The 115,343-nt window shown below is 56.3% G+C and carries 93 protein-coding genes, 4 pseudogenes and 1 other annotated feature (1 of these 98 running past the window's edge); of the genes and pseudogenes, 61 read left to right on the top strand and 36 right to left on the bottom strand.

Annotated elements, in window-relative coordinates:
- A partial coding sequence (gene trpD, locus A936_RS20780; RefSeq protein WP_008461300.1) for a bifunctional anthranilate synthase glutamate amidotransferase component TrpG/anthranilate phosphoribosyltransferase TrpD occupies nt 1-1,420 on the bottom strand: 1,420 nt, incomplete at its 3' end.
- The gene (locus tag A936_RS20785; RefSeq protein WP_008461302.1) at nt 1,420-2,982 is read right to left on the bottom strand and encodes an anthranilate synthase component 1; all 1,563 of its coding nucleotides are present in this window, start codon (nt 2,980-2,982) and stop codon (nt 1,420-1,422) included. The genes trpD and A936_RS20785, both read right to left, overlap by 1 nt.
- 21 nt (nt 2,983-3,003) lie before the next feature.
- Nucleotides 3,004-3,101: a sequence feature (Trp leader region), on the bottom strand.
- 142 nt (nt 3,102-3,243) lie between these two features.
- Between A936_RS20785 and rnm the strand changes: the two genes are divergently transcribed.
- The 4 genes from rnm to rluB all read left to right on the top strand — a co-directional run bounded on the left by rnm (nt 3,244) and on the right by rluB (nt 6,667).
- Entirely contained in the window at nt 3,244-4,140 is an 897-nt protein-coding gene (gene rnm, locus A936_RS20790; protein WP_192810984.1) for an RNase RNM, read from the top strand.
- Entirely contained in the window at nt 4,137-4,757 is a 621-nt protein-coding gene (locus A936_RS20795) for an L-threonylcarbamoyladenylate synthase (protein ID WP_008461305.1), read from the top strand. Before rnm ends, A936_RS20795 begins: the two co-directional genes overlap by 4 nt.
- Before the next feature lie 10 nt (nt 4,758-4,767).
- Nucleotides 4,768-5,589 (top strand): MerR family transcriptional regulator, encoded by an 822-nt coding sequence (locus A936_RS20800; RefSeq protein ID WP_008461307.1) that lies wholly within the window; start codon nt 4,768-4,770, stop codon nt 5,587-5,589.
- A gap of 190 nt (nt 5,590-5,779) precedes the next feature.
- Nucleotides 5,780-6,667, top strand: a complete 888-nt coding sequence (gene rluB, locus A936_RS20805) for a 23S rRNA pseudouridine(2605) synthase RluB (RefSeq protein ID WP_008461308.1) — start codon at nt 5,780-5,782, stop codon at nt 6,665-6,667.
- Nucleotides 6,668-6,698: 31 nt separating this feature from the next.
- Here the strand turns inward: rluB and cobO are convergent, their stop codons facing one another.
- Both cobO and A936_RS20815 read right to left on the bottom strand, forming a co-directional pair.
- Entirely contained in the window at nt 6,699-7,289 is a 591-nt protein-coding gene (gene cobO, locus A936_RS20810) for a cob(I)yrinic acid a,c-diamide adenosyltransferase (protein ID WP_008461310.1), read from the bottom strand.
- Nucleotides 7,286-8,047 (bottom strand): YciK family oxidoreductase, encoded by a 762-nt coding sequence (locus tag A936_RS20815; protein ID WP_008461312.1) that lies wholly within the window; start codon nt 8,045-8,047, stop codon nt 7,286-7,288. The genes cobO and A936_RS20815 overlap by 4 nt, the downstream gene beginning before the upstream one ends.
- Before the next feature lie 256 nt (nt 8,048-8,303).
- On the opposite strand from A936_RS20815, the gene sohB reads away from it, so the two are divergent.
- Complete coding sequence (sohB, locus tag A936_RS20820; protein ID WP_008461314.1) at nt 8,304-9,353, top strand: protease SohB; 1,050 nt, start codon at nt 8,304-8,306, stop codon at nt 9,351-9,353.
- Nucleotides 9,354-9,389: 36 nt separating this feature from the next.
- Here sohB and A936_RS20825 read toward each other — a convergent pair whose 3' ends face one another.
- Nucleotides 9,390-9,641 (bottom strand): YciN family protein, encoded by a 252-nt coding sequence (locus A936_RS20825; RefSeq protein WP_008461316.1) that lies wholly within the window; start codon nt 9,639-9,641, stop codon nt 9,390-9,392.
- 400 nt (nt 9,642-10,041) lie between these two features.
- Here A936_RS20825 and topA point away from each other — a divergent pair, with 400 nt between their 5' ends.
- The 6 genes from topA (at nt 10,042) to acnA (ending at nt 17,619) form a co-directional block, all read left to right on the top strand.
- Nucleotides 10,042-12,639 carry a type I DNA topoisomerase gene (gene topA, locus A936_RS20830; protein WP_008461318.1) on the top strand — a complete coding sequence of 866 codons (2,598 nt, stop codon included), beginning with the start codon at nt 10,042-10,044 and terminating at the stop codon, nt 12,637-12,639.
- Nucleotides 12,640-12,837: 198 nt separating this feature from the next.
- Nucleotides 12,838-13,812, top strand: coding sequence for an HTH-type transcriptional regulator CysB (cysB, locus tag A936_RS20835; protein WP_008461319.1), 975 nt, complete (start codon nt 12,838-12,840; stop codon nt 13,810-13,812).
- Nucleotides 13,813-14,156: 344 nt separating this feature from the next.
- Complete coding sequence (locus A936_RS24125) at nt 14,157-14,285, top strand: YmiA family putative membrane protein (RefSeq protein ID WP_008461320.1); 129 nt, start codon at nt 14,157-14,159, stop codon at nt 14,283-14,285.
- A 2-nt stretch (nt 14,286-14,287) separates the two neighbouring features.
- Nucleotides 14,288-14,458, top strand: a complete 171-nt coding sequence (locus A936_RS23845) for a YciX family protein (RefSeq protein ID WP_157141453.1) — start codon at nt 14,288-14,290, stop codon at nt 14,456-14,458.
- 158 nt (nt 14,459-14,616) lie between these two features.
- Complete coding sequence (gene ymiC, locus A936_RS23930; RefSeq protein WP_273969969.1) at nt 14,617-14,715, top strand: small membrane protein YmiC; 99 nt, start codon at nt 14,617-14,619, stop codon at nt 14,713-14,715.
- A 228-nt stretch (nt 14,716-14,943) separates the two neighbouring features.
- Nucleotides 14,944-17,619, top strand: coding sequence for an aconitate hydratase AcnA (gene acnA, locus A936_RS20840; RefSeq protein WP_008461321.1), 2,676 nt, complete (start codon nt 14,944-14,946; stop codon nt 17,617-17,619).
- A gap of 48 nt (nt 17,620-17,667) precedes the next feature.
- Here the strand turns inward: acnA and ribA are convergent, their stop codons facing one another.
- Nucleotides 17,668-18,258 carry a GTP cyclohydrolase II gene (gene ribA, locus A936_RS20845; RefSeq protein ID WP_008461322.1) on the bottom strand — a complete coding sequence of 197 codons (591 nt, stop codon included), beginning with the start codon at nt 18,256-18,258 and terminating at the stop codon, nt 17,668-17,670.
- 206 nt (nt 18,259-18,464) lie between these two features.
- On the opposite strand from ribA, the gene pgpB reads away from it, so the two are divergent.
- The 5 genes from pgpB (at nt 18,465) to yciH (ending at nt 22,108) form a co-directional block, all read left to right on the top strand.
- Nucleotides 18,465-19,229, top strand: a complete 765-nt coding sequence (gene pgpB / locus A936_RS20850; protein WP_008461323.1) for a phosphatidylglycerophosphatase B — start codon at nt 18,465-18,467, stop codon at nt 19,227-19,229.
- Nucleotides 19,230-19,369: 140 nt separating this feature from the next.
- A complete protein-coding gene (locus A936_RS20855) occupies nt 19,370-19,675 on the top strand; it encodes a LapA family protein (protein WP_008461324.1) in 306 nt (101 codons plus the stop codon).
- Nucleotides 19,676-19,681: 6 nt separating this feature from the next.
- Entirely contained in the window at nt 19,682-20,851 is a 1,170-nt protein-coding gene (gene lapB / locus A936_RS20860; RefSeq protein WP_008461326.1) for a lipopolysaccharide assembly protein LapB, read from the top strand.
- A gap of 193 nt (nt 20,852-21,044) precedes the next feature.
- Nucleotides 21,045-21,782, top strand: a complete 738-nt coding sequence (pyrF, locus tag A936_RS20865; RefSeq protein ID WP_008461327.1) for an orotidine-5'-phosphate decarboxylase — start codon at nt 21,045-21,047, stop codon at nt 21,780-21,782.
- Entirely contained in the window at nt 21,782-22,108 is a 327-nt protein-coding gene (gene yciH / locus A936_RS20870; protein ID WP_008461329.1) for a stress response translation initiation inhibitor YciH, read from the top strand. Before pyrF ends, yciH begins: the two co-directional genes overlap by 1 nt.
- A gap of 130 nt (nt 22,109-22,238) precedes the next feature.
- Here the strand turns inward: yciH and osmB are convergent, their stop codons facing one another.
- The 4 genes from osmB to A936_RS20890 all read right to left on the bottom strand — a co-directional run bounded on the left by osmB (nt 22,239) and on the right by A936_RS20890 (nt 26,854).
- Entirely contained in the window at nt 22,239-22,457 is a 219-nt protein-coding gene (osmB, locus tag A936_RS20875) for an osmotically-inducible lipoprotein OsmB (RefSeq protein ID WP_008461331.1), read from the bottom strand.
- Nucleotides 22,458-22,716: 259 nt separating this feature from the next.
- A complete protein-coding gene (yciT, locus tag A936_RS20880; protein WP_008461332.1) occupies nt 22,717-23,475 on the bottom strand; it encodes a DNA-binding transcriptional regulator YciT in 759 nt (252 codons plus the stop codon).
- Nucleotides 23,476-23,516: 41 nt separating this feature from the next.
- A complete protein-coding gene (locus tag A936_RS20885; protein WP_008461334.1) occupies nt 23,517-25,949 on the bottom strand; it encodes a formate C-acetyltransferase/glycerol dehydratase family glycyl radical enzyme in 2,433 nt (810 codons plus the stop codon).
- 5 nt (nt 25,950-25,954) lie between these two features.
- On the bottom strand, nt 25,955-26,854 hold the full coding sequence (locus A936_RS20890; RefSeq protein ID WP_008461336.1) for a glycyl-radical enzyme activating protein: 900 nt from the start codon (nt 26,852-26,854) through the stop codon (nt 25,955-25,957).
- Nucleotides 26,855-26,990: 136 nt separating this feature from the next.
- On the opposite strand from A936_RS20890, the gene fsa reads away from it, so the two are divergent.
- Nucleotides 26,991-27,653 carry a fructose-6-phosphate aldolase gene (gene fsa / locus A936_RS20895; RefSeq protein WP_008461337.1) on the top strand — a complete coding sequence of 221 codons (663 nt, stop codon included), beginning with the start codon at nt 26,991-26,993 and terminating at the stop codon, nt 27,651-27,653.
- Nucleotides 27,654-27,697: 44 nt separating this feature from the next.
- Here fsa and yciZ read toward each other — a convergent pair whose 3' ends face one another.
- On the bottom strand, nt 27,698-27,880 hold the full coding sequence (gene yciZ, locus A936_RS20900) for a protein YciZ/DeoL (protein WP_008461338.1): 183 nt from the start codon (nt 27,878-27,880) through the stop codon (nt 27,698-27,700).
- 222 nt (nt 27,881-28,102) lie between these two features.
- Here yciZ and A936_RS20905 point away from each other — a divergent pair, with 222 nt between their 5' ends.
- A complete protein-coding gene (locus A936_RS20905; protein WP_008461339.1) occupies nt 28,103-28,972 on the top strand; it encodes a crotonase/enoyl-CoA hydratase family protein in 870 nt (289 codons plus the stop codon).
- On the opposite strand, the gene pdeR is transcribed toward A936_RS20905, so the two are convergent.
- From pdeR to pspF, 10 genes are all read right to left on the bottom strand, one after another.
- A complete protein-coding gene (pdeR, locus tag A936_RS20910) occupies nt 28,969-30,960 on the bottom strand; it encodes a cyclic di-GMP phosphodiesterase (protein WP_008461340.1) in 1,992 nt (663 codons plus the stop codon). The genes A936_RS20905 and pdeR overlap by 4 nt on opposite strands.
- A gap of 195 nt (nt 30,961-31,155) precedes the next feature.
- Nucleotides 31,156-33,090, bottom strand: coding sequence for an exoribonuclease II (locus A936_RS20915; protein ID WP_008461341.1), 1,935 nt, complete (start codon nt 33,088-33,090; stop codon nt 31,156-31,158).
- 85 nt (nt 33,091-33,175) lie between these two features.
- On the bottom strand, nt 33,176-34,351 hold the full coding sequence (locus A936_RS20920) for a CMD domain-containing protein (protein WP_008461342.1): 1,176 nt from the start codon (nt 34,349-34,351) through the stop codon (nt 33,176-33,178).
- A 211-nt stretch (nt 34,352-34,562) separates the two neighbouring features.
- Nucleotides 34,563-35,354: an enoyl-ACP reductase FabI gene (fabI, locus tag A936_RS20925; RefSeq protein WP_008461343.1), complete on the bottom strand. Its 792-nt coding sequence runs from the start codon at nt 35,352-35,354 to the stop codon at nt 34,563-34,565.
- 276 nt (nt 35,355-35,630) lie between these two features.
- Nucleotides 35,631-36,437, bottom strand: a complete 807-nt coding sequence (gene sapF / locus A936_RS20930) for a putrescine export ABC transporter ATP-binding protein SapF (RefSeq protein ID WP_008461344.1) — start codon at nt 36,435-36,437, stop codon at nt 35,631-35,633.
- Nucleotides 36,437-37,429 (bottom strand): putrescine export ABC transporter ATP-binding protein SapD, encoded by a 993-nt coding sequence (gene sapD / locus A936_RS20935; RefSeq protein ID WP_008461346.1) that lies wholly within the window; start codon nt 37,427-37,429, stop codon nt 36,437-36,439. The genes sapF and sapD overlap by 1 nt, the downstream gene beginning before the upstream one ends.
- Nucleotides 37,429-38,319 carry a putrescine export ABC transporter permease SapC gene (gene sapC, locus A936_RS20940; protein WP_008461347.1) on the bottom strand — a complete coding sequence of 297 codons (891 nt, stop codon included), beginning with the start codon at nt 38,317-38,319 and terminating at the stop codon, nt 37,429-37,431. The genes sapD and sapC overlap by 1 nt, the downstream gene beginning before the upstream one ends.
- On the bottom strand, nt 38,306-39,271 hold the full coding sequence (gene sapB / locus A936_RS20945; RefSeq protein ID WP_008461349.1) for a putrescine export ABC transporter permease SapB: 966 nt from the start codon (nt 39,269-39,271) through the stop codon (nt 38,306-38,308). The genes sapC and sapB overlap by 14 nt, the downstream gene beginning before the upstream one ends.
- Nucleotides 39,271-40,908, bottom strand: a complete 1,638-nt coding sequence (gene sapA, locus A936_RS20950) for an ABC transporter substrate-binding protein SapA (protein WP_008461350.1) — start codon at nt 40,906-40,908, stop codon at nt 39,271-39,273. The genes sapB and sapA overlap by 1 nt, the downstream gene beginning before the upstream one ends.
- 112 nt (nt 40,909-41,020) lie before the next feature.
- Nucleotides 41,021-42,019 (bottom strand): phage shock protein operon transcriptional activator, encoded by a 999-nt coding sequence (gene pspF, locus A936_RS20955; RefSeq protein ID WP_008461352.1) that lies wholly within the window; start codon nt 42,017-42,019, stop codon nt 41,021-41,023.
- Between the two features lie 172 nt (nt 42,020-42,191).
- Between pspF and pspA the strand changes: the two genes are divergently transcribed.
- The 7 genes from pspA to tyrR all read left to right on the top strand — a co-directional run bounded on the left by pspA (nt 42,192) and on the right by tyrR (nt 48,226).
- Nucleotides 42,192-42,860, top strand: coding sequence for a phage shock protein PspA (pspA, locus tag A936_RS20960; RefSeq protein ID WP_008461354.1), 669 nt, complete (start codon nt 42,192-42,194; stop codon nt 42,858-42,860).
- Between the two features lie 61 nt (nt 42,861-42,921).
- Nucleotides 42,922-43,146: an envelope stress response membrane protein PspB gene (gene pspB / locus A936_RS20965; RefSeq protein WP_008461355.1), complete on the top strand. Its 225-nt coding sequence runs from the start codon at nt 42,922-42,924 to the stop codon at nt 43,144-43,146.
- The gene (gene pspC, locus A936_RS20970; protein ID WP_008461356.1) at nt 43,146-43,505 is read left to right on the top strand and encodes an envelope stress response membrane protein PspC; all 360 of its coding nucleotides are present in this window, start codon (nt 43,146-43,148) and stop codon (nt 43,503-43,505) included. Before pspB ends, pspC begins: the two co-directional genes overlap by 1 nt.
- Nucleotides 43,506-43,632: 127 nt before the next feature.
- Entirely contained in the window at nt 43,633-43,863 is a 231-nt protein-coding gene (gene pspD, locus A936_RS20975; RefSeq protein WP_008461357.1) for a phage shock protein PspD, read from the top strand.
- Nucleotides 43,864-43,975: 112 nt separating this feature from the next.
- Nucleotides 43,976-45,373: a YcjX family GTP-binding protein gene (locus tag A936_RS20980; protein WP_008461358.1), complete on the top strand. Its 1,398-nt coding sequence runs from the start codon at nt 43,976-43,978 to the stop codon at nt 45,371-45,373.
- On the top strand, nt 45,370-46,437 hold the full coding sequence (locus A936_RS20985; protein ID WP_008461359.1) for a YcjF family protein: 1,068 nt from the start codon (nt 45,370-45,372) through the stop codon (nt 46,435-46,437). The genes A936_RS20980 and A936_RS20985 overlap by 4 nt, the downstream gene beginning before the upstream one ends.
- A 226-nt stretch (nt 46,438-46,663) precedes the next feature.
- Entirely contained in the window at nt 46,664-48,226 is a 1,563-nt protein-coding gene (gene tyrR, locus A936_RS20990; protein ID WP_008461360.1) for a transcriptional regulator TyrR, read from the top strand.
- A gap of 51 nt (nt 48,227-48,277) precedes the next feature.
- On the opposite strand, the gene tpx is transcribed toward tyrR, so the two are convergent.
- Nucleotides 48,278-48,784, bottom strand: coding sequence for a thiol peroxidase (gene tpx / locus A936_RS20995; RefSeq protein ID WP_008461361.1), 507 nt, complete (start codon nt 48,782-48,784; stop codon nt 48,278-48,280).
- A 138-nt stretch (nt 48,785-48,922) separates the two neighbouring features.
- On the opposite strand from tpx, the gene ycjG reads away from it, so the two are divergent.
- Nucleotides 48,923-49,888 (top strand): L-Ala-D/L-Glu epimerase, encoded by a 966-nt coding sequence (gene ycjG, locus A936_RS21000; protein ID WP_008461363.1) that lies wholly within the window; start codon nt 48,923-48,925, stop codon nt 49,886-49,888.
- A gap of 3 nt (nt 49,889-49,891) precedes the next feature.
- On the opposite strand, the gene mpaA is transcribed toward ycjG, so the two are convergent.
- Entirely contained in the window at nt 49,892-50,599 is a 708-nt protein-coding gene (gene mpaA / locus A936_RS21005; protein WP_008461364.1) for a murein tripeptide amidase MpaA, read from the bottom strand.
- A gap of 168 nt (nt 50,600-50,767) precedes the next feature.
- Between mpaA and A936_RS21010 the strand changes: the two genes are divergently transcribed.
- From A936_RS21010 to ynaL, 4 genes are all read left to right on the top strand, one after another.
- Nucleotides 50,768-52,387, top strand: a complete 1,620-nt coding sequence (locus tag A936_RS21010; RefSeq protein ID WP_008461365.1) for a peptide ABC transporter substrate-binding protein — start codon at nt 50,768-50,770, stop codon at nt 52,385-52,387.
- Nucleotides 52,388-52,459: 72 nt separating this feature from the next.
- Nucleotides 52,460-52,726, top strand: a complete 267-nt coding sequence (locus A936_RS21015; protein WP_008461366.1) for a DksA/TraR family C4-type zinc finger protein — start codon at nt 52,460-52,462, stop codon at nt 52,724-52,726.
- A 159-nt stretch (nt 52,727-52,885) separates the two neighbouring features.
- Nucleotides 52,886-53,869 carry a zinc transporter ZntB gene (zntB, locus tag A936_RS21020; RefSeq protein WP_008461367.1) on the top strand — a complete coding sequence of 328 codons (984 nt, stop codon included), beginning with the start codon at nt 52,886-52,888 and terminating at the stop codon, nt 53,867-53,869.
- Nucleotides 53,870-54,136: 267 nt separating this feature from the next.
- A complete protein-coding gene (ynaL, locus tag A936_RS24130; RefSeq protein ID WP_269320697.1) occupies nt 54,137-54,295 on the top strand; it encodes a proline-rich small protein YnaL in 159 nt (52 codons plus the stop codon).
- Nucleotides 54,296-54,329: 34 nt separating this feature from the next.
- Here the strand turns inward: ynaL and ttcA are convergent, their stop codons facing one another.
- Nucleotides 54,330-55,265 carry a tRNA 2-thiocytidine(32) synthetase TtcA gene (gene ttcA, locus A936_RS21025; protein ID WP_008461368.1) on the bottom strand — a complete coding sequence of 312 codons (936 nt, stop codon included), beginning with the start codon at nt 55,263-55,265 and terminating at the stop codon, nt 54,330-54,332.
- 48 nt (nt 55,266-55,313) lie between these two features.
- Nucleotides 55,314-55,580, bottom strand: a pseudogene (locus A936_RS22485) (tyrosine-type recombinase/integrase); the annotation flags it as partial.
- Nucleotides 55,581-55,858: 278 nt separating this feature from the next.
- Between A936_RS22485 and A936_RS21035 the strand changes: the two are divergent.
- Nucleotides 55,859-56,695, top strand: a complete 837-nt coding sequence (locus A936_RS21035) for an alpha/beta fold hydrolase (protein WP_008461370.1) — start codon at nt 55,859-55,861, stop codon at nt 56,693-56,695.
- Nucleotides 56,696-56,751: 56 nt separating this feature from the next.
- Here A936_RS21035 and A936_RS21040 read toward each other — a convergent pair whose 3' ends face one another.
- Entirely contained in the window at nt 56,752-57,144 is a 393-nt protein-coding gene (locus A936_RS21040; RefSeq protein WP_008461371.1) for an ACT domain-containing protein, read from the bottom strand.
- A gap of 131 nt (nt 57,145-57,275) precedes the next feature.
- A complete protein-coding gene (locus A936_RS21045; RefSeq protein WP_008461372.1) occupies nt 57,276-59,312 on the bottom strand; it encodes a prolyl oligopeptidase family serine peptidase in 2,037 nt (678 codons plus the stop codon).
- Nucleotides 59,313-59,523: 211 nt separating this feature from the next.
- On the opposite strand from A936_RS21045, the gene umuD reads away from it, so the two are divergent.
- Nucleotides 59,524-59,943, top strand: coding sequence for a translesion error-prone DNA polymerase V autoproteolytic subunit (gene umuD / locus A936_RS21050; protein ID WP_008461373.1), 420 nt, complete (start codon nt 59,524-59,526; stop codon nt 59,941-59,943).
- 2 nt (nt 59,944-59,945) lie between these two features.
- Nucleotides 59,946-61,217: a translesion error-prone DNA polymerase V subunit UmuC gene (umuC, locus tag A936_RS21055; RefSeq protein ID WP_008461374.1), complete on the top strand. Its 1,272-nt coding sequence runs from the start codon at nt 59,946-59,948 to the stop codon at nt 61,215-61,217.
- An 11-nt stretch (nt 61,218-61,228) separates the two neighbouring features.
- On the opposite strand, the gene A936_RS21060 is transcribed toward umuC, so the two are convergent.
- On the bottom strand, nt 61,229-61,759 hold the full coding sequence (locus A936_RS21060; protein WP_008461375.1) for an RES family NAD+ phosphorylase: 531 nt from the start codon (nt 61,757-61,759) through the stop codon (nt 61,229-61,231).
- Nucleotides 61,760-61,926: 167 nt separating this feature from the next.
- Between A936_RS21060 and A936_RS23350 the strand changes: the two genes are divergently transcribed.
- Nucleotides 61,927-62,070: a hypothetical protein gene (locus tag A936_RS23350; RefSeq protein WP_156107034.1), complete on the top strand. Its 144-nt coding sequence runs from the start codon at nt 61,927-61,929 to the stop codon at nt 62,068-62,070.
- A 39-nt stretch (nt 62,071-62,109) separates the two neighbouring features.
- Here A936_RS23350 and A936_RS21065 read toward each other — a convergent pair whose 3' ends face one another.
- Nucleotides 62,110-62,529, bottom strand: coding sequence for a DUF2000 family protein (locus A936_RS21065; RefSeq protein WP_008461378.1), 420 nt, complete (start codon nt 62,527-62,529; stop codon nt 62,110-62,112).
- A 184-nt stretch (nt 62,530-62,713) separates the two neighbouring features.
- Here A936_RS21065 and A936_RS21070 point away from each other — a divergent pair, with 184 nt between their 5' ends.
- Together A936_RS21070 and dbpA are read left to right on the top strand one after the other, a co-directional pair.
- Complete coding sequence (locus tag A936_RS21070; RefSeq protein ID WP_008461379.1) at nt 62,714-63,217, top strand: DUF1543 domain-containing protein; 504 nt, start codon at nt 62,714-62,716, stop codon at nt 63,215-63,217.
- Between the two features lie 152 nt (nt 63,218-63,369).
- Complete coding sequence (gene dbpA, locus A936_RS21075) at nt 63,370-64,743, top strand: ATP-dependent RNA helicase DbpA (RefSeq protein WP_008461381.1); 1,374 nt, start codon at nt 63,370-63,372, stop codon at nt 64,741-64,743.
- Nucleotides 64,744-64,923: 180 nt separating this feature from the next.
- On the opposite strand, the gene nifJ is transcribed toward dbpA, so the two are convergent.
- Nucleotides 64,924-68,451: a pyruvate:ferredoxin (flavodoxin) oxidoreductase gene (gene nifJ, locus A936_RS21080; protein WP_008461382.1), complete on the bottom strand. Its 3,528-nt coding sequence runs from the start codon at nt 68,449-68,451 to the stop codon at nt 64,924-64,926.
- Between the two features lie 335 nt (nt 68,452-68,786).
- Here nifJ and A936_RS21085 point away from each other — a divergent pair, with 335 nt between their 5' ends.
- A complete protein-coding gene (locus tag A936_RS21085) occupies nt 68,787-69,053 on the top strand; it encodes a putative hemolysin (RefSeq protein ID WP_008461385.1) in 267 nt (88 codons plus the stop codon).
- On the opposite strand, the gene hslJ is transcribed toward A936_RS21085, so the two are convergent.
- Together hslJ and A936_RS21095 are read right to left on the bottom strand one after the other, a co-directional pair.
- The gene (gene hslJ, locus A936_RS21090) at nt 69,054-69,491 is read right to left on the bottom strand and encodes a heat shock protein HslJ (RefSeq protein WP_008461387.1); all 438 of its coding nucleotides are present in this window, start codon (nt 69,489-69,491) and stop codon (nt 69,054-69,056) included.
- Nucleotides 69,492-69,611: 120 nt separating this feature from the next.
- Nucleotides 69,612-70,601 (bottom strand): 2-hydroxyacid dehydrogenase, encoded by a 990-nt coding sequence (locus A936_RS21095; protein ID WP_008461388.1) that lies wholly within the window; start codon nt 70,599-70,601, stop codon nt 69,612-69,614.
- Between the two features lie 212 nt (nt 70,602-70,813).
- Between A936_RS21095 and A936_RS21100 the strand changes: the two genes are divergently transcribed.
- Genes A936_RS21100 through A936_RS21110 form a run of 3 tightly spaced genes read left to right on the top strand, consistent with a single transcriptional unit; the run spans nt 70,814 to nt 73,985 of the window.
- The gene (locus tag A936_RS21100) at nt 70,814-73,459 is read left to right on the top strand and encodes a YdbH family protein (protein WP_008461389.1); all 2,646 of its coding nucleotides are present in this window, start codon (nt 70,814-70,816) and stop codon (nt 73,457-73,459) included.
- A complete protein-coding gene (locus tag A936_RS21105; protein ID WP_008461390.1) occupies nt 73,456-73,647 on the top strand; it encodes a YnbE family lipoprotein in 192 nt (63 codons plus the stop codon). The genes A936_RS21100 and A936_RS21105 overlap by 4 nt, the downstream gene beginning before the upstream one ends.
- 14 nt (nt 73,648-73,661) lie before the next feature.
- Nucleotides 73,662-73,985 carry a YdbL family probable chaperone protein gene (locus A936_RS21110; protein ID WP_008461392.1) on the top strand — a complete coding sequence of 108 codons (324 nt, stop codon included), beginning with the start codon at nt 73,662-73,664 and terminating at the stop codon, nt 73,983-73,985.
- A 71-nt stretch (nt 73,986-74,056) separates the two neighbouring features.
- On the opposite strand, the gene feaR is transcribed toward A936_RS21110, so the two are convergent.
- Complete coding sequence (gene feaR, locus A936_RS21115) at nt 74,057-74,971, bottom strand: transcriptional regulator FeaR (RefSeq protein WP_008461394.1); 915 nt, start codon at nt 74,969-74,971, stop codon at nt 74,057-74,059.
- Between the two features lie 190 nt (nt 74,972-75,161).
- Here feaR and A936_RS21120 point away from each other — a divergent pair, with 190 nt between their 5' ends.
- The 8 genes and pseudogenes from A936_RS21120 to A936_RS21140 all read left to right on the top strand — a co-directional run bounded on the left by A936_RS21120 (nt 75,162) and on the right by A936_RS21140 (nt 98,714).
- Nucleotides 75,162-76,664, top strand: coding sequence for an aldehyde dehydrogenase family protein (locus A936_RS21120; protein WP_008461395.1), 1,503 nt, complete (start codon nt 75,162-75,164; stop codon nt 76,662-76,664).
- Between the two features lie 845 nt (nt 76,665-77,509).
- Nucleotides 77,510-78,853: a TolC family outer membrane protein gene (locus tag A936_RS21125; RefSeq protein ID WP_008461396.1), complete on the top strand. Its 1,344-nt coding sequence runs from the start codon at nt 77,510-77,512 to the stop codon at nt 78,851-78,853.
- Between the two features lie 136 nt (nt 78,854-78,989).
- Nucleotides 78,990-88,580, top strand: coding sequence for an Ig-like domain-containing protein (locus A936_RS23850; protein WP_237717601.1), 9,591 nt, complete (start codon nt 78,990-78,992; stop codon nt 88,578-88,580).
- A pseudogene (locus A936_RS24135) lies at nt 88,577-92,398 on the top strand (Ig-like domain-containing protein); the annotation flags it as partial. The gene A936_RS23850 and the pseudogene A936_RS24135, both read left to right, overlap by 4 nt.
- Before the next feature lie 153 nt (nt 92,399-92,551).
- Nucleotides 92,552-94,078, top strand: a pseudogene (locus A936_RS24140) (FG-GAP-like repeat-containing protein); the annotation flags it as partial.
- Between the two features lie 3 nt (nt 94,079-94,081).
- Nucleotides 94,082-95,221 (top strand): annotated as a pseudogene (locus A936_RS24145) (type I secretion C-terminal target domain-containing protein); the annotation flags it as partial.
- A 140-nt stretch (nt 95,222-95,361) separates the two neighbouring features.
- Nucleotides 95,362-97,542 (top strand): type I secretion system permease/ATPase, encoded by a 2,181-nt coding sequence (locus A936_RS21135; RefSeq protein WP_008461397.1) that lies wholly within the window; start codon nt 95,362-95,364, stop codon nt 97,540-97,542.
- Nucleotides 97,539-98,714, top strand: coding sequence for an HlyD family type I secretion periplasmic adaptor subunit (locus A936_RS21140; protein ID WP_008461398.1), 1,176 nt, complete (start codon nt 97,539-97,541; stop codon nt 98,712-98,714). Before A936_RS21135 ends, A936_RS21140 begins: the two co-directional genes overlap by 4 nt.
- A 34-nt stretch (nt 98,715-98,748) precedes the next feature.
- On the opposite strand, the gene A936_RS21145 is transcribed toward A936_RS21140, so the two are convergent.
- The gene (locus tag A936_RS21145; protein ID WP_008461399.1) at nt 98,749-99,600 is read right to left on the bottom strand and encodes a hypothetical protein; all 852 of its coding nucleotides are present in this window, start codon (nt 99,598-99,600) and stop codon (nt 98,749-98,751) included.
- A 564-nt stretch (nt 99,601-100,164) separates the two neighbouring features.
- Between A936_RS21145 and A936_RS23555 the strand changes: the two genes are divergently transcribed.
- Together A936_RS23555 and A936_RS21155 are read left to right on the top strand one after the other, a co-directional pair.
- Nucleotides 100,165-100,782, top strand: coding sequence for a hypothetical protein (locus tag A936_RS23555; RefSeq protein WP_157141454.1), 618 nt, complete (start codon nt 100,165-100,167; stop codon nt 100,780-100,782).
- Between the two features lie 257 nt (nt 100,783-101,039).
- Nucleotides 101,040-101,744: a class I SAM-dependent methyltransferase gene (locus tag A936_RS21155; protein WP_008461402.1), complete on the top strand. Its 705-nt coding sequence runs from the start codon at nt 101,040-101,042 to the stop codon at nt 101,742-101,744.
- A 432-nt stretch (nt 101,745-102,176) separates the two neighbouring features.
- Here the strand turns inward: A936_RS21155 and tynA are convergent, their stop codons facing one another.
- Both tynA and paaZ read right to left on the bottom strand, forming a co-directional pair.
- The gene (gene tynA, locus A936_RS21160; RefSeq protein ID WP_008461404.1) at nt 102,177-104,450 is read right to left on the bottom strand and encodes a primary-amine oxidase; all 2,274 of its coding nucleotides are present in this window, start codon (nt 104,448-104,450) and stop codon (nt 102,177-102,179) included.
- 325 nt (nt 104,451-104,775) lie between these two features.
- Nucleotides 104,776-106,821 carry a phenylacetic acid degradation bifunctional protein PaaZ gene (paaZ, locus tag A936_RS21165; RefSeq protein WP_008461405.1) on the bottom strand — a complete coding sequence of 682 codons (2,046 nt, stop codon included), beginning with the start codon at nt 106,819-106,821 and terminating at the stop codon, nt 104,776-104,778.
- Between the two features lie 284 nt (nt 106,822-107,105).
- Between paaZ and paaA the strand changes: the two genes are divergently transcribed.
- The 11 genes in view from paaA to paaK are tightly spaced (at most 23 nt apart) and all read left to right on the top strand, a layout consistent with a single transcriptional unit that may run on beyond the window.
- Complete coding sequence (gene paaA / locus A936_RS21170) at nt 107,106-108,035, top strand: 1,2-phenylacetyl-CoA epoxidase subunit PaaA (protein WP_008461406.1); 930 nt, start codon at nt 107,106-107,108, stop codon at nt 108,033-108,035.
- An 11-nt stretch (nt 108,036-108,046) separates the two neighbouring features.
- Complete coding sequence (gene paaB, locus A936_RS21175) at nt 108,047-108,334, top strand: 1,2-phenylacetyl-CoA epoxidase subunit PaaB (protein ID WP_008461407.1); 288 nt, start codon at nt 108,047-108,049, stop codon at nt 108,332-108,334.
- Between the two features lie 8 nt (nt 108,335-108,342).
- Nucleotides 108,343-109,098, top strand: coding sequence for a 1,2-phenylacetyl-CoA epoxidase subunit PaaC (gene paaC / locus A936_RS21180; protein ID WP_008461410.1), 756 nt, complete (start codon nt 108,343-108,345; stop codon nt 109,096-109,098).
- A gap of 10 nt (nt 109,099-109,108) precedes the next feature.
- Complete coding sequence (gene paaD, locus A936_RS21185; protein WP_008461411.1) at nt 109,109-109,603, top strand: 1,2-phenylacetyl-CoA epoxidase subunit PaaD; 495 nt, start codon at nt 109,109-109,111, stop codon at nt 109,601-109,603.
- Between the two features lie 7 nt (nt 109,604-109,610).
- Nucleotides 109,611-110,678 (top strand): 1,2-phenylacetyl-CoA epoxidase subunit PaaE, encoded by a 1,068-nt coding sequence (paaE, locus tag A936_RS21190; RefSeq protein WP_008461412.1) that lies wholly within the window; start codon nt 109,611-109,613, stop codon nt 110,676-110,678.
- Nucleotides 110,678-111,445 carry a 2,3-dehydroadipyl-CoA hydratase PaaF gene (gene paaF, locus A936_RS21195; protein WP_008461413.1) on the top strand — a complete coding sequence of 256 codons (768 nt, stop codon included), beginning with the start codon at nt 110,678-110,680 and terminating at the stop codon, nt 111,443-111,445. The genes paaE and paaF overlap by 1 nt, the downstream gene beginning before the upstream one ends.
- Nucleotides 111,445-112,233, top strand: a complete 789-nt coding sequence (gene paaG / locus A936_RS21200) for a 2-(1,2-epoxy-1,2-dihydrophenyl)acetyl-CoA isomerase PaaG (RefSeq protein ID WP_034810118.1) — start codon at nt 111,445-111,447, stop codon at nt 112,231-112,233. The genes paaF and paaG overlap by 1 nt, the downstream gene beginning before the upstream one ends.
- Nucleotides 112,234-112,235: 2 nt before the next feature.
- Nucleotides 112,236-113,660, top strand: coding sequence for a 3-hydroxyacyl-CoA dehydrogenase (locus tag A936_RS21205; RefSeq protein ID WP_008461415.1), 1,425 nt, complete (start codon nt 112,236-112,238; stop codon nt 113,658-113,660).
- Complete coding sequence (gene paaI, locus A936_RS21210; protein ID WP_008461417.1) at nt 113,650-114,075, top strand: hydroxyphenylacetyl-CoA thioesterase PaaI; 426 nt, start codon at nt 113,650-113,652, stop codon at nt 114,073-114,075. Before A936_RS21205 ends, paaI begins: the two co-directional genes overlap by 11 nt.
- A complete protein-coding gene (gene pcaF / locus A936_RS21215) occupies nt 114,072-115,280 on the top strand; it encodes a 3-oxoadipyl-CoA thiolase (protein ID WP_008461418.1) in 1,209 nt (402 codons plus the stop codon). Before paaI ends, pcaF begins: the two co-directional genes overlap by 4 nt.
- Nucleotides 115,281-115,303: 23 nt before the next feature.
- Nucleotides 115,304-115,343: the 5' portion of a phenylacetate--CoA ligase PaaK gene (gene paaK / locus A936_RS21220; protein WP_008461419.1), read on the top strand. Its footprint extends 1,277 nt past the window's final position; 40 of the gene's 1,317 nt are visible here — the first part of the coding sequence; its start codon is at nt 115,304-115,306; its stop codon lies beyond the right edge, outside the window.

Here is a 115,343-nt window from a genome sequence, read left to right on the forward strand (position 1 = left end):
GAGTCAGAGTGTCACGTTTTTCTTGCGGCGTGCCGCCCGCCAGTGCTTCCTGGTGATAGGCCGGAAGGTCGAAATCGGCGGCGGTCAGCTGGTAGCTTTTGATTTCACCCTGATTCAGTTCGGCGACCAGCGTCGGCGCATGGAGCGACACTTCATCCATGCCGCCGCTGTGAACCACAGCTGCGCGTTTATAGCCGAGGACGCGCAGGGTTTCAGCAATCGGCAGCACCAGTTCCGGGCTGTAGACGCCGATCAGCGCCAGCGGCGGATGCGCCGGGTTAATCAGCGGGCCTAAAACATTGAACAGGGTGCGCGTTTTCAACTGCTGGCGAACCGGCATCGCGTGGCGGAAACCGGTGTGGTACTTAGGCGCAAACAGGAAGCAAACGCCCAGCTCGTCCAGCGCTTTACGGGAAGCATCCGCGTTCATTTCCAGGTTGATGCCAAACGCTGCCAGCAGATCGGAGGAACCCGAACGGCTGGAAACGCTGCGGTTGCCGTGTTTGGCGACCTTTAGCCCGACCGCGGCGGCAACAAAGGCGCTGGCGGTGGAGATGTTAATGCTGTTGCTGCCGTCGCCGCCGGTGCCGACGATATCGGCAAACTCGTAGCTCGGGCTTGGGAACGGCGCGGCGTGCTCAAGCAGGGCAGATGCGGCGCCGGCGATTTCGTTCGGGTGTTCACCGCGCACCTTCATGCTGACCAGCGCGGCCGCCAGCTGTTCTGGCTTCAGCTCACCGCGAACGATGGCAGAAAACAGCTGGTGACTCTCTTCGCGGCTCAGGGTTTGCGCCTGATAAAGCTTGTCGAGGATCGGCTGCAGCGTATTGGCCTGCTTCAGCTTCTGCAGCGCCCAGTCGAGGGTCTGCTCCAGCAGGCGAGCGCCGTGGCTGGTGAGAATGGATTCCGGGTGGAACTGGAAGCCCACAACCCGGTCAGCCTCGTGGCGAACCGCCATCACCATGCCGTCGAAATGCGCGTTGATGGTCAGGCCGGCAGGGATGTTGCTGCCCACCAGGGAGTGATAGCGCGCCACCGGCAGCGGGTTAGGCAGCCCTGCAAACATCGCTTCGCCGTCATGGGAGATAGAGGAGGCTTTGCCGTGCAGGATTTCGCCCGCCTGGCCGACGTAGCCGCCGTAAGCCTCCACAATGGCCTGGTGGCCGAGGCAAATGCCAATAATCGGCAGTTTACCGCGCATTCGCGTCAGTAATTCCGGCATGCAGCCCGCTTCGCTTGGGGCACCTGGCCCAGGGGACAGCATCAGCACCGGGTTATCCATGGTGGCCAGGCGTTCGATCAGCGTTTGTGCCGGGACGTGGTTACGGTAAATCACCACGTTGTGGCCGTTCGCGCGCAGCTGGTCCGCCAGGTTATAGGTGAATGAGTCGATATTATCGAGCAGCAGAATGTCAGCCATTAGAAAATCTCCTGGGCGTGATGCGCGGTAGCAATGGCGCGCAAAACAGCGCGGGCTTTGTTGCGGGTTTCGTCGGCTTCGGACTGCGGGTCTGAATCAAGGACAACGCCAGCGCCGGCCTGCACGGTGGCAATGCCGTCTTCGACGTAGGCTGAGCGGATGACGATGCAGGTATCGAGGTCGCCGTGGGCGGTGAAATAACCCACCGCGCCGCCGTAGCTGCCGCGACGAACGCCTTCGGCCCCGGCAATCAGCTGCATCGCACGCACTTTCGGCGCGCCGCTCAGGGTGCCCATATTCATGCAGGCGCGGTAGGCGTGCAGCACGTCCAGGTCGTGACGCAGCTCGCCGACAACGCGGGAGACCAGGTGCATCACGAAGGAGTAGCGGTCGACTTTGGTTAAATCCGCCACGTAGCGGCTGCCCGGCGTACAAATGCGGGCAAGATCGTTCCGCGCCAGGTCAACCAGCATCAGGTGTTCTGAGAGTTCTTTATGGTCGGTACGCATTTCCAGCTCGATACGGCTGTCCAGGTCTCGATCCAGCGATCCGTCGGCGCGGCGGCCACGAGGGCGGGTGCCGGCAATCGGGTAGATCTCAATCTGGCGATTCGTCGCATCGTATTTGAGCGAGCTTTCCGGGGAAGCGCCGAACAGTGTGAAATCGTTGTCCTGCATAAAGAACATGTACGGGCTTGGGTTGCTCTTCTTCAGCGTCTGATAAGCCGCCAGCGGTGACGGGCAAGGCAGCGAGAAGCGGCGGGATGGCACAACCTGGAAAATTTCACCGATGCGAATGGCTTTTTGCATCTGGCGAACAACCGCCCCGAACTCTTCGTCTGTCTGATTGACATCGCAGCTCATGTGCTCAACTTTCTGCACCGGCAGGGCTGCAGGCTCTTCACTGATTTGCTGGCGCAGCTGTTCGGTGCGTTTATGCAGACGCTGTTTTTCGCTCACGGAAGGCGTAAAGAGGCTGGCCTGAATGCGGGTTTGTTTTTTCTGGTGATCGATGGTCAATAAGGTTTCGGCCAGGTAGAAGCAGTAGTCCGGGCAGCGGTTGTCCTGTTTAAGCTGCGGCAGGTCCTCAAAACCGGCCACCAGGTCGTAGGCGAACAGACCGCCGAAGAACATCGCATGGCGTTCATCCGCGGGCACGCTCACCAGTTCCTGCATAATGCGGAATGCGTCAAAGACCGACAGCGAGCACAGGCGCGCGTCTTCATCTAATAACGTGCTGACCGTTGGGAAGCGAAGGGTGCGGCCATCAGGGAAGTGCTCGTTTTCGACGCCAGCCGGCAGGGCGGCATCCAGCAGCGGCAGCAGGGAAGCGCCGTTAGCAGACAAGGCCTGTAAGGTGACGGTGTCACCTAAGGCCGTAATGCGCATGGCGCTATCGACCAGCAGCAGGCTTTTTAAGTCGTCTTTGCTGTCGATGTCTGCGGACTCCAGCAGCAGCGTCGCAGGGCGCGCACCGCACAGCTGGTGGAAAAGGGCCGTTGGGTTTTCACGGTAGGCAGCTTCGCTGCTCAGGAGTTCAAGTGCCGGTTTTTGTGTTTGCATTTTAGTTCTCAAATTTTGTTCAAAAAAAAGCCCGCATCGTTGGCGGGCCTGGTATCTGTGCTGTTAAACAGCGTACGCGATCGCACCGCCCGAGTTCAGGGAGTACGCCACCAACCGTGCAGGGAATTCATCGCTTTCATTTCAGATACCTCGTTATGTGAACTTGCGTACTAGTAAACTGGTTCGCGGCTTTATTGTCAATACCGATTTTTTAAAATAGCCGATTATCGTTATCATGGGCCGCTAAATTTCTCTCTATCCATTTCTGGAGCCATTTTGAGCGAGCCCACCCTGGCCACGATCCACGATTTACACAGCCACACTACCGCCTCGGACGGCCTGTTGTCTCCTGAAGCTTTGGTTAATCGCGCGGTAGATATGCGCGTCACGGTACTTGCCATTACCGATCATGACACCGTCGCTGGTCTGCCTGCCGCAAGGGCTGAAATCCAGCGCCTGAATTTACCGCTACAGTTAATTAGCGGCGTTGAAATCTCCACCGTCTGGGAAAATCACGAAATCCATATCGTTGGCCTGGGTATTGATGAACAGCACCCGGCGCTGAAGCTTTTTCTTGAGCAGCAAAGTGAACGCCGCAGCCAGCGCGCCGTAATGATTGCCGAACGTCTGGATAAAGCGCGTATTCCCGGTGCGCTGGAAGGGGCAATGCGTCACGCAGGCAGCGGGGCAATTACCCGCGGGCATTTCGCTCGTTTTCTGGTCGAGCAGGGCAAAGCCAGCAATATGGGCGATGTTTTCAAAAAGTATCTGGCTAAGGGGAAAACCGGATACGTTCCGCCACAGTGGTGTACAATAGAACAAGCTATTGATGTGATTCATCATTCTGGCGGGCAGGCGGTGCTGGCGCATCCAGGGCGCTACGGCCTGACCGCAAAATGGCTAAAACGACTGCTGGCGCACTTTGCCGAACACGGTGGCGATGCCATGGAAGTTGCGCAGTGCCAGCAGGCTCCCAACGAACGTACCCAGCTTGCCAGCTACGCTAAGCAGTTTAATCTGCTGGCGTCGCAGGGATCTGATTTTCATCTACCCTGCGCGTGGATTGAACTGGGCCGTAAGCTGTGGCTACCGGCGGGCGTTGAGCCCGTCTGGCAGCACTGGGAGCAGAGCCGCATCGCTAAAGAGAGGGTAGTATGAGTCAGTTTTTTTATATCCACCCGGATAACCCGCAGCCGCGCCTGATTAATCAGGCCGTCGATATTATTCGTAAAGGCGGGGTCATTGTTTACCCTACCGATTCCGGCTATGCGCTGGGCTGCAAGATTGAAGACAAGGGCGCCATGGAGCGCATTTGCCGCATTCGTCAGCTCCCTGACGGCCACAACTTTACCCTGATGTGTCGGGACCTGTCGGAGCTGTCGACATACGCCTTCGTCGACAACGTGGCATTCCGTCTGATTAAAAACAACACACCGGGGAATTACACCTTTATCCTGAAGGGCACCAAAGAGGTTCCCCGTCGCCTGCTGCAGGAAAAACGTAAAACTATCGGTTTGCGCGTGCCGTCAAACCCGATTGCGCTGGCGCTGCTTGAAGTGCTGAATGAGCCGATGCTGTCGACTTCGCTGATGCTACCGGGTAGCGAGTTTACCGAGTCCGATCCTGAAGAGATCAAAGATCGCCTCGAGAAAGTGGTGGATCTGGTTATCCACGGCGGCTATCTGGGGCAGCAGCCCACCACGGTTATCGATCTGACTGAAGACGCGCCGGTTGTTATGCGCGAGGGCGTCGGGGACGTTAAACCTTTCCTGTAAGGAAATCGCTATGGCCCGATTTAACATTGATGTTCTGGCTTCTCAATGCGGCGTGACGCCCGCCAATATTCGTAGCTGGCAGCGTTATGGGTTGATCAAGCCGCAGGTGGATGAGAACGGGCACCGTTTTTTTGATTTTACCCACTGTTCGCAGGTCGCCGCGATTGTCGGCTGGCTTGAGAAAGGGGTAGCTCTGTCGGATATGCTGGCGCTGCTGAAAGGCGAGAAAATGTCTCCGCCTTTCAGATGGCTCGACGTTCAGGAAGCCCTGCTGGCGCAGTGTGAGGCGATGCAGCCGGCGAAGTTGAGGGCGCTTATCTGGCGCTATGGCCGCGAAGTCCCGCCTGCTATTTTTATTGATGAGGTTATCCGCCCGCTGAGACTATGGCTTAACGCTGATGCACAGCAGGAACAGGCGATGAATAGCGCATTGCTTGATACGGCGCTGATTGAATATGCGACGTTCGTCCTGGCCAGTGGGCGCAAGCGGCCCGGCGGCAGTCTGTTTATTCTGGCACTTTCGCTAAAAGATCCCGTCGAGCTTTGGCTGGAAGGGATCCGTTTTGCCAGCGACGGTTTTTGCGTTGAGGTCCTGGATCGCGGTATTCCCTGCCCGGATCTTAGCCGTATTCATGCGGACCACATTATGATTTGGGCCGATAAGGCGCTGGATGCTAACCAACAGGCACAGTATCACCGCTGGCTGAAGAGCGGAATTCCTGTTTTTCTGGGAGGCAGTGAGGCCGCCAGAGGAAATAAAAATGTGGCTACTCCGCGCAATTGTGCTTCCGGCGAGCAAGCTGCACTGCTGGATACTCAGAGCCAGCGGTGAGCAAATCTGGAAACGGGTTTTCACTCCATTTACGTTAAAATTCGTGTAGTATGTGCGGCCACGATGCTGTCAGCGGTTTTCCTGCATTGCCGGGCAGCCATTCAAATTCGTATTTATACTTCATCAGGCCCATGCCTTTTGATTTCAAAGTATCTGAGACGCCTGTGAAGGCGACACCCGAGGAAGCTCAATGAGCGAAAAGTTACAAAAAGTGCTGGCTCGCGCTGGCCATGGTTCCCGTCGTGAGATTGAAACCATTATCTCTGCAGGCCGCGTAAGCGTTGACGGTAAAATTGCCACGCTGGGCGATCGCGTTGAAATTACCCAGTCGCTTAAAATCCGCATCGATGGTCATTTGATCTCCATCCGTGAATCAGCGGAACAGATCTGCCGCGTGCTGGCCTATTACAAGCCGGAAGGTGAGCTGTGTACCCGCAGCGACCCGGAAGGGCGCCCAACCGTTTTTGACCGTTTACCAAAGCTGCGCGGTGCACGTTGGATTGCCGTTGGGCGTCTGGACGTGAATACCTGTGGTTTACTGCTGTTCACCACCGACGGAGAACTGGCAAATCGCCTGATGCACCCAAGCCGTGAAGTGGAGCGTGAATACTCCGTACGCGTGTTTGGCCAGGTGGATGACGACAAAGTAAGACAACTGTCTCGTGGCGTGCAGCTTGAAGATGGCCCGGCGGCGTTCAAAACCATCAAGTTCACCGGCGGGGAAGGCATTAACCAGTGGTATAACGTGACCCTGACCGAAGGCCGTAACCGTGAGGTTCGTCGCCTGTGGGAAGCTGTCGGTGTTCAGGTGAGCCGCCTTATTCGCGTGCGTTACGGTGACATTAAGCTACCGAAAGGCCTTCCGCGCGGGGGCTATACCGAGCTTGACCTGGCGCAGACAAACTACCTGCGAACGCTGGTGGAACTGCCGGAAGAAACCAGCAGTAAAGTGGCGGTAGAAAAAGATCGCCGCCGCATGAAAGCGAACCAGATTCGTCGTGCCGTGAAGCGTCACACCCAAGTGACCGGCGGCAACCGGCGCGCCAGCAGCAGCCGTAATAACGGCAGCGGCAGCTAAATCTTAACCCCTCTTTTGAGGGGTTTTTTTATTAGTAATCAATACCCATCTGCGCCTTCACCCCGGCGTCAAACGCATGCTTAACCGGGCGGAGTTCGCTCACCGTGTCGGCCATCTCCAGAATATCGCGGTGGCACCCGCGGCCAGTCACAATCACTGTCTGATTCGCCGGGCGGTTAGTCAGCGCGCTTAAGACGTCTTCCAGCGGAAGATAATCATAGGCCACCATGTAGGTCAGCTCGTCGAGGATCACCATATCCAGCCTGGCGTCTGCCAGCATCCGTTTGCCGTGCTCCCACACCGCAAGGCAGGCGGCGGTATCCGTTTCCCGGTTTTGCGTTTCCCAGGTAAAGCCTGTCGCCATCACCTGAAACTCAACCCCGTGTGGCTCCAGCAGATTACGTTCGCCGTTCGGCCACTGGCCCTTGATAAATTGAATGACGCCGACTTTTTTGCCGTGGCCTACGGCGCGGGTAGCGGTGCCGAATGCGGCGGTTGTTTTACCTTTCCCGTTGCCGGTGAAGACTATCAGGATCCCGCGCTCCTGCTGGGCTTCTGCAATGCGCGCATCAACCTTTTCTTTCTGGCGCTGTTGGCGCTGCTGATAACGCTCTTCGCTCATTCTGAAATCCCCGGTTTACGGTTAGGCTGGGCATCAAAACTCATGCCGGTCTTACGGCGGCTGTCATCGCCCATCAGCCAGAGATAAAGCGGCATTAAATCCCGGGGCGTTTTCAGTTTAGCCGGATCTTCCGTGGGGAAGGCGCTGGCGCGCATTGCGGTGCGAGTACCGCCTGGGTTGATGCAGTTTACGCGCAGGTTGTGCTGCTTATACTCCTCCGCCAGCACCTGCATCATGCCTTCCGTCGCGAACTTCGAGGCGGTGTAAGCGCCCCAGCCAGCGCGGCCCTGGCGACCCACGCTTGAGGTGGTGAACACCAGAGAGCCAGATTCGGATTTAAGTAATAAAGGAAGCAAAGCCTGAGTCAGGAAAAAGGTCGCATTGACGTTCACCTGCATGACGGCCTGCCAGGTGTCGGGATCCTGCTTGTCCATCGACACGACATCGCCAAGAATACCGGCATTATGCAGGACGCCATCGAGGCGAGGAACCAGCGCGCTAAGCTTGTTAGCCAGCGCATGGCAATCTGCCGACGTGGCGGTAGCCAGGTCGAGCGTGAACCAGTGCGCGGGGAGCAAACCGTGAGACTGGATCTCACCGGCGACGGCGCGGAGCTTTTGCTCATTGCGCCCCAGCAAAATCACCGAAGCACCAAATCTGGCATAGGTGAGTGCGGCGACGCGGCCGATGCCATCGCTGGCACCGGTCACTAAAATAATGCGATTTTTCAGTAAATTATCTTGCGGCTGATAGTGCACGGTTTTACTCCTCGCGTGATGCAATATGCTCACGTCTTATTTCTCGTTAAGTTACCTGGCTTTATGCCTTAAAGACGGGCGTATTTCAATCAGTCAGCCGGAGACAATGCTAAGGATTAACATTTTGCAAAAATTTCCCCGAGCCAAATCTTTTAAGGATGCCCTCATGCTGCCTTTATAGTTACTTACAGACGAACGTGTGCCTGCTCGGGTACACTGCGGAGATTAACAATGCTTGGTGATAAAGGCGGTAAATGTGGATCTGATTGCTGACTATGGACTTTTTTTGGCTAAAGCGGTGACCATCGTGGTGGCAATTGGTGCCATTGCACTTATCCTGGTGAACGTTGCGCAACGTAAGAAACAGGGCCGGGGTGAACTAAGGCTGACGAATCTGAGCGAGCAGTATCAGGATGTACAGCAGGAGATGCAGGTCGCTATGCTCGACCCGCATCAGCAGAAGCTGTGGCTTAAAGAAGAAAAGAAAAAGCTTAAGCTCGAAGCGAAGCAGGCAAAGGCGCGGGCTAAACGTGGCGAAAAGGCCAGTTCAGGCAAGCCGACGCTTTACGTCCTCGACTTTAAAGGCAGCATGGATGCCCACGAGGTCAGCTCGCTCCGTGAAGAAATTACCGCCGTGCTATCAGTTGTTAAACCCAAGGATGAAGTTTTGCTGCGCCTGGAAAGCCCTGGCGGAGTGGTTCATGGCTACGGGCTAGCGGCATCACAGCTCCAGCGCTTGCGGGACAAAGCCGTGCCTTTAACCATTGCGGTGGATAAAGTGGCGGCCAGCGGCGGCTATATGATGGCGTGTGTGGCCCAGCGCATTGTGGCCGCGCCCTTCTCGATCATCGGCTCGATTGGCGTTGTCGCGCAAATCCCTAACTTCCATCGCCTGCTTAAGCGCAATGACATCGACGTGGAGCTGCACACCGCGGGGCAGTACAAGCGCACGCTGACCCTGCTGGGTGAGAACACTGAGCAGGGGCGTGAGAAGTTCAGGGAAGATCTCAACGAAACGCATCACCTGTTCAAACAGTTTGTCAGCAGCATGCGTCCGGGCCTTGATATTGAATCAGTGGCTACGGGCGAGCACTGGTACGGTACCCAGGCGAAAGAAAAAGGTCTGGTTGATGACGTGGCGACCAGCGACGATCTGCTGCTGGGGATGATGAAAGATTTTGACGCTATTAATGTACGTTATTTGCAGCGTAAAAAAATGATGGACCGCTTCACCGGTAGCGCGGCGAATAGCTTAGATCGCCTGCTGTTGCGCTGGTGGCAGCGTGGTGAAAAACCACTGCTGTAAAGCAAAAAAGCGAGGCGTTTAAGCCTCGCTTTTCGTTTAGCCCTGCAGCGTATACTTTTCTGACAGGACGTGGGCCAGGTGTTTAAACATATTAAACACCGCCGTACTCTTCGGCGTGGGCAAACCTTGTTCGTCCAGGAAGTATTCTCCACTAAAGACCAGCACGCCGTTTTTTTGCTCCACGCCGGTGGCTTCCATTCCGTGCAGGAAATCCTCATGTTCACGAATGATTTTGTTCGCCTCTGCGAGGAGGGATTCGCGGTCAATAGGCTGAGTTGTCTCTTGCATGATGTTCTCCTTAAAAAACTGGCGCTAGTTTACGTCCGCTTGAGGGAAAAGGGCAAATTTTCCCTGTAAACCCTGTGGCCTTAAAAAAGTTAACCGTGCTGGCGGGATCCGGTATTGCATGCTAATAAAGTTGCGTAACATATTTTATCAGGTAGAGTGTGACGCTTTCGCAAATCTGGCAACAGAATTGCTTGACATTCGACCAAACTTCCGTCGTGCTATGCCACTTGTTTGAGACTTTAGGCCTTCAATACCCGACGAGTGAGCCGTGGGTGTTGCAGGTTATTGAAAAAAAGAGTTGATCTCCTTCTACGCTGCCGCAATATAAAAAAGCGCGTCGCCAGTGGAAGGTGAAAATTTGCGACGTATTCCTGGAAGAATTAAATAGGTAAAGGTGAAAATGGGTAAAGCTCTCGTTATCGTTGAGTCCCCGGCAAAAGCCAAAACGATCAACAAATATCTCGGAAACGACTACGTGGTGAAGTCCAGCGTCGGTCATATCCGTGATTTGCCGACCAGTGGATCAACCACCAAAAAGAGCGCTGACTCTACCGCCGCCAAAGGGGCCAAAAAGGTCAAAAAGGATGAACGCGGAGCGCTCGTCAACCGTATGGGTGTCGATCCCTGGCATGACTGGGATGCTCATTACGAAGTGCTGCCTGGCAAGGAGAAAGTGGTCTCCGAGCTGAAATCACTGGCAGAAAAAGCAGACCACATCTATCTCGCAACCGACCTTGACCGCGAAGGGGAAGCCATTGCCTGGCACCTGCGGGAAGTTATCGGTGGCGACGACACCCGCTACAGCCGCGTGGTGTTTAATGAAATCACTAAGAATGCGATTCGTCAGGCGTTTGAAAAGCCGGGTGAACTGAATATTGACCGTGTGAATGCCCAGCAGGCGCGCCGTTTTATGGACCGCGTTGTGGGCTATATGGTGTCTCCGCTGCTGTGGAAAAAAATTGCGCGTGGCCTGTCTGCCGGGCGCGTTCAGTCCGTGGCCGTTCGCCTGGTGGTTGAGCGTGAACGCGAAATTAAAGCGTTCGTCCCGGAAGAGTATTGGGAAATCGATGCCAACCTGTCGACGCCGAAGGGCGATGCGCTGCCGGTACAGGTGAGTCACCATAAAGACAAACCGTTCCGTCCGGTTAACCGCGAGCAGACCATGGCGGCCGTTAGCCTGCTTGAAAAAGCGCGTTACACCGTTCTGGATCGTGAAGACAAGCCGACCAGCAGCAAACCGGGGGCGCCGTTCATCACTTCCACGCTGCAGCAGGCTGCCAGCACCCGCCTTGGCTTCGGCGTGAAGAAAACCATGATGATGGCGCAGCGTCTTTACGAGGCGGGCCACATTACCTATATGCGTACTGACTCTACTAACCTGAGCCAGGACGCGGTGAGCATGGTACGCGGCTACATCGAAGAAAACTTCGGTAAGAAATACCTGCCGGCGGATGCCAATCAATACGCCAGCAAGGATAACTCTCAGGAAGCGCACGAAGCGATTCGTCCTTCTGACGTGGCCGTGCAGGCGGAAGCGTTAAAAGACATGGAGGCGGATGCCCAGAAGCTTTATCAGCTGATTTGGCGCCAGTTCGTCGCCTGCCAGATGACGCCAGCGAAATACGACTCCACCACGCTGACGGTGGAAGCCGGTGAGTACCGTCTGAAGGCGCGTGGCCGCACGCTGCGCTTTGATGGCTGGACGAAAGTGATGCCTGCGCTGCGCAAGGGGGATGAAGATCGCACCTTACCGGCGGTGAATCCGGGCGAATCTTTGACGCTGGTTGAACTGCTTCCAGCCCAGCACTTTACCAAGCCGCCCGCGCGTTTCAGCGAAGCGTCGCTGGTGAAAGAGCTGGAAAAACGCGGGATTGGCCGCCCGTCCACCTATGCCTCTATCATTTCAACCATTCAGGATCGTGGCTACGTGCGCGTTGAGAACCGCCGTTTCTACGCCGAAAAAATGGGTGAAATTGTTACCGATCGCCTGGAAGAGAACTTCCGCGAGCTGATGAATTACGACTTCACGGCGCAAATGGAAAACAGTCTTGACCAGGTGGCCAATAACCAGGCCGAGTGGAAAGGCGTGCTGGACAACTTCTTCACTGATTTTAGCGGCCAGCTTGAGAAAGCGGAGCAGGATCCGGAAGAAGGCGGTATGCGTCCGAACCAGATGGTTCTGACCAGCATCGACTGCCCAACCTGCGGCCGTAAAATGGGGATCCGTACCGCGAGTACCGGCGTGTTCCTCGGCTGTTCTGGCTATGCGTTACCGCCGAAAGAGCGCTGCAAAACCACCATCAACCTGGTACCGGAGAACGAAGTTCTTAACGTGCTGGAAGGTGACGATGCGGAAACTAACGCCCTTCGTGCCAAGCGCCGCTGCCAGAAGTGCGGCACGGCGATGGACAGCTACCTTATCGATCCGAAGCGCAAGCTGCACGTGTGCGGTAATAACCCGACCTGTGATGGCTACGAAATCGAAGAGGGTGAATTCCGCATCAAGGGGTATGACGGCCCAATCGTTGAGTGTGAGAAATGTGGCTCCGAAATGCACCTGAAAATGGGGCGTTTTGGTAAGTACATGGCTTGTACTAATGACGAGTGTAAAAATACCCGTAAGATCCTGCGTAACGGCGAAGTAGCGCCACCGAAGGAAGATCCGGTGCCGCTGCCAGAGTTGCCGTGTGAGAAGTCTGACGCGTATTTCGTGCTGCGTGATGGCGCCGCTGGCGTCTTCCTGGCCGCGAACACGTTCCCGAAATCTCGTGAAACACGCGCCCCGCTGGTTGAAGAGCTGCATCGCTTCCGCGATCGCCTGCCGGAGAAGCTGCGCTATCTGGCCGACGCTCCTCAGGAAGATCCAGAGGGGAATAAAGCGTTCGTTCGCTTTAGTCGTAAAACGAAGCAGCAGTACGTGGCTTCTGATAAAGACGGTAAAGCGACCGGCTGGTCAGCCTTCTTCGTTGACGGCAAATGGGTCGTTGGTAAGAAATAATTCTGCCTGAACCTGTGAAAACCGGAGCCTGTCTCCGGTTTTTTTATGGTGCCTTATATAACTCGTTTATTATCTTTTTATCCCATCTATACAAAGTAGCTATAACTGATATAGTGAGTAAAGCAATGTCAATTTTCGTTTTTTCTGCGTCTTAACCCCGCCCATTGCGCCGGGGCCTTTGACCCTGGACGGTAAGCTATGAAATTACAGCAGCTGCGTTATATCGTTGAAGTCGTAAACCACAATCTTAATGTCTCTTCTACGGCGGAAGGGCTCTATACCTCTCAGCCGGGGATCAGTAAGCAAGTTCGTATGCTGGAAGACGAACTGGGAATACAAATATTTGCCCGAAGCGGAAAACACCTGACCCAGGTTACGCCAGCGGGACAGGAAATTATCCGTATCGCCCGTGAAGTGCTGTCGAAAGTCGACGCCATCAAATCCGTTGCCGGAGAACACACCTGGCCTGACAAAGGCTCGCTCTATGTGGCGACAACCCACACACAGGCCCGTTATGCGCTGCCTGGCGTGATTAAAGGCTTTATTGAGCGTTATCCTCGGGTTTCACTGCATATGCATCAGGGCTCGCCGACGCAGATTGCAGAGGCGGTTTCCAAAGGCAATGCCGATTTTGCTATCGCCACCGAAGCGCTTCATCTTTACGATGACCTGGTGATGCTGCCTTGCTACCACTGGAACCGCTCCATTGTGGTTACGCCCGATCACCCATTGGCTTCGAAAGAGTCGGTTAGCATCGAAGAGTTGGCGCAGTATCCGCTGGTCACCTACACCTTTGGTTTCACCGGCCGTTCCGAGTTGGACACTGCTTTTAACCGTGCAGGGTTAACGCCGCGAATCGTCTTTACCGCCACCGATGCCGATGTGATTAAAACCTATGTTCGCCTGGGACTCGGAGTAGGGGTCATTGCTAGCATGGCGGTAGATCCGATTTCAGACCCGGATTTAGTCCGTATCGAAGCCCAGGGCGTATTTAGCCACAGCACGACGAAAATAGGTTTCCGTCGCAGCACTTTCCTGCGCAGTTATATGTATGATTTTATTCAGCGTTTTGCGCCACATTTAACCCGTGACGTGGTGGATACCGCCGTGGCATTACGCTCGAACGAAGATATTGAAGCGATGTTTAAAGATATAAAATTACCCGCCAAATAATTCCCCAGGGTATCTTCGGCACATCCGAAGATACCCGAGTCATTATTAAACAAGAATTAAACGCATTTCTTCGTCTATTCCCATTCCCGTAAATAAGCCACATCCTGCTAATGGTTATTGTGTCGCAATTAAGAGACACAGCTAGTAAATAATTCGTGGTTGCGCAAACCTGGCGTTTCGATTATTTATTTCAGGTCAAAAGATTAAATCTTTTCTCCTGCTTATTGCGCAATTTTTCTGGCTTTTGAGCTAGAGTTTCTTTAGGATTAATCCCAACTGGCGATTAGTTATACCGATTGTTTAGAAACGTTACGATAAGTGGTGTCGATTGTATGAGGCTAGCAATGTCATCAGGCAGTGAGGAATCGCAGCAGGATCCATCCCTGAAACGTAAGGCATGGATGGCGGTGTTTTTGGTGTCAGCCTTGTTCTGGCTGGTTGTGGCGCTGGTTGCCTGGCATTTTTGGGGGTAGCTATGTCTACTCGGGATAGGGGTCCTGCACCTAAAGTTGTGGCCCGCAACAGCGGCAAACCACGAAAAGACGTTAAGAAAGAGGGAAGCACGCCACCTGAAGGCTGGACGCTGACGAAACAGCAGCAGGCCTTTATTGATTTGTTTTCTGAAGACGATAGCAAAAAACAATAAAATCGTTATTGAATTGTTTATTTTTTCTGCGGAATTAAACGTACTTTTTATTTGCCGCAGGGCAACCTGTTATTCACTAATAATTACACACAGCACTACATTCTGGTGATTGCTTAATTAAGCAGTCTTGTTGCATATAGCCACATTGAGTTAACTCTATGAATAATCACAATGCCGTGAAATATTGGTCATGGATCGGTGCTTTCACGCTGTCTGCCTTGTTTTGGGTAGAAGTGCTGCGTGTCTTCGCGAATTAATCTTCGTTGAGTGGCTGAGCGCCGCTGTCTTACTGCTTCGAATAATCCTCCCGATTCGCCTCTCGCCCCGACATTCCGTTGGGGCGTTTGTTTATTCACGGTTTATTCCCTTCGCCTCATTTATCAATTTGGGTTGTTATCAAATCGTTACGGCAGGTTTGTGTTATCTTTAATAGTGACCCTGCGAATAATCAGGGCACTCGCTATCCCTGTCATAAAGGAGGAGCTATGTCGTTAACCCTACGCGAAGCCAGTAAGGACACTCTACGGGCGCTAAATAAAACCTGGCATTACTACAGCTTGCCGCTGGCCGCAAAAGAGCTGGGGGATATCAGCCGGTTACCTAAGTCGCTAAAAGTTTTACTGGAGAACCTGCTGCGCTGGCAGGATGAAGACTCCGTCACCCGCGAAGATATTCATGCCCTGGCCGGCTGGCTGAAACAGGCCCATGCCGACCGCGAAATTGCCTATCGTCCTGCCAGGGTACTGATGCAGGACTTCACTGGCGTACCGGCGGTGGTCGATCTTGCCGCAATGCGTGAGGCCGTTAAGCGCCTCGGCGGTGATGTGGCGAAAGTTAACCCGCTTTCCCCGGTCGATTTGGTGATTGACCACTCGGTGACCGTCGACCATTTCGGCGACAACGATGCCTTCGAGGAAAACGTTCGTCTTGAAATGGAGCGCAACCACGAGCGCTATGTCTTTCTACGCTGGGGCCAGCAGGCCTTCAGCCGTTTCAGCGTTGTGCCACCCGGTACCGGCATTTGCCACCAGGTGAACCTTGAGTACCTGGGCAAAGCCGTCTGGAGTGAAGAACAGAACGGCGAACTTGTCGCTTACCCTGACACGCTGGTTGGCACCGACTCGCATACCACGATGATTAATGGCCTTGGCGTGCTGGGCTGGGGAGTGGGCGGTATCGAAGCTGAAGCGGCGATGCTGGGCCAGCCGGTATCTATGCTGATCCCCGATGTGGTCGGCTTTAAGCTTGAGGGCAAACTGCGGGAAGGGATCACCGCGACGGACCTTGTGCTGACCGTCACCCAGATGCTGCGTAAACACGGCGTAGTGGGCAAATTTGTTGAGTTTTACGGCGACGGGCTTGATTCGTTGCCGCTCGCCGACCGGGCAACGATCGCCAACATGTCTCCAGAATACGGTGCGACCTGCGGTTTCTTCCCGATCGACGGCGTAACGCTGGAATATATGCGCCTCAGCGGGCGTAGCGAAGAGCAGGTGGCTCTGGTTGAAGCTTACGCTAAGGCGCAGGGCATGTGGCGCAATACGGGGGATGAACCCGTGTTTACCAGCACGCTCTCTTTAAACATGCATGACGTTGAGGCAAGCCTGGCCGGGCCAAAACGCCCGCAGGATCGTGTCCCGCTCGGCGGAGTGCCAAAAGCGTTTGCCGCCAGCAACGAACTTGAAGTCAACGCTTCCCACAAAGATCGTCATCCGGTCAGCTACACGCTGGCGGGCGAAGAGCATCAATTGCCGGATGGCGCCGTGGTGATTGCCGCTATCACCTCCTGTACCAACACGTCAAACCCCAGCGTGCTGATGGCGGCAGGGTTGCTGGCTAAAAAAGCCGTCAGTCTGGGGCTGAAGCCGCAGCCCTGGGTGAAGGCCTCGCTTGCGCCGGGATCTAAGGTGGTCTCGGATTATCTGGCGAAAGCCAAATTGACCCCATACCTTGATGAGCTGGGCTTTAACCTGGTGGGTTACGGCTGTACTACCTGCATAGGCAACTCTGGTCCGCTGCCCGATCCTATCGAGCAGGCGATTAAAAAAGGCGATCTTACCGTGGGCGCGGTGCTTTCCGGCAACCGCAACTTCGAAGGCCGTATTCACCCGCTGGTGAAAACGAACTGGCTGGCCTCACCGCCGCTTGTCGTCGCCTACGCGCTGGCTGGAAACATGAACATCGACCTGACTAAAGAGCCATTAGGGCAGGATAAAAATGGCGCTGACGTCTACCTGAAAGACATCTGGCCGGGCAGCCAGGAAATTGCTGCGGCTGTCGCGCAGGTGACTACCGAGATGTTCCACAAAGAATATGCTGAAGTGTTTGAAGGTACCGAAGAGTGGCGCAGCATTGAGGTGGCGCGATCGGCCACCTACGGCTGGCAGGACGACTCAACCTATATCCGACTGTCGCCGTTCTTTGACGAGATGGGCGCCGAGCCAAAACCAGTGGAAGATATTCACGGGGCTAACGTGCTGGCGATGCTGGGGGATTCGGTCACTACCGACCATATTTCCCCGGCGGGGAGCATTAAACCTGACAGCCCGGCGGGGCGCTACCTGCAGGGGCATGGTGTAGAGCGCAGAGACTTTAACTCCTACGGTTCGCGTCGCGGTAACCATGAAGTCATGATGCGCGGGACCTTTGCCAACATTCGTATTCGCAACGAGATGGTGCCAGGCGTTGAAGGCGGCATGACGCGGTTACTGCCGGGTGAAGAAGTTCTGTCTATTTATGACGCTGCAATGCGTTACAAAGCGCGGGGCATTCCGCTGGCGGTGATAGCCGGGAAAGAGTATGGCTCCGGTTCAAGCCGCGACTGGGCGGCCAAAGGCCCTCGCTTGCTGGGCGTCCGGGTGGTCATTGCCGAATCGTTCGAACGTATTCACCGCTCGAACCTTATCGGCATGGGCATTTTACCGCTGGAGTTCCCTCAGGGCGTCACGCGAAAAACGCTGGGGCTGACGGGGGAGGAAAAGCTGGATATTAGCGGGTTAAACCAACTGAAACCTGGCGCCAGCGTGCCGGTTACGCTGACCTTTGCCGACGGGCGCCAACAGGTCATTGATTGCCGCTGCCGCATTGATACCGGCAATGAGCTGACCTATTTCCGTCACGACGGCATCCTGCATTATGTGATCAGGAATATGCTGAAGTAAGAAACGACAAAGCCCCTGAAAAGGGGCTTTTTTACGAGATGAGCGTCTTTACTCAGACAGCAGATGGCCCATTTTGGCGGCTTTAGTGTCGAGATAATGCGCATTTTTCGGGTTACGGCCGACGATGAGCGGGACGCGCTCAACAATGTTGATCCCGGCTTCAGTCAAAATTTCGACTTTTTTCGGGTTGTTGGTGAGTAAACGCACGGCATCCACGCCCAGCAGCTTGAACATGTCGGCGCACAGCGTAAAGTCACGTTCGTCGGCGGCAAAGCCGAGCTGGTGATTAGCCTCTACCGTGTCGTAGCCTTTATCCTGCAGCGCATAGGCTCGTATTTTATTCAGCAGCCCGATATTACGGCCTTCCTGGCGATGGTAAAGCAGCACGCCACGGCCTTGTTCAGCAATGTGGGTTAGCGCGGCTTCAAGCTGGAAGCCGCAGTCACAGCGCAGGCTGAACAGCGCATCACCGGTCAGACATTCGGAGTGGACGCGCGCGAGCACGGGCTCTTCACCGCTAATATCCCCGAAAACCAGGGCAACATGATCCTGCCCCGTTGCCACTTCTTCAAAACCCACCATCAGGAAATCGCCCCAGGGGGTTGGCAGTTTGGCTTCTGCCACACGTTTAAGCTGCATGTGATTCTCCAGGTACTTATTTTGACACCGTGGTGTCTGCCAGAAGTCTGGCCTGTACGTTAATGTCAGATATTTTGCCATAACGCGCGGTCGTTCGCTTCATTGACAGATTAAAAAGCCATTTTTGCCAATGACGGCATCGCGGTTTAACCTTCCTGGGCATTTTTCGGTTATTCTTTAAAGGCTTTCATTATCATGAGGTTTTCATGCAGGCAATAGCAAAACGCATCACCGCAGGCACAACGCTTCTGTTAATCATGCCGTTAATCGTCTGGTTCAGCGGCTGGGAATGGGCCCCTGGGGGCGATGAAAGCGTGTTAAAAATGCTTTATTGGGTCACTGAGACCGTGACGCAGCCCTGGGGAGTCATTACGCATGTTGTGCTTTGTGCCTGGTTTCTGTGGTGCCTGCGTTATCGCCTTAAGCCTGCGCTGATGTTATTTGCTATCCTCGCTGCCGCTATCCTTATAGGTCAGGGCATTAAGTCCGTTATCAAGAACAAAGTGCAGGAACCCCGGCCATTCGTCGTCTGGCTTGAAAAAACTCACCATATCACTACCGACCAGTTCTACACTTTAAAGCGTACTCAGCGTGCGGAACTGGTGAAAGCGCAGCTGGAAGGGCAGGATGAAATTCCCGGGTGGTTACGTAAACACTGGCAGTTCGAAACCGGCTTCGCTTTTCCTTCTGGTCACACGATGTTTGCTGCCAGTTGGGCGCTGTTGGGCGTAGGATTACTTTGGCCGCGCAGGCGGACGTTTACGCTGGTGGTATTGTTGTTATGGGCAACGGGCGTAATGGGAAGCCGACTGTGGCTGGGCATGCATTGGCCGCGTGACCTGGTAGTCGCCACGATTATCTCTGGTTTGTTAGTTATTCTGGCGACCTGGCTGGCGCAGCGCTGGTGTGGGCCGCTGACTCCGCCTGCAGAAGAAGACCAGGAAATAGCCGAACGGCATGAAAAAAGTTGAGAATAGTGTTTTAACCCCCATTTCTTATGCATTCGGGGAGGTTAATGGATTCCCCGGTTTCGCCTGAAATGGTAGTTTATACCTCCGGGACTCATTTTTGGCATAGCTAAGCCAGCTGTGACCACATAACGGGATGTCATGTGAAATATTTACTCATTTTCTTACTGGTACTTGCCATCTTTGTGGTGTCTATCACTTTAGGGGCGCAAAACGATCAGGTTGTGAACTTTAATTACCTGTTAGCGCAAGGCGAGTACCGGGTGTCTACTTTGCTGGCGACGCTGTTTGCGGCAGGGTTTATTCTTGGATGGCTGATTTGCGGTCTGTTCTGGCTGCGCGTCCGTGTGTCCCTGGCCCGTGCTGAGCGAAAAATTAAACGTCTTGAGCAACAGGTTACCCCTACTACTGATGTTTCGGCGCCCGTTGTGCCGGCCGTGAAGGAATAATCTTTTATGTTGGAACTGCTGTTTCTGCTGTTACCCATTGCAGCCGCTTATGGCTGGTATATGGGGCGCAGAAGTGCGCTGCAAGACAAACAGCAGGAGGCCAGTCGCCTTTCTCGCGACTATGTCGCCGGGGTGAACTTCCTGTTGGCTAACCAGCAGGACAAAGCGGTTGATCTGTTCCTCGACATGCTTAAAGAGGACACCGGCACCGTTGAAGCTCACCTCACGTTAGGGAATCTCTTCCGCCAGCGTGGCGAGGTTGATCGGGCTATCCGTATCCACCAGTCGCTGATGGAAAGCGCGTCGTTGAACTACGACCAGCGTCTGCTTGCCGTACAGCAACTCGGCAAAGACTACATGGCCGCCGGGCTTTATGACCGCGCCGAAGATATGTTCAGCCAGCTTATCGACGAAACCGACTTCCGCATCAGCGCGCTGCAGCAGCTGCTGCAAATTCACCAGGCAACAAGCGACTGGCAGAAAGCCATCGACGTGGCCGAACGGCTGGTTAAACTCGGCAAAGACAAACAGCGTGTGGAAATCGCGCACTTCTACTGTGAACTTGCGCTGCAAAACATTGGCAATGACGACACGGACAAGGCCATGTCCCTGCTTAAAAAAGGGGCGGCTGCAGATAAAAATTGCGCCCGGGTCTCCATCATGATGGGGCGTATTTTCATGGAAAAAGGCGAATATGCCAAAGCGGTAGACTCGTTAAAACGCGTAATTGAGCAAGATAGCGAACTGGTCAGCGAAACGCTGGAGATGCTGCAGGTGTGCTATCAACAGCTAGGCAAACCTGACGAGTGGGAAACTTTCCTCAAGCGTTGCGTGGAAGAAAACAGCGGGGCAGTGGCAGAGCTTATGCTGGCGAGCATTCTCGAGCAGCGCGAAGGCGCTGAAACGGCTCAGATGTATATCAACCGTCAACTGCAACGGCATCCAACAATGCGGGTATTCCATCGTCTGATGGATTACCACCTGCATGAGGCGGAGGAAGGGCGAGCGAAAGAAAGCTTGATGGTACTGAGGGATATGGTGGGCGAGCAAATTCGCACCAAGCCCCGCTATCGCTGTCAAAAATGCGGCTTTACTGCCTACACCATGTACTGGCATTGCCCATCCTGCCGCGCCTGGTCAACGGTGAAACCAATTCGCGGGCTGGATGGGCAATAGCCCGCGTTTTTTAAAAATCCATACTTTAGTTACAACATACTATTAAATACTTCACCGTCCCCAACTTCACCATCGTGCAACTTTCGCTTAGCAGGGGGCAATCGCGGCTGTAAATTTACCTGGCTGACGAGTAGAATGCTGCCGTTTAACTTTTTTGCGCCGCGCTGGTGCCCAACAGTCAGAAGGTTTTGCCATGAATTCAACTGCGTCATCCTCCTCCCGTGTTGCCACTGAATCGCCGATAGTCGTTGCTCTTGATTATGATAATCGCGATAGCGCCCTGGCCTTTGTCGACCGTATCGACCCGCGCGACTGCCGTCTGAAAGTTGGGAAGGAGATGTTTACCCTGTTTGGTCCACAGCTGGTGGGCGACCTGCAACAGCGCGGGTTTGATGTCTTCCTCGATCTGAAATTCCACGATATCCCGAACACCACCGCGCGGGCCGTGGCGGCTGCTGCAGAAATGGGCGTGTGGATGGTCAACGTTCATGCTACGGGTGGAGCCCGAATGATGCGTGCCGCAAAAGAAGCACTTGCCCCATTTGGGAAAGATGCGCCGTTGCTGATCGCCGTTACCGTTTTGACCAGCATGGAAGCCAGCGACCTGTCCGATCTGGGCATTACCGCCAGCCCGGCAGATTATGCCGAGCGTCTGGCGACGCTGACCAAAGAGTGTGGCCTGGACGGCGTAGTGTGCTCTGCGCAAGAGGCGGTACGTTTTAAGGCGGCGTTAGGCCGAGAATTCAAGCTTATTACCCCAGGCATTCGCCCGATGGGCAGTGATGCCGGCGATCAGCGCCGCATCATGACACCGCAGCAGGCTCAGCAAGCCGGAGTAGACTTTATGGTCATTGGGCGTCCGATCACCCAATCGGCTGACCCGGCGCAGACTTTGCGCGATATTCGCGCCTCGCTGGTGCAGGGGGCTTGATGAAAGACAATAACAGCCGGCTGGTTTACTCCACGGAAACCGGGCGTATAGACGAACCTAAAGTTGAAGTTCAGCGCCCAAAAGGCGACGGCATTGTACGCATTCAAAAGCAGACCAGCGGCCACAAAGGGAAGGGCGTATGCCTGATTTCTGGTATTGATGCCGACGATGCGACGCTGGCAGCCATTGCTGCGGAGCTGAAAAAGAAATGTGGCTGCGGTGGCGCGGTCAAAGACGGCGTGATTGAAATCCAGGGCGATAAGCGCGATTTGATAAAATCATTGCTTGAAGCGAAAGGCATGAAAGTGAAACTCGCGGGCGGGTAATTCGGAATAATATTAATTATTGGGCCACGGAAAATACCGTGGCCTTTTATTTTTACTGCTGTTAGTCAGACCTGAAAATTAACACGTAATGAATTCGTCAAAGCGAGTTAGCTTTTGCTGGCGTCCTGCCTTATTTACCCACCTGGTGACCGATAATACCGCCTACTGCCGCACCGCCAAGCGTACCCAGCGTGCTGCCATCGGTCAGTACTGCGCCACCCAGCGCACCGGCACCTGCGCCGATTGCCGTGTTGCGGTCACGCTTAGACCAGTTAGAACATGCACTCAGGGACATTGCGAGGGTAATAGCCAGCATTGCAGCGGCCACTTTTTTGTTATTTAAGGTCATCATACTTTCTCCAGAATAATTGATTCACGGAAGCCAGTCTCAGGTAAGTATAGTAAGAATTCACCACTTTACCGGGCGGTTCGTGAAACGATGTCGCGATATAAGCTTAAAAAAGGGCAGGTGCGTTTATTACTCCCTGTTATATCGCTAAATTCTATTCTATTTTTTCCGTATGATTAACACAGGTAAAAACTCTTAATTCCAGCGTGGGAATATTCTGAGAGAGAAGAAGCCCGCGCGCGGCACGGGCAGCAGAGACTTAGACGGTGGCGTAGGGGTCAACAATATCCACCTGCAGGTGGACTGCTTTCAGTTGCTCCAGCGTCTCCTGGCTAATTGCGGCGTCGGTGATAACGCGGCTGAAGCGTGAAATCGGGCCCAAAGTATACGGATGCACGTTGCCAAACTTGCTGCTGTCCGTCAGCACAATGGCCTCGCTACCTTTCTCCAGCACAGAATTCACCACGTCGGTACGCAGCATATCGCGCCCGGTAAAACCGGTTTCCGGCAAGAAACCGTCGATGCCGATAAAAGCCTTACTGAAATGCAGCTGCTGGATAAACTGGCGGGTAAGCGGCCCGACCATGCTTTCGCTTTTCTTCTGATAGATCCCGCCGACCAGAATGACTTCACAATCAGTGTCTTTCAGCAAATGGGCAATGTAGCTGCTGACGGTGATCAGCGTGACCTTTTTTTGCTCCGCCAGAGTACGGGCGAGAAGCGCGTTGCTGCTGCCGTTTTCGATAAACACGGTTTCACCATCACTCACCAGCGAGGCGGCATATTGCGCAAGCTGCAGCTTGAGGGTGTAGTTGTTCATCATGCGAGTTTCAACATCATCGCTATCCAGCGGGACGGCAAAACCATGCGTGCGACGAAGGTAATTATTTTTTTCCAGCAGGTTCAAATCCTGGCGGATGGTGACTTCTGAAACGCCGGTTGTTTTCGCCAGAGAGGCGACGCTAACCCGGCCTTGATCGATAACCATCTGCAGGATAATTTGTTGTCTTGAGTTCATGTCAGCCAGTAGTCAGGCGGGGGATTAACCCCGCCTTCTCGTCAAAGAGTATGTTCCGTGCGGGCTATAATATCATCCTGCGCGTCAGGAGATAAGGCCGTAAAGAAGGCCGAGTATCCTGCAACCCTTACCACCAAATCTCGATATTTATCAGGATTTTGTTTGGCATCAAGCAGTGTTTCGCGGGAGACAATGTTGTACTGAACGTGCCAGCCCTTGTGTGATTCGAAGAAAGTGCGCAGCATAAACATTAATTTTTCACGATCGCGCGGATTATCTAACGTTGAAGGATTCAGTTTTTGGTTCAATAAAACACCGCCGAGGATTTTATTGGTCGGCAGTTTGCCCACGGAACTGATGACCGCGGTAGGGCCAAGATGATCGGTCCCGGACGCGGGGCTGGCGCCTTCTGCCAAAGGTGTATGTGCTCTCCGGCCATCCGGTGTGGCCATTGTGGCTGCGCCAAACGGCACGTTTGCTGAAATAGAAGAGGTTCCCGCGTAGTATGTTCCGCCAACAGGACCACGGCCAAAGCGCGTGTTGTGATAGCGCTTAAGTTCATCAATGTAGGTTTGATAGGCGCGGGCGAGCAGCATATCGACATCGTCATCGTCGTTGCCGTATTTTGGCGCGCCGTTGATTAGGCGCTGGCGAAGCTGCTCGCCGCTCAGCCCGACAAAATCGTTGGCCAGGGCATCCGCCAGCTGTTGCTGCCCGATGATGCCCTGTTCAAAGACCAGTTTTTTTACGGCTGAAAGGCTATTCCCAAGATTGGCAATCCCGACCTGAAGTCCTGAAACCCAGTCGTATTTGGCGCCACCTTGCTTGATACTTTTGCCTCGTTCAATGCAATCATCCACCAGCGCCGAACAAAGAATATCGTGCGCGTTTTCTTCCAACACGGTATCTACCACGCATTCGATCTCGATCGATTTTTGCGTGTAATAACGAATTTGCTCGTCCCAGGCGTCGAGGACTTCGTCAAACGAAGTGAAATTGCCTTCAGACAGCGCCTTTTGCTGTGGGAGGAAAATGCTTCCGCTGGTGGCATCCTGACCATGTTCAAGGCTTGCCAGCATCACGCGGGCAAAGTTGATGAAGCTCATGCCGGTGCAACGGTAGCCCCATTTTCCGCCGACGGCGGTTTCAATGCAGCCGATAGCCGCATAGTCATAAGCATCTTCCCGGCTGACGCCAAGCTTAATGAATGCCTCGATAACAATTTCATCATTGTTAAACGCCGGCATGCCGAATCCGCAGCGAATCACCTGCACACAGGCATCAAGGAAGTCGCTGCTCATCCCGGCGTGATAGCGAACGCTGAGGTTAGGCTGCGTTGAGCGCAGGCGGCCGCAGGACTCAAGAATGGCGTAGGAGAGCGGGTTAACGGCATCCACCGCGACGCCGTGCAGCAGCGTTTGTCCTCCGATGGTGACGTTTTGGTAAAGCGGGCTGCCGGCGGAGGCTTTTGAATGCGAGCCGGAGCGAATTTTATTCACCTCAAGCAGCTTCAGCCAGCAGCTTTGCAGCAGTTCAATGGCCTGTTCCCGGCTGGTGGTTTGCTGTAATTCTACATCCCGGCGGTACCACGGATAAAGGTACTGATCGAGCCGACCAAAGGAGACGGAGTGCCCGTTGGATTCAATCTGCAGTACAAGCTGAACGAAATAGCTGAGCTGTAAAGCCTGCCAGAAAGTGACCGGCGGATTGCTGGCGATATGTTCGCAGTTTTCAGCGATCGCCAACAGTTCATCCCGGCGTGCCTCTCGTTTTTCGTCGGAGGCCATTTTCTTCGCCAATTCTGCGTAGCGTAATATATGCTCGCTCAGGGCAACAAAAGTCATATCAATGGCTTTCAGGAACTGCTCTTTGTGCAGGTCGTCCCAGTCGGTAAGTTGCAAACGCCCGCGTCGCTCGGCGACTTTATCACGCAACCCGCTAATACCCAGCTCAAGCAGCAGCGGGAAATTCACCGCCAGGTGAGCGTCGCCGGAAGTCATATTGCCTTCGGCTTTTATGATCCCGGTCGCCAGCAGTGCCTTTTGCTCGTCGGTAAACATGCCATAACAGCGATCCTGCACCGTCTGTCCGCGCCACCAGGGGCAAACTTCATGCATGACCGCTTTATCCGCGTCGGAAATTGAAAACCCGGCGCCAGGACGGTCACCAAGCTCGTCGATTTCGCTCTCAATCCAGCCCACGGTATATTCCGGGAAGAACGGCGCCCCACGGACATGGCTGGCCTGATTCCCGACGATCAGCTCGTCATGTTTGATCCAGATAGTTCTCTCCGACAGATGATGGGCCAGCGCCATCGCGCGGCGAACCGGCAGCGGTTTATCCTGATGCTGCTGGTATACGGCAGTGTAGTGGCGGGCACGCTCGGTGCAGACCGGCGGCTTCACGATATGTATCAGCGCTTCTTTGTGCGCCTTTATACGTGGGCTGAGAAAATTCAGGTTCAGTTCGGTCATGATGATTATCCTCTAATCCAGGCTGTCATGCCTTTTTGGCTGGCGTACTGTTCGGCGAAGTGCAGAAGGTCTGGTGCATCAAGCGGCCTGCTGGCGGCCAGGTAGGGCTGCTCCAACAGGGTGTATTTGTTAATCCCTAAGGTGTGATAAGGCAGAAAATGGATAGATTTCGCGCCAATTTCGTCGGCGGCAAAATCGCTGATGGCGCGGATGGAACGTTCATCGGCGTTAAAATCGGGAATCAACGGCACGCGGATGGTCATCTCTACGCCGCGGGCGGCCAGCTTGCGAAAGTTATCCATCACGCGTTCGGCGTTGCCGTCGGTCCACTGCTGAAAGCGCGCTTTGTCTACGTGCTTAAGATCCGCCAGCAGCAAATCCAAAAAAGGTAATGAAGGCGCAATGTATTTCCAGGGCACGTGCAGGCAGGATTCCACGGCAGTATGCAGGTCGGCCTCTTTACTGCGCTGTAGCAGTTCCCGCGCCAGCTCCGGCTGCATAAAAGGCTCCCCGCCGGAAAGCGTAATCCCCCCTCCGCTGCGAGCATAAAAAGGTTTATCGCGCAGCACTGTGGCCATAATAGAATCCGCCGTTTTTACTTCACCGCAGACGGTCAACGCCTGGGTAGGGCAACACTCTCTCAGCGCATTGATAGCGTTGGGGTTGAGTTTGCCACGGGCAATAACCAGTTCGCTGTCTACACGGGAAACCACGTCCGGTACGGCCTGCTGGCAAAGTTCGCAGCCGGCGATGCACAAACGGCGGTCCAGCAAAACGTCGCATTCACGGCTACGGCTTTCGGGATTCTGGCACCAGCGGCAGCCCAGCGAGCATCCTTTCAGGAAGACCACCGTGCGGATCCCTGGGCCATCGTGCGTGGAGTAGCGCTGAATATTGAACAGCATGGCATTCTCTCTTATTGTTTCTTTCGTAAATTAAATTACTTTCGAATGAAAGTTATATTGATATTGATCAGCTAAGCAATCGACAGTCGGGTTATGATGCGGTCAATGAGAGATGACTCTAATTCTGGAGAGCATAATGGAACTGTATTTAGATACCGCAGATGTTGCCGCCGTTAAGCGTCTTGCCCGTGTTCTGCCGCTGCAGGGCGTAACCACCAACCCTTCCATCGTTGCCAAAGCGGGAATATCCCTGTGGGAAGTGCTGCCTGCACTGCAGGACGCGCTGGGGGGCGAGGGTCAGCTGTTTGCTCAGGTGATTGCGAACCAGGCTGATGAAATGGTGAAAGAAGCACAGCTGCTAACCACGCGGGTACCGGGGCTGGTTGTTAAGGTTCCTACTACGCCGGAAGGCCTGGCGGCACTTAAACAGCTTAAAGTCCTCGGGATCCCAACGCTGGGTACGGCAGTTTATGGCGCGACGCAGGGGCTACTGGCCGCGCTGGCGGGCGCTGAATACGTTGCGCCTTATGTGAACCGGCTGGATGCTCAGGGCGGGGACGGGATTCAGATGGTACAGGATCTCCAGCAGCTTCTGACGCTGCATGCCCCTGACGCGAAAGTGCTGGCGGCCAGCTTCCGCACGCCGCGCCAGGCGATGTCATGCCTTCTGGCCGGCTGCGAAGCGATCACGCTGCCGATAGATGTGGTTGAACAGATGCTGGTCACGCCTGCGGTGACGGCGGCGATAGACGGGTTTGAAAAAGACTGGCAGGGGGCTTTCGGCTCGTTAACGCTCTAATCATTTATGGCCACCGTTCGCGGTGGCCTATATTTCCAAAAGAATTAAATTTCCCAGGGCGATTTTTTTTGCTCGCCGTCCTGCTTGTTTTCATCGTTATTTATGCTCAGCAATTCCGCTTTAAGGATCTCAAGGTTGTTTATCGCGGAGGCATAATCTTTGGCAACCAGAATATCCAGCACGGTATCAATACGTTTGGCAAGCTGCTGCGGATCCAGTGTTGGCATTGTTAATCCTGTCTGTGTTAGGGAATGAATCATTCGCCCATAATGCAAAAAATAGCCGATAAAGAGAAGGGCACTCGGCGAATTCTTAGCCTTATTCTTCAATAAATTATCGCACAACATATAAGCATTAATTATTAATCCTTACGCTGCATTCATCAAACTACAGCCGTGGATTAGTCTGATCCTGCGATGACCGCACATTCATTTAATGAGGATCTGGCTATGACAGTTATCAACCAACCAACCTGCAAACTCTTTACTGACACTGCACGTTTTACTCAACTGTCTGGATATTACGAAGAAGAACGCCGTACAGTCTGGATGATGCTTCGTGCCCGCCCGCGTCCCTGCTTCAATCACGGACTTATCGAGGAAATAATGAACCTGGGATATATCGTCCAGAAGGCCGGATTTAAAGTCGATTTCTGGGTTACCGGCTCGCTGGTCCCCGGAATGTACAATACCGGCGGCGATTTAGGCTTTTTTGTGGAAACTATTCGTAATGGGCGTCGGGAAGCACTCCGCGCTTATGCCCGCGCCTGCGTGGACTGCGTGCACGCTGCGTCTCGCGGTTTTGATACGGGGGCGATCAGCCTGGCGATGGTCGAGGGCAGTGCGCTTGGCGGCGGATTTGAGGCGGCGCTCGCGCACCATTTCCTGCTGGCACAGCGCGATGCCAGGCTGGGATTCCCGGAAATTGCCTTCAACCTGTTTCCCGGGATGGGGGCGTACTCTTTGGTTGCTCGCCGTTCGGGCATGAAACTTGCTGAAGAGTTGATCTATAAGGGCGAGTCCCACACGGCGGAATGGTACCAGCAGTATGGGCTGGTGGATCAGCTGTTTGAGCCGGGGCAGGGATACCTGGCCACGCGCACCTTCATCGATACCCTCCAGCCTAAACTTAACGGCGTGAAGGCCATGCTGCGCGCGCGACAGCGCGTGTTACAGCTGCCGCGCTCAGAGCTGATGGACATCACCGAAGACTGGGTGGATGCCGCTTTTTGCCTGGAGGACAAGGACATTGCCTACATGGAACGGCTGGTCATGCTGCAAAACCGGCATACGTCGACGGCTTTGCGTAAAGCGGGCTAGCGCTTTGTTCTGGCCTGATAGCGCTTAAACCAACGCTCGAACACGGCAGCGGGCATTGGTTTGGCAAATAAGAACCCCTGCCGTTCGTTGACGCCGTTCTTGGTAAGAAAGGCGTCTTCTTTTTGATTTTCCACGCCCTCGGCGATCACCTGTAAATTCAGCGCCTGCGCCACGGCCACGATGGCTCTCACCAGCGACTGAGACACGGAATGTTTATGCACGTCGCGCACAAAAGACTGATCGAGCTTAATGGCGTCGATTGGGAAGCGCGCCAGCTGCGATAAGGACGAGTATCCCGTGCCGAAGTCGTCCAGATGCACCTGCGCTCCCAGTTGACTGAATTGCTTGATAACCGACAGCGCCAGCTCTTCGTTCTCGATAAGACAGCTCTCGGTCAGCTCAACGTCAATCGGGCAGTATTCAAAATTCAGATCCTTCAGCGCTTGCTTGAGATCGCTAAAAATAGTCTGATCGGCGAGCTTGCGGGCGGACACGTTGACCGCCACGCGGAGATTAATGCCTTTGTCCCGCCACTTCGCCACCTGCTGCACAACGCTAACCATCACCCAGCGCCCTAGCGGCACAATCAGGCCAGACTCCTCGGCATAGGAAATAAAGCCATGAGGAGGAATCAGACCCCGTTCGGGAGACTGCCAGCGCACCAGCGCTTCCAGGCTACGGACTTCGCCGCGCCAGGTCATCTTGGGCTGGTAATGGATCACCAGTTGATCGTTATCCAGCGCTTTACGCAGATTGGTATCCAGCCACAAATACTCAAATACCCGCTGGTTCATCTCGGGAGAGAACACGCAAAACTTCCCGCGGCCGCTCTCTTTGGCGGTATACATGGCGGTGTCGGCGTTACGAATCAGATTCTCTCGTTCATCCCCGTGCTGCGGGGCGAGAGAGATACCCAGCGAACAGCCGCTATAGACCTCAATCAGGCCGATCCTGAAGGGCTGCTTCAGGCGGGTCAGAATGCGGGAAGACATCGCTTCCAGCGAGCCCTGAGAGGTGTTTGTTGCCAGCACAATAAATTCATCGCCTCCGAGGCGCGCCAGCACCTGGCCTTCTTCGAGGCAGCTTAAAATCGCCAGCGACACGGCCTGCAATAGCTGATCGCCAAACATGTGGCCGTAGGCATCGTTCACTTTTTTAAAGTTATCGAGATCCAGATAAACGATGCCGACCTGCGTGTCGCCACGTTTGGCGATGGCCTCGGTGATCAGGTCGTAAATGGCGTTGCGGTTAGGCAGTCCGGTGATGGTATCGGTATTGGCCAGCACCCGCAGTCGCTCCTGCGCGCGGCGCTCTTCGGTAATGTCGGTGCCGGAGCAAATCAGGTAGATTTCGTTTTTGCCGCTGCCGCTGTGGACAAACTTGTTGCGGAACAAAAATAGCCGCTGACCTTTACGGGTTTTGACCCAACGTTCAACTTCATAGGAGCTGCCATTGCGAAAAAATCCGCTGATATTGCGCTTTGAGGCGGCGGCTTCGCTGCGGCTCATAAACAGCTTGAAGACATTCTGACCGATGACCTCATGCTCTTTCATCCCGGTGTATTCTTCACTTAACCGATTGAAGCGCTGGATATTTCCCTGTTTATCAAGAATGACAATGACTGAATTCGCTTCAGAGACAACCTGCTCGGCAAAAGAGAGGCCCTGGACCAGGTCGCGAGCCACCGAATGGGTGTCGTGCCAGGCCGAGGCGGTGCCCGCCCACTCGCGTTTAGACACTTTGCGGCCGACCATATGCACTGGGACTTCTATGCCGAACAGCGACAGCGTCATGGTCAGGCTGGAGGTAATCACCGTCATCTGACGAATTTCGTCGGCCTGTATCATGTCCAGCGCCACCACCTGGCCGGTGTCTGAATCTTCACTGGCCGCCAGCTGAAGGGCGTTGCTGTCCGCCGGTAGACGCCAGTAGGGGCTGGTCGTCCCCAGGTAACGATAAAGCAGGTTCTGCTCCAAATCGTCTTTCATTCGTGCTCCTGAGCCTCAGGGGAAAATATCACCTAAATCTATTATTTATAGTAGCAACAGACGGCCGATGTTAAAGCCCCGGTAAAGAGGAAAAGATCTTGTTTTTGCAGAGGATGTGCAATATATCGGCACATTGAGATGACAGAAATGAAAAAGCCGGGCAGAGCGCCCGGCTTTATAGGGTGAAAATCAGGATCAGGCCGCAGGGCGAGCGATAACGCTGCGCGTTTCCATGCGAACTTCCGCGATGGTCACGTCGATAACGTCGGTCACTTTATAAACGACTTCGCCCTTGATCTGCACGGTGCCGTTTTCCTGGCTGCAAACCAGCTCATCACGTACCGCGTGGATGAACGGTGCAGGGATAAACGCCACGGCCCCGTTGTCCACCAGGCGTACGCGCATCCCGCCGCGGCTAACATCGATAATCTCTGCTGCGAAGCGAGTATCGGTGCCGGCTTTCGGGCTCAGGAAGCGAGCGTACAGCCAGTCGCCCACGTCACGCTCGGCCATCCGGTTCAGACGGCGACGTTCCGCCATCTGGACGGTGGTTTCTTCCGCTGGACGCGTCGCCGCTTCGCCTTTAATAATCGCTTTCAGCAAACGGTGGTTAACCATATCGCCGAATTTACGGATTGGGGAAGTCCAGGTGGCATAGGCTTCGAGACCAAGGCCGAAGTGCGGGCCAGGTTCGGTGCTGATCTCGGCGAACGACTGGTAACGGCGAATGCGGCTGTCCAGGAACCCGGTAGGCTGAGCGTCCAGTTCGCGGCGCAGTTTGCAGAAACCTTCCAGCGTAAGGACTTCCTGCGCGTCCACGGTGATGCCGTGGGTTTGCAGCATGGTTGCCAGCTGTTCAGTATTGGCCGGATCGAAACCGGTATGGACGTTATAAATCCCGAAGCCCAGTTTCTCGCGCAGCACGATGGCCGCACAAACGTTAGCCGCAATCATCGACTCTTCAACGATACGGTTTGCGATACGACGCGGCTCGGCCACGATATCCAGCACTTCGCCTTTCTCGCCCAAAACAAAGCGGTAGTCAGGCCTGTCTTTAAACACCAGAGCGTGGGTCTGGCGCCATTCGCTGCGGGTCAGACAAACGCGATGCAGCAGGCGAATTTGCTGTGCAATGGCGTCGCTCTGCGGCTGCCAGCCACCTTTCTCTTCCAGCCAGTCAGAGACTTCGTCATAAACCAGCTTGGCTTTGGACTCGATATTGGCGGCGAAGAAATGAATGTCGCTGGCGATAGCGCCGTCCTGCTCAATGGCCATGCGGCAGGCGAGGACAGGGCGGACAACGTTGGCACGCAGGGAGCAGAGATCGTCTGACAGCTCGCGCGGCAGCATTGGAATGTTGAAGCCAGGCAGATAGTTGGTAAAGGCACGAATTTTGGCGATGCCGTCGAGTTTGCTGCCTTCTGCGATCCACGCCGTTGGGTCAGCGATGGCCACGGTCAGCTGCAGTTTGCCGTCGGCAAGTTCTTCAACGTACAGCGCATCGTCCATATCTTCGGTGCTGGCGCTGTCGATGGTGACAAAATCCAGCGACGTTAAGTCTTCGCGCACCAGGCCGTCGTCAAGCATCTCGGTGGCGACGCCGTCCGGCGCTTCGCGTTCAAGATTGTGACGTGACAGTGTCACCCACCACGGCGCAAGATGATCGTCGCCGAAGGTGATGAATTGCGTTAACTCGGCATAGAAGCCACGATCGCCCTTTAGCGGGTGACGGCGCATTTCAGCTACCGCCCAGTCACCGTTCTGGAAGTCATGGGTCACGTCGCGAGCTGCGCGGCACTGAATGGCATCTCTCAGCAGCGGATGATCCGGCACAATTGACAGGCGGTCGTCTTTTTTCTGAACGCGGCCAACAAAACGCGTCAGGAAAGGTTCGATAAGCGTTTCCGGCTCGGCGGACTCACGATCTTTATCGGTGTGGATGACGGCGCTGATACGGTCGCCGTGCATCACTTTTTTCATCTGCGGCGGCGGAATAAAGTAGCTTTTATTCGCATCGACTTCGAGGAAGCCGAACCCTTTTTCCGTGCCTTTCACCACGCCTTCAGCGCGTGGAGTCTGAGAATGCAGTTGCTGTTTTAGCTGCGCGAGCAGCGGGTTATCCTGAAGCATATCGTTTCGTTTTCGTGGCCAAAAGAGCGGCTGACAGTTTTACGCGAAACCGTACCTTGCGGCAAGCGCTGATTGCCGTGAAGGCTTATGGATTCAGCGCTTGAGCGGTATTTCCCAGGCCAATTTTCAGGCGGTTTATCCACCCGGCCAGCCCGGCACTAACCAGTAATTTCAGCACCTGCTGCTCGCTAAAACCTTGCTCATACAAAGGTTGAATCTGCGCGGCGCTAAATCTGTCCGGGGCGCGGGTTAACAGCTGCACGGCCTGAATAATCGCTTTTTCACGAGGGTGATTGTGACTCCAGGCGTTAAGCGCCCGTTCCCCGTTGCGCATCGCGTCCGGTAATCCAGCATCTCCCTGCCAGGCCGCCGCGGCATCGCTAAAGCAGGCGGCGCTGCCGTTAATCCGTGACGTCAGCATCACCACCAGCAGCGCATCGTCTGGTTGCTGCGCGGTGGTCTGCCAGAACAGGCGGGTAAGCTGGCTGAGGTAAGAAAGTGCCCGCTCATCGTGAGCAAGCAGCCAGGCAATATCACGCAGCGTGCGCAGCGGCTGGCTGATGCTCAAGACTTCCAGCTGTTCCGCCCGGGCATAGCGCATTTCAACGGGCGCCAGCCCCGGAAGCCAGTTGACCGGGTACGGCGTAAACAACGCAGATTCCGCGTCCTGTTGCCCGTCCAGCCCCGGCAGCCAGCGAACGGGCAGCCCCTGCAGCGCTTGCCAGACGGCAATAGCGCGCGCCTGGAAGCCCACGAAGCCGATAATCTGGGTAAAGGAGACAATATCGTCCACCGAGAGGCCGCATTCATCCAACTGCGCTAAGGCGCTATCGTCGATAAGCGTCGGCTGGCTGGCAAGCTGGCGGGCAAACTGGGTGATCTGAGTCAGGCGACGGTTGCTTTCGCGGGATGAGTCGGGGCCGGGCTGGGGAGCAAGGCGAGCGGCATAGTGGTTACACAGGCGCTGGACCCCGTAGACCTGCGCAACGGTCAGCGCCGTGCTCAGGCGATCGTAGCTACTCAGGGTGTGTAAACGCGTCACGTTAATCCTTTCCGGCAGCAGCACATCGGCTACCGCTCGGGCGGCATCAAGCCACGGGGCTTCAACAATCAATTGTGCTTCAGAAGGGGCTACATCAAGCAGAAAGCGGTCTTCAACCTGCGCTGCTTCGGGAACTAAAGGCAGTACATCCGCCGGGCACAGACTGGACTGGGTTTCATGATACCAGTGGCTTTTACCAGAAAAGCGGCGTTGTTCCATGGTCGTTCCTTGGTCAAAAAGTTTGCAGACCCGGATACAACGTGGAAGCCGGGCCTGGTTCGCTGTTTTATCCTGGCGCAAGCTCGGGAGGTGACAAAAGAATGATCGGTGATAATAAATATCGGAAAGGTATAACTAAATCGGATTCAGGGGAGGAAAGCAGGGGGAAATAGCGAAGCGGGCCGCAGCCCGCTTCGCTCAGGAACAGAAATTAGTCTTTCAGTTCCAGCTCGTTCATGGCTGCGATGCTGAAGCCGCCGTCAACGTGAACCACTTCCCCGGAGATACCGGCAGACAGGTCAGAACACAGGAAGGCTGCGGAGTTACCCACGTCTTCAATGGTTACGGTGCGACGAATCGGGGTAACGGCTTCACAGTGGGCCAGCATTTTACGGAAGTCTTTGATGCCGGAAGCGGCCAGAGTACGGATTGGGCCAGCGGAGATGGCGTTCACGCGCACGCCTTCTGGACCCATGGCATTAGCCATGTAGCGAACGTTAGCTTCCAGAGACGCTTTGGCCAGGCCCATAACGTTGTAGTTAGGGATTGCACGCTCTGCGCCCAGGTAGGACAGGGTCAGCAGGGCGGAACCTGGGTTCAGCATTTCACGGCAAACTTTCGCCATGGCAACGAAGCTGTATGCGCTGATGTCGTGGGCAATTTTAAAGCCTTCACGGGTAACGGCGTTCACGTAGTCGCCATCCAGCTGATCGCCAGGGGCGAAGCCAATGGAGTGAACGAAACCGTCAAATTTCGGCCAGCTTTTCGCCAGTTCGGTAAACAGCGCTTCGATGCTCTCATCTTCAGCCACATCGCAAGACAGCACGATGCTTGAACCCAGCTCGGCAGCAAAACCTTCCACACGGCCTTTCAGCTTCTCGTTCTGGTAGGTGAATGCCAGCTCGGCGCCTTCGCGGTGCATCGCCTGTGCAATACCGTAGGCAATGGAGAGTTTACTGGCGACGCCAGTGATCAGAATGCGTTTACCGGTAAGAAAACCCATAGCTTTAATCCTTAATAGTCATTGTTGTTGCGGCCAGCAGGTGAAAAAACAGGCAGGCCGACGTTAAGACCGGGCGATTCTAACATGACTCCCGCGTAAGCGTTAATCCGACCACTTTTCCACGTCATAATTTGAGCCGCAGGGATATTGGTTGCACGCCCATTTCTCAGTCACTTACTTCAGTAAGCTCCTGAAAACTGCTCCCTTGCCGCCTACCCGCAACTCAAATTATCTAGTGGAAGTTGGGGTAGAATGATCGTGGCGAAGTAGTCTAAATTAACGATCCCTACGCCAGGCGTCAGCGGTTAAGGCCTCGCCGAAGTGGCTGTTAATCAGCCGTTTAGTCAATTCATGCAGCGGGGAGGCGAGCACGTCGGCCGTGCTGCCGCGCTCCACCACTTCGCCTTCGTGCATCACCATCACCTGGTCGCTGATGTGCTTCATCATGCCAATGTGCTGGGTCACGTAAATATAAGAAATGCCTTGTTTTTCCTGCAGTTCAAGCATCAGGTTAATCAGCTGCGAGCGCATGGACATATCCAGCGAGGCCAGCGCTTCATCGGCGATAATGACCTTGGGCCGGAGGATCAGCGCGCGGGCCAGGCCCAGACGCTGTTTTTGCCCCGGAGCCAGCATATGCGGGTAATAGCTGGCGTGGTCCGGCAGCAGACCAACCATGCGTAAGGTGTCCAGAATGCGTTTTTGCCGCAGCTCTGGCTCCAGCTCGGTATTCAACCGCAGCGGGAAGTCCAGAATCTGCGAGATGCGCTGGCGTGGGTTCAGGGAAGTACTGGGATCCTGGAATATCATGCGGATCCGCTGGCTGCGCCAGGAGTAATCGCCGAAGTGGAGAGGGTGATCGTCAATCACTAACTCGCCGGTGGTCGGCTCAATCATTCCCGCCAGCATTTTTGCCAGCGTAGATTTACCCGAGCCATTCTCCCCGATAATCGCCAGCGTCTGCTTCTCGCGCAGCGTAAAGTTGAGCGGCTTCACCGCTTCGACGTGCTGGCGGTGAAACAAACCTGTACGGTAGCGAAACGTCTTACTTAAATTGCGGACTTCCAGCAGCGTTTCGACCATTACTGACTCTCCATATTCAGCGGGAAATGACAGGCGTAAAGGTGATTTTTCGCCCCTTCAAGCCTTGGTGCTTCAATGCATTTGCGCTGGGCATAAGGGCAGCGTGGCCCCAGACGGCAGCCCAGCGGCAATTGCTCCAGCAGCGGAATCGCGCCCGGCATGGTGTTTAACCGGCTCTTGTGCGGCATCGGGCTACCAAAGTCAGGGATCGCGCGGATCAGCGCCTGAGTATACGGGTGGTGTGGCGTGGCAACCAGCTCTTCGCTCGTCGCGCTTTCCACGGTTTGCCCGCAGTACATCACGTTAATTTTATCCGCCCACTGGCTCAGCATCTGCAGGTCGTGGCTAATCAGCAGAATGGTGGTGTTGTTGTTCTGATTGAGCCGCGTTAACAGACGGAAGATCTGCGACTGCGTGGTCGGCTCCATGGCGTTGGTGGGCTCATCCGCAATCAGCAGGCGAGGCTGGTTTGCCAGCGCGATGGCGATCATCACCTTCTGGCATTCGCCTTCGGTCAGCTCGTACGGATAGCTGCTCATGGCGTCTCTGTGATCTTTAATCCCCACGCGGTGCAGCAGTTCGATGGCGCGGCGCTTACGCCAGCCAAAACGTTGCCACCAGCGGCCTTTATAAGTCCAGCCGGGAATATTTTGGGTCAACTGACGGCCAATTCTTTCCGACGGATCCAGGCAGGATTGTGGCTCCTGGAAAATCATCGACACGTTGTGGCCCACCAGGCGGCGGCGCTCACGCGGCGAGAGCCGCAGCAGGTCGATATCGTCAAAGCGCATACGGTCGGCGGTAACCCGCCAGTTATCTTTGGTGACGCCACAGATAGCTTTCGCGATGAGACTTTTCCCTGAGCCGGATTCGCCGACTAGGCCGCGAATTTCCCCTTCGCCCAGCGTCATGCTCACGCGATCGACGGCTTTTACCCAACCTTCGGAGGTCATAAATTCGATGGTCAGATTGCGGATATCAAGTAGCGGCATTATTGCACCCCCGCGTTAATCGCGCGGCGCAGGCCGTCGCCAAGCAGGTTAACCAGCAGGACGCTTATCATGATGGCCGCCCCCGGCAGCATTACCGTCCAGGGCGCAACGTAAATCAGCTCCAGCGCATCACCGAGCATTGCACCCCATTCCGGGGAAGGGAGCTGCGCGCCAAGATCGAGAAAACCGAGTGCGGCAATGTCCAGAATCGCCATAGACAGCGCTCGTGTGATTTCTGTTACCAGCGTGGCGGTGATATTGGGCATGACGGCAAACCAGAGAATATTTAGCGTGGAAGCGCCATCCAGACGGGCGGCGACCACGTACTCTTTCTCCAGTTCATCGTGCACCGCGCTGTAGACCGAACGTACCATTCGCGGCAGCAGCGCCAGCCAGACGGCAAACATCGCATGGCTGAGATGGGGGCCAGCAAAGGCGACTACAATAATCGCCAGCAGCAGGGAAGGAATCGACAGCAGCGTATCGAGAATGTGGTTCAGCACCGCGGAGCGCAGACCGTGGGTCGACCCCGCTATCACGCCGAGCACGATGCCACAGATTGTTGCCGCAAGCGTGACGACAAACGCGCCGCCCACCGTCGGAGCTGCGCCGCTTAGCAGGCGGCTTAGCACGTCACGGCCAAGATCGTCGGTACCGAGGAAGAACGAAACTTCCCCATAGCGGGACCATGACGGCGGCAAAAGCTGATAGCCCAGAAACTGTTGGTCAATTTGATACGGGGCAAAAAGACCGCCAAACAGGCACAGAATAGCCAGGCCACCGCAGCCGTAGAGGCCAATCATCGCGGTGGTATCGCCATAGAATTTACGCCACGTCAGGCGCAGCGTACTTGGCGGTCGCTTTTCGCGGTAGACGCTATCGTAAGGCATACCATTCCTTATGCTTCAGTGGGTTGGCCATAGCGCCCAAAATATCGGAAAGCACGTTAACAATAATCACCAGCGAGCCAATCACCATCACCCCGGCGGAAATCGCCATGTAATCCTGCTGGCGAATGGCGTTAATCAGCCAGCGGCCCAAGCCTGGCCAGCTAAAGACCACTTCGGTGATCATCGCCAGCGTCAGCATGGTTGAAAACTGCAGGCCCAGGCGAGGGATCACCGGAGGCAGCGCGTTGTGCAGCACGTGGCGATGCAAAATAGTGAAGCGGGAAAGCCCGCGCGTGGCGGCGGCTTTGACGTAGTTTTGATCGAACACCTCGATGGTGCTGATGCGCATCAGGCGAATCACTTCTGTGGTCGGGGCGACGGCCAGGGCGGCGACCGGCAGCACCATGTGGCGCAGAGCGCTGACGATCATTTCGCTGCGATAAGGCGAGTCCGAGAGCCACGCATCCACCAGCGCAAAGCCGGTGACGGACTTAACCTCATAAAGCAGGTCAAAACGCCCTGAAACCGGGAACCAGCCCAGCGTCAGCGAGAAGAACAGCGTCAGCAGCAGCGCCAGCCAGAACACAGGAATAGAAAAACCGACCAGTGCCAGGGCGCTGATCAGCCTGTCCTGCCACTTATTGCGCATGATGCCCGCCAGCATCCCCACAGGAATACCAATCAGCAGCGCCAGGCCGAAGGCCAGAATGCACAGTTCCATGGTGGCCGGGAAAACGTCGCGTAATTGCTCGTTAATCGACTGGCCGTTAATGCTGGAGACGCCAAAATCCCAGTGCAGCAGGCTCTCAAACCAGAACACCCAGGCGTTCCACAGCGAGGCACCCTGCAGCGGCGCGTGGGGCGTAAAATAGTTGAGGCTAAAGCCGACCACCGCCAGAAACAGCAGAGTGATCAGCAGCAGCAATAATCGCCTTAGCGTGAAAATGATCATTATTTTTTCGCCTCTTCATTTTCCCTGGACACGCCTGCAAACGAGGCGTTGCCGAACGGGCTGAGCACCAGGCCTTTCATGTCGTAGCGGTAGGCCTGCAGCCTTAACGAAGAGGCCAGCGGCAGCACCGGCAGCTCTGCGGAAAGAATATCCTGCGCTTCGTTGTAGGCTTCAATACGGGCGGAAAGCTGCTGGGAAGAGAGCGCTTTTTGCAGCACGCTGTCGAAATGCGGGTTACACCAGCGGGCATAGTTAGTTTGCGAGCCGATGGCCGCGCAGCTCAGCATCGGGCGGAAGAAGCTGTCCGGGTCGTTACTGTCCGTTGCCCAGCCGGCAAGCGTCAGATCGTGGTTCATGTCCATCAGTCTGGCTTCCTGGAAGCGGCCCTCCATCGGCACGATAATCACCTTCACGCCAATCTGTGCCATATCCGCCTGAATCAGCTCGGCGGTTTTGAGTGGGCTTGGGTTCCAGGCCTGGGAGCTGGTCGGCACCCACAGGCGGAGTTCCAGTTTATCCACGCCCAGGGCCTGTAACTGCTCACGGGCTTTCGCCGGGTTGTATTCGGTAATTTTTGCGTCGTTATCGTAGGCCCAGGAGGCGCGAGGCAAAATGGATGCGGCCGTTTCTGCCGTGCCGTAATAAATAGACTGCATCAGGCGCTGATTATTAATGGCAAGGGACAGCGCGTGGCGAACGGCCGGGTTATTCAGCGGCGGCTTGTTGGTGTTAAACGCCAGGTACGCGATGTTCATGCCCGGGCGCAGCGTCAGGCGCAGACGCGGATCGTCGCGTAGAATAGTCAACTGACTTGCCGCAGGCCAGGCCAGCACGTCGCATTCGCCGGTGAGCAGTTTGGAAAGACGGCCGGTGCCGCCGGAACCCAGATCGACCACCACCTGCGGCATCAGCGGTACGCCGCGCCAGAAATGCTGGTTGCGCGCCAGGCGGATGTACTGCCCGGCGCGGTATTCGCTGAGCAGGAAAGGGCCGGTGCCGACCGGCTGCCTGTCCATCAATTCCTGGTGGTCAGCTTTGGTCAACTGCGCGGCGTATTCGGCGGACATCACCGACGCGTAATGCGTAGCTAAATGCCAGAGGAAGGAGGCGTCCGGCTTATTGAGGCGGAATTCAACGGTATTGTCATCCAGCTTGCGAACGCTTTTCACCGTTTCCGGGAACTGGAGACTGTCGAAATAGGGGTAGCTGCCGCCGTTAACGTTATGCCACGGATGGTTGCGGTCGAAGATACGCTCAAAGGTAAACACCACATCATCGGCGTTTAGCGCGCGGGTGGGTTTAAACCAGGCGGTAGTCTGGAACTGGACATTGTGGCGCAGGTGGAAACGGTAAGTCGCGCCGTTATCCAGCACTTCCCAGCTTTCCGCCAGTTCAGGCACCAGGCGATAGGTATAAGGGTCAACGTCCAGCAGGCGGTCATAAAGCTGCGCCGCCAGCGTGTCGACGGTCAGGCCGCCGCTGGTCATTTGCGGGTTAAAGGTGTTGACCTGCCCGTTGACGCAATAAACAAAGCCACTGCGGCGAATATCTGCCGGTTTTTCAGCGGGCGCAGCGGCACGCGCCGCGCCGCTCAGGCAGCATAAACCCAGTAACAGGGAGGAGAGCATTCCGCGCATAAGTTTTTGAGTTATCTCAAGTGATGGGCAAAGTGTATCGCACTCTTGCCTTCTCCCCAAAATTACTGGTGACGATCGGCAATTTTGCGCAGGACGATGAAAAAAACGCCGCTCAGTCCGGCGTCAGGCTGCTTAATTGGTGTTTTTTCAGCATCGCTCGTAGCTGATGATAACTCACGCCCAGCAGTTCTGCAGCCCGGCGCTGGTTAAAAGTTGCCTGCTTCAGGCTTTGTTCCAGCAGGTTTTTCTCCTGTTCGTTTTGCCAGCTTCGCAGATCGAGCGGCAGGCCGGGCAGGTGCGCCGGAGCCTCTTGTCTGGCCTGATGGAGCGGGGCAGGTTTATGAGTGAAAGGGTTAAGGATAATGTTGTCCAGCGCCTCATCGCTTGAGCCGTGGCGGTACACCGAGCGCTCAACCACGTTTTTCAGCTCGCGGATATTGCCCGGCCAGCCATAGTTAAGCAGCGTCTCGCAGGCCCTTCCGGTAAAACCGGGGAACAGCGGCAAATTAAGTTCCCGGCACATTTGAATCGCAAAGTGATCGGCCAGCAGCAGGATATCCGATCGCCGCTCGCGCAGGGGCGGGAGCATCACCACGTCAAACGCCAGCCTGTCGAGCAAATCGGCGCGGAATTTCCCTTGTTCGGCCAGCTCCGGCAAATCGGCATTGGTGGCGCAGACCAGGCGAGTATTCACCTGTAGCGGCTGGCTGCCGCCCACGCGCTCAAGTTCGCCGTATTCCACCACCCGCAGCAGCTTCTCCTGCACCAGCATTGGGGCCGTGGCCAGCTCATCAAGAAACAGCGTGCCGCCTTCAGCTCGTTCAAAACGACCCTGATGGCGCTTCTGCGCGCCGGTAAACGCGCCGGCTTCGTGGCCAAACAGCTCGCTGTCGAGCAGGTTTTCGTTCAGTGCCGCACAGTTGAGGGAGATAAAAGGCCCCTGCCAGCGCTGGGAGAGGAAATGCAGGCGGTTGGCGATGAGTTCCTTCCCGGTGCCGCGTTCGCCGATGACCAGCACCGGTTTATTCAGCGGGGCCAGGCGGGAAACTTGTTCCATGACCTCCAGAAAGCTATTAGCTTCTCCAATGAGGCTGTCCTTGTTTTCAGGCATGGTTAAATTCCCTAATAGTTAGTTAATTTAACCACTATAGCGGCTTTTATGGGATCGTCAAATTTACATTAATTCTTATTAATCAATGAAGTAAAAAGTTGGCACGGATGCTGCAATATCCTGTCAGAGCAGAGTGCCTGGCACCTGAGATAATGACTAAGAGGATTGAATTATGGGTATTTTTTCTCGTTTTGCCGACATCGTGAATGCGAACATCAACTCCCTGCTGGAGAAAGCGGAAGATCCGCAGAAGCTGGTGCGCCTGATGATTCAGGAAATGGAAGACACGCTGGTGGAAGTGCGTTCCACTTCAGCCCGCGCGCTGGCCGAAAAGAAACAGCTGAGCCGCCGCGTGGAGCAAGCTACCGCGCAGCAGGCCGAATGGCAAGAAAAAGCCGAGCTGGCGCTGCGTAAAGAGAAAGAAGATCTGGCGCGTGCCGCGCTGATTGAAAAACAGAAGCTGACCGACCTGATCGTCACGCTGGAAAATGAAGTTGTGCACGTGGATGAAACTCTGGCGCGCATGAAGAAAGAAATCGGCGAGCTGGAAAACAAGCTGAGCGAAACTCGCGCTCGCCAGCAGGCGCTGACCCTGCGTCATCAGGCTGCCTCTTCTTCACGCGATGTTCGCCGCCAGTTGGATAGCGGTAAACTGGATGAAGCGATGGCGCGGTTCGAATCTTTCGAGCGCCGCATCGACCAGATGGAATCCGAGGCGGAAAGCCACGCCTTTGGCAAACAGAAGTCTCTGGACGCGCAGTTTGCCGAGCTAAAAGCCGATGATGAAATCAGCGCCCAGATAGCTGCGCTGAAAGCAAAAATGAACCAGGATCGTCAATAATAATCCAGGCCGCGATGCGCCCGGCGCATCGCGACTCAAGCCTGACCCGTAAGGAGTACACATGACTGCGCTTTTTCTTGCTATCCCGCTGACCATTTTTGTGCTGTTCGTGGCGCCGATTTGGCTGTGGCTTCACTACAGCAATCGTCCTGATGCAGGGCAGCTTTCACAGAGTGAGCAGCAGCGGCTTGCCCAGTTGACCGATGAGGCGCGACAGATGCGGGAGCGCATTCAGTCTCTGGAACAGATCCTTGATGCCGAACACCCGAACTGGAGAAACAACTAATGGTGAATTCATTTTCCGGTCGTAAGCTGTGGCGTATCCCTGAGAAGGGGATGGTAAAAGGAGTTTGCGCGGGTATTGCGCAATACCTTGATGTGCCGGTCAAACTGGTCCGCGCCATTGCAATTTTATCGATATTCTTTGGCCTGTCGTTCTTTGTGCTGGTGGCCTACATCGTGATGACATTTGTGCTGGACCCGATGCCCTACGGCGCAGATGAAAAAGATACGCAACCGACCAACTGCGATCTGCTGAACGCGGTGGATGCGGAACTGGCCGCCGGTGAGCAACGTTTACGCTCGATGGAGCGTTACATTACGTCTGACACTTTCACGCTGCGCAGCCGTTTTCGCCAGCTGTAAAACAACCCTCTCCCTGAGGGAGAGGGGATAAACAGGTTTTCTCCCTCTCCAGGGGGAGAGGGCCGGGGTGAGGGCGCCCAGGCTCAATGCCAACCACACACCGCAATTAACCGCTTTTGGAGAGACAATGACTACATTCCATTCCGTCAGCCAGAAAGCTAAACCAGGCCTGAAACTTGCCGGGAAGCTTGCTTTACTTGCCGCGCTGCGGTTCGGCCCGGCGGGTTTTGCGGCGTGGGCGATCAAATCGGTAGCCCGCCGCCCGCTGAAAATGATACTGGCCGTGGTGCTGGAGCCGTTACTGACCCGCATCCTGCGCAACGTCTCTGACCGTTACGACCGCCGCATGGCAAAATAACCCTCCTCGCGGCGGCGAAATCTTCCGCTTAACGTTTTGATTCTTGGTAATCAGCCCCATTTGATATTATCAATAAAGGTATTTTCTGCAGCGGAAGGCAATCAGGACGCTTATGAACCGACTCAAAAACGAATTTAACGCCCTGGTAAACCGGGGCGTTGATCGTCATTTACGCCTCGCGGTAACCGGGCTGAGCCGTAGCGGTAAAACCGCATTTATCACCGCGATGGTCAACCAGTTGCTGGGCATTCACACCGGCGCACGGCTGCCAATGCTTAGCGCCGCTCGTGAAGAGCGTTTGCTCGGCGTTAAGCGCGTGCCTCAGCGCGATCTGGGCATTCAGCGCTTCACCTATGATGAAGGTATGGCGCAGCTTTTCGGCACGCCACCGGCCTGGCCGACGCCGACTCGTGGCGTAAGCGAAATGCGCCTTGCGTTACGCTACCGCTCCAACGATTCGCTGCTGCGCCACTTCAAAGACACGTCCACGCTTTACCTGGAGATTGTTGATTATCCGGGGGAGTGGCTGCTTGACCTGCCCATGCTGGCGCAGGATTACCTGAGCTGGTCGCGCCAGATGACAGGCCTGCTGCAGGGCCAGCGTGCCGAGTGGTCGGCGGAATGGCGTCACCTTTGCGAGGGTTTAGATCCTCTCGCTCCCGCCGATGAAAACCGCCTGGCGGCGGTTGCCGAAGCGTGGACTGACTACCTGCTGCGCTGCAAGAAAGAAGGGCTGCATTTTATTCAGCCGGGGCGCTTTGTCCTGCCCGGAGATATGGCGGGCGCGCCCGCGCTGCAGTTTTTCCCATGGCCGGATGTGGATGCTTTTGGTGAGTCGAAGCTGGCCCAGGCGGATAAAGGCAGCAACATCGGCATGCTGCGCGCGCGTTTTGATTACTACTGTGAAAAGGTGGTGAAAGGGTTCTATAAGAATCACTTCCTGCGCTTCGACAGACAGATTGTGCTGGTGGATTGCCTGCAGCCGCTCAACAGCGGGCCCCAGGCGTTCAACGATATGCGCCTGGCGTTAACCCAGCTGATGCAAAGCTTCCACTACGGGCAGCGCACGCTGTTCCGTCGCCTGTTTTCCCCGGTGATCGATAAGCTGCTGTTTGCCGCCACCAAAGCCGACCATGTCACGGTAGACCAGCACGCTAACATGGTTTCTCTCTTGCAACAGCTGGTGCAGGACGCCTGGCAAAACGCGGCCTTCGAAGGCATCAGTATGGACTGCATGGGGCTGGCCTCCGTGCAGGCAACGCAAAGCGGCATCGTAGACGTGCAGGGGGAGCAAATCCCGGCGCTGCGCGGCAATCGCCTGAACGACGGTGCGCCGCTGACGGTGTATCCGGGGGAGGTGCCTTCGCGCCTGCCCGGCAATGCTTTCTGGCAAAATCAGGGCTTTCAGTTCGAACAGTTCCGGCCGCAGGTGATGGACGTTGACCGTCCGCTGCCGCACATCAGGCTGGACGCGGCGCTGGAATTCTTAATTGGAGATAAATTGCGATGAGCGATCCTATTAAACCGCGCATCGATTTTGCGCAGCCGCTGGAGGCGGAAAAAGAGCAGGACTGGAAAGCGGCACACGCGTTTAGTGAACCGGAAGCGCAAAAGTTTACCCCGGTCACCACCAGCGTTGAAATGCTTGCCGACGAAGAAGGGCAGGCCGAGGCTGTTATTGAAGCTGCTTTAAGACCGAAACGCAGCCTGTGGCGCAAAATGGTGACAGCCGGACTGGCGCTGTTTGGCGTCAGCGTTGTGGCCCAGGGCGTACAGTGGACCCACAACGCTTTTGTGGCTCAGGACTGGATCGCGCTTGGCGGCGGCGTTGCCGGGGGGCTTATCGTCGCGGCTGGCGTCGGCTCGATTGCCAGCGAATGGCGGCGGTTATGGCGTTTGCGCCAGCGTGCCGAAGAGCGTGACGAGGCACGAGAACTGCTCGCCAGTCACAGCACGGGCAGAGGGCGGGCGTTCTGCGAAAAACTGGCCAGCCAGGCCGGGCTGGATAAAGGCCATCCGGCGCTGCAGCGCTGGTATGCCTCGATCCATGAAACCCACAACGACCGGGAAGTCGTGGCGCTTTATGCCCAGCTTGTTCAGCCGGTGCTGGACGCTCAGGCCCGGCGTGAAATTAGCCGTTCTGCTGCCGAATCCACGCTGATGATCGCCGTCAGCCCGCTGGCGCTGGTGGATATGGCTTTTATTGCCTGGCGTAACCTGCGCCTGATCAACCGCATCGCCACGCTGTACGGTATCGAACTGGGCTATTTCAGCCGTATTCGCCTGTTCCGCCTGGTGCTGCTGAATATTGCTTTCGCCGGGGCGAGCGAGCTGGTGCGTGAAGTCGGCATGGACTGGATGTCGCAGGACATTGCCGCCAGACTTTCGGCTCGCGCCGCGCAGGGGATTGGGGCCGGGCTGTTAACTGCCCGCCTGGGCATTAAGGCGATGGAGCTCTGCCGTCCGCTGCCGTGGCTGGAGGGTGACAAGCCCCGGCTGGGGGATTTCCGCAAACAGCTTCTGGTTCAGCTGAAAGAGACGCTGGCCTCCGGGAAAAACAAACCTACCAACTGAATTTGTATCATTGACCTGGAGGGCGGCTTCGGCTGCCCTTTGTTGTTTACAGCACACGTATAAATTTCGTGCTTGTTGACCAGTGGTTTGTCTTTTAGTGTCAACATTTCATGACAGGCATCTTCTTGCCAACGGCTAACTGCGTTATTATCCCTGCAACTCTATGAGGTCCTTCAGCCCGGCTGAAGGTCGTATAGGCCGTTTTCCGTAACATAAGGTCACCTGCATGCGTCTGGAAGTCTTTTGTCAGGACCGCCTTGGTCTCACTCGTGAACTGCTCGATCTTTTAGTGCTGCGCGGTATTGATTTGCGCGGTATCGAAATTGACCCGATCGGGCGTATTTACCTTAATTTCTCCTCCCTTGATTTTGAATCTTTCAGCAGCCTGATGGCGGAAATTCGCCGCATCCCAGACGTTACCGACGTGCGTAAAGTACCGTGGATGCCTTCCGAGCGTGAACATCGCGCCCTGAGTGCGCTACTTGAGGCGCTGCCGGAGCCGGTGCTGTCGCTGGATATGCGCAGCAAAGTTGAACTGGCCAACCCGGCAAGCTGCGCGCTGTTCGGGCAGAGCGAAGATCGTCTGCGGAACCATAATGCGGGCACGTTGATCAGCGGGTTTAACTTCACCCGCTGGCTGGAGAGCGAACCGCACGACTCCCACACCGAACATGTTGTGATCCACGGGCAAAACTTCCTGCTGGAGATCACCCCGGTTCATCTGGATGGCGAAGATAATCAGCCGCTGCTGGTGGGCGCGGTGGTGATGCTTCGCTCTACCGTGCGCATGGGGCGCCAGCTGCAAAACCTCTCCAGCAGCGATTTCAGCGCCTTTGACCAGATTGTCGCCGTCAGCCAGAAAATGCGTCATGTGGTTGAGCAGGCGCGCAAACTGTCGCTGTTGAATGCCCCGTTGCTGATTGTGGGCGATACCGGTACGGGCAAAGATCTTCTGGCCAATGCCTGCCACCTGAGCAGCCCGCGAGCGCAAAAACCTTATCTGGCGCTGAACTGCGGCTCTATTCCTGACGACGTGATCGAAAGCGAACTGTTTGGTCACGCGGCCGGGGCTTATGCCAACGCCGTCGAAGGGAAAAAAGGCTTCTTTGAGCAGGCCAACGGTGGCTCTGTGCTGCTGGACGAAATCGGTGAAATGTCGCCGCGTATGCAGACCAAACTGCTGCGCTTCCTGAACGACGGCACGTTCCGTCGCGTCGGCGAAGAGCATGAGGTGCATGTTGATGTCCGCGTGATTTGCGCGACACAAAAAAATCTGGTGGAGCTAGTGCAGAAAGGCGAGTTCCGCGAGGATCTCTATTATCGCCTCAACGTCCTGACCCTGAACCTGCCGCCGCTGCGCGATCGCCCGCAGGACATCATGCCGCTGACGGAGCTTTTTGTGGCGCGCTTTGCCGACGAGCAGGGCGTACCGCGGCCTAAGCTGTCTCACGATTTAAGCAGCGTGCTGACCCGCTACGGCTGGCCGGGTAACGTGCGTCAGCTGAAAAACGCCATTTACCGCGCGTTAACTCAGTTGGAAGGCTACGAGCTGCGCCCTCAGGACATCCTGTTGCCGGACTTCGACTCGGCCAGCCTGGCCGTGGGGGAAGAGGCGATGGAAGGCTCGCTGGACGATATTACCAGCCGCTTCGAGCGCTCGGTGTTAACGCAGCTTTACCGCAGTTACCCAAGTACCCGTAAGCTGGCAAAACGGCTGGGTGTTTCCCATACTGCGATCGCCAACAAGCTGCGTGAGTACGGACTGAGCCAGAAGAAGGGCGAAGAGTAAAAACAAAAAACCCCGGAAACCCGGGGTTTTCTTTTCATACAGGTCTGAGGCTTAAGCCTTCAGCACGTCCAGTGCCGCAGCGTAATCCGGCTCGGTGGTGATTTCATTCACCAGCTCGCTGAAGATCACTTCATCGTTTTCATTGATAACCACTACCGCACGTGCGGTCAGGCCTTTCAGCGCGCCTTCGGCAATGCTGACGCCGTAAGTCTGCTGGAACTCAGGGTTACGCAGGGTGGAAAGGGTGACAACGTTGTTCAGGCCTTCAGCGCCGCAGAAACGGGACTGAGCGAACGGCAGGTCGGCAGAAATACACAGCACAACGGTGTTATCCAGCTCGGTAGCCAACTGGTTGAATTTGCGCACGGACGCGGCACACACGCCGGTGTCGATGCTTGGGAAAATATTCAGCACTTTACGTTTGCCGGCAAACTGGCTCAGCGCAACGTCAGAAAGATCTTTCGCGACCAGAGAGAAGGCGGCGGCTTTGCTGCCTTTCTGTGGGATCTGACCTGCAACCTTGACCGGGTTGCCCTGGAAATGAACGGTTTGTGACATGTTTAATCTTCCTTTTACATAAAATTAACGCCGGGAACAGTGTATTCCAGGAAATCCGTGATGAACATAAAAAACTGAAAGTACATGCAAAAGCTCGGGCTCGCTATACTCAGGCGATAACCCCAAGGGAGACTGATGATGAGAACAGTGAAAGTTTACCAGGAAGCCTGGCCGCTCCATACGCCATTTGTAATCTCGCGTGGAACCCGCAGCGAGGCGGTTGTTGTGGTGGTGGAAATCGAACAAGGCGGCATAAAAGGCGTCGGCGAATGCACGCCGTATCCACGCTATGGCGAAAGCGATGCTTCGGTGCTGGCCCAGGTCACCACGGTACTTTCACAGCTTGAGCGCGGCATGACGCGCGCTGAATTACAGCAGGCTCTTCCGCCAGGGGCGGCGCGGAACGCCATTGACAGCGCGCTTTGGGACCTGGAAGCCCGCCAGAAACACACCACGATATCGGCCCTGAACGCCGTCGAATTGCCGGAAATGGTGACCACGGCGCAAACCGTTACGATTGCCGCCCCGGAACAAATGGCTGCCTCAGCGGCTTTGCTTTGGCAGAAGGGCGCCCGACTGCTCAAGGTGAAACTCGACGATCACCTCATCACCGAACGGATGGTGGCTATCAGGGCGGCGGTGCCGGAAGCCATTTTGATTGTGGATGCCAACGAGTCCTGGCGGAGTGATGGCCTGGCCGCCCGCTGCCAGCTGCTGGCCGATCTCAACGTGGCGATGCTTGAACAGCCGCTGCCGGCGGGGGATGATGATGCGCTGGCGAATTTCATTCACCCATTGCCGATTTGCGCCGACGAAAGCTGCCACACCCGTAGTAGCCTGCCAGCGCTTGCCGGGCGCTACGACATGGTGAACGTTAAGCTCGATAAAACCGGGGGCTTAACTGAGGCATTATTGCTGGCTCAGGCCGCGCGAGAACAGGGTTTTGATGTCATGCTCGGCTGTATGCTCTGCACATCTCGCGCCATTGCCGCCGCTTTACCGCTGGCGGCTAAGGTGCGCTTTGCCGATCTCGATGGCCCCACCTGGCTTGCCGTCGACGTGGAGCCCTCGCTGCATTTTGAAACGGGAAAACTTTATCCCTAATGCTTACCTGTGCCAGTGCAAAAGGTCAGTCATCGCCCGCAGGTAGCGCTCGCTGGCCTCATCGGCTGAAATCGGTGGGAATTCAGCCGTAATGCACGGCAGGCCTAAATCGGCACACCAGCTGCCGAACGACCCCGGCGTTTCGTAGCCAACGCTGGTCACCAGCGGGAGCGCAAAGGCTTCAGCCAGCCAGTGCCCCAGCGCCGAGCTGTGCGGATCTTCAATACAGCCCAGCGGATCGTGAAAAGAGACTACCCAGGCGGGCTGCAGCTGATGAATAAGCTGGCACAACGCGGTGGTTTCTGGTTCGGAGCCCGGCGTTTGCCCGGTAGATAGCACCACGTCACGCTTGTCCGCGCTACTGTTCCAACGGTAAACGGTATCGCCAGCTTTCCAGTTGGCCGCCGGGAAGTTGCGGTTCAAATCGACGCCGTGCGCGTTGGCGCGCAGGCCAAGCTGGCAGCCGTCCGGGTTAACCGCCAGCACCACGTGGTGCCGCCTGAACTGCGGCTCAAGCGTTCTTAAGGCGCAGGAAAGCGCCACCATCGCGGCGTTTTCATCCCCGTGAGTACCGGCAATGATAAGCCCGCTGCGTTCTTCCGTTTGAGTGGCGGGGAAATAGAGCAACGGCGCACCTAGTACCGATTTGCCGTAGCGTTCACAGCCCGGCGGCAGGTGGCCGCGCTGGGGGCGAGGGCGGGTCGTGGGCATGATATTCCTCTCACTGAATAAAGCGGCTATTAACGTCATTAATAGCAATGTTTTAGGGAAAACTCACCTTAATCCGCAGATGTGAGCTTTTTCCTGGAATCAAAAGAATAAATTACGCTACAGTAACTTACACCAATCTCCTGAATGCAAAAACACGGAAGGAAAGCGATGAAAAAAAGCCTCAGTTTTAGCTGTTGTGCGTTGGCCGTGGCCGCCATGCTGCAAAGCGCCTGGGCGGCGGATGTTCCTGCGGGAACGAAGCTGGCGAGCAGTCAGGAGTTAGTCAGACATATTAAAGATGAACCTGCGAGCCTGGACCCAATCAAAGCGGTTGGTCTGCCGGAAATTCAGGTTATTCGCGATTTATTTGAAGGCCTGGTTAACCAAAACGAAAAGGGTGAACTGGTGCCGGGTGTTGCCACCAAATGGCAAAGCAACGACAACCGCATCTGGACGTTTACGCTTCGCGACAACGCCCGCTGGTCCGATGGAACGCCTGTCACCGCGCAGGATTTTGTTTACAGTTGGCAGCGGCTGGTTGACCCTAAAAATACCTCTTCGTTTGCCTGGTTTGCCGCGCTGGCGGGTATCACCAACGCCCAGGCCATTATCGACGGGAAAATGCCGGCTGATAAGCTCGGTGTTACCGCCGTAGATGCTAAAACGCTTCGCGTACAGCTTGATAAACCCGTACCGTTCTTCCCAAGCCTGGCGGCAAACTTTGCCTTCTATCCCACGCCTAAAGCGGTTGTTGAAAAATTGGGTAATGAATGGACGAAACCCGGCAATCTCGTGGGCAACGGCGCATTTACGCTGCAGGACCGCGTGGTGAACGAGAAGCTGGTTGTGGTGCCGAATAAAAATTACTGGGACAACGGGAAAACGGTGCTGACCAAAGTGACCTTTATTCCTGTTAACCAGGAGTCGGCGGCCACCAAGCGTTACCTGGCCGGCGATATCGACATCACCGAATCTTTCCCGAAAAATCTCTACCAGAAACTGCTGAAGGACATTCCGGGGCAGGTTTACACGCCGCCGCAGCTTGGCACTTATTATTATGCGTTTAACACGCAAAAAGGGCCGACGGCGGATGCTCGCGTTCGTCTCGCCCTGAGTATGACCATCGACCGCCGCCTGATGGCTGAAAAAGTGTTGGGCACGGGAGAGAAACCGGCCTGGCGCTTTACGCCTGACGTTACCGCGGGCTTTAAGCCAGACCGCTCTCCGTTCGAAGACATGAGCCAGCAGGAGCTGAACGCCCAGGCGAAAATGCTGCTGCGTGCCGCCGGCTATGGCGATGCCAAACCGCTTAAACTGACGCTGCTGTACAACACTTCTGAAAACCACCAGAAGATAGCGATTGCCGTTGCGTCGATGTGGAAGAAAAATCTGGGCGTTGACGTGAAGCTGCAAAATCAGGAGTGGAAAACCTACATCGATAGCCGCAACACCGGCAATTTCGACGTCATTCGTGCGTCATGGGTCGGGGATTACAATGAACCTTCTACTTTCCTGTCGCTGCTAACGTCCACCCACAGCGGGAATATTTCACGCTTCAATTCCCCGGAATACGACAAGCTGCTGTCCCAGGCAGCGCAGGAAACTACCGACAAAGCACGGAATGCGGATTACAACGCCGCCGAAAAAATCATTCAGGAAAAAGCGCCTATCGCGCCAATCTACCAGTACACCAACGGTCGCCTGATCAAACCGTGGCTGAAGGGCTACCCGATCAACAACCCGGAAGACGTGGCCTACAGCCGCACGATGTATATTATCAAACACTAAGTATGGCTAAAGTTTAGTCAGAAAAAGTGCTATGATCGTCACCTCAGGCATAGCGATTGCGGAGGTGACGAGATGGCATCAGGTTGGGCCAATGACGGCGCCGTTCAGGAGCAAATCGACAGTACCGTGGACGACGCCGTGGCCAGAGCGCGCAGCGAGCTACCGAAGGGCGAAAGCCTCGAATACTGCGAAGAATGCGGCGAATGCATTCCGGAAGCACGGCGCAAAGCGATTCAGGGCGTGCGGTTGTGTATTCGCTGCCAGCAGGCGGAAGATGCGCGCCGGGCCACATTCTCAGGCTATAACCGCCGTGGCTCGAAAGACAGCCAGTTACGCTAGTAAGAACCGGGCCATCGCCCGGTTTTTTTATGTCTCCGGTTAAGCTTTATTTACTCTTTTCTCTGCAAATTCAGCGCGTTTGATAACCTCAGGTGGTTGCCTTCGTTTCAGAGATGGCTAGACTGACAGAAAGAACTGATTCAGCTTGAGGATTGCGCAGTGGATGTAATTAAAGGCAGCGAGCTGCACGTGCCGGACGCGGTGTTTGCCTGGCAACTGGATGGCAGGGGCGGCGTCAGGCCTCTCGACAACAATGAAATTATCGACAGCGAGCATCCCTGCTGGCTACACCTGAATTACACCAACGCCGACAGCGCCGACTGGCTGGCCAACACGCCGCTGTTGCCGAACTATGTCAGGGAGGCGTTAGCCGGTGAAAGTATGCGTCCCCGCGTTTCTCGCGTGGGTGACGGCACGCTAATCACTCTGCGTTGCATCAACGGCAATACCGATGAACGCCCGGACCAGCTGGTAGCCGTGCGGCTCTACATTGACGAACGGCTGATTGTCTCAACCCGCAGGCGGCAGGTTCTTGCGCTGGATGATGTGGTGAACGACCTGAATGAAGGCACCGGCCCAACCGACTGCGGCAGCTGGCTGGTGGATGCCTGCGATGCGCTGACCGACCACGCCAGCGAATTTATCGAGCAAATGCACGATAAAATCATCGACCTTGAAGACAATTTGCTCGACCAGCAGGTGCCGCCTCGTGGGGCGCTGGCGTTGTTGCGTAAACAGCTGATTGTCATGCGGCGCTATATGTCTCCGCAGCGTGACGTCTATGCGCGCCTCGCCAGCGAGCGGCTAAGCTGGATGAACGACGACCAGCGCCGCCGCATGCAGGATATTGCCGACAGGCTGGGCAGGGGGCTGGATGAAATCGACGCCTGCATCGCCCGCACCGGCGTGATGACCGATGAAATCTCCCAGGTTATGCAGGAATCCTTAAACCGCAGAACCTACACCATGTCTCTGATGGCGATGGTATTTTTACCCAGCACGTTTTTAACCGGGCTGTTTGGCGTGAACCTCGGCGGTATTCCCGGCGGAGGCTGGGCCTTCGGCTTTGCGCTGTTCTGCATCATGTTGGTGGTTATGATTGGTGGTGTTGCCTGGTGGTTACATCGCAGTAAATGGCTGTAAAGTTGCGGGATTTGGAACGAGTTTGTGGGCGAAAACGGCGCTGTTATTGAGCAAAATCAAGAAACCGAAAGCCTTGCCGCGGCAAACTCTCTCTTGCAGGTGAATGCAACGTCAAGCGATGGGCGTTGCGCTCCATATTGTCTTACTTCCTTTTTTAGAATTACTGCATAGCACAATTGATTCATACCATGCCGACTTTCAAAGTCGGCTTTTTTTTGCCTGCAATTTGTGGACTATGCTTTAAAGGGCGATTCACCCACCCAGGAGATGACGATGCTGTATCGCAACAGCCTGATGATGAGCGACCCGGCTTTCCCCACCGAACCCGTGCCGGTACCCGACCCGCTTCCGCGGCCACAGCCCATACCCGATCCGCCGACCGACCCGGATCCAAGGCCGATAATCGACCCGCCGACACACCATTGAGGTTTTCCCTCTCCGGGCGGAGAGGGAATGGGGATTATTTAATTTCCAGAATATCCAGGCGCTGCAGCGGGGCGTCAGCGCTGTCTTCTTCCGGCTGCCAGCCGACGGGCTGCATAGGGATCTCTTCGCGATCGAACGCCAGGTCGCCCCCGTTCACCACTTCTGCACCGTGGGTAATGCCTGCAAAATCAAACAGCTCGGTATCGCAGAGATGTGATGGCACCACGTTCTGCATCGCGCTGAACATCGTCTCAATGCGGCCCGGATAGCGTTTATCCCAGTCGCGCAGCATGTCGGCAATCACCTGGCGCTGCAGGTTTGGCTGCGAGCCGCACAGGTTGCACGGAATAATTGGGTATTCGCGGGCGATGGCAAAACGCTCAATGTCTTTCTCGCGGCAGTAGGCCAGCGGGCGGATAACAATATGTTTTCCGTCGTCGCTCATCAGCTTCGGTGGCATGCCCTTCATCTTGCCGCCATAGAACATGTTCAGGAACAGCGTTTGCAGAATATCGTCGCGATGGTGGCCCAGGGCGATTTTGGTACAGCCCAGCTCGGTGGCGGTGCGGTAAAGAATGCCGCGACGCAGGCGCGAACACAGAGAACAGGTGGTTTTGCCTTCCGGGATCTTTTCTTTCACGATGCCGTAGGTGTTCTCTTCCACAATCTTGTATTCAACGCCGATGCTTTCCAGGTAGGCAGGCAGCACGTGCTCAGGGAACCCCGGCTGTTTCTGGTCGAGATTTACCGCCACGAGACTAAAGCTGATTGGCGCGCTTTGCTGCAGGTTACGCAGGATTTCCAGCATGGTGTAGCTGTCTTTGCCGCCGGAAAGGCAAACCATGATGCGGTCGCCGTCTTCAATCATGTTGTAATCGGCAATCGCTTCACCCACGTTGCGGCGCAGGCGCTTCTGTAACTTGTTCAGGTTGTACTGTTCTTTTTTTGTAGCTTCTTGATTCAATTGCATTATTTACTGTCTCTGAAACCAAAAGGGGCATATAAGGGGCAAACTTTTTCAAAGCGCCAGCTTACTGTGAAGCCTATTCACCTGGTTGCCGCTCAGTTCTTCAATCCATGCAGCATAGACTTCATAAACCATCTGCGCGTTTTCATGCCCCATCTGATTTGCAATAAATGAGGGGTTCGCACCTGCAGATAACAGCCAGCATGCGTAAGTGTGGCGTGTATGGTACGGATTCCGGCGGCGAATTCCAGCACGTTTTACAGCTGCGCCCCGACGGTCACCAATGCTCGACACGTTGTCATACGGTTTTTGTTCGCCTTTATGTAAGTACACCCGTTTTAGTTCCACGCACTTTTTGAGATTTCCGGGTTTTTGACCCTGGCCCAAAATCAATGCAGTGCTAAATCAGGTTGTATTGTTCTTTTTGAGTGGCCATGAAAGTCTCTGGCTCTGAATCCAACACGCACGGCGTGTCATGCCGGCGCGTAGGGTACGGATTGCAGCGGCGAATGCCAGCAGGATTTACGGTCACGCCACGTCCATCGACTATGCTTTACCAGGTTACCGAACATTCATAGCAACAAGGAGTGAGGTTTATGACATTCGTAAAGACGAAAGATGGCGTCAATATCTTTTATAAAGACTGGGGGCCGAAAACGGCGCAACCGATTGTTTTTCATCACGGCTGGCCGCTCAGCGCCGATGACTGGGATAACCAGATGCTGTTTTTCTTAGGCGAAGGCTTCCGGGTTATCGCGTTCGACAGACGCGGGCATGGCCGTTCTGACCAGGTCAGCGATGGGCACGATATGGATCATTATGCGGCAGATGCCTCGGCGGTGGTGGAACATCTGGATCTTAAAAATGCCGTGCACGTCGGCCACTCAACCGGCGGTGGGCAAGTGGCTCGCTATGTCGCCCAATACGGGCAGCCTCAGGGGCGCGTTGCGAAAGCCGTTTTAGTCAGTGCCGTGCCGCCGCTGATGGTGAAAACGGCGAGTAATCCGGGCGGAACGCCGCTCGAGGTGTTTGACGGCTTCCGTAAGGCGCTGGCGGCAAATCGTGCGCAGTTTTACCTTGATGTTGCCTCAGGCCCGTTCTACGGCTTTAACCGCCAGGGCGCCGATGTTTCTGAGGGGAGTGTTCGGAACTGGTGGCGGCAGGGCATGGCCGGCAGCGCGAAGGCCCACTATGAAGGGATCAAAGCGTTTTCAGAAACCGACCAGACCGACGATCTGAAAGCCATCACCGTGCCGGTTCTGGTTCTGCAGGGCGATGACGACCAGGTTGTGCCGTACAAAAATGCGGCTATTCTGCAGGATAAACTGCTCAGCAACAGCACGCTGCACATCTACCCCGGCTATCCTCACGGGATGCATACCACGCATGCCGATACCATCAATGCGGATATCCTGAAATTTATCCGCAGCTGATAGCGCTGTTATCGGGGGAGGCCGAAAGCTTCCCCTTCTTATTTCCCCGCTTATGCCTAGGATGTCAAAGATGACAAGGCCGCCATCGCCGACTCGGTATCTTTATGGGCCACGAAAATATGGTCGTGATAATACCCAGCCACCACGTTACAGCTGATACCTTTTTTCGCCAGCACGCGTGAAAATGCGGCGGTAAGGCCAACGGCGGCGAGGGATGAGTGAATCTTCAGGGTGATCCAACTGGCGACGTAGTCATAGCTTACGGCATGTTTATCCGCCAGATCCTGAGGCAGGACCAGCGTGACGCCTTCAGCCTCGCGGACGGTCACAATGGCGGCATCTTTTAATTCCGCAGAAGGTGAGGCTAAAGTGCAAAAAACATATTTACCCGGGTTAAGCTCCGGGGCAGCATTACTCAGTAGTATTGCCAGGTTATTCTCGCCAGCCATTTATCCGTCTCCTTTTCATTGAGTGAGGACGAATTAAATAGCGTTTGAGTGATAAATAAAAATTAAAAAATATGCTGTTGCATTAGGTGCGCTAATGATGAGGCGGCGCGCCTTTGACGCACCGCCCGCGCTTATTTCCCGGTCAGCATCTGCCAGAGAAACTCTTCAATCATGGCCTGGTGTGCCGCCGTCTGGCTATTTTCCGGCGCGCTGCCGTGGCCGGCATCCGTTTCCTCATACAGCCAGACGTTCTCGTGCCCTTGTTGCTGCATCCGCGCCACCATCCGACGCGCGTGGGCCGGGCTAACCCTGTCATCCTGGGTGCCGGTGGTGAACAGCGTGGGGGGATAATCCACATCGGCGGACACTTTGTCGAACGGAGAATAACGCTGCAGCCACTCTCGTTCTTCGGCAATGTCCGGGTCGCCATACTCGGCAATCCAGGAGGCTCCCGCGAGCCAGCGGGGATAATTCAGCATATCCAGCAGCGGGACTTCGCACACCAGCGCGCCAAATAATTCTGGGTAGTCGGTGAGCATATTACCGATCAACAGGCCGCCGTTGCTCCCACCCTGAGCGGCAAGCTTCGCGTCACAGGTCACTTTCCGCGCCGCCAGATCGCTTGCGACAGCGGTAAAATCTTCCCAGGCACGATGACGATGCTGTTTGAGCGCAGCCTGGTGCCATGCAGGGCCATATTCACCGCCGCCGCGAATATTCGCGACGACGTAAACCCCGCCTTTTTGCAGCCACGTCACGCCTTTTGAGTCCAGGTAATGAGGTGTTAAAGAAACCTCAAATCCGCCGTAACCGTACAGCAGCGTCGGGTTATCACCGGACAGCGCCAGCGCTTTGGCGGCCACCTGGAAGTAGGGGACGCGGGTGCCATCCAGCGAAAGGGCAAAGTGCTGGGTCACGCTAAATTCTCCCGCGTCAAAGCAGGCTGGATCCTGTTTCACGAGGCTTAGCGTGTCGTCGTCCAGATCGCCATAGCTGAGGCTGTGGGGCTGCAGGAAACCGTGGCTGACCAGCCGGTAGCGGTTACTTTCATCGTCGATGCCGCCGGCGGAAACGTTGGTGAAATCGGGCAGCTCAAGCGTTTTTATGCAGTGCCGCTGGCCGCCGTCGATTTTCACAACTTCGACCTTCTCAACGGCGTCCTGGCTCAGGTTCAGCAGAAGGTAATCGCGGGTTGAGCTGTAGCCTTGCAGCGTCGTGCGCGAATTTGGCGTGAAGAGCGAAATGAAATTGCGCTCACCTCGCTGAAAATCAGCTAAATCAATAGCCAGCAGAGCGCCTGCAGGCCAGGTTGTCTCAGCGATTGTCCAGTCGGAATTAAGCGTCACCAGCAGCCAGTCTTTGAAAAATCCGCAGGAGGCATCTTCCGGAATGGCGATAAGCGTCAGGGTATTCTGGCCGGTCAAAAGCCAGGTTTGCCCGTGGTAAAAGTCTTTGCTGCAGTGCACCACATCCCGCTCAAAACCGGGGGTATCATCATGCCAGGCGGAAACGGCCATATCCGTTGCTTCACCTGCGTAGATCAGCGGTGCATCCTGCGGTGATGTCCCTCGAGTCCAGCGATAGACGCGGCGTGGATAGCCGGAGGTGGTGAGCGTATCATCCCCTGCATCGAGCGCCAGCAGCAGCGTGTTTTCATCCAGCCAACTGACCGAACTTTTGCTTTCCGGCAGGAAAAAGCCCTCGGGGATAAACGTTTTATTTACCAGATCAAATTCACGAATTTCACAGGCATCGCCGCCGCTGGATAAAAAGATCAGCGCCCGGGAATAGTCCGGGTGGAGGAGATCGGCGCCGTGATAGCTCCAGTTCGCGCCTTCCTCTTCGTTCAGGCGATCGACATCCAGCACCGTTTCCCATTCTGGTGCAGCGGTAAAGTAAGAGCTTTCAGTGGTGCGGCGCCAGATGCCGCGTGGGTGTTCGTCATCCTGCCAGAAGTTATACACCTCGTTGCGGTAGTGGTTCCCCCAGGGAATGTTGGTTTTATCGTCCAGCGACTGCAGGATCGCGCCCCGCATCTGCTGGAAGCGCTCTCCCGTGGCAAACCTGTCCGTGGTGCGCTTATTTTGTTTTTCCACCCAGCTTAGCGCCGCGGCATCTTCCGGGGTTTCGAGCTGGCTAAGCAAATCCTGACTCACTGGCTGTGTCATCACGCGTCCTTTTGTTGGGTAACGGGCCTGCAATCGACCATATCATTATGCTTATGCCCATTACACCTGAAGGCTTTTGTGGTTTCTGCCAGCATGCTCGAATTTTTTCGTTTGCAAAACGAAGGGCTTAGCAAAAGTACGTGTTTTCTTACTTGAAGTGTCTTTTTTACCTGATACTGTATATTTAAACAGTATTTGTATTGGCGGTATCATGAATCTTCTCAAACCTGCGGCCTGTTGCCCGGACGCTTCCTTTCCTCTCTTTGCTGACCTGGTGCAATGCGGCTTTCCGTCACCGGCTCAGGACTATGTTGAGCAACGTATCGATCTTAATAAGCTGCTGGTGCGCAATCCCGGCGCGACCTATTTCGTAAAGGCGGCGGGGGATTCGATGGTAGAAGGGGGAATTGGCGAAGGGGACTTGCTGATTGTGGACAGCTCAAGAACCGCGTCACAGGGCGATATTGTGATTGCGGCGATTGACGGGGCGTTCACCGTGAAGCGCCTGCAGCTTCGCCCCACGGTGATGCTACTGCCGATGAACAGCGCCTGGGCACCGATTCCCGTCCCCGATGAGGCCGAACTCGATATTTTTGGCATCGTCACTTTTATCATCAAAGCGGCGGGCTAAACATGTTTGCGCTGGTGGACGTCAACAGCTTCTACGCCTCCTGCGAAACGGCTTTCCGCCCGGATTTAGCCGGAAAGCCGGTGGTGGTTTTATCCAATAATGACGGCTGCGTCATCGCCCGCTCTGCGGAAGCCCGGCCCTTTGTCAAAATGGGGGCGCCTTTTTTTAAACAGAAAGAGGCGCTCAGGCGGCATGGCGTGCTGACGTTTAGCAGCAACTACGAGCTGTATGCCGACATGAGCGAGCGGGTGATGGGCGTGCTTGAAGAGCTGCTGCCCAGGGTCGAGATTTACTCCATCGACGAGGCATTTTGTGACTTAACGGGCGTGAGCAATTGCTACAACCTGAAGGCCTTTGGTCAGACGATCCGCTCGACCATTCGCCAGCGCACCCGCCTGACGGTGGGCGTGGGCATCGCGCCGACAAAAACGCTGGCTAAACTGGCAAACCTGGCGGCAAAAACGTGGCAAGAACGAACCGGTGGCGTGGTTGATTTATCCCGCCCGAAGCACCAGCGCTGGCTTATGGCACAGCTGCCCGTGGGCGAAGTCTGGGGCGTGGGGCGGCGGCTGTCGAAAAAACTCGACGACATGGGCATCAGAACGGTTTTACAGCTTGCCGACGCGGATATTCGTTTTATTCGACGGCATTTCAGCGTGGTGCTGGAAAGAACCGTGCGCGAATTGCGCGGGGAATCATGCCTTGAAATGGATGAGTTCTCCGCCGCCAAACAGGAGATCATCTGCAGCCGCTCGTTCGGAGAACGCATTACCGAGTATGAGGCTATGCGCCAGGCGATCGGCAGCTACGCCAGCCGGGCGGCGGAAAAGCTGCGGGCTGAGCACCAATATTGCCGGGTGATCTCTGCCTTTGTGAAAAGCAGTCCGTTTGCCGTGAACGAACTCTATTACGGCAACTGCTCGTCCGTCTCGCTGCTCATCCCCACACAGGACAGCCGGGATATTATCCAGGCCGCGTTGCAGAGCCTGGACGCTATCTGGCAGGCGGGGCATCGCTACCAGAAAGCCGGCGTGATGCTGGGGGATTTTTTTAGTCAGGGCGTGGCGCAATTCGATTTATTCGACAACCATGTTCCACGCCCTAACGGCGAAAAACTGATGACCGTGCTGGACTTCCTGAATAAAAAGCAGGGCAAAGGCACGCTCTATTTTGCCGGGCAGGGCATACAGCAGCCGTGGGCGATGAAGCGCGACATGCTGTCGCCGCGCTATACCACTCGCTATGCCGATCTACCGCAGGCGTGGGTGTGCTGAATGTGCTGCCGTTACACATTTACATTTTCGGGAAGCGGAACAGCGATCGGTTCCCCGCACACCGTGACGCGTGGGCCGCCAAGTTCGTTCCAGCGGAATAAATTCAGGTGCCAGCCATCGGGAATACTTCGGGAACGGTCGATAATGCCATCGGCATTGGAGAAGCGAGCCCGGTCAGCATTTTGCCACGAAGGCGGGTCGACATTTTGCTGCAGAGCGCTGAGCCAGCAGTGATTAGACAGATCGCGGTTGATGCCTAAAGCCAGGCATGAATATTCATCTCGCTGGTCCAGCACCCGCGCGTCTTCGACATACAGTGGGACGAGAAGCCGCGGCTTGCCGTCTTTTTGCATATGGGCGGCAACCGCCAGCCTTGCCCACTCAGGTACCGGGCTCATATAAAGAATTGTTTGCCCTGGCCGATGGTAACGCCCTGGGGAATCGGGCCGGGTGCGCGACAGCACGCTACTGAGGAACTCCGCCGGAACGGCGCGAAAAAAGAAACCGCTGACGTTTTTGAAATGAAGGTGGTTATCGGACACAATGGCACCTGGTTTGCTCAGAAAATTAGCAACCCTAGTTTAACCAGAACGTTGTGACAGAATTGCCATCGCAAAGACCGAAGCGTCTGTGATGATCGTGCTATGGCCAGAATAGTTTCGCCGCTGAACTTTTTTTCAACCAGCCTGTCAATATCACAGCAAGCATCATGGGAGAGCGTTTCGAAGTGAAAGGATTGTTGACAGCATTAATACTCATTGCCAGTTTTCTGATTGGCTGTGCGATGTATTACAAAGTGGGCTGCTGGTTTGAAGATGACATCATCAATTTTTACGCCGGAGACGAAGGGTAAGGGGTGGGTAACTGCGCGAGGCATCATTACCCGGAATGTTTAACCTTTAAAGACGGAAAACTTTTTGGTCAGCGGTTTGAGTTTTTCCGTTTCGCCGTACAGCGCGATGCCAACAAAATCGAGCTCAGCGAAAGGCGTGTCGCGCGTATCTTTGATCTGCTGCTCAGAAGAGTGCGACAGCATGGTGGTGGTAAAGAAGTTATACAGCACGCCTTCTTCCCTGCATTTCTCCAGCGTCGTCCCCAACTGGCTGCTGTTTTTAGACTGAAGTACAACCACCGGATAATGGTTCATCCAGGCGCTTAAGCCGCTATCCTGGTTGGGATAGTCATGAAATACAGGCTCCTCGACTTTAAGCATAATACCGCCGCAGAGGTGGCCCACGGCATTCATTTGCACGCTGACGTCGGCAGTGCGGTTCACGATGACATACAGCTTATAGTCATTATCTTCGAACATTCTGGCTCCTTGTCTGTTTAAGCTTCTGCGTTGGCTGCTGATTTAGCTTAGGGCGAAAAGCTCAAGCATAGTAATCGTTTTTTTATCCGTCTTCCTGCTTGCGATCAATCTTCCCGCCACATGAAAGTCATTCAAATATCAATCGTTATATATTATTTTATATAGCGATTAATAAGGAGAACAAATGGAACTTTACGTCTTTTATGTGGGCGGCAATGCCGGAAAATCCAATATCGAAGTGCATGACGTCCAGTTTGTGGCTGCAGAGAAGCCAGAGGACGCGTGGCCCGCGCTGCGGGCGGCCTGGTTTGGTGACAAAGATAAAATCCATATCGACGGGTACGGCAAGCTGCGTTGGGCCGACGGCTACCGCATTAGTCTTTCCGATAAACCCGTAGAGCAAACGCCAAAGCTCTTTTTTGTGAACGTCGGCGGCTACAGCCCGAAAACGCTGGCAGAGCTGCATGACTTTGATTTCTTCGTGGCTGAAAATCCGGCCCAGGCAAAGGAGAAGGCGATTGCGAACCTGCTGGTCGAAAGCTACCAGCAGCACAAAGACAACCTGAAAGATGTCGATGACTGCCTGCTGTTAGAAAGCGTGGGGGATTATTTTATCCATCTGGAAAAAGCGGAGCAGGGCGAACGCTTCAGGCCAGAATGGCAGGGCTATTTGCCGATTAGCGAATAGCGCTATTATTCCCAATGGAAAACGGTGCTTTAGCGAAAGGCACCGTTTTTACTGTATCACTCGCTAACGCAGCAAAATTGATAAACTCACGCCTGAACTACGCGAATCTGCTAGCATACGCGCCTGCCCGTTATTATTAAGAGATGACCATTGTGACCGCTTTTTCCGTACTGAACGCTTTACCTGAAGCACAACTCGCCAACCTTAGCGAACTGGGGTATCACGAAATGACGCCCGTTCAGGAAGCGGCCTTGCCCGCCATTCTGGCCGGAAAAGACGTCCGTGCTCAGGCCAAAACCGGCAGCGGCAAAACCGCAGCTTTTGGCCTTGGCCTGCTGCAGCACATTGATGCCAGCCAGTTTTTAACCCAGTCGCTGGTACTGTGCCCAACCCGCGAACTGGCCGACCAGGTCGCTAAAGAGCTGCGTCGCCTGGCGCGCTACATGCCAAATATTAAAATTTTAACCCTGTGTGGTGGCCAGCCGTTTGGCGTACAGCGCGACTCGTTACAGCATGCACCGCACATTATCGTGGCCACGCCGGGCCGCCTGTTAGATCACCTGAAAAAAGAAACGGTGAAGCTGGAGGCTCTGCAAACGCTGGTGCTGGACGAAGCCGACCGTATGCTGGACATGGGCTTCGCCGACGCCATCGATGAAGTTATTGCCCATGCGCCGGCCAAACGCCAGACGCTGCTTTTCTCCGCCACCTGGCCTGCCGCTATTGCCGCTATCAGCGGGCGAATTCAGCGCGACCCGCAGACTATCGAAATTGATACCGTTGATGAGCTGCCGTCCGTTGAACAGCAGTTCTATGAAATCTCCCGCGGGGGCAAAATCGGCCTGCTGCTGGCGCTGCTCAGCAAGCATCAGCCGGCGTCCTGCGTGGTGTTCTGCAACACCAAAAAAGATTGCCAGGCCGTGTGCGATGCGCTGAACGAGCGACATCAAAGTGCGTTAGCGCTGCACGGCGACATGGAACAGCGCGACCGCGACCAGACGCTGGTGCGTTTTGCCAACGGCAGCAGCCGCGTGCTGGTGGCAACAGACGTTGCGGCGCGTGGGCTGGATATCAAAGCGCTGGAAATGGTCATTAACTACGAACTGTCGTGGGACCCGGAAGTGCACGTTCACCGCATTGGCCGTACCGCGCGAGCCGGGCAAAGCGGGCTGGCTATTAGCTTCTGCGCCCCGGAAGAAGCGCAGCGCGCGAGCGTGCTGGCTGAAATGCTGAATCTTTCGCTGAAATGGCAGCAGGTGCCGTCCGGCGTTTCCGTGAAGCCGCTGGAAGCGGAAATGGCGACGCTGTGCATTGACGGCGGCAAGAAAGCCAAAATGCGTCCGGGCGATATTTTGGGGGCGTTAACCGGCGATATGGGGCTGGAAGGTGCGGACATCGGCAAAATCGACGTCCACCCAATCCATGTTTACGTTGCGGTGCGCCAGTCCGTGGCGCGTCACGCGTGGAAACAGCTGCAGCAGGGCAAAATCAAAGGTAAATCAGTGAAGGTTCGCCTGCTGAAGTAAACGCGTTTTCTCCTCCGCCTGACCTTCTCCCCCCAGGGGCGAAGGTATCTGAAGGGGTGGGCGTGTTTTCCCCTCACCCTAACCCTCTCCCCATGGGGGAGAGGGGATAAAAGAACGCCAATTTCTGTTTTCCCCCTCTCCCTTCCAGGAAGAGGGCCGGGGTGAGGGGCATTCCCCCGATTACTCGCTAACCTTCTCCGCTTTACCCGCCAGCTGCGCCAGGAAGTCGTATCGCTTCTGCAAATCGGCGGCGGCATCTTTCCACAGCTGCTCGGCGACTTCCGGCTGCTGGGCGTTCAGGCGGCGGAAACGCTGCTCCTTCATTAACGTATCGGCCAGCGCATCGGACGGTGGACGGGAATCCAGCGCCAGCGGCACCTTGCCTTCATCAGCCCTACGCGGGTCGAAGCGATAAAGCGGCCAGAAGCCGGTGGCGGTCAGCTGGCGCATCTGATCGTGGCTCAGTGCCAGATCGTAGCCGTGCTCTTCGCAAGGGCTGTAGGCGATGATCAGCGATGGACCAGGATAAGCCTCCGCCTCCTGAATGGCCTTCATCGTCTGGTTCAGCTGTGCCCCCAGCGAAATCTGCGCGACGTACACATGGCCGTACATCATCATGCTGACGCCCAGATCTTTACGTGCTTTACGCTTGCCGTGCTCGCCAAACTTGGTGACGGCGCCCAGCGGCGTGGCTTTAGACGCCTGGCCGCCGGTGTTGGAGTAACACTGCGTATCCAGCACCAGAATGTTGACGTTTTCGGTCAGGCTCAGCACGTGGTCGAGGCCACCGAAACCGATGTCATAGGCCCAGCCGTCACCGCCAATCAGCCAGATAGATTTCTCCACCAGCGCGTCGGCATCGGTGACCAGCTGACGGGCATCAGCATCGTCAATGTTCGCCAGATGTTTACGCAGCTCGGCGACCTGTTCACGGCGGACTTCCGGTGTCGCTTCCGCGTGAAGCTGCTCATTAAGCTCGGCCGGAAGTTTATCGGCAAACTGGCCCAGTAAACGCATGACGCGGGCGCGGTGCTGATCTACCGTCAGGCGGAAGCCCAGCCCAAATTCGGCGTTATCCTCAAACAGCGAGTTAGCCCAGGCTGGCCCGCGGCCGTTTGCGTCGGTGGTGTACGGCGTGGATGGCAGGTTGCCGCCGTAAATAGACGAACAGCCGGTGGCGTTAGCGATCAGCATACGGTCGCCGAACAGCTGGGTCAGAATTTTAATGTACGGCGTTTCGCCGCAGCCTGAGCAGGCCCCGGAGTATTCAAACAGCGGCGTTAACAGCTGCGAGGTACGGATATCGATGCGCTCCAGGCTGGTGCGATCGATTTCCGGCAGCGCGAGGAAGAAGTCATAGTTCTCTTTCTCTTCTTCAACGTGTTCAAGGCGAGACAGCATATTAATCGCCTTGATTTCCGGGTTCTGGCGATCTTTGGCCGGGCAAACTTCTACGCAAAGGTTACAGCCGGTGCAATCTTCCGGCGCTACCTGCAGCACGTATTTCTGGCCGCGCATATCCCGGGACTTCACGTCCAGCGACTGCAGGGCTTCCGGGGCGCCTTCCATTGCCTCAGGCTGAACCACTTTGGCACGAATAGCCGAATGCGGGCAGGCGGCGACGCAGTGGTTGCACTGGGTACAAATATCCGGCTTCCAGATAGGAATTTCTTCGGCGATGTTGCGTTTTTCCCAGCGGGTCGTGCCCATCGGCCAGGTCCCATCCGGCGGCAGGGCGGAAACCGGCAGGGCATCGCCGAGACCGGCGAGCATCGCGGCGGTAACGGTTTTCACAAAATCAGGTGCGGCGTCGGAGACGACCGGCGGACGCATCGCGCTTGCCGGGTTAACGTCCTGCAGAGGCACTTCGGCGAGGGAGTCACGAGCCAGCGCCAGCGCCTGCCAGTTACGTTCGACGATTTCCGTCCCTTTACTGCTGTAGCTTTTGGCAATCGCGCCCTGCAGCTCTGCCAGCGCGGTGTCGCCAGGCAGGATCTGCGTCAGGTGGAAGAATGCCATCTGCATTACGGTGTTGATACGGGCACCAAGATGACACTCGCGGGCGATCTTCGCCGCGTTAATGACGTACAGGCGAGCCTGCTTCTGATTGAGCACCGCCTGAACTTCCTGCGGCAGGCGACTCCACACCTCATCGGCGGCGTAAGGTGTGTTCAGCAGGAAAATACCGCCGGGCTTCAGGCGCTCAGCCATCTGGTACTTGTCGATAAACTGCAGCTGGTGGCAGCCAACGAAATCGGCTTTCTCAATCAGGTAGGTGGAGTTGATCGGCTGCTCGCTCACGCGCAGGTGAGAAACCGTCAGCCCCCCGGCCTTTTTGGAGTCATAAACGAAATAACCCTGGGTAAACCACGGCGTGGAGTTACCGATAATTTTGATATTGTTTTTGGTGGCAGACACGCTGCCGTCGCTGCCCAGGCCATAAAACAGCGCTTCGAGTTTAGCGCGGTTCGGCAGGGTATTTTCCGGCAACGGCAGCGACAGGTTGGTCACATCGTCGTAAATGCCCACGGTAAAGCGCGGGCGCGGTTTGGCTTCGCGAAGTTCATTGAAAATAGCCAGGACGCATTCCGGACCGAACTCTTTGGATGACAGCCCGTAGCGGCCCCCAATCACGCGAGGCAGCGTTTCGCGCTCGCCACGGCTTACCGCCTCGGCAAGCGCGGTCATCACGTCGAGATACAGCGGCTCAGCAAGGGCCCCCGGCTCTTTAGTGCGGTCAAGCACCGCCACCTGACGCGCGGTTTGCGGCAGAACTTCCAGCAAATGTTCGGCGGAGAAGGGGCGGTACAGGCGCACTTTAAGCACGCCGACTTTTTCGCCCCTGGTCAGCAATTCATCGACAACTTCTTCGCAGGTGCCGACGGCGGAGCCCATCACGATAATCACGCGCTCCGCTTCCGGGTGGCCGTAATACTCAAACGGACGATAGCTACGGCCGGTGGTGGCGGCAAAGTCGTTCATCGCCTGTTCAACGTGCGCGTAAACCGCGTTGTACCACGGGTTGGTCGCTTCGCGGGACTGGAAGTACGTATCCGGGTTGGCCGACGTCCCGCGAATCACCGGATGCTCCGGGTTCAGGGCGCGGGCGCGATGTTCATCGATCTCTTTTTGCGGCAGCAGGCCGCGAAGGGTATCGTCCGCCAGCGGCACAATTTTGTTGATTTCGTGCGAGGTGCGGAAGCCGTCGAAGAAGTGAATAAACGGCACGCGGCTTTTCAGGGTCGCAATATGGGAAATCAGTGCGAAGTCCTGTGCTTCCTGGACGCTGCTGGCGCACAGCATGGCGCAGCCGGTCTGGCGCACGGCCATCACGTCAGAATGATCGCCAAAAATGGAAAGCGCGTGGGTGGCCACGGTGCGCGCGGCAACGTGGAGAACAAATGGCGTCAGCTGGCCCGCAAGCTTGTACAGCGTCGGGATCATCAGCAGTAAGCCTTGCGATGACGTAAACGAAGTGGAAAGCGCCCCGGTTTGTAGCGCCCCGTGCACCGCGCCAATTGCGCCTGCTTCAGACTGCATCTCGACTACGCGAGGGACATCGCCCCACATGTTCTTCCTGCCGTCACCCGCCCAGGCATCCGCCTGTTCCGCCATTGTCGAGCTGGGAGTAATCGGGTAGATGGCAATTACTTCGCTGGCACGAAACGCCACGGAGGCGACTGCGCCGTTGCCGTCGATAGTGATCATAAGACACCCTTACATTGCGCAAAATAAAGGGACTCGCCTGAAAGCCTGGAGCCCCGTTGTAATTCCTCAATTATAGTGTGTCCACCCTGGCCATTAGAAGTTATGGGCCTGCCGAGTGCACAAATTGATCCACGATTAACAGTGAAATAACCTGGGGACGTACTGCGCTGAATCATAAAAGGAATGAAGGATGCTCAGAAAACTCTGATGTTTTGGCTTGAAAGGTGATCTTTGCCACAAAAATCAACACATTTTATTGCCTTATGCTCTCGACGCAGCGGGAACCATGCGCCATTATGCAAAGGTTTTGCATATTCAGACGGGAGAGAGAAGCCATGCGCGCTGCGTTTTTAGCCGGTTGTGCCGCACTGTTATTATCGGCATGCAGTAATGAACCCCCTCAACAGGCCACTGCGGCCCACGTTCCTCCGGGCCTCAGGGCGGCAATGTCCAGCCAGGGCGAAGCGAACTGTGCGATGATTGGCGGTACGATGAGCGTTGCGCGTCAGCTGGACGGCAGCGCGATTGGCATGTGTGCCATGCCGAACGGCAAGCGCTGTAACGAAAACTCGCTTGCCGCTGGCACCTGTGGAAGCTACTGATTAATTAACGAGATCGGCCAGTTTGTACGTCAGCGTATGCTGGCCGCTCTTCAGCACCAGCTGCTGGTTAGCCAGAGAAACTTTGGCCCCGCTGGTCAGCATGTCATTGATACGGTGATCCAGATCGTTCAACAGCGGGTCGCTGCAAAGCATCATCGTCATGCCCACGCCTTTCGCCTTCAGCGTGTTGTGTTCCAGAGTTGCCTGGCCCATAAAGCGGTTACACATCTGACCATAAATCTGCATGTTTTCACCGAAGCTAAGCTCAGGCGCGCGTTTGCTGTTTTTCACGTCCAGAGGCTTACCGTCTACGCTCTCCAGCACAAAGCGATGGTGCTGCAAATCTTGTGCGGTCACGGCACCTTTATCGGAATCTGACGGCTGGGCGCAACCTGCCAGCACTACGCTTGCCAGCATCAGTGAAGCGAACTTTTTCATTTCTTCTCCCTAAGTTTTATCAGTCATCAATGAAAGCGCGCCACTTTCGCAGGATGTGGCGCATGAATCAGTAAGGATACTCTTAAAATTAACCGCCTCCTGCGAGAGGCGGGCGGAAAATCAATTCAACTGGTTCGGGCAAGGCTCGCCTTTTTCCAGCTGACGCAGGTTTTCAAGCGTCGTTTCGGAAATGCTGGTCAGCGCCTCCGCCGTCAAAAATGCCTGGTGGCCGGTAAACAACACGTTGTGGCAGGCGGAAAGGCGGCGGAACACGTCGTCCTGAATCACGTCGTTAGACTTATCTTCAAAGAAAAGATCGCGTTCGTTCTCGTACACATCCATACCCAGCGCGCCGATTTTCTGGTGCTTGAGCGCGTCGATGGCGGCCTGGGAATCAATCAGCCCGCCGCGGCTGGTGTTTATCACCATCACGCCGTCTTTCATTTGATCAAAGGCGGAGTGGTTGAGCAGGTGATAGTTTTCCGGCGTCAACGGGCAGTGCAGGGAAATAATGTCGGACTGCGCAAACAGCGTTTCGAGATCGACATATTCCACGCCTAAATCCAGCGCCGCTGCGCTCGGATAAGGATCAAACGCCAGCAGGCGCAGGCCAAACCCTTTCAGGATCCGCAGCGCGGCAACGCCGATTTTCCCGGTGCCGATCACGCCTGCCGTTTTGCCGTGCATGGTAAAACCGGTTAAGCCTTCGAGCGAAAAGTTGGCGTCACGTGTGCGCTGGTAGGCGCGATGAATGCGACGATTAAGGCACATCATCATCCCGATAGCGTGTTCAGCCACGGCTTCCGGCGAATAGGCAGGGACGCGAACCACGGGCATACCAAGCTCTTTCGCCGCGTCTAAATCGACGTTGTTAAAGCCGGCACAGCGCAGCGCGATAAACTTAACGCCGTGTTTTTTTAGCTCTTCCAGCACCGGGCGACTACCATCATCATTAACGAAAATACACACGCCGTCGCAGCCGTTGGCCGTTTTGGCGGTTTTTTCGCTCAACAGGAAGTCAAAAAATTCAAGATCAAAGCCATATTCCTGGTTAACCTGCTCCAGATACTTTTTGTCGTACTGTTTTGTGCTATAAACCGCAAGTTTCATAAGACTTATCTCCAGAAAGGGTTGGTTCCAAAACTATCATGCTTAAAATAATCATACAATTTATAAACTGAAATTTTAACGGCAGGTGACTATTTCACTTCCCGGGCAGACTATGCTTACTATTGCCGCCGCCTTCACGCCCGGCCTGAATCGTGCCAGAATAATGACATATTTCGGCTTAAATTGTCGCTGAATCAGGATATTAACCACCCATGAAGGGTAAATATAAAGCCGCGCTTGCGCTGATACTTGCATTGATTCTGCTGCCGCTGTCGCTGCTGCTCACGGTGGCGTACTGGCTGCCGACGCTCGCCGGGATCTGGCTGCCACAGGGCACCCGTATTGCGCTGGAGGCCAGCCCACGCCTGCACAACGGGGCGATTATTATCCCCGATCTTCGTTATCTGGCCGGGGAGTGCGAGCTTGCCAGCCTCAAAGATGCAAGCCTCAGCCATCCGAGCCGCTGGCGGCTTCACCTCGCGGAACTGAATCTCAATCCAGACTGCATCAGCAAGATCCCCGCCGATGATGTGGCTCCCGCCGCACCGCGCACCCTTGAAGAATGGCAGAAAATGCTGCCGAACACCTGGCTGACTATCGACCAGCTTAACGTCACGCCGTGGCTGCAGTATGCGGGGGCGCTGCATCTCTCTTTGACCGCGCAGCAGCAACAGCTGGATTATCAGGGGAAATTGCTCACGCTTTCCGCCACGCTTAAAGGGCAAAACCTGAAAATTAGCGATCTAAAAGTCGGGGCATTCGAAGGGCTTCCGCCGCTTGAGCTGGTGGGTGACTTAACGCTCCCGCTGGTGCCGGATGGCCTGCCGACGGATGGGCAAGTGGCCACGCAGGTACAAATTCCGCAGGAGCCGGACAGGCTGCACGTGGCCCTGAACTGGCACACTAACGCCGGCAACCTGACGGTGAAAAAATTATCAGGCGACGAGGCCCCGCTGCTGAGCATTCCCTGGCGCCTGAGCGAAAACGCCCTTGAGATTAACGCCGGGCAGTGGCGCTGGCCTTATGAAGGTTTCCCGCTGGGCGGCGGAGTGTCGCTGAAGGTGGATAACTGGCAGGCCGGGCTGGATAACGCCATTTTCACGGGGCGGCTGAATGTGTTGACTCAGGGCGACGCCGGGAAAGGGAACGCCGTGCTTAACTTCGGCCCAGGGAAACTCAGCCTGACCGACAGCGCCTTGCCGCTGCAGCTCACCGGAGAGGCGAAGCAGGACCAGCTGATTTTCTATGCCGCGTTGCCCGGTGAACTGACGGGCGCATTGACCGACCCGTCGCTGCTGTTCCATCCGGGCGCCTTGCTGCGTTCCCGTGGCCGCCTGATTGAAACGCTGAATATTGACGATGTGCGCTGGCCGCTGGCGGGCGTGCGAGTCTCCAGTAAAGGCATCGACGGCAGGCTACAGGCTATCTTACGCGCCCACGACAATGAAATGGGCGCCGTGGAACTGCATCTGGACGGGAAAGCCAATGACTTCCTGCCGGACGCCGGACTGTGGCAATGGCGCTACTGGGGCAAAGGCAGCTTTACGCCGATGCAGGCAAAATGGGACGTTCGCGGCGTGGGCGAATGGCGTGACAGCGCCATTGAATTGAGTTCGCTGTCCACCGGTTTCGACAAGCTGCAGTACGGCTCAATGCTGATGTCGAAGCCTCGTCTTAGCCTGGACAACCCGCTGCGCTGGGAGCGGAACGAAGAAAAAGAGATCTTCACCGGCGATTTCTCTCTGGACGCGGGGGCGACCACCTTTAGCGGCGGCAGCACCTTGCCGCCATCGACGCTTAAATTCAGCGTGGACGGGCAAAACCCGACTGCTTTCCTGTTCAAAGGCAATTTACACGCCGGGAAAATTGGCCCGGTGCGTGTGGTCGGACGCTGGGACGGGGAGCGCCTGAGAGGCAACGCGTGGTGGCCAAAACAGACGCTCACCGTGTTCCAGCCGCTGCTGCCCGCCGACTGGAAAATGGATTTGAAAGGGGGCGATCTCTACGCCCAGGTGGCCTTCTCCGCGGCGGCCGGGCAGGGCTTTGAAGCCGGGGGCCACGGCGTGGTCAAAAGCGGCAGCGTGTGGATGCCGGATAACCAGATTAACGGCGTCGATTTTGTGCTGCCGTTCCGCTTTAGCGATTCAACCTGGCACTTTGGCAGGCATAGGCCGGTCACGCTGCGCATTGCTGAAATTCGCAACCAGATAGCGGCACAAAACATCACCGCCGATCTGGAAGGCTGGTATCCATGGAGCGAACAGCAGCCGCTGCTGCTGACCAACGTCAATGCGGATGTGCTGGGCGGCAAGATCTCAATGCAGCAATTGCGCATGCCCCAGCGGGACGCGGCGCTTTTACGGCTGCAAGGGCTCTCCTCCAGCCAGCTCGTCACCGCCATCAACCCTAAACAGTTCAGTATGTCCGGGCGCTTCAACGGCGCGCTGCCGCTGTGGCTCAATCACCCGCAGTGGATTATCAAAGACGGCTGGCTGACCAACCCTGGCCCAATGACCTTCCGCATGGACAAAGACATGGCGGATGCCATCGTGGACAACAACATGGCGGCTGGCGCGGCAATCAACTGGCTGCGCTACATGGAGATCTCGCGATCATGGACACAAATCGACCTCGACAACCTCGGCGTGGTCAGGATGCGTTCCAGCGTGACCGGCATCAGCCACGTGGAGGGAAAAACTAACACCGTCAATCTCAACTATACCCATCAGGAAAACCTGTTTACCCTGTGGCGCAGTTTGCGCTTTGGCGATAATTTACAAACCTGGCTGGAAGAGAACGCCGCGCTGCCAACGGCTCGCTGCACCCAGTCCGGTGAAGCCTGTGAGGAACCCAAATGAACTATTTTACCCCTGTGCTGCTGGCATCGGCGGCGCTGATGCTGACAGGCTGCACGCCGCGCATTGAAGTGGCCGCCCCTAAAGAGCCGATCACCATCAATATGAACGTCAAAATCGAACACGAAATCCACATCAAAGTGGATAAAGACGTTGAAAGCCTGCTTAAAAACCGTAGCGATCTGTTCTGAGAAGGGGAACGGCGATGAACTCTATGATTAAAAGCGTGCTGCTGGCTGGCCTGTTGTTCAGCACATCCGTGATGGCGCTGACCCTAAACGAAGCGCGTGAGCAGGGGCGGGTGGGCGAAACGCTAAGCGGCTATATTGCGCCCATCAAGCAGGATCCGGAGACGCTGGCACTGGTACAAAGCATCAATGAAGGTCGCGCCCAGCACTATCAGCAGCTGGCGGACACCAACAATGTCTCGCTCAATGAGGTTGCTCGCCTGGCTGGTCAGAAGCTGGTGGACAGGGCACCTGCCGGAGAATACGTCCGCGGGCTGAACGGGCAGTGGATGAAGAAGTAGCTTTATGTCTATTCCCCCTCATTTGTCTTCCCTCTCTCCCTTTGGGAGAGAGCCGGGGTGAGGGTTGCCTTTCAGGCTGATTGAAAACGCTTGCGATACTCCCCCGGCGACACGCCAAACCTGCCCTTAAACGCCGTTGAAAAATGGCTGTGATCGGCAAATCCCCAGCTGTAGCCAATCCCCGCCAGTTTTTCACTGTGGCTGGCCGTGCGCAGCGCCTGGGCGCAGAGATCCAGTCGGCGATTCTTAATGTATTGCGCCACAACCAGGCCTTTATCGGCAAACAGTCGGTAAAGGCTGCGCACCGACATCCCCGACTCGGCGGCGATCCACTCCGGGCGCAGCGTTTCGGACTGAATATGGTCATCAATCAGCGACATGACTTTCTGCAGGTGGCGGTCGCGCTTTGAGCCCGGCAGGCTGTGCTGAATCAGCGCCGGCGCGAGCAGGCAGGCAATCGCTTCGAGCGTGGCTTCACTTTCTCCGCCACTGAGCCCCTCGCTACCCATACTTTCACGCAGCAAGCTGTGACTCAGGCGCACAACAGGCATCTCTGCGGAGAGTCTTTGTGCGCAGGGGACTTCGCCCTGGCGAAGGTGCTGTTCCAGCAGATGGCGCGGCAGTAAAAGCGAAACCTGCTTCGCCCCGTCGGTATAGGTAAAACAGCTGGGGCGGCCAGCATCAATCAGCGTAATATCACCCTGAGTAAGCACGGCCTGGCGATCGCCTTGCTCCATGACGGCTTCGCCCTCCAGCTGAAAAACGGTATAAAACCAGGCGTCGTTGCTATGGGTAACTTCCTGCTTTGTACGCAGCAGGCGTGCCTGGTTAATTTCCACCACGCTAAGTTTAATGGCATGGGCAAGGTGTTCGCTCAGGCTGCCGTGAAACCCGCTCTCCAGCGCCGCACCTGAAAAACGACCACATGCGCGATTCACCTGGTCAAGCCATTTTTCGAATCGCTCGTTGCACTGTTTTTCTGCCATATATCCTCACTGATTGCCGCCAGAAGCCAATAACTATAGGTAAACGTGATTCAAAAAAAGAATCATCATCAACATTTGTGTAGCGTGTCACAGCCAGCAAAGCGAATGTCAGCCGGAGAAAACCCTAACCTCAACATAGCGCCTAGAATGAAGGTGGGCTACACGATAATGACCTTGATAAGGAGATGCTATGACCGAGCCAGAAACGGTAAGCGTGCTGGGCTGTGTGCGCCAGTTTCTTCAGCGTTCACATGGGCTGTACATTGACGGCCGCTGGCAGGCGTCAGACAGCGAAGGGCGCCTGCCGGTCTTTAACCCGGCGGACGGGCTGCAAATTTCCAGCAGTGCCGACGCCAGCGCCTCGGATGTCGACCGCGCGGTAACGTCTGCCTGGCGTGCCTTCAGCAGCGGCGTATGGGCCAACATGCTGCCTGCCGGGCGGGAGCGGATCCTGCTGCGGTTTGCCGACCTGCTTGAGCAAAACACGGAAGAACTGGCGCAGCTTGAAACGCTGGAGCAGGGCAAGTCCATTAACATCTCTCGCGCATTTGAAGTGGGCTGCACGCTGAACTGGATGCGCTATACCGCAGGCCTGACAACGAAAATCAGCGGCCAGACGCTGGATGTTTCTATCCCGATGCCGGAAGGGGCGCACTATCAGGCCTGGACGCGCAAAGAACCCGTGGGGGTCGTGGCCGGGATCGTGCCGTGGAACTTCCCGCTGCTTATTGGCATGTGGAAAGTGATGCCGGCGCTGGCGGCAGGCTGCTCGATTGTCGTCAAACCATCAGAAACTACGCCGCTAACGCTGCTGCGTATGGCCGAACTGGCTACAGAAGCAGGCGTGCCGGACGGCGTATTTAACGTCGTCACCGGCAGCGGCTCCGGCTGCGGTAAAGCCCTGACCGAACATCCGCTGATTGCCAAAGTCAGCTTCACCGGTTCGACGGCGACAGGCAAAGGCATTGCCAAATCAGCAGCGAACAGGCTAACGCGCGTCACGCTGGAGCTGGGGGGGAAAAACCCGGCAATCGTATTGAAAGATGCCGACCCGGCGATGGTGATTGCAGGCTTAATGGCGGGCAGCTTCCTTAACCAGGGGCAGGTGTGCGCCGCCAGTTCGCGGATCTATATCGAAGCCCCGCTGTTCGACACGCTGGTGAGCGGCTTTGAGCAAGCGGTGAAATCGCTGCAGGTGGGGGCGGGCATGAACCCAGCGGCCCACATCAACCCGCTGGTATCGAAAGTGCAACAGGAAAAAGTGGCCGAATATATGGCACAGGCGCAAGAGCAGCGCGCGGAGCTAATCTCCGGGAATTCAGGCCCGCAGGGCAGCGGCTACTATATTGCCCCAACGCTGGTAGTGAACCCTGCCGCCTCTCTGCGCCTTGCCAGAGAAGAGGTCTTTGGCCCGGTGGTTAACCTCGTGCGCGTGGCGGATGCGGAAGAAGCCTTGCGACAGGCCAACGACAGCGACTACGGCCTGACGGCAAGTCTGTGGACCAACAACCTGCAGGCGGCAATGCAGTACACTGGCCGTATACAGGCGGGCACTGTCTGGGTGAACAGCCATACGCTAATCGACGCGAATATGCCGTTTGGCGGCATGAAGCAGTCGGGCTACGGGCGTGATTTTGGCCCGGACTGGCTTGACGCCTATACCGAAACCAAAACCGTATGCGTGCGTTACTGAACGTTGGCACATTTCGGTACTTATCACGTCCCGGAATAAGTTGCCGCTGGTAATCTGCAGGTCCCCTCCCGCGAGGGAAGATCGTTGTCCGATCTTGACCATTAATCTTGATAAGAAATGTTGCTACCTTCAGACCGGGTTTCCCCCCGGTCTTTTTTTTGCATTTTTTTGTCAAGAAGACGTTATTTTAGTCATGAAATGATTTTTTTCCGTGACGATCTCCCCGGGTTAACATCTGCCCAACGCCCTTATTTTGCGTAGAACTTGCGACAATGTAACATTTATGGAAAAACAACCAAAAATGAGCAGCACGGATTTATTGAAGAACTTCGCTGGAATGTAAAATTGATGTAAATCAATGCTTATGCCATAAGCTTATGAATTATAACCATTAGCTATTTATCACGATGTCTCTATTCACGAGATCAATCGATCTGTTTTTTCAGAGCACCTCCTTTTGAGTAACATACTATTAACAATAAATCATTGGTGAGGTTAATTTTTATTTGGTAGGATTTTTCTTAAGGATGATTCGGAAAAAGGATCTAAGTGATTTGCTCCGCAGGACTAAATAAGTCATATTGCGTAACGCCTTTATATTAAGAGGCAGCGTGAAATCATGACCTTCATTTATTAAGAAGACATGAAAGCGGTCGACAGCTTTCTACCTCTTTATAGTCACAACGTCTCGCTCCAGAAATAAACGGGGCGCCATAATGTGGGCGTTTTAATTCAACCATTACAGTCGTTTAAATACATCAGCTACTCATCCGTGCCTGTTTATTCCCAATGCAGGAAGGAGCAACATCATCCTGATTATTTAATGGATAAGGATATTGCCGTTTATGCTTCAGTCTTATTCCCTGCCGGTCGCGATGCTTGCCGTTATTTTTTTCGGCAGCGGCATGCGGGTGAATGCCGCACCAGCGCCGGCCTGGGCCACAGCACCCGGCATCGCGCAAACGGCAACCCTCACGCTGAACGAAAGTATTCTGTTCGCTCTTGACCGCGATCCTGCCGTTTCTCAGCAGGCAGCTCAGTTCGGGATTGGTCAGGCGCAGATTGATCAAGCCCGAAGCGCCTGGATGCCGCAGATCTCCCTCAGCGGCAGCACCGGGCATTCGCGTACCACGGACTCCAGCGGTTCCCTCAAGAACTCGGCTGCCTACGGGCTTAGCCTGACGCAGCTGGTGTATGACTTTGGGAAAACCAGCAGCAACATTAGTCAGCAGGAGAGCCAGCGTGAGAGCTATCGCTACCAGCTTATGGCGACGTTGACCGGTGTGGCAGAAAAAACGGCGCAGGCCTATGTCGATGTGAAGCGTAACCAGGCGCTGATCGCGGCAACGACAGAGAGTATTGCCGCGCTGCAAAACGTCAACACCATGGCAAAGCTGCGGGCGGATGCCGGGCTGAGCTCGAGTTCGGACGTGCTGCAAACCCAGACTCGCATTGCCGGTATGCGCTCAACGCTTGAACAATATCAGGCGGCACTCCAAAGCGCGAAAGCGAGACTGGCGGTATTAACCGGAATCAACGCCGCGCAATATCAGGCCATGCCGGTACGCCTGGCGCTTGAACAGGAACCGCTCGACAACATTGATTACTCGCTGATCCCGAGCGTGCTGGCGGCGGAGGCCATGCGTGAGTCTTCAGGGTATGCCGTAGAGAAAGCGAAATCGGGCCACTGGCCCACGTTGAGCCTGAAAGGCGGACGCACTCGTTACCAGTCCAACAACAGCGCGTACTGGGACGATCAGATTCAGCTGAGCGTGGACGCGCCTATCTATCAGGGCGGGGCGGTCTCCGCCCAGGTCGAGCAGGCTCAGGGAGCCAGACGTATTGCGGCTTCTCAGGTTGAGCAGGCGAAATTCGACGTGCTGCAAAAAGCGTCCGTGGCAATGGCTGACTGGAACGGGGCCAGAGGCCGTGAAACGGCGGGAAAACTCCAGCTGGAAAATGCCCGACGCGCGCGGGAAGTTTATAAAAATGAATATAAATTAAGCAAGCGCAGTCTCAACGACTTATTAAGCGTGGAGCAGGATGTGTTCCAGGCGGCCTATGCACAAATTAATGCGGACTTCGACGGCTGGCAGGCGGCAGTAAATTACGCTGCCGCCGTTGATAATCTATTGCCCCTGACAGGCGTCGAGAAAAATGCCGCCTCGAAATTACCGGATTTGAAATAAATGGTGTGAAAGTAGTGGCTTAGCCCCGCCACATAAAAATAAGTTGATGTGAAATGAGATCCGGAATTCTCAGGGGTTTCCACATCCAAAAATTAATACCGTATGCCTCGTTCCGGCATATATAAGGAGAAGTGCTATGAGTAAGATTCTTGAAGTTATTTCCCGCAAGGACGCAGAGAAAACCCTGGTAACAGGCGATGGGAATCTCTCTGTGTCGCTTTCATCCCCCTCTGTCATTCAGATTCACGGCAGCGCTAAAGATGTGGCGCACTATCTGCGTCAGGGCAACGATCTGCTGGTATACATGAAAGACGGCAGCGTTATTCGCTGCAATGGCTATTTTGTGGAGGAAGAAGGGCGGTCTGGGCACCATTCAGAACTGGTGTTTGATGACGGCAAGGCACTGACGCATATCACTTTCGACGAAGCGGGCGCCGCGGTTGGCACCCAGGGCACGGCTTTAACGGCAACCTCCGTCCCCATTGAATCCATTGCACCATTCATGGACGGCTCTGCGCTCGGCGATGTGCCGTGGGGCTGGGTTGCTGGTGCCGTGGCCGGGGGCGCGGGTATCGGGGCGCTGCTGGCACACGGCGGCGGGAAGTCACACACCACCGTTATCGACAATACCAAAGAGGTCGAAAGCGCCCGGCCAACGTTCACGGTTACCGACAACAAAGGCGACAGCAAAGGGCTGCTGAGCAGCAACGCGGTGACCGATGACGCAACGCCAACCTTCAGCGGCTCCGGACAGCCGGGAGCCACTATTCAGGTCAAAGACAGCAACGGCAACACCATTGCCAGCACCATGGTCGACAGCAACGGCAACTGGAAAGTGCTGCTGAGCGAGCAGCCGGACGGGACGCACACCTACAGCGTGGTGCAAATCGACGGCAATAAAGTCACCTCAGCCGGGGATATTACCCTCAATGTTGTTACCGCTCAGGCTTCACTGACCGTCGCGACGACGGCAGGCGACAATATGATCAACGCGGCGGAGCAGGCAAATGACGTTATCATCAGCGGCAGTTCGCAGGCGCTGGCCAGCGGCACGGCGTTAACCCTCACCCTGAACGGGAAAACTTACAGCACAACCGTAGGTAGCGACGGCAGCTGGAGCGTAACCGTGCCTGCAGCCGACGCCAAAAACCTGGCGGACGGGAGCTGGACGGTAGCCGTGAGCGGGAAAGACGCCGCAGGCAACAATGTCACTGCCAGTGAAACGCTGGTGGTGGACACGAAAGCGCCTGGGCTAACGGTAAATGCCATCGCCGACGACAACATCATTAATGCGGTTGAACACGGCGCGGCGGTGATCATCGGCGGTAAAACTGACGCCGAAGCCGGGCAGGTGGTCACGCTTAAGCTTAACGGCAAAACCTATACCGCAACGGTAAGCGCAGACGGCAGCTGGAGCATGACCGTGCCGGCGGGTGATGTGCAGACTATGGCGGACAATAGCTACACGCTGAACTTCAGCGTCAGCGATAAAGCGGGCAACACCACCACCACTAACGCGTCCCTGCTGGTAGACACCACGCCGCCGGAAGCCAGCGTCAATACCGTGGCCGGGGATGATATTCTCAGCGTCAGCGAACAGGGTCAGGCACAGATCATTTCTGGCACCAGCCGTGGCGCAGCCCCTGGAGACCAGGTCACCGTTTCTATTGGAGGAGAAACCTTCCAAACCAGCGTGCAGCAGGACGGCAGCTGGAGCGTGGGCGTACCCAAAGAAATTATTTCATCGCTGCCGGAAGGCACAAATACCGTTACCGTAACCATCACCGATGCGGCGGGAAACAGTGGCCGAGTAGACCATGACATCACCGTCAGCTCTACGCCGCCAGCGGTTGCCTTCCATCCGATAAGCCAGGACAACGTGCTGAACGCCATTGAGGCGACTCAGCCGTTAACGCTGAGCGGCACCAGCAATTTACCGGACGGCAGCACCGTCACCGTCAGGCTGAATAACGTCAATTATACCGCGGACGTTCAGGGCGGTGTCTGGCAGGTTCAGGTACCCGTTGATGATGTCGTCAAGCTGGGCGATACCACTTACACGCTGAGCGTCAGCGGCACGGACAGTACGGGAAATACGGGGACGGCGAATGCGACGCTGCTGGTTGATACGGCACTGCCTACGGTAGTGGTGTCGACCTTCGCGGGCGACAACCGCATCAACAACAGCGAAATCGCTAACGACCAGACGCTGAGCGGACGAGTCACCGGCGCGCGTGAAGGCGACACGGTTACCCTTAACGTAGGTGGAAAAAACTACACCACCAAAGTACAAAGCGATTTGACCTGGAGCATCACTGTTTCTGCGGGCGACCTGCAGGCGCTGGGCGATGGCGATGTCTCCGTGGTTGCGTCCGTGACCAACGGTCACGGCAATACAGGCCGGGGCGACAGCAGCTTTAATATCAACGCTCAGCTCCCGGGGCTGCGCATCAATACCGTGTCCGGGGATGACGTGATTAACGCCATCGAGCAGCATCAGGATTTGACGGTGAGCGGCACCAGCTCACACCTCAACGCCGGGACAATTATTACCGTACGCGTGAATGGCGTGGATTACCCGGCGGCCGTAAGCGCCACCGGCACCTGGCAAATAGGGATCCCGGCAAGCGATCTGGCCAGCTGGCCGAACGGTAAGCTGGACATTAGCGCCAGTTCTGCCGATGAATGGGGCAACCCGGTTGCGGCCTCCCGCCCGGTGGACGTTGACCTGAACTCCGTCGCTATCTCCATCAACAGCGTGACCAGCGATGACATGCTGAATGCGGTTGAGAAGGCCGCAGATCTCACCCTGGGCGGGAAAACTCAGGGCGTAGAAACCGGGCAAACTGTAGTCATTAAATTTGCCGGGCACACCTACACCACAACCGTTAACGAAAACGGTGACTGGACGTATACCGTGCCAGCGGCGGATATGCGCGACATGATTGATGGCCGCGCAGAAGTGTCCGTGAGCGTTACCAATGCCAGCGGTAATAGCGCCAGCGGCGCAAGGGAAGTGCTTGTCGATACCCAGCCACCGTCAATCACGCTCCACAGCGTCACGGCTGACAATATTCTTAATCATGCCGAAGCGGCACAAGACCTGGTCATCACCGGTACCAGCACCGCACAGCCGGGGCAAACGGTCACCGTGAACCTCAATAACCAAAGCTACACCGGGCAGGTGCTGGCCGATGGCACCTGGAGCATCACCGTGCCGGTTGCAGACCTGGCTAATCTAACCGACGGTAACTGGTCTATCAGCGCCAGCGTCAGCGACATAGCAGGCAACCCGGCCAGTATCAACCACGGCATGCTGGTCGATACCACCGTGCCGGTGGTCACCATCAATGTTTTCGCTGGCGATAACATCGTTAACCGCACCGAACATTCCCAGGCGCAGATCTTGTCCGGTAAAGCCACCGGCGCGGCCGCGGGCGACAGCGTTAAAGTCACCGTTAACGGCGTCGAGTATTCTACGGTGCTGGACGCCGGTGGAAACTGGAGCATTGGCCTGCCTGCAGAGGTGATAGGCGGTCTGGCAGACGGCAAATATACCGCAACGGTCGCGGTGACGGATAAAGCAGGCAACGTCGGCGGCAGCTCGCTGGCGTTTGATGTTGCTACCGGACTGCCGCAAATCACCATCAATGTCATCGCGCAGGATGACGTGATTAACGCGGCAGAAAAGAGCGCAGAAGTTACCATTAGCGGGACCAGCAACCAGCCGGACGGGACACAAATCACCGTGAATCTGAACGGCGTTGACTATGCTGCCGTCGTCAACGGCAGTGCCTGGAGCGTTAAGATCCCGGCGCCGGACGTCGCAAAATTGGGTGAAGCTAACTATACCGTTAACGCATCGGTCACGGATGCCAGCGGTAACAGCAATTCTGCCAGTCACAGCGTGCTGGTCGACAGCTCGCTGCCTGTCATCACTATTAATACCGTCGCGGGCGACAACATCATCAACCTGGCGGAGGTTAACGCCGGACAGGTGCTCAGCGGCAGCGCGTTCAACGCGGCGGCAGGAGATGAAGTTACCGTCATTCTTGGCGGTAAAAGCTATACGGTTACCGTCCAGAGCGACCTGAGCTGGAGTTTGCCGCTGAGCAAAGAGATGCTCACCGCGCTGGGCGATGGTGAGCTTACCGTTCACGCCTCCGTCACCAACGGGCGCGGTAACACCGGCAGCACGGATCATGACATCACGATCGCAGCCCAGCTGCCGGGCCTGCGTATTAATACTATCGCGGGCGATGACGTGATCAACCTCGCGGAGCATAGCCAGGATCTCATTGTCAGCGGCACCAGCATTGGCCTCAACGCGGGTAGCGTGGTAACCGTGACGCTAAACGGCAAAGACTATCTGGCAACGGTAAACGCAGACGGCACCTGGAGCGCCGCCGTACCGGGAAGCGACGTTAGCCGCTGGCCTGACGGCGTGCTGACGGTAACCGCAAAAGCAGAGGATGGCGCCCAAAATCCGGTCAGCATCGACGGTATCGTGGATGTCGATTTAGCGCCGGTGTCCATCAGCGTGAATAGCGTCACGGCCGATAACGTGCTGAACGCGGCAGAAAAAGGCAGCGATCTGGTGCTCTCCGGCTTGACCACTAACGTTGAGCCGGGCCAGACCGTCAGCATTACCTTCGCCGGGCATCGCTATACCACCGTCGTGAATGACGACGGGAGCTGGCGCTATACCGTACCAGCCGCCGACATGGCAAAACTGAAAGACGGTGATGCCCAGGTGACCGTCAGCGTCAGCAACGTGAACGGTAACCCGGCAAACGCCGCCCAGGAATACAGCGTGGACGCCAGCGCGCCAACGCTACTTATCGATCCGCTGAGCGGGGATAACCTGCTTAACGCCGCAGAAGCGAAGCAGCCGCTGATTGTCAGCGGCAGCAGCAGCGCAGAGCCGGGGCAGGACGTTACGGTGACGCTGAATAACGTCAACTATACCGCGACCGTTGGCGCCGATGGCCGCTGGAGCGTCAGCGTTCCGGCCAATGATTTAGCCGCGCTCAAGGACGGCATCATCACCGTCAGCGCCTCCGTGGCTGACAAAGCAGGTAACCCTGCAAACGCCGATCGCGGCATGCTGGTTGATATTACCGAGCCGAAGCTGACTATCGATACCGTGGCAGGCGATGACATCATTAATGCCAGCGAGCATAACCAGGCCCACACCGTGAGCGGCACCAGCACCGGAGCTGCTGCGGGGGATGTGGTTACCGTCGTGGTGACCAACGGGCAGGGAACGTCATTCACCTTCACCACAACGCTTGATGCCGGGGGTAACTGGAATGTCGGCATCCCGGCGTCGGTCATTAATGGCCTGGCGGACGGCAGCTACACCATCACCGCCAGCGTCACCGATGCGGCTGGCAACAGCGGCAGCGCCGATCGCGGCCTGAGCGTGAATACCGCGCTGCCGGCGATCTCGATTGCCGCCATTGCGGTGGATGACGTCATTAACGCGACGGAAAAGGGGCAGGACCTTGTGCTTTCCGGGACCAGCAACCAGCCCGCTGGCACCCTCATCACCGTCACCCTGAACGGGATTACTTACCAGGCCGTGGCCGGAACCGACGGCAGCTGGAGCACAACGATTCCGGCTTCTGCCGTCAGCAAGCTGGGTGAGGCTAATTACACGGTGACCGCGGCGGTAACCGATGCCCACGGTAATAGCAATAGCGACAGCCACAGCGTGCAGGTCGATAGCGCCTTGCCAACCGTTACTATCAACAACGTCACCAGCGACAATATTCTCAATATCACGGAAATCGCCAGCGGCCAGACGCTCAGCGGCCTCGTCACCGGGGCGGTAAAAGGTGACGTTGTCACTATTAATCTCGGCGGCAAGCTGTATCAGGCGACCGTCCAGGACGATTTGAGCTGGAGCCTGTTGGTTTCCAAAGAGATCCTCACCGCGCTGGGCAACGGCGAGCTGACCATTACTGCTTCTGTGACCAACGGACACGGCAACACCGGCAGCGGCAGTCGCGATATTGTTATCGACGCGAACCTGCCGGGGCTGCGCGTGGGCACCGTCGCGGGCGATGACGTGATTAACGCCATCGAGCATAACCAGAACCTGATTATCAACGGCACCAGCACCGGCCTCAGCGCGGGCAGCGCGGTAACCGTAACGATTAACGGTAAAGACTACGCGGCAACCGTTCGCGCAGACGGCAGCTGGCAGGCCGCCGTACCGAGAGAAGATGTCGCTCGCTGGGCAGAAGGTGCCGTCACCATTGAGGTGAAGGGCAGCAGCGGCGCGGGAAATGATGTGGCTATCCAGCATCAGGTTACCGTCGATCTCAGCGAAGTGGTGATCGGCATTAACGCCATAACCGGCGATAATGTACTGAACGCCGCCGAAAAGAGCGCCAACCTCGAACTCTCCGGCACGACGCAAAACGTAGAGCCGGGGCAAACCGTCAGCATTACCTTTGCCGGGCACACCTACACCGCCACGGTTCAGGCGGACGGCAGCTGGAAGTACACCGTCCCGGCGGCGGATATGGTGAACCTGAAAGAGGGTGACACCACCGTTCAGGTGAGCGTGACCAACAAAAATGGCAACAGCACAGAAGCGGCGCAAAACGTCAGCGTCGACAGCCTTGCTCCGACCCTGACCGTGGATCCTGTCAGCCAGGATAACCTGCTGAATGCCGCAGAGGCTAAGCAGGATCTGATTATCAGCGGAACCAGTACCGCAGAGGCGGGCCAGACCGTGACCGTGCAGCTGAACGGCGAAAGCTATCAGGCAACGGTAAAGGCAGACGGAAACTGGAGCCTGACCATACCTGCATCGGACGTCGGCAAACTGGTTGATGGTAACGTCACCGTCACCGCAAGCGTGGAAGACCGCGCGGGTAACCCGAGCAGCGCCAGCCGCGACGTGCTGGTTGATAAAACCGTGCCTGAAGTGACCATCGGCACCGTCGCTACTGACGACGTGATTAACCAGACCGAACACGGCCAGGCGCAGGTGATCTCCGGTACCAGCACCGGCGCGCAGGCTGGCGATATTGTTACCGTTACGCTAGGCGGTAAAAGCTACACCGGCGTAGTGGACGCGAGCGGGAACTGGAGCGTCGGCATCCCGCGGGCGGATATCAGCGCGCTGGGCGATAACACCTACACCGTGACGGCCTCCATTACCGACAAAGCGGGCAATACCGGCGATGCGATTCATAACGTCAAGGTCGATACCGCGGCACCAACCCTGACCATCGACATTATTGCGGGGGACAACATCCTCAATGCCGATGAGAAAACCGGGGATGTCATCATCAGCGGTTCCTCTACCGGGCTGGCGAGCGGGAGCGCCGTCACCGTACATCTGAACGGTAAAAACTATGCCGCTACCGTGGGCGACGACGGCAAATGGTCCACCACCGTACCAGCAGGCGACGTGGGCAAACTTGGCGAGGCCTTCTATGAGGTTTCCGTCAGCGCCAGCAACGGCGTGGGCAACGCTGGCAGCCAGAGCAGCACGCTGGAAGTCGCCTCTACGCTGCCGGGCGTTATTATCAATGCCGTGGCGATCGACGACATTATCAATGCCTCCGAGCTGGCCGCTGGCCAGACGATCACCGGGCGCGTGACCGGCGTGCAGGCCGGCGCAGACGTGACCATTAACATCGGCGGCGTCAACTATACCGCGAAGGTGCAAAGCGATCTCACCTGGAGCCTGACCCTTAGCCAGGATGTGCTGACCGCACTGGGCGACGGCTCGCTTAAAATTAATGCTTCCGTGACGGACGGCGCGGGTAACACCGGTACCGGCTCTCGCGAAGTCACTATCGACGCGGCCCTGCCGGGCATCCGGATTAATACCATTGCGGGCGATGACGTTATCAACGCCATTGAACATGGCCTGAACCTGGTCATCAACGGCACCAGCCGCGGCCTGAGCGAAGGCAGTGCGGTAACCGTGACCATCAACGGTAAAGACTATGCCGCGACGGTACGCGCCGACGGCAGTTGGCAGACTGTGGTGCCAGGAAACGAAGTCAGCCAGTGGCAGGCCGGAGATATTACCGTTTCGGCAGGCGGAACCAGCAGCTCAGGCAACCCGGTGTCCATCGATCACACCGTCAATGTTGATCTCAGCGCGGTGGCGATAACCATCGGCCAGATTGCCGGGGACGACGTGCTGAACGCTGCCGAGAAGGGCGCTGATTTATTGCTGTCCGGGGCAACACAGAATGTGGAGGCCGGGCAGACCATCACCATTACCTTTGCCGGGCACACCTACACTACTCAGGTAGCAAGCGACGGTAGCTGGACATTCACCGTACCGGCTAATGATATGAAAGGGTTGAAAGACGGCGAGACTTCTGTGGAAGTTAGCGTCGCTAACGTGAGCGGTAACGGAGCATCGGCCGGGCGTGAAATCAGCGTGGATACCGCAGCCCCGACCCTGCAAATCAACACTATCGCCGGGGATGACGTGCTCAATGCAGCCGAGGCCGGGCAGCCGCTGGTCATCAACGGTACCAGCAATGCGGAGCCGGGCCAGACCGTGACCGTGAAGCTGAATAATGAAACTTATACCGGTACCGTGCAGGCTGACGGAACGTGGAGCATAACCGTTCCGGCGGAGAAAGCTTCTGCGCTTGGTGACGGCGTCTATTCCGTTGCAGCCAGCGTCAGCGATGCCGCAGGCAACCACACCTCCGCAAACCATAACTTCAGCGTGGACGTCACCGTGCCGACCATCTCCTTTGGTGTGGTTGCGGGCGACGATGTGATTAACCTCGCCGAGCACGGGCAGGCACAAATTATCTCCGGTTCCAGCAGCGGCGCTGCGGCAGGGGACAAAATTACCGTGACCATTGGCTCCAACAGCTGGACCACCACCGTGGACGCTGCGGGCAACTGGAGCATTGGCGTCCCGGCCAGCGTCGTCAGCCAGCTGGCGGACGGCACCGTCACTATTCACGCCAGCCTGACGGATGCAGCAGGTAATACGGGGATCGGTAGCCGTGACGTTGTGGTCAATACCGGTTTACCGTCGCTCAGCTTCAATCCGTTAAGCGGTGACAACGTGCTTAACGCTAGTGAAAAAGGGGAAACATTAACCCTGAGCGGGACCAGCGCTAATCTGGCCCCGGGCACTGCGGTTATTGTCACGCTGAACGGTAAAAATTATACCGCCACCACCGACGCCAGCGGTAACTGGAGTGTTGACGTTCAGCCGGGCGATCTGGTCGGGCTGGGCGAAGCCAACTATACGCTGACCGCTACCGCAACAAGCGCTATCGGTAACAGTGCCAGCACTCACGCCAGTTTGTTGGTCGACACCGCCGCGCCGGGCGTCACGATTAATCCAGTGACCGCAGACAACGTCCTTAACGCGTCTGAAATCGCAGCAGGCCAGACTCTGAGCGGAAAAGTCAGCAATGCGGCAGCCGGCGACACAGTCACGATCAATCTGGGGGGGAAAACCTACACCGCGACGGTGCAGAGCGATCTGAGCTGGAGCCTCGACCTGCCTGCTAGCGTGCTTACCGCCCTGGGGAACGGAAAACTCACCGCCACGGCCTCGGTCACTAACGGGCACGGCAACAGCGGCACGGCAGAACGTGAATTTACCATTGATGCCAGCCTGCCGGGTCTTCGGATCCACACCGTGGCGGGGGACGATGTGATCAACGCCATTGAACACAATCAGAACCTGATTGTTAGGGAAGCGCTAGCGGTATGAGCGCAGGCAGTACCGTGACCGTCACCATCAACGGCAAAGGCTACCTGGCAACGGTGAGCGCCAGCGGAACCTGGTCGGCCGCCGTACCTGCGGAAGATGTCAGCCAGTGGGCGGCAGGCAATGTCACTGTTACCGCCGCGGGCAGCAGTAGCGCGGGGAACCCGATCTCTATCGATCGTATGGTGAATGTCGACCTCAGTCCGGTTGCGGTCAGCGTTGACGCTATCACAGCAGATAACGTGCTTAACGCGGCTGAGAAAGGGGCCGATCTGGTTCTTTCAGGTAAGACCCAGAACGTTGAGGCCGGGCAAAACGTCACCATTCTTTTCGGCGGGCACACCTATACGGCGCAGGTTGCGGCCGACGGGAGCTGGAGTTACACCGTGCCAGCAGGCGATATGGCTGGGCTGAAGGATGGCGATGCGTCAGTAAAAGCTACCGTGACTAACGTGAACGGCAACGGAGCCAGCACAGAGCGTGAGTTCAGCGTGGATGCCACGCCGCCGGGGCTTGCCATTGACCCCATTGCCACGGACAACGTTATCAATGCCGCAGAAGCAGGCGCGGGCGTCGTCGTCACCGGAACGTCAAACGCGGAAGCCGGACAGACGGTCACGCTGACCCTGGACGGAAAAACCTATACTGGCGTAGTGAAAGCGGACGGCACCTGGAGCGTAACGCTTGATGCTACAGCCCTGGGGAGCCTGGCAGATAACAACTATCAGCTTAGTGCGAGCGTCAGCGATGCGGCGGGTAACGGATCAACCAGCAGCAAAACGATAACGCTAGACACCACCGCGCCGACGATCGGCTTTAACGTCGTGGCGGGTGACGACATCATCAACTTTGAAGAGCACGCTCAGGCGCAGATTATCTCTGGCTCCAGCAGCGGCGCAGCGGCAGGGAATAAAATTGTTATTACCCTCAACGGCACTCAGTATGTCACCCAGATAGATGCCAACGGCAACTGGAGCATAGGCGTCCCGGCTTCGGCGATTTCATCGCTGAAAAACGGCACGGCAACGATTACCGCCACGCTCACCGACAGCGCCGGCAACGAGGGCACTAACACCCATACGGTTGAGGTTAACGCCGTCCGTGTCGGGCTAACCATCGGGACTATTAGCGATGACGACGTGATTAACGCCGCAGAATCTCAGCAGGATTTGGTTATCGGCGGAGGTAGCGCTGAACTTGCCGTGGGCACTCAGGTGACCGTTACGCTGAACGGCGTACAGTACCACACCACTGTTCAACAAGGCGGCGGCTGGAGCGTTACCGTGCCGGCGAATCAGGTACAAAACCTGGTGCACGGTAACGGCTACACGGTCGTGGCATCGGCGACGGACGGCGCAAATAACGCCACTTCGGCAAGCCATAACATCACCATAGACACCGCAGCGCCGGTCATCACCCTCGCCGATATCTCCGGTGACAACGTGATCAACGCGGCGGAACAGCAGCTGCCGTTAACCATTCGCGGTACCAGCAGCGCGGAAGCCGGGCAAAAAGTGACCGTTAAGCTGGGAAGCGGGAGCTACGAAGCTACGGTGCAGGCGGACGGCTCCTGGAGCGTGACCGTTGCCGCGGACGACCTGGCGAAGCTTACCGACGGTGACTTCAACGTTAGCGCCTCCGTTCAGGATAAGGCAGGAAACCCGGGCAGCGCGGATCGTACTTTGACGGTGGACACCACCCCGCCAACCATCACCTTTAACAAGGTGGCGGGGGACGACATCATTAACAGCGCCGAGCAGCAGGCAGGCCAGGTCATTAGCGGCACCACTGACGCTCAGCCTGGGCAGACGGTAACCATTACCTTCAATAATCACTCTTATAAGGCGGTGGTGAGCGACACCGGAACATGGTCTGTGACCGTCCCGGCACAGGACTTCCTGGGCGCGACAGACGGCAGTTACCAGATTTCCGCCAGCGTTAGCGATAAAGCCGGGAACAGCAGCAGTGCGAATAAGCAGGTGACCCTGAACGGCGAGGTGCCGACCATCAGCGTCAATGACTTCGCGCAGGACAACATTGTCAGCGCCGCAGAACACGGCACGCCGCTGGTGATAAGCGGCGTGACCAACGCGCCTGCGGGCCAGACGGTGACTATCACCCTGAATAATCAGAGCTATACCACCACGGTCAACGGCGACGGCACCTGGAGCTACACCCTCGGCAGCGGTGCGGTTTCCGCGCTGGTCGATGGCGGCTCGTATGTGATTCATGCCAGCGTCAGCAACAGCATCGGTAACAGTGCGGGAGCAGATCGCACCGTCACGGTGGACACCACACCGCCGCAGATGACCATTACCATTGACGCTCTGCAAAACGACACCGGGCTGAGCAAGACTGACTTTATTACCGCCGATAACAAGGTGGTGGTGAAAGGTTCCCTGAGCGCGGCACTCGGCAATAACGAAAAGGCGCAGATAAGCCTCGACGGGGGATCCAGCTGGATTGACCTTGTGGTTAACGGCAAATCCTGGAGCTATGCCGATGGGCGCACGCTGCCGGACGGTATCGTGACCTATAACGTACGCGTCATCGACAATGCCGGCAACGTGGGCTCGACGGCAACGCAAAACGTAACTATTGATACTGTTGCGCCGGATGCCAGTAAAACCATTACCGTTGAGGCCATTACCCAGGATACGGGTCTCGATGCGCACGACTTTATTACCAGTGACAATACGCTGACCATTAGCGGCAAGTTAGGGGGAACGCTGGCGGCCGGTGAACATGCCCAGATCAGTATTGATGGCGGAAAAACCTGGGTTGACGTGAGTATCAGCGGCACCACATGGAGCTACATCGATAGCCGCACGCTGGCCGACGGGGATTATCTCTATCAACTGCGCGTGATTGATGATGCGGGCAATATCGGGGCAACCACCAGCCAGTTGGTCACCGTTGATACCGTGGCACCGGATGCGAGCAAATCCGTCACCATTGACCGCATTGCCGACGATACAGGGCTGAGTAATAGCGACTTTGTCACCAGCGACACCTCGCTGACTATCCACGGTTCTCTGGGCGCTTCACTGCTGGACGGCGAATATGTGCAGATAAGCATGGACGGAGGCCTCACCTGGAAAACGGTCACCACGGTAGGCACAACCTGGTACTTTACCGACGGGCGAACGTTAACTGACGGCACGTATCAATACTATGTTCGCGTGGTCGACGCTGCGGGTAATGTCGGGCAGAGCGCTTCTCAGACGGTAACGGTAGACACCACGCCGCCGGATGCGGCTATCACCGTTACCGTGGACAGCATCACCACCGACAGCGGCTTCAGCAACAGCGACTTTATCACCAACGATAACACGCTGACGCTGAACGGCTCACTTGGCGCGGTGCTTGGCAAAAATGAATATGTTCAGGTGAGCTTCGACGGCGGAGCCAACTGGGTTAACGCCACGTCCGTCAACGGGACAAGCTGGAGCTATACCGATGGCCGCCAGCTTGCGGACGGTAACCACACCTGGCAGGTTCGCGTTGTCGACCTTGCTGGAAACGTGGGAGCAACCACCAGCCAGACGGTAACGGTAGATACCGTCGCGCCAACCTACGGCATCACCATCGACAGTATTTCGGATGATACCGGGCAGAGCGCCAGCGACTTTATCACTATGGATACCACGCTCACGCTGAACGGCACCCTGGGCCACGCCCTTGCCAGCGACGAGCGTGTGCAAATCAGCCTGGACGGCGGTCAGAGCTGGGTGGATGCCGTGGTGAACGGCACGGCGTGGCATTACGTGGATGGACGTACATTGCCGGACGGCGACCATCTTTATCAGGTGCGGATTATCGATCAGGCCGGAAACGTGGGTTCAACCGCAGCCCAGGTTGTCACCGTTGATACCGTAGCGCCGGATACCGTCGGCACTATCGTCAGCTATACGGATAATGACGGCGAGCGTACCGGTAATTTCGACAGCAGCTACTCCACCGACGATACCTCGCCGGTGCTGAACGGTACGCTGAACCATGCGCTGGCCGACGGTGAAATTGCCCAGATCTTCCGCGATGGCGTGCTGGTAGGCAAGGTGACCATTACCGGCGGTACAAGCTGGACCTTTGCGGATTCTGGCCTGCTGGACGGAAATTACCACTATGTTCTGCGCGTGACGGACAAAGCGGGGAACTACACCGAGTCGAACGACTTCACGCTGACGGTCGATACCTCGGTGCCGACGACAATTGCCCACGTAGATGCGGTATCGACTTCAGATACCACGCCGATTCTCACCGGGGATGTCAGTGCCCAACTGATGAATGGTGAATTCGTGGTCGTGACCGTGAATGGCAAAACGTACAGCTCCGAGCGCGGAGGTCCGGTGGTGGTCGATCCTTCATCCAACCGCTGGTATCTGCAAATTCCTGACAGCGACCTGCTGGGGCTGAACAGCTACAACGTCACCGCCCAAGTGAAGAGCAGCGCGGGTAACGGCAACAACACCGGGATCCAGACAGGATCGCTGGTCGTGCATGCCGAAACGGCCAATGACACCAGCTGGGCGAACACGGCGGGCAATGCGAACAACAGCGCCAGCACGTTAATGCTCAACAATAACGGCCTGTGGACGCTGGTGACCAATACCTCGGTATACAACGGCACGGATCTGAACAGTTACACCCAGACGTCGCTGCCTAATACGCGTGCGAATACCGTCAGCTACACCGCGCTGGACTTTGACCGTAACGGCACCGTTGATATATACGGCACGGAAACCACTTACGGCAACGCGGTACAGACCATGTGGATCGCCAACGCCAATGGCACTTATACCACCAGTACCCAGGCCAACGGCACCACGATCTGGTACGGCGGCGTTATCGCCTATGACAAAAACGGCGATGGTTATGTCGACCTGGCCTACGGTGACGCCGGGGGCGACTCCAGAACCTACCTGATTAACAACAAGGGTAGCATGGTGGCCGACGGGACCAATGGCAACGGCGGCTTGACCGGCGTCAGCTACCGCGAACTGTCCGGCGTGGACATCAACAATGACGGTAACATCGATATTGTTCAGCATACCAACAGCAACGGGACCAGTGCGCTGAGTGTGATTTCTAACAACGGCAGCAAGCTGACGACCCTGCAGTCTATTGCCAACGTGTTTGTCGATAACGCGGCGAACACGACGACCGCTGCCTCCATGACGTGGGCCGACTTCAACGGCGATGGCTACCTGGATCTCTATATCGCCACCGGTCGGAGCGTGACCTCTGCGACGGTGAATTACAGCGGGAAGATTTTCTACAACGATGGCAATGGTCAGTTGAACAGCAACTACACCAGCGTGGAGTCTACGTCGACCGCGGCTAACGCAGGCTATATGTCCGTGGCCGTGGACTGGGACGGTGATGGCGACATGGATATTGTTAAGTTTTCCACCTACGGCACCAGTCAGACAGCGCGTCTGTTTAGCAACGACGGCACCGGCAAGAACTGGACCGAAAGCCAGCTGGCAAAAGGACTGGTTAACGTCACGGGCGTTGCGGTGGCGGACTACGACTGGAACGGTACTCAGGATCTGCTGGTGTCTCAGCAAAACGGGAAAGTGGTGTTGGTGGCCAACACCAACACCATCGCCCCGGGTACCGCGATGCATCTGCGCATTGTCGACAGTGAAGGGATCAACGTCTTCTACGGCAATACCGTCCGGCTGTATGACTCTACCGGGAAGCTGGTTTCGACGCAGATTATCAACGCCCAGTCGGGCATTGGGGCGAACGACGCGTCGGCGCTGGTGAGCTTCTACGGCCTCAACCCGAATGAAACCTACCATGCCGAGCTGGTCAGAGCGATTAACGGCGTCACCAGCAATGTGACCTGGAATGGGCTAACCGCCGGAGACGGGAAAGAAAGCTATGCCCTGACGGCGGAGGCCGCCACCGGCGTTCACGGCGGCACGCTGAACGGCACTGGCTATAACGATACCTTTATCGCCGAGCAGGGAACCTACGTCTATAACGGCGGCGGCGGCTGGGAAACTTCATCCGATCACCAGACGTGGAGCGCGACGGGCGGGATGGATGTGGTTGACTTCCGTAACTCCGGGGTAGGCATCACCGTTGATCTGGGCAAAACCGGGGCGCAAAACACCGGCTTTAACACGGCAACCTTCACCAACATCGAAGGGATCGTCGGCTCCAGCCATGACGACGTGATCACCGGCAATAGCGGGAACAACACCTTCGAAGGCGGCGGCGGCAACGACACCTTCAACATCGGCAGCGGCGGCCACGATACGTTGCTCTACAAGCTGTTGAACAGTTCGGATGCCACCGGCGGCAACGGCCATGATGTGGTGAACGGCTTCAGCGTGGGAACCTGGGAAGGTACGGCGGACAGCGACCGTATTGACCTTCGTGAGCTGCTGCAGGGCAGCGGCTACGCCGGGGACGCATCGGCGCATTACATCAATGGCGTTGCGCAGCTGGGGGCCGGGGCGGGCAATATCGGGGACTACATCAAAGTGGTGCAGAACGGCAGCAGCACTGAGATTCAAATTGACCGCGACGGTAAGGGCGGCGTCTTCGACCCAACCACGGTAGTCACGCTCAACGGGGTACAAACCGATCTCGCCACGCTGCTGGCTAACCACCAACTGTTAGTTATCTAGCCCTTATTCCGCCGGGCCTTAAGTCCGGCGGAATATCAGCAGCTTAACTTTTATTACCCGGTATAAAACATGTTTATGAAACAAGCCGCGGAAAGGACGACACAGGCGTTTTTTGGCATTTTCGCAGGATGTGAAACATCATGACTTCAACGAATACAAGCTATGAACCCTGGCTGCAGGCCATGCTGGCCGTCGCGCGCCACTATCGGCTGGATTTCTCGGAAGAGCACGTCCGCGTGGTGGTTAACCAGGAAAACCAAAGCCCGCAGCAGCTGGTGCTGGAAGATATGGCCCGCCAGCTTGGTTTAGCGATGCGTCGCGCCCCGGCGGACGTCTCGCTTATCGACCCGTGGCGCTTGCCGCTGGTGGCCGAGCTTGAGGGGGGCCAAATAGCGGTGGTTACCCATATGGATAATCACGGGCAACTAAGCCTGCAGCTTAGCGGCGATGGCGGTCTGGAGACGGTGATCGCTCGGGATGTGCTGGCCAAAAGGCTAAAGAGCCTGGTTGTGCTGCGCCCGCTGAATTCAATTCCCGATGCACGCGTCGATGATTACGTGAAGCCCTATCAGAAAAACTGGTTCTGGACGCTGGCGCTGAAAGACTGGAAACGCTACGGCGATATCATGCTGGTGGCGATGGCGGCCAACGTGCTGGCGCTGGCCGGGATGATCTTTTCCATGCAGGTGTATGACCGCGTGGTGCCCTCGCAGTCGGTGCCCACTTTGTGGGTGCTGTTTGGCGGCGTCATGCTGGCTATCCTCTTTGAATTCACCATGCGTATGCTGCGCGTGCATATTGCCGATGTGGTCGGCAAACGGGCCGACCTGCGTATCTCCGACAGGGTTTTTGCCAGGGCGTTACGCATCAAAAACAGCGCCCGGCCAAAATCTACCGGCTCCTTTATCTCGCAAATTCGCGAGCTGGAGTCGGTGCGCGAGCTGATTACCTCCACCACCATCAGCACCGTATCGGATATCCCGTTCTTCCTGCTGTTTGTTTTTATTCTCTGGCTAATAGGCGGCCCGCTGGTGTTCGTTGTGCTGCTGGCGATCCCGCTGCTGCTGATCCCCGGTTTACTGGTGCAGCGCCCGCTGGCGCACCTTTCGAATGAGGGGATGCGCGAGTCGGCCATTCGCAATGCCACGCTGGTAGAAGCCGTGCAGTCCATCGAAGACATTAAACTGCTGCGCGCCGAACAGCGGTTCCAGAACCAGTGGAACAACACCAACGACGTTGCCGCGGCGGTCGGGATGAAACAGCGCTGGCTGACCAGCCTGCTCATGACCTGGACGCAGGAAGTGCAGTCCATTGTTTATGCCGTGGTGCTGCTCGTCGGCTGTTACCTGGTGATTAACGGCGACATGACCACCGGCGCCCTGGTGGGGACTTCCATTCTGGCCTCACGCACCATCGCGCCGCTGGCGCAGATTTCCGGCGTGCTTTCGCGCTGGCAGCAGGCGAAGGTGGCGCGCAAAGGGCTGGACGACCTGATGCAGCGCCCGCTGGACGATCCTGAACAGGGCAAGAAAGTGCATAAAGCCCACCTGCAGGGGAACTACCAGCTCAACTACGCGGCGTTTTATTACGACGAAGAAGAGAAGGTCAACGATTTGGACATTGCCAGCCTGACGATCCGCGCCGGGGAAAAAATTGCGGTGCTCGGGCGAAACGGTTCGGGTAAAAGCACGCTACTTCAGCTTTTGGCGGGGATGCAAACGCCTCAGCACGGCCAGATTTTGCTGGACGACACCAGTCTCGGGCAAATCGACACTGCCGATTTGAGACGCGACATGAATCTGCTCAGCCAGCAGGCGCGGCTCTTCTTCGGCTCAATACGTGACAACCTCACCATGGGGCGCCCGTTAGCCACGGACGAAGAAATCCACCGGGCGCTGGCGCTAAGCGGGGCGCTGGAATTTGTGCAAAAACAGAAAAATGGCCTCAACTACACGATCAGCGAAGGCGGTAGTGGGCTATCGGGCGGCCAGCGGCAGGCACTTTTGCTGGCCAGAACGCTGATCCTGCAGCCGCAAATCTTATTACTGGATGAACCTACAGCGTGGCTGGATGAAGTCAGCGAGCAGCAGCTTATCCAGCAGCTTGGCCCGTGGCTCGGCAACCGCACGCTGGTGGTGGCCACGCATCGTATCCCAATTTTGCAGTTGGTTAACCGCATCATCGTGCTGGATAACGGCCGCATCGTAATGGACGGCCCAAGGGACCAAATCTTGCAGCAGCACGGTCTTATGGAAAAAAAAGCTGCCCCTCGCAGAACCGCGACCTTAAAACCGACAGGTGACACGGAGGTTCGGGCATGAACGACATCACGCGTTATAACAGCCGACTGAAAGAGCCGGCGCTTCCACGAGCAAGCCTGGTGGCGTGGGCACTTGGACTGATGCTGCTCGCATTTGTGTTGTGGGCAAACTTTTTCTCTCTGGACGAAGTGACCACCGGGTCTGGCAAAGTCGTGCCGTCCTCTCGCGAGCAGGTTATTCAGTCCCTGGAAGGCGGCATCCTCTACAAACTGGACGTTCGGGAGGGGGATATTGTAGAGAAGGGCCAGGTTCTCGCGCAGCTCGATCGCACCAAAACCGAGTCCGGCGTGCAGGAAAGTGAATCCAGGCTACATGCCGCGATGGCTACCGCCGCACGACTGAAGGCTGAAGTGAGCGGCACGCCGTTGGTTTTTCCCGAGATGCTCCCCGGAGAGAGCGAACTTGTTCGCCAGGAAACCGCGCTTTATAACTCGCGCCGGAGCAGTCTTGAAAAAGGGGTTGCCGGATTGCGGGAAGCCATTTCGCTGGTTCAGCGCGAGCTGGCGATGACGCAGCCGCTGGTTAAACAGGGGGCGGCCAGCAGCGTGGAGGTCCTGCGCCTGCAGAGACAAAAAAACGAGCTGGAAAACAAAATTACCGAAATGCAGAACCAGTATTACGTGCGCGCGCGCGAAGAGCTGGCGAAAACTAACGAAGAAATTGAAACCCAGCGCTCGGTGATGCGCGGGCGGGAGGATTCGTTAACCCGGCTCAAATTTACCGCGCCGGTCAGGGCGATAGTGAAGGGCATCGAGGTCACAACGGTGGGCGGCGTCATCCCGCCAAACGGAAAGCTCATGACGTTGGTTCCGCTCGACGATCAAATGCTGATTGAGGCAAAAATTTCACCTCGTGACGTGGCGTTTATTCATCCCGGCCAAAAGGCACTGGTGAAAATCACCGCCTATGACTACTCGATTTATGGCGGATTAAAGGGCGTGGTGACCACTATTTCACCGGATACGATTCAGGATGAGGTCAAACGTGATGTTTACTACTATCGGGTTTACATCCGCACCGATGTCAGCCAACTGACAAACAGGGACGGCAAAACGTTTCCGATATTTCCGGGGATGATTGCCACCGTGGATATCAAAACCGGTAGCAAATCGGTACTCGATTACCTGCTGAAACCACTGAACAAAGCAAAGGAAGCGCTCAGAGAACGATAATCAAAAAAGCCGGCGAAAGCCGGCTTGATGTTGTTCAAAATATCGTCGGGTCGATATCCAGACCGTACATGATAAAGGAAAAATAATATCCAAAATAAGACTCAGCCGTCTCCATGAAGGCACGGTGTATTTCGAGCTTGCCCTCACTGTCTTCACTGAATAATCCGGCCATAATGCCGCAATTAACAATGCGTCTCAGATGCATTCTCGAGACAAAAAGATCTTTGGACGTTTTATTATAATTAGGCTTCAGCCACCAGCGGCCATCATCATCCTGTTTTGCCCTCAGGTATATTCTCAACATAATGATATGCCCGGCATCTTTGTCAACAAACATGGCGCTGTTGGGTACCAGTCGACTTAAAATGACTTCGTCAAAAAGAAGGTTGGCGCTGCGCCGGAAAAAATTCGCAAATGTGTTTTCATCCTCCAGAGCGTGAAACGACAGAGCATTTTCCGGTAGCAAAAATTTCAATGAAGGGATGGATATTTGCATATAGCTGCGGGTTTCATTGAGACCCTTTACGCTCGGGGAATACAACAGAACCCGGCGGTCATCCTCACTTTTTTCAAGCGTCATTCTGCCGGTGATGCGCAGGAGCGTGACCAGAGAATTCACTGTGTTCAGGCTGGTCAACCCCATTTTTACGCAAAACTCTTTGATGTCTGCGAGCACCGCCTGGCGGTCACCGTAGTGAAAACAGAGCAGGGCCAGAACCACATGAAAGCGCGAGCTTTGCAGAATGGTTTTATAAAAAAGAGGTTGTTTTTTATAGGTGATTAACAGGTGATCATAATGATGCTGTATGGCTTCTCGAAAACGAGGATGTTTTTTAACTTGTTGGCTGTATTTATCGATGGTGTCTTGAAGTTTGTGTCGTGTCATATTGTTTTTTCTCGGTATTCAGCTATGGCGCAAATGCTCCATAAAACGACTGCTAAAGGCAGAGATAAAATGCACGTTATACGTGATTTTTATTTAGTGATTGCAAGTTGATATCGTTTTTGAGTATATCACTGTTTATTTTAAAGTTAAAAATATGATTCTGTTTTTTCTTATTTTTATTTTTATTAACCAAAAATGCTTATCGTTCTCATTTTTTTGATTTTGAAATTATGTGGAAATAATATCTCCGGGCAGAGGAAAACAGTGTGAGGTCATGTACAAAAAACATGCAGCGAGCGTTACGCCTGGATTGCTGTCTTTTCCGTCAGGTTTGCAGCCGATGTAGCAGTTAAAGTTGCGGCGACTTCGGTAAAATGTTTAAGGATTATGCCAACGAAGTACTCACTTTTGTTTCTGCTTCATCTTTAATTTTCTATTTTTTTTAGGGTTTAAAATGCTCTCCGTTCAGAGCGGGGGATAATACCTTAATTAAGATTTTGTTCATGGTGCTTCTCGCCATTTTATTATAATGTCCTATGCCTTATTTATGATATGGATATTGCTATGACTATTTGTAAAAGCATTAATCAATTTTTATTTGAACGAAAAAAGAGAAATTTAAGCATTGATTTTAATCCTGCTGATGCAAAGCCAGTTGCTTATTATAAAGCGATTGAAATAGGTGAGAAAAAGAATGGGAAAGCTACCCGACTCCGTCTGGGATACGTCAGTGATTATTTGGGTACAGGAGAGCCGGGTCTTATGGTGCATGGTTCTCAAAGCGGTAAGTTATACATCATGGGGGATGGACCTGATCCTGTTTATCAGACATTTACACCGGAAGATCTTCACCGTTATCTTATTTTTCGCCATTCACTTGATCTCTCGAGAGATAAAAGACCGCTACATCTTTTAAGCTGTTATTCTGGCGAGGCAAAAGAAAATTCTGAAGAGCTTAGCGTGGCGCAGAGGTTAGCTAATGTATTGCAGAGAAGAATATATGTATATGGTGGATATGAACGTTTATCTTATAAATCGGAATATCAAGGGATTTTAGGTCTTTTAAATAATCAGGGGGCTATTTTTAAGGAGCGAAATCCTTTTGATAATAATCCGAGATTACCCCTTGTCGGGAAATTGATTACTCCAGTTTCACCTTTTAACTCGTTAAGAAATCGGTGATTTTTAGCCAGCGGCGAACAACATCGAAATAACTAAAGGGCAGGGCTTGCCCTTTACATAGCGTTGTGAAAAGAAAACGGCGATTATTATATTTGCTACAAAAATAGGCTTCGGCAGGCGTCAGAAAAGCAAGATACAAAGTCTTTCTATACCCATCTTTCATGTGATATCGTAAGTTACATGATATTTCAGAGGTCATTTGACCTTTTATCCATGATGGTGATGTTTAGCCGCAGTGCACCGCCGGAGGTGAAGTGATGAACGACACAAATGATATCTTTAACGCGGAATTTTCCCGCCAGTACGATGCCAGCAGCGAACGTCTGAAAGACATCTCTAACAACCTGCACGCCTTGCTGTCATTGCTTCTCAGGGATCTTCCATCTGAGGCGAAAGTGCTTTGCGTGGGCGTAGGGACCGGCACCGAAATCGTCCGGCTGGCAAAACAGCATCCTGACTGGCATTTTACCGGGGTCGATCCTTCCCCCGATATGCTGGCCGTCTGTGCAGAAAAGCTTGAACGGGAGGGGCTGAGCGGCCGCTGTGAGCTGATTGTAGGCCACGTCAAAGACGTCCCGGAACAGGATAAATTTGATGCTGCGCTGTGCTTACTGGTGGCGCATTTTATTCAACATCCGCAGCGGGGCGGGATCTATCAGCACATCGGCGACAGGCTAAAACCCGTGGGACAGCTGATTGCCGCAGAAATAGCGGGAGATATGGCGGATCCCGATTTTGATGGGCAATTAAGAAACTGGGTTGCGCTGCAGCAGGCCTATACCCAACGCCAGCGCGATATTGCTGAGGTAAAAGCTGAGCTCAACCAGCGGTTGCTCTTGTTGCCGCCTCGCCAGACCGAAGCTCTGCTGCGCGAAGCCGGGTTCGCCAGCGTAACACCGTTCTTCCAGTCGCTGCTGATTCACGGCTGGCAGGCGGTAAAATCTTCAGGCGGGCGGGAATAGCACGCCGCAAAACTGAGAGTTCATCGTTTTTTTCTTCTTAATGACCAACTATAACGCCTTAATTAAGGTGTTATAGTTGGTTTGTTATTTCATCTATTATCTGGTTGGCTGCTATTCCGGCGCGGCAAAAGAGAACTCAGAGGAGCTAAGCATTGCGCAGCAATTGACGAATGTTTTACATAGAAAAATAGGGTCATATGGTGGTCATGAGTAAGCCTATTATTATGGTAAATACCAAGAATTAATCGGTGTGGTAAATAATGTGGGGGGTATTTACACCCATAATGAAATAAAATTAAAAAGACTAAATCAATGCTGGCTACGCCACATTTTTATTATTCATGACAAACCAAAATGACTACCTAAGCCAGGTCGAATATTTCGTCCAGGCGTTAAATAAACGGCGCGCTGTAATAGTGCGCCGCAAACCCTTTATTTACTGGTCGTTTCCTCTGATTTCACAAGCGTCGGCGTTTCGTTAAAGAAATTCCACGGCTTCAGCAGGGCATGTACCCACTCGGTCGGCATGATGGGCCACTCTTCGGCGCGGGCGATATGCGTGGTGCCGGTGGTTAGCCAGACCACATTATCCGTGTTCTCAAGTGACTGATTGTCTTTGCTGTAAGCCCCTAAACCGGTGTCGTGCGCAGAGCGGTTCGGGTATTTCCCTTCAGAATAGCGCTCATCCGGGTTGTAGCGGGTCACCCACAGCTGCTTATCCATAAAGCTCAGGCGATGATAAATCCACTCGTCCGGGGCAAACTTCGCGCCGGTGGCGACCGGGTGAGTCCCGCCCGCGTAGGGGATCAGTTGGTAGGACACCGGGTTGCCCATGCGGTTTTCTTTGTTCGGATTGCTCAGCAGGCGGACAGTGCCAGGGTCAAATTTCTGCGCGGCGTCCTGCTCGTTTTTAATCGCATACTCATTGGTTTGCATGGTACTTGTGCGCGGGCCGCCGCTGGTATTTGTCTTCACCACCGGGTCAATCGCGGTCAGGCTGTTGTTTTCGCCATCCACGTCCAGGTCCAGACGGAAGTTGTAGATGTGCTGATGCGTTGTGCCGACAATATTATGGTCGATCAGCGTCCCGTACCGGGTATCTTCTTTGGCGGTGGCATCATGCATGGTTTTGGCCTTCACGCCTTTGACCGCCTCAATGCCGGTCGCGCCTGCATCAATGCCAATGGTGCCGTTCTGATGGAAGACCCAGTCAAAGATGTAGTCGTAGTTGCCGACGGTGCTTATCCAGCGGATCACCAGCTCACGGCGTTCGCTGCTAACGTTCGGCTGGCCCATTTCCTGATGTTTGTATTCCGGCCCGGCGTAGCGCTCGAAAATGGCAATTGCTCGAGGAATGGTGGTGGGTTTGCCGGTGTAATCGGCCAGGGTTTCGTCCAGCAGGACCGCGTTAGCCGGCGCATCTTTGCCGCGCACGATAGGGGACGTGAGCGTGCCCATGCCGTAATCCCCGGCGTCCAGATACGCTTTAAAATACCAGCCGATGTCCGGGTCGCCATACGGCACAATCATCCCGCCGAGCGACCCTTCATACATGATCTTCCGTTTAGTGCCGTTGTCGTTGTAGGTCACGGTGGAAATCATCGGGCCAACGCGGGAATTCAGGCGCAGGTGCAAATCCCAGTTTTGCCAGTGAATCGTGTCGCCGGTAATGGTGTAGTTTTTTCCTTCCGGCTCAATGATATCCAGCGGCTTGAGGTTGGCAGCCTGCCGGTCGCGGCCATCATAAGGGCGGGGCGTCATCGGCACAGGAATGACCGGGCCTTCCTCAATTTTGATGATTTTTTTCTGCTCGAGATCCACCACCGCGACCAGGTTTTCAATCGGATGCGCCCAGTAGTTGCCGTCGCCAACGTCAAGGTAGCTCACCACTTTCAGCAGGCGCTGATCCTGCTTCAGGCCGTCTTTACCGTCGAAATAGCCGACCGTCAGCGGCGTTGTGACGACCTTCGACGGATCGCTGATACCGCGTTTTTTCACCGCTTCCGCGAATTCTTTGCTGTTATTGATGATTGACTGCACGCTGGCAAAATCGTCCAGCAGCACCATGCCCTGTGCGCCTTCGATAGGCTTCCAGCTCTTAACTATCCCGGCGGCCAGATCCACCGTGGCTTCAATAATATGGCGGCCATCCAGCATGATGACGTCCGCCTCGCGTGGTTGGCTGACGCTGGTGCCGTCCATCACAAACTTCCAGACTTGTTCTTTAGGCGGCTCGCGTAGTGAGATTTCGGTAAAGCGAATAGTCGGCTTGTAGTTAGCCGCGTCTTTGATTATCTCCACCGTTTTATTAATTTCGTCGGCGCTCAGAGAGTTCAGCGGGTGCGGCTTTTTCTCGACGGCAAAGGTTTGATCCAGCCCGGACTGGAAGATTTCATTGATAAACCCTTCGGAGATAAACGCCGTTTTGCCTTTAAAGATCACCGGCACTTCAAGCTTCAGCGTTTTGCCGTTAACGATGGCGGAGGTGGCATTAGGCTTCACCTTCACATAGGCACCGTCTTTCACGAGGGTGAACATCTGCGCGTAATCGTCCCACTGGACGTCGGCGCCAAAATCCGTCAGCGTTTTTTGCATCGGCACCATATGTGCCTCGCCGCCGTGGGCAAATGCGGGGGCGTTAATCCCCGCCGAAGTCAGGAGCGCAATAGCCAGCGCCAGCGCTTTTTTTCCAGTTTTCATTGTCATCGCTTTTTCACCTTAAAAGTGCGTTGTGTTGTTATGTGCGTGCTGGATAAAGACTGTCGGATTCAACATAACAACTTCCGCCAGGGCTTCCCTTGCGCTCCCTGCCAAGTGTTTTGCTGTGGTTGCCAGAATGTGGGATTGGGGAGGATTGTGACTCCGGGTCGATGAGCGTCGGGCTAAATCCAGCCCTCACCCCGGCTTCTCCCAGAGGGAGAGGGGGAAGGCAACCTGCGGGGGATTTGTTTCTTCCCTCTCCCTGGCAGGGAGAGGGTTAGGGTGAGGGTAAAAACCAGGCGCGATGCCAGGCCGAACTAACGTTTAAGGCCTAACAGGCAACATCACCGTGCAGGCGGGCAACCAGCGTCAGGATTGAGTAGCGCGCAACAATCTGCTGATGCTGGTTGGTGACATCCACCGCCCATTCCACCACGCCAACCGGCTTATCTTCCGCCGTCTTCTGCGGCTTGGCGGTTTTGCGTTTGCAGGTCAGGCGCACCTGAATGGTATCGTCGATTTTTACCGGCTCGATAAAGCGCAGATTTTCCATGCCGTAGTTGGCAATCACCGGCCCGACGCCTGGGTCAACAAACAGCCCGGCGGCGGCAGACACCACGAAGTAACCGTGCGCCACGCGCTCGCCGAAGAACGACTCCGCCGCGCCAATTTTGTCGGTATGGGCGTAGAACCGGTCGCCGCTCAGGTTGGCGAAGTTGGTGATATCAGCTTCGGTGACGGTGCGGCGGGCAGTCAGAATACTTTCCCCGATGCGCAGCTCCTCAAAATGTTTGCGGAATGGATGCAAGGCGTCCTCGTGAACTTTTGCGCCGTAGTTCCATTGCCCGCTAACGGCGGCCAGCATCGTCGGGCTGCCCTGAATGGCGGTGCGCTGCATATAGTGCTTCACCGCCCGCAGGCCGCCGAGTTCTTCCCCGCCGCCCGCGCGACCTGGGCCGCCGTGCACCAGCATCGGCAGCGGAGAACCGTGCCCGGTGGATTCCACTGCAGACTCCTGGTTCAGCACCTGAATGCGCCCGTGAGCGCGGGCCGCGCCGAGGATAAAGTGACGTGCCGTTTGCTCATCGGCGGTCACCAGCGTCCCCGCCAGGCTGCCCTGACCGGCGCGAGCCAGCGCCATGGCATGTTCGACATCCCGGTATGGCATCACGGTCGCTACCGGGCCGAAGGCCTCAAGCTCATGCACCGCAGGCGTTTCGTCAGGCTGTTGGCAAAGCAGCAGGGTTGGCGGGAAGAACGCGCCCGGCTGTGCAGTATCGGCCTTGCCGCCCAGCAGGACATCACAGCCGGCGCCAACCAGTTGGTCGACTTTCCGCTGCACGTCATCCCGCTGCGCAAGGCTGACCAGCGCCCCCATGCGCACGCCTTCCAGTGCCGGGTCGCCGGGCTGTATTTTTTCCAGTTTCACTTTCAGCGCTTCAATCACCGAACCCAGCCGATTTTGCGGCACGATAATCCGGCGAATGGCGGTGCATTTTTGCCCGGCTTTGGCGGTCATCTCGCGCACGACTTCCCGTACGAACAGCGCAAATTCAGGTTGTTCAGGCGTGACATCTTCCGCCAGTACGCAGCAGTTCAGCGAGTCGGCTTCCATGGTGAAGGGAATTGAACGGGCAATGATATTTGAGTGACAACGTAACTTCTGGCCGGTGCTGGCCGAACCGGTGAACGTCACCACGTCCTGCTCATCCAGGTGCTCAAACAGATCGCCCACGCCGCCGCAGATCAGGCTTATCGCCCCGTCAGGCACCAGCCCTGATTCCACAATCGCTTTCACCATCACCTGAGTTAGCTGCGCGCTCGCCGTGCCGGGCTTGATAATCGCGGGCATCCCGGCCAGCCAGGTTGGGGCCAGTTTCTCAAGCATTCCCCAGCAGGGGAAGTTGAAGGCGTTGATGTGCAGCGCTACGCCTGACTTCGAAGTGAGTACGTGGCGGGCCGCGAATCCCCCCTGTTTGGACAGCGGCATCAATTCGTCTTCCGGCCACAGCGTGTCGTCCGGCAGCTCGCGGTTGCCCATTCCGGCGTAGGCATACAGCGTACTGATGCCGCCTTCTATGTCTACCCAGCTGTCGGCGCGGGTGGCACCGGTCTGGTAAGAGACCTGGTAAAACGCTTCTTTCTGCGCCAGCAGGTGCTTAGCCACCGCTTTTAACATCGCGGCACGCTGAATAAACGTCATCGCCTGCAGCGCTTTGCCACCTTGCGCAATGGCGAAGCGCTTTGCCGCCGCCATATCCGCCCCTTCGCTGGTCACCTGCCACAGCGGTTCGCCGCTAACGGCATGAAAAATAGTTCTTTCTTTTCCCTGGCCGCTAAACCACGTCCCGGACAGATAGCTGGTTAACTGTTGCATCTCACTCTCCATTACATGCTGCATTTAATCATTACAGTGTTTGTTTTATGAATCATAAAAATCAAGCTGTAATTTAATGAATTGTTAACATTGTGATGGCTTGTGTTTTTTGTTATTGATTTATCTCAATGATAAGTCTGGTTTTTACGATATTTAGCGTGATAGACCTCACAAACGTGCGGTGTAATCTTTGCGATCTTCGTTAACTTATCTGTAACTTTTAATCATGAAGTGATTCGCAATATCGCAGATTGTTGAGTTAAATTGAATCATAAGGTGATGCCGTGACAGAACAAGAACGCTTTGATGAGCGCATCCAGCAGGAAACCGCCATCGAACCACAGGACTGGATGCCGGAGGCTTACCGCAAAACGCTGATCCGCCAGATAGGCCAGCATGCGCACTCGGAAATCGTTGGCATGCTGCCGGAAGGTAACTGGATAACTCGCGCCCCCAGCCTGCGCCGCAAGGCCATTCTGCTGGCCAAAGTGCAGGATGAAGCCGGGCACGGGTTGTACCTCTACAGCGCGGCGGAAACCCTGGGCTGCGCCCGGGAAGATATCTACCAGAAGATGCTCGACGGCAAGATGAAATACTCTTCCATCTTTAACTACCCGACGCTCAACTGGGCCGACATCGGCGTGATTGGCTGGCTGGTGGACGGGGCAGCCATAGTCAACCAGGTCGCGCTGTGCCGGACCTCGTATGGCCCGTACGCCCGGGCGATGGTGAAAATCTGCAAAGAAGAAAGCTTCCACCAGCGGCAGGGATTTGAAGCCTGCACCGTGCTAGCGAACGGCAGCGCCGAACAGTGCCAGATGCTGCAGGACGCCATTAACCGCTTCTGGTGGCCGGCGCTGATGATGTTCGGACCCAACGACGACAACTCGCCGAACAGCGCCCAAAGCCTCGCCTGGAAAATCAAACGCTTCGGCAATGACGAGCTGCGTCAGCGCTTTGTCGACAATACCGTGCCGCAGGTTGAGCTGCTGGGCATGACCGTGCCGGATCCCGATCTGTATCGCGATGAGGTCACGGGCCATTACCGCTTTGGCGACATCGACTGGCAGGAATTCAACGACGTGGTGGCCGGGCGCGGCTTATGCAACGAAGAGCGCCTCGCCGCCAAGCGCAAAGCCTGGGAAGAGGGGGCATGGGTGCGCGAAGCCGCCCTTGCGTATGCCGAAAAACAACAGGCCCGCACCGCCGCCTGAAGGAGTAAGAGATGAGCAAAATTTACTGGCCGCTGTATGAAGTCTTTATTCGCAATAAAAAAGGGCTGTCCCATCGCCACGTTGGCAGCCTGCACGCCGCCGACGACCAGATGGCGCTGGAAAACGCGCGCGACGCCTACACCCGCCGCAGCGAAGGCTGCTCCATCTGGGTCGTGAAAGCGAGCGAAATCGTCGCCTCCCAGCCGGAAGAGCGCCCGGAATTTTTCGACCCGGCAGACAGCAAAGTCTACCGCCACCCAACGTTTTACACGCTGCCTGACGGCATCGAGCACATGTGAGGCCGCCAATGACACTCGATCCTGTAGCGACCTACAGCCTGCACCTCGGCGACACCTGCCTCGTGCTGGCCCAACGCCTGAGCGCGTGGTGCGGCCATGCGCCGGAGCTGGAGATTGATCTGGCGCTGGCCAACATTGGCCTCGACCTGCTCGGCCAGGCGCGCAACTTCCTGACCTACGCCGCCGAGCGCGAAGGCGAGCACCTCGACGAAGACAGGCTGGCCTTTGGCCGCGACGAGCGCGAGTACCGCAATCTGCTGCTGGCGGAACAGCCCAACGGTGATTTCGCCGAAACGCTGGTGCGTCAGTACCTGCTGGACGCGTGGCACGTCTCGCTGTTCAGCCGCCTGGTAGAAAGCAAAGATCCGCAGCTGGCGGCCATCGCAGCCAAAGCCATTAAAGAAGTGCGCTATCACCTGCGCTTCAGCCGTGGCTGGCTGGTTCGCCTGGGCAACGGCACTGAGCTTTCGCAGGCGAAAACGCAAAGTGCTTTAAACAAACTATGGCGCTTCAGCGGCGAAATGTTCGTTGTCGATGAGCTGGAAACCATGCTGGCGGAGCAGGGCATCGCCGTCGACCCGCGTAGCCTCAAGGCCGAATGGCTGCAAGAAGTGACCGCCGGACTGAGCGATGCCTCGCTGCAGGCCCCGGCAGAGCAGCCATACCGCACCGGCGGTAAGCAAGGCTTACACACCGAACACCTCGGCCCGCTGCTGGCTGAAATGCAGTACCTGCAGCGCGCTTACCCGAACCAGCAGTGGTAAGGAGGAGAGGATGCAAACCGCCACGCTTCAGCCCGCTGCCGTCCGCGACGTCTGGCGTCTGCTGAGTGAGATCAGTGACCCGGAAATCCCGGTGCTGACCATCACCGACCTCGGGATGGTGCGCAGCGTCGAGCACCGCCCGGACGGCTGGCATATCGGATTTACGCCAACCTATTCCGGCTGCCCGGCCACTGAATTTTTGCTGGCCGCCATCCGGGAAGCCCTGGAAGGCGCAAAGCTGAGTCCGGTGCACATCAGGCAGGTTTTGCATCCCGCCTGGACGACGGACTGGATGTCGCCGGAGGCTAAAACCCGGCTGCGCGAATACGGCATCAGCCCGCCGCAGGGACATGCCTGCCACGCGGCGGTCGCCACCCAGGTGACTTGCCCACGCTGCGGGAGCGAACACACGTCGCTCATCAGTGAATTCGGCTCCACGGCCTGTAAAGCGCTTTACCGCTGCGACAGCTGCCGGGAACCCTTTGATTACTTTAAATGTATTTGAGGATGCCATGACAACGTTTCATTCCCTGAAAGTGGCACGCATCGAACCCGAAACCGCAGAGGCGGTAGCGATTACCTTTGCGGTGCCGGACGCGCTGCGCGGGCAGTACCGCTTTCGTCCAGGGCAGCATTTGACGCTGAAAGCCCGGCTGGGCGGGGAAGAGCTGCGCCGCTGCTACTCTATTTGCCGCTCTGAGGATCCCGGTGAAATCTGCGTGGCGGTAAAAGCCATTGAAGGCGGCCGTTTTTCACAATATGCGGTCAGCGATTTAACCGCCGGGATGTCGCTCGAGGTGATGGTGCCGCAGGGAACGTTTGGCTACCAGCCGGAAGCGGAAACTCGCGGCAACTATCTGGCACTCGCCGTCGGCTCCGGCATCACGCCGATGCTGGCCATTATCGGCGCCACGCTCGCCACCGAGCCAGAAAGCAGCGTGACCCTGGTTTACGGCAACCGCAGCAGCGCCAGCATGATGTTCCGCCAGACGCTGGCCGACCTGAAAGATCGCTACCCGCAGCGCCTGCAGCTGATTTACCTGTTCAGTCAGGAGAGGTCGGACAGCGACCTGCTCAGCGGCCGGCTGGACGGCGAAAAACTGAAGCAGCTTGGCGACCACCTATTGGACGTCAAAGGCTTTGACCGCACGTTTATCTGCGGCCCGCAAAGCATGATGCAGGCCACCGAAACCGCGCTGAAAGAGATGGGCGTCGCACCTGAGGATATCTATCTCGAACATTTCAACACGCCGGGCATTGCGCCGGGTGCCCGTTCCCGCGCTCAGGCGGCGGGTAAAACCGTCACCCTGCGCCAGGACGGCGTAGATCGCCAGATTACCCTGACCGCCGGGGACGAAAGCATTCTCGACGCGGCCCTGCGCCAGGGCGCGGATCTGCCGTATGCCTGCAAAGGCGGCGTCTGCGCCACCTGCCGCTGCAAGGTGCTGCAGGGCGAAGTGGAAATGGGCGTCAACTACAGCCTGGAGCCGGATCAGCTGGCCGCAGGCTACGTCCTGAGCTGCCAGGCGCTGCCGAAGGGCGACGACGTGGTGCTCGACTTTGACGCGCAGGGGGTGTGATGAGCGAACTTCTTAGCCAGCAAAACGGCCGGGTGTTAACCCTGACGCTGAACCGCCCGCAGGCGCGGAACGCGCTCAACAACGCGCTGCTGACGTTGATTGCCGAAGCGCTCGAAGCTGCGCAGCAGGACGCCGCCATTGGTGCCGTCGTCATTACCGGCAGCGAACGTTTTTTTGCTGCCGGAGCCGATCTCAAAGAGATGGCCAGCCGGGATATGCCCGCCACGCTCAACGACCCCCGGCCACAGCTTTGGGCTCGTCTCGAGCGTTTCCCTAAACCCCTGATCGCTGCCGTGAACGGCTATGCGCTCGGGGCTGGCTGCGAGCTGGCGCTGCTGAGCGACATCATCGTGGCCGGGGATAACGCGCGCTTCGGCCTGCCGGAAATCACTCTGGGGATTATGCCCGGCGCGGGCGGCACGCAGCGGCTTATTCGTAGCGTAGGCAAAGCGCTGGCTTACCGCATGGTGCTGAGCGGCGAAGCTATCGACGCGGACCGGGCTTTACGTGCAGGGCTGGTCGCCGAAGTGCATCCCGCAGCCCTAACGCTGGAATACGCCCAGAAGCTTGCCGCCGGTATTGCCCGTCATGCGCCGCTGGCGCTGCAGGCCGCCAAAAATGCGCTTCAACAGGCACAGAACACGGGCCTGAGCCAGGGGCTGCTGCAGGAACGCCAGCTGTTTACGCTGCTCGCCGCCACCGAAGATCGTCGGGAAGGCCTCGCCGCTTTCCTGGAAAAACGACCTGCTGAATTCAAAGGACGTTAATCATGAGTTTTATTGTCAGCGATGTGCAAAACGGGGTGATGACCCTGACCCTCAACCGCCCGGAGCGGCTGAACAGCTTCAATGACGAAATGCATCGCCAACTGGCGGAAGTTCTCACCCAGGCCGAGCGGGACGAAACCATCCGCTGCCTGCTAATCACTGGCGCAGGGCGCGGCTTCTGTGCCGGGCAGGATCTCAACGACCGCAACGTTGACCCAAGCGGTGACGCCCCGGACCTCGGTTACTCGGTTGAAACGTTTTATAACCCTCTGCTGCGCCGCCTGGCGAAATTGCCAAAGCCGGTGATTGCGGCGGTTAACGGCGTGGCGGCGGGAGCCGGGGCTACGCTGGCGCTGGGCTGCGACATGGTTATCGCCGCGCGTTCAGCAAAATTTATTATGTCTTTCAGCAAGCTGGGGCTGGTGCCCGACTGCGGCGGCACCTGGTTCTTGCCTCGCCTGACCGGGCGGGCGCGTGCCATGGGGCTGGCGTTACTTGGCGACACGCTAACCGCCGAGCAGGCGCACGACTGGGGCATGATTTGGCAGGTCGTGAACGACGAACAGCTCAGCGATACCGCCCGCCAGCTGGCCCAGCACTTTGCCACCCAGCCGACCTTTGGCCTGGGGCTTATCAAGCAGGCGCTTTACGCCTCGGAAACCAACACCCTGGACGCCCAGCTCGACCTGGAGCGCGACTATCAGCGTCTGGCTGGCCGCAGCGAAGATTACCGCGAAGGCGTGTCTGCTTTTCTGGCGAAGCGCCCGGCCACCTTTAAGGGGAAATAAGTATGTTAACTCCTGAGGCCGTGATTGCGGTGATTGGCAGCGGCACCATGGGCGCAGGTATTGCCCAGGTGGCGGCCAGCGCGGGTCATCCGGTGTGGCTGTACGATATTCAGCCCGGCGCAGCAAAGCGTGCGATAGACGGCATTGATACCGTACTCAGCGCCCGCGTAGCCAAAGGCAAACTTGACGAGGCGCTCCGTCAGTCAACGCTTGCCCGGCTGCATCCGGCGGAAACGCTGGCTGATTTGGCTCAGGCCGCGCTGGTGATTGAGGCCGCCGCCGAACAAATTGACGTCAAGCAGGCCATCTTCCGCGATTTAGCGGCGGTCTGCGGGGCTGATACCGTCTTAGCCAGCAATACCTCATCCATTTCTATCACCGCCATCGCCAGCGGCATCAGCCACCCGGCGCGCGTGGTCGGACTGCATTTCTTTAACCCTGCGCCGGTGATGAAACTGGTCGAAGTGGTCAGCGGCCTGGAAACCTCGTCGGAGATTGCCGAGCGGCTTTGCGAGCTGGCTCTGCGCTGGGGTAAACAGCCGGTGCGCTGCCATTCCACGCCGGGCTTTATCGTTAACCGCGTGGCTCGGCCTTTTTATGCTGAAGCCTGGCGCGCGCTGGAGGAGCAGGTTGCCCCGGCGGCGGCTATTGATGCCGCGTTACGCGACGGGGCGGGCTTCCCGATGGGGCCGCTGGCGTTAACGGATCTGATAGGTCAGGACGTCAACTTCGCCGTCACCTGCTCGGTGTTTAACGCCTTTTGGCAGGAGCGTCGTTTCCTGCCTTCTCTCGCCCAGCAGGAACTGGTGCTTGGCAAGCGGCTGGGCAAGAAAACCGGGCAGGGCGTCTACCGCTGGCCGCTTGAGGCGAAACCGGCATATCAGCCTCAAGTGCCTGCCGAACTGGCGGCTAAACAGGTCACGCAGGTCGGCAAAACTCTTGAAATCGACGGCATCGCCGTTGCCATAACCAGCGGTATTACGGCCACTGCCATGTCGGCCGAGCTGAAACGCCCGGTAGTGCTGCGGGACAGACTCGCCGAGTCTTCGCTGGAAGTGTTAGCGCCGTCGGCTTCGGTCACGCCTCAGCAGTTGGCGCAGGTCACCCATTACTTCCAGCAGCAGGGTAAACAGGTGCTGGTGATCGGTGACTACCCCGGCATGCTGGCCTGGCGCACCGTGGCGATGCTCGCCAACGAAGCGCTGGATGCGCTGCAGAAAGGCGTGGCTGCGGAAGCCGACATCGATACCGCCATGCAGCTCGGCGTGAACTATCCGCACGGGCCGCTGGCCTGGGGAGCCCGCCTGGGCTGGCAAAACATTCTGACGCTGCTGGAGAATCTGCAGCGCCATTACGGCGAAGAACGCTACCGCCCGACCTCTTTACTGCGCCAGCGCGCGCTGCTGGAGAACCAACATGAGCACTAACGCCTGGGATAACGCCCGCGTGATGTACGCGCGGGACAACTGCGCCAGACAGATGGGCATTGAAGTGGTTGAGATGGGCGACGGTTTTGCGCTGCTCACCATGACCATCACTGAGGCCATGCTTAACGGGCACCAGACCTGCCACGGCGGGCAATTGTTTACGCTCGCCGACACCGCTTTTGCCTACGCCTGCAACAGCCAGGGGCTGGCGGCGGTGGCCTCCGGCTGCAGCATTGAATTTCTGCGTCCCGGCAAGGCCGGGGACCGGCTTAAAGCGGTGGCTAGGGTGCGCCAGCAGGGGCGGCAGACGGGCGTCTACGACATCGAGATCATTAATCAGGACGAGAAGACGCTGGCGCTGTTTCGCGGCCGCGCACATCGCATCGGGACGACGGTTTCAGGAGAAAAATTATGAGTCAGGCTTTTATTTGCGATGGGGTACGCACCCCGATTGGCCGCTACGGCGGCGCGCTTGCGAGCGTGCGCGCGGATGACCTGGCCGCGCTGCCGCTAAAAGCGCTATTGGCACGCTATCCCACTCTCCACTGGAGCGCCGTAGACGACGTGATTTTTGGCTGCGCGAACCAGGCCGGGGAGGATAACCGCGACGTGGCACGCATGGCGACGCTGCTGGCCGGTTTACCACAGACTGTGCCGGGCACCACGATCAACCGCCTGTGCGGCTCCGGGCTGGATGCCGTGGGCTTTGCGGCTCGCGCCATCAAAGCCGGTGACGCTCAGCTCATGCTGGCAGGTGGGGTGGAATCCATGTCTCGGGCACCGTTTGTGATGGGCAAAGCCAGCTCGCCGTTCCAGCGTCAGGCCGAGATGTTTGACACCACCCTTGGCTGGCGTTTTGTGAACCCGCTCATGGCAGCGCAATTTGGTACTGACAGCATGCCGGAAACGGCAGAGAATGTAGCGGAATTGTTAAAAATAAGCCGTGAAGACCAGGACCGGTTTGCGTTTCGCAGCCAGCAGCGTACCGCTCTCGCGCAGCAGACAGGCATTCTGGCTGAAGAGATTGTGCCGGTCACGCTAAGCGGTCGCAAAGGCGCGGTGACGGAAGTAAGGGAAGACGAGCACCCGCGTGCGGAAACCACGCTTGAACAGCTGGCGGCGCTAAAAACGCCGTTCCGCGCGAACGGCGTCGTGACGGCGGGCAATGCTTCCGGCGTGAACGACGGGGCGGCAGCGCTGCTTATCGCCAGCGAAGCTGCCGCGCTGCAGCACGGCCTGGCGCCTAAGGCGCGCATAGTCGCGATGGCGACGGCGGGCGTGGAGCCTCGCCTGATGGGGCTGGGGCCGGTGCCTGCGGTACGTAAAGTGCTGGAGATGACCGGATTAAGCATCCACGACATGGATCTGATTGAACTCAATGAAGCCTTCGCCGCGCAGGCGCTCGGCGTGCTTCGCCAACTGGGGCTTCCGGATGATGCCCCGCATGTGAATCCTAACGGCGGCGCGATTGCCCTGGGACACCCGCTGGGGATGAGCGGTGCCAGACTGGCGTTAACGGCCAGCCTGGAGCTGCACCGGCGCGGCGGGCGGTATGCCCTTTGCACTATGTGTATCGGTGTGGGTCAGGGCATTGCCCTGGTCCTTGAGCGTGTGAGCTAGTCAAACCTGCGAGTACCCTAATAATGATAACCTCTGAAACCAAGCTGGAACCGATTGAAACCG

It is taken from the genome of Enterobacter sp. Ag1, assembly GCA_000277545.1.
Classification (GTDB): domain Bacteria; phylum Pseudomonadota; class Gammaproteobacteria; order Enterobacterales; family Enterobacteriaceae; genus Cedecea.

Coding starts and splice junctions, on each gene's coding strand:
- tpx (WP_008461361.1), bottom strand. CDS start 48,784: ATGTCACAAACCGTTCATTTCCAGGGCAACCCGGTCAAGGTTGCAGGT.
- A936_RS21045 (WP_008461372.1), bottom strand. CDS start 59,312: ATGACACAGCCAGTGAGTCAGGATTTGCTTAGCCAGCTCGAAACCCCG.
- ttcA (WP_008461368.1), bottom strand. CDS start 55,265: ATGCAATTGAATCAAGAAGCTACAAAAAAAGAACAGTACAACCTGAAC.
- A936_RS20985 (WP_008461359.1), top strand. CDS start 45,370: ATGAGCGATCCTATTAAACCGCGCATCGATTTTGCGCAGCCGCTGGAG.
- A936_RS20980 (WP_008461358.1), top strand. CDS start 43,976: ATGAACCGACTCAAAAACGAATTTAACGCCCTGGTAAACCGGGGCGTT.
- tynA (WP_008461404.1), bottom strand. CDS start 104,450: ATGACAATGAAAACTGGAAAAAAAGCGCTGGCGCTGGCTATTGCGCTC.
- A936_RS23350 (WP_156107034.1), top strand. CDS start 61,927: ATGGGAGAGCGTTTCGAAGTGAAAGGATTGTTGACAGCATTAATACTC.
- pspA (WP_008461354.1), top strand. CDS start 42,192: ATGGGTATTTTTTCTCGTTTTGCCGACATCGTGAATGCGAACATCAAC.
- A936_RS21105 (WP_008461390.1), top strand. CDS start 73,456: ATGAACTATTTTACCCCTGTGCTGCTGGCATCGGCGGCGCTGATGCTG.
- A936_RS20905 (WP_008461339.1), top strand. CDS start 28,103: ATGACAGTTATCAACCAACCAACCTGCAAACTCTTTACTGACACTGCA.
- feaR (WP_008461394.1), bottom strand. CDS start 74,971: ATGGCAGAAAAACAGTGCAACGAGCGATTCGAAAAATGGCTTGACCAG.
- umuC (WP_008461374.1), top strand. CDS start 59,946: ATGTTTGCGCTGGTGGACGTCAACAGCTTCTACGCCTCCTGCGAAACG.
- pspB (WP_008461355.1), top strand. CDS start 42,922: ATGACTGCGCTTTTTCTTGCTATCCCGCTGACCATTTTTGTGCTGTTC.
- A936_RS21110 (WP_008461392.1), top strand. CDS start 73,662: ATGAACTCTATGATTAAAAGCGTGCTGCTGGCTGGCCTGTTGTTCAGC.
- osmB (WP_008461331.1), bottom strand. CDS start 22,457: ATGACCTTAAATAACAAAAAAGTGGCCGCTGCAATGCTGGCTATTACC.
- A936_RS23850 (WP_237717601.1), top strand. CDS start 78,990: ATGAGTAAGATTCTTGAAGTTATTTCCCGCAAGGACGCAGAGAAAACC.
- A936_RS21065 (WP_008461378.1), bottom strand. CDS start 62,529: ATGTTCGAAGATAATGACTATAAGCTGTATGTCATCGTGAACCGCACT.
- A936_RS21010 (WP_008461365.1), top strand. CDS start 50,768: ATGAAAAAAAGCCTCAGTTTTAGCTGTTGTGCGTTGGCCGTGGCCGCC.
- A936_RS21035 (WP_008461370.1), top strand. CDS start 55,859: ATGACATTCGTAAAGACGAAAGATGGCGTCAATATCTTTTATAAAGAC.
- A936_RS20885 (WP_008461334.1), bottom strand. CDS start 25,949: ATGACCGAACTGAACCTGAATTTTCTCAGCCCACGTATAAAGGCGCAC.
- sapB (WP_008461349.1), bottom strand. CDS start 39,271: ATGATCATTTTCACGCTAAGGCGATTATTGCTGCTGCTGATCACTCTG.
- cysB (WP_008461319.1), top strand. CDS start 12,838: ATGAAATTACAGCAGCTGCGTTATATCGTTGAAGTCGTAAACCACAAT.
- paaZ (WP_008461405.1), bottom strand. CDS start 106,821: ATGCAACAGTTAACCAGCTATCTGTCCGGGACGTGGTTTAGCGGCCAG.
- pspD (WP_008461357.1), top strand. CDS start 43,633: ATGACTACATTCCATTCCGTCAGCCAGAAAGCTAAACCAGGCCTGAAA.
- paaI (WP_008461417.1), top strand. CDS start 113,650: ATGAGCACTAACGCCTGGGATAACGCCCGCGTGATGTACGCGCGGGAC.
- paaD (WP_008461411.1), top strand. CDS start 109,109: ATGCAAACCGCCACGCTTCAGCCCGCTGCCGTCCGCGACGTCTGGCGT.
- A936_RS21070 (WP_008461379.1), top strand. CDS start 62,714: ATGGAACTTTACGTCTTTTATGTGGGCGGCAATGCCGGAAAATCCAAT.
- tyrR (WP_008461360.1), top strand. CDS start 46,664: ATGCGTCTGGAAGTCTTTTGTCAGGACCGCCTTGGTCTCACTCGTGAA.
- cobO (WP_008461310.1), bottom strand. CDS start 7,289: ATGAGCGAAGAGCGTTATCAGCAGCGCCAACAGCGCCAGAAAGAAAAG.
- sapF (WP_008461344.1), bottom strand. CDS start 36,437: ATGGTCGAAACGCTGCTGGAAGTCCGCAATTTAAGTAAGACGTTTCGC.
- lapB (WP_008461326.1), top strand. CDS start 19,682: ATGTTGGAACTGCTGTTTCTGCTGTTACCCATTGCAGCCGCTTATGGC.
- sapA (WP_008461350.1), bottom strand. CDS start 40,908: ATGCGCGGAATGCTCTCCTCCCTGTTACTGGGTTTATGCTGCCTGAGC.
- pyrF (WP_008461327.1), top strand. CDS start 21,045: ATGAATTCAACTGCGTCATCCTCCTCCCGTGTTGCCACTGAATCGCCG.
- mpaA (WP_008461364.1), bottom strand. CDS start 50,599: ATGCCCACGACCCGCCCTCGCCCCCAGCGCGGCCACCTGCCGCCGGGC.
- pspC (WP_008461356.1), top strand. CDS start 43,146: ATGGTGAATTCATTTTCCGGTCGTAAGCTGTGGCGTATCCCTGAGAAG.
- A936_RS21100 (WP_008461389.1), top strand. CDS start 70,814: ATGAAGGGTAAATATAAAGCCGCGCTTGCGCTGATACTTGCATTGATT.
- A936_RS20915 (WP_008461341.1), bottom strand. CDS start 33,090: ATGCTTCAGGATAACCCGCTGCTCGCGCAGCTAAAACAGCAACTGCAT.
- A936_RS21125 (WP_008461396.1), top strand. CDS start 77,510: ATGCTTCAGTCTTATTCCCTGCCGGTCGCGATGCTTGCCGTTATTTTT.
- A936_RS21205 (WP_008461415.1), top strand. CDS start 112,236: ATGTTAACTCCTGAGGCCGTGATTGCGGTGATTGGCAGCGGCACCATG.
- nifJ (WP_008461382.1), bottom strand. CDS start 68,451: ATGATCACTATCGACGGCAACGGCGCAGTCGCCTCCGTGGCGTTTCGT.
- topA (WP_008461318.1), top strand. CDS start 10,042: ATGGGTAAAGCTCTCGTTATCGTTGAGTCCCCGGCAAAAGCCAAAACG.
- hslJ (WP_008461387.1), bottom strand. CDS start 69,491: ATGAAAAAGTTCGCTTCACTGATGCTGGCAAGCGTAGTGCTGGCAGGT.
- A936_RS21135 (WP_008461397.1), top strand. CDS start 95,362: ATGACTTCAACGAATACAAGCTATGAACCCTGGCTGCAGGCCATGCTG.
- A936_RS20795 (WP_008461305.1), top strand. CDS start 4,137: ATGAGTCAGTTTTTTTATATCCACCCGGATAACCCGCAGCCGCGCCTG.
- rluB (WP_008461308.1), top strand. CDS start 5,780: ATGAGCGAAAAGTTACAAAAAGTGCTGGCTCGCGCTGGCCATGGTTCC.
- A936_RS20890 (WP_008461336.1), bottom strand. CDS start 26,854: ATGCTGTTCAATATTCAGCGCTACTCCACGCACGATGGCCCAGGGATC.
- yciZ (WP_008461338.1), bottom strand. CDS start 27,880: ATGCCAACACTGGATCCGCAGCAGCTTGCCAAACGTATTGATACCGTG.
- A936_RS23555 (WP_157141454.1), top strand. CDS start 100,165: ATGACTATTTGTAAAAGCATTAATCAATTTTTATTTGAACGAAAAAAG.
- A936_RS21145 (WP_008461399.1), bottom strand. CDS start 99,600: ATGACACGACACAAACTTCAAGACACCATCGATAAATACAGCCAACAA.
- A936_RS21155 (WP_008461402.1), top strand. CDS start 101,040: ATGAACGACACAAATGATATCTTTAACGCGGAATTTTCCCGCCAGTAC.
- sapC (WP_008461347.1), bottom strand. CDS start 38,319: ATGCCTTACGATAGCGTCTACCGCGAAAAGCGACCGCCAAGTACGCTG.
- A936_RS20785 (WP_008461302.1), bottom strand. CDS start 2,982: ATGCAAACACAAAAACCGGCACTTGAACTCCTGAGCAGCGAAGCTGCC.
- umuD (WP_008461373.1), top strand. CDS start 59,524: ATGAATCTTCTCAAACCTGCGGCCTGTTGCCCGGACGCTTCCTTTCCT.
- A936_RS20920 (WP_008461342.1), bottom strand. CDS start 34,351: ATGGAACAACGCCGCTTTTCTGGTAAAAGCCACTGGTATCATGAAACC.
- pdeR (WP_008461340.1), bottom strand. CDS start 30,960: ATGAAAGACGATTTGGAGCAGAACCTGCTTTATCGTTACCTGGGGACG.
- A936_RS21040 (WP_008461371.1), bottom strand. CDS start 57,144: ATGGCTGGCGAGAATAACCTGGCAATACTACTGAGTAATGCTGCCCCG.
- paaC (WP_008461410.1), top strand. CDS start 108,343: ATGACACTCGATCCTGTAGCGACCTACAGCCTGCACCTCGGCGACACC.
- yciT (WP_008461332.1), bottom strand. CDS start 23,475: ATGAACTCAAGACAACAAATTATCCTGCAGATGGTTATCGATCAAGGC.
- A936_RS21140 (WP_008461398.1), top strand. CDS start 97,539: ATGAACGACATCACGCGTTATAACAGCCGACTGAAAGAGCCGGCGCTT.
- ycjG (WP_008461363.1), top strand. CDS start 48,923: ATGAGAACAGTGAAAGTTTACCAGGAAGCCTGGCCGCTCCATACGCCA.
- pspF (WP_008461352.1), bottom strand. CDS start 42,019: ATGCCTGAAAACAAGGACAGCCTCATTGGAGAAGCTAATAGCTTTCTG.
- paaE (WP_008461412.1), top strand. CDS start 109,611: ATGACAACGTTTCATTCCCTGAAAGTGGCACGCATCGAACCCGAAACC.
- ymiC (WP_273969969.1), top strand. CDS start 14,617: ATGAATAATCACAATGCCGTGAAATATTGGTCATGGATCGGTGCTTTC.
- ynaL (WP_269320697.1), top strand. CDS start 54,137: ATGACGATGCTGTATCGCAACAGCCTGATGATGAGCGACCCGGCTTTC.
- A936_RS21095 (WP_008461388.1), bottom strand. CDS start 70,601: ATGAAACTTGCGGTTTATAGCACAAAACAGTACGACAAAAAGTATCTG.
- A936_RS23845 (WP_157141453.1), top strand. CDS start 14,288: ATGTCTACTCGGGATAGGGGTCCTGCACCTAAAGTTGTGGCCCGCAAC.
- sapD (WP_008461346.1), bottom strand. CDS start 37,429: ATGCCGCTACTTGATATCCGCAATCTGACCATCGAATTTATGACCTCC.
- A936_RS21120 (WP_008461395.1), top strand. CDS start 75,162: ATGACCGAGCCAGAAACGGTAAGCGTGCTGGGCTGTGTGCGCCAGTTT.
- ribA (WP_008461322.1), bottom strand. CDS start 18,258: ATGCAGCTTAAACGTGTGGCAGAAGCCAAACTGCCAACCCCCTGGGGC.
- acnA (WP_008461321.1), top strand. CDS start 14,944: ATGTCGTTAACCCTACGCGAAGCCAGTAAGGACACTCTACGGGCGCTA.
- A936_RS21015 (WP_008461366.1), top strand. CDS start 52,460: ATGGCATCAGGTTGGGCCAATGACGGCGCCGTTCAGGAGCAAATCGAC.
- pcaF (WP_008461418.1), top strand. CDS start 114,072: ATGAGTCAGGCTTTTATTTGCGATGGGGTACGCACCCCGATTGGCCGC.
- A936_RS20825 (WP_008461316.1), bottom strand. CDS start 9,641: ATGCAAGAGACAACTCAGCCTATTGACCGCGAATCCCTCCTCGCAGAG.
- pgpB (WP_008461323.1), top strand. CDS start 18,465: ATGCAGGCAATAGCAAAACGCATCACCGCAGGCACAACGCTTCTGTTA.
- paaB (WP_008461407.1), top strand. CDS start 108,047: ATGAGCAAAATTTACTGGCCGCTGTATGAAGTCTTTATTCGCAATAAA.
- paaF (WP_008461413.1), top strand. CDS start 110,678: ATGAGCGAACTTCTTAGCCAGCAAAACGGCCGGGTGTTAACCCTGACG.
- yciH (WP_008461329.1), top strand. CDS start 21,782: ATGAAAGACAATAACAGCCGGCTGGTTTACTCCACGGAAACCGGGCGT.
- A936_RS20800 (WP_008461307.1), top strand. CDS start 4,768: ATGGCCCGATTTAACATTGATGTTCTGGCTTCTCAATGCGGCGTGACG.
- fsa (WP_008461337.1), top strand. CDS start 26,991: ATGGAACTGTATTTAGATACCGCAGATGTTGCCGCCGTTAAGCGTCTT.
- A936_RS24125 (WP_008461320.1), top strand. CDS start 14,157: ATGTCATCAGGCAGTGAGGAATCGCAGCAGGATCCATCCCTGAAACGT.
- fabI (WP_008461343.1), bottom strand. CDS start 35,354: ATGGGTTTTCTTACCGGTAAACGCATTCTGATCACTGGCGTCGCCAGT.
- A936_RS21085 (WP_008461385.1), top strand. CDS start 68,787: ATGCGCGCTGCGTTTTTAGCCGGTTGTGCCGCACTGTTATTATCGGCA.